At 64.2% G+C, this 113,639-nt stretch carries 108 protein-coding genes and 2 tRNA genes (2 of these 110 only partly in view); 54 read left to right on the forward strand and 56 right to left on the reverse strand.

Annotated elements, in window-relative coordinates:
• The 3 genes from ACO06O_RS16875 to ACO06O_RS16885 form a co-directional block, all read right to left on the reverse strand.
• Positions 1–553, reverse strand: partial view of an ABC transporter ATP-binding protein gene (locus ACO06O_RS16875; protein ID WP_421882337.1) — the beginning only. Its footprint begins 1,220 nt before the window's first position; only the first 553 of its 1,773 coding nucleotides appear in the window; it begins with the start codon at positions 551–553; its stop codon lies off the left edge, out of view.
• Positions 554–695: 142 nt separating this feature from the next.
• Complete coding sequence (locus tag ACO06O_RS16880) at positions 696–1,823, reverse strand: glycosyltransferase family 4 protein (protein WP_420418738.1); 1,128 nt, start codon at positions 1,821–1,823, stop codon at positions 696–698.
• A 25-nt stretch (positions 1,824–1,848) separates the two neighbouring features.
• On the reverse strand, positions 1,849–2,655 hold the full coding sequence (locus ACO06O_RS16885) for a UDP-2,3-diacylglucosamine diphosphatase (protein WP_420418739.1): 807 nt from the start codon (positions 2,653–2,655) through the stop codon (positions 1,849–1,851).
• Between the two features lie 216 nt (positions 2,656–2,871).
• Between ACO06O_RS16885 and ACO06O_RS16890 the strand changes: the two genes are divergently transcribed.
• The 3 genes from ACO06O_RS16890 to ACO06O_RS16900 all read left to right on the forward strand — a co-directional run bounded on the left by ACO06O_RS16890 (position 2,872) and on the right by ACO06O_RS16900 (position 6,682).
• On the forward strand, positions 2,872–3,861 hold the full coding sequence (locus tag ACO06O_RS16890) for a diacylglycerol/lipid kinase family protein (RefSeq protein WP_421882340.1): 990 nt from the start codon (positions 2,872–2,874) through the stop codon (positions 3,859–3,861).
• Positions 3,862–3,976: 115 nt separating this feature from the next.
• Complete coding sequence (locus ACO06O_RS16895) at positions 3,977–4,522, forward strand: RT0821/Lpp0805 family surface protein (protein WP_421882343.1); 546 nt, start codon at positions 3,977–3,979, stop codon at positions 4,520–4,522.
• A 390-nt stretch (positions 4,523–4,912) separates the two neighbouring features.
• Complete coding sequence (locus ACO06O_RS16900) at positions 4,913–6,682, forward strand: hypothetical protein (protein ID WP_421882346.1); 1,770 nt, start codon at positions 4,913–4,915, stop codon at positions 6,680–6,682.
• Positions 6,683–6,692: 10 nt separating this feature from the next.
• Here ACO06O_RS16900 and folD read toward each other — a convergent pair whose 3' ends face one another.
• Genes folD through ACO06O_RS16915 form a run of 3 tightly spaced genes read right to left on the reverse strand, consistent with a single transcriptional unit; the run spans position 6,693 to position 8,345 of the window.
• A complete protein-coding gene (gene folD, locus ACO06O_RS16905) occupies positions 6,693–7,586 on the reverse strand; it encodes a bifunctional methylenetetrahydrofolate dehydrogenase/methenyltetrahydrofolate cyclohydrolase FolD (protein ID WP_421882349.1) in 894 nt (297 codons plus the stop codon).
• 26 nt (positions 7,587–7,612) lie between these two features.
• The gene (locus ACO06O_RS16910; protein ID WP_420418744.1) at positions 7,613–7,948 is read right to left on the reverse strand and encodes a DUF167 domain-containing protein; all 336 of its coding nucleotides are present in this window, start codon (positions 7,946–7,948) and stop codon (positions 7,613–7,615) included.
• 7 nt (positions 7,949–7,955) lie between these two features.
• Positions 7,956–8,345, reverse strand: coding sequence for a YggT family protein (locus ACO06O_RS16915; RefSeq protein ID WP_420418745.1), 390 nt, complete (start codon positions 8,343–8,345; stop codon positions 7,956–7,958).
• A 103-nt stretch (positions 8,346–8,448) separates the two neighbouring features.
• Here ACO06O_RS16915 and ACO06O_RS16920 point away from each other — a divergent pair.
• Positions 8,449–8,524 (forward strand) — tRNA-Ala (locus tag ACO06O_RS16920).
• 42 nt (positions 8,525–8,566) lie between these two features.
• Here the strand turns inward: ACO06O_RS16920 and ACO06O_RS16925 are convergent.
• Both ACO06O_RS16925 and ACO06O_RS16930 read right to left on the reverse strand, forming a co-directional pair.
• Positions 8,567–9,331, reverse strand: coding sequence for a DUF6969 family protein (locus ACO06O_RS16925; RefSeq protein ID WP_421882352.1), 765 nt, complete (start codon positions 9,329–9,331; stop codon positions 8,567–8,569).
• A gap of 149 nt (positions 9,332–9,480) precedes the next feature.
• The gene (locus ACO06O_RS16930) at positions 9,481–10,101 is read right to left on the reverse strand and encodes an FMN-dependent NADH-azoreductase (protein WP_421882355.1); all 621 of its coding nucleotides are present in this window, start codon (positions 10,099–10,101) and stop codon (positions 9,481–9,483) included.
• A 218-nt stretch (positions 10,102–10,319) separates the two neighbouring features.
• Between ACO06O_RS16930 and rmuC the strand changes: the two genes are divergently transcribed.
• From rmuC to ACO06O_RS16965, 7 genes are all read left to right on the forward strand, one after another.
• On the forward strand, positions 10,320–11,795 hold the full coding sequence (rmuC, locus tag ACO06O_RS16935) for a DNA recombination protein RmuC (RefSeq protein ID WP_421882359.1): 1,476 nt from the start codon (positions 10,320–10,322) through the stop codon (positions 11,793–11,795).
• Positions 11,796–11,886: 91 nt separating this feature from the next.
• Positions 11,887–13,449 carry an EAL domain-containing protein gene (locus ACO06O_RS16940; protein WP_421882362.1) on the forward strand — a complete coding sequence of 521 codons (1,563 nt, stop codon included), beginning with the start codon at positions 11,887–11,889 and terminating at the stop codon, positions 13,447–13,449.
• An 88-nt stretch (positions 13,450–13,537) separates the two neighbouring features.
• Positions 13,538–14,764, forward strand: a complete 1,227-nt coding sequence (acdA, locus tag ACO06O_RS16945; RefSeq protein ID WP_421882366.1) for a 3-sulfinopropanoyl-CoA desulfinase — start codon at positions 13,538–13,540, stop codon at positions 14,762–14,764.
• Between the two features lie 20 nt (positions 14,765–14,784).
• Entirely contained in the window at positions 14,785–16,041 is a 1,257-nt protein-coding gene (locus ACO06O_RS16950) for a CaiB/BaiF CoA transferase family protein (protein WP_421882369.1), read from the forward strand.
• An 82-nt stretch (positions 16,042–16,123) separates the two neighbouring features.
• A complete protein-coding gene (locus ACO06O_RS16955; protein ID WP_421882372.1) occupies positions 16,124–16,504 on the forward strand; it encodes a VOC family protein in 381 nt (126 codons plus the stop codon).
• 3 nt (positions 16,505–16,507) lie between these two features.
• The gene (locus ACO06O_RS16960) at positions 16,508–17,209 is read left to right on the forward strand and encodes a helix-turn-helix transcriptional regulator (RefSeq protein WP_421882375.1); all 702 of its coding nucleotides are present in this window, start codon (positions 16,508–16,510) and stop codon (positions 17,207–17,209) included.
• Between the two features lie 167 nt (positions 17,210–17,376).
• The gene (locus tag ACO06O_RS16965; protein ID WP_421882377.1) at positions 17,377–18,411 is read left to right on the forward strand and encodes a hypothetical protein; all 1,035 of its coding nucleotides are present in this window, start codon (positions 17,377–17,379) and stop codon (positions 18,409–18,411) included.
• An 11-nt stretch (positions 18,412–18,422) separates the two neighbouring features.
• Here ACO06O_RS16965 and ACO06O_RS16970 read toward each other — a convergent pair whose 3' ends face one another.
• The 6 genes from ACO06O_RS16970 to ACO06O_RS16995 all read right to left on the reverse strand — a co-directional run bounded on the left by ACO06O_RS16970 (position 18,423) and on the right by ACO06O_RS16995 (position 24,693).
• Positions 18,423–18,854: a c-type cytochrome gene (locus tag ACO06O_RS16970; RefSeq protein ID WP_421882379.1), complete on the reverse strand. Its 432-nt coding sequence runs from the start codon at positions 18,852–18,854 to the stop codon at positions 18,423–18,425.
• A 102-nt stretch (positions 18,855–18,956) separates the two neighbouring features.
• A complete protein-coding gene (menC, locus tag ACO06O_RS16975) occupies positions 18,957–20,060 on the reverse strand; it encodes an o-succinylbenzoate synthase (protein ID WP_421882382.1) in 1,104 nt (367 codons plus the stop codon).
• A gap of 10 nt (positions 20,061–20,070) precedes the next feature.
• Positions 20,071–21,411 carry a TRAP transporter large permease gene (locus tag ACO06O_RS16980; protein WP_421882385.1) on the reverse strand — a complete coding sequence of 447 codons (1,341 nt, stop codon included), beginning with the start codon at positions 21,409–21,411 and terminating at the stop codon, positions 20,071–20,073.
• 12 nt (positions 21,412–21,423) lie between these two features.
• Positions 21,424–21,978 carry a TRAP transporter small permease gene (locus ACO06O_RS16985; protein ID WP_421882389.1) on the reverse strand — a complete coding sequence of 185 codons (555 nt, stop codon included), beginning with the start codon at positions 21,976–21,978 and terminating at the stop codon, positions 21,424–21,426.
• A gap of 5 nt (positions 21,979–21,983) precedes the next feature.
• Positions 21,984–23,057 carry a TRAP transporter substrate-binding protein DctP gene (gene dctP / locus ACO06O_RS16990; RefSeq protein WP_421882393.1) on the reverse strand — a complete coding sequence of 358 codons (1,074 nt, stop codon included), beginning with the start codon at positions 23,055–23,057 and terminating at the stop codon, positions 21,984–21,986.
• A gap of 64 nt (positions 23,058–23,121) precedes the next feature.
• Positions 23,122–24,693 carry a hypothetical protein gene (locus tag ACO06O_RS16995; protein ID WP_421882396.1) on the reverse strand — a complete coding sequence of 524 codons (1,572 nt, stop codon included), beginning with the start codon at positions 24,691–24,693 and terminating at the stop codon, positions 23,122–23,124.
• 142 nt (positions 24,694–24,835) lie between these two features.
• Here ACO06O_RS16995 and ACO06O_RS17000 point away from each other — a divergent pair, with 142 nt between their 5' ends.
• The 3 genes from ACO06O_RS17000 to ACO06O_RS17010 all read left to right on the forward strand — a co-directional run bounded on the left by ACO06O_RS17000 (position 24,836) and on the right by ACO06O_RS17010 (position 28,072).
• Complete coding sequence (locus ACO06O_RS17000) at positions 24,836–25,576, forward strand: GntR family transcriptional regulator (RefSeq protein ID WP_421882399.1); 741 nt, start codon at positions 24,836–24,838, stop codon at positions 25,574–25,576.
• Between the two features lie 45 nt (positions 25,577–25,621).
• Positions 25,622–26,128 carry a hypothetical protein gene (locus tag ACO06O_RS17005; protein WP_421882403.1) on the forward strand — a complete coding sequence of 169 codons (507 nt, stop codon included), beginning with the start codon at positions 25,622–25,624 and terminating at the stop codon, positions 26,126–26,128.
• 156 nt (positions 26,129–26,284) lie between these two features.
• Positions 26,285–28,072 carry a PAS domain-containing protein gene (locus ACO06O_RS17010; RefSeq protein ID WP_421882406.1) on the forward strand — a complete coding sequence of 596 codons (1,788 nt, stop codon included), beginning with the start codon at positions 26,285–26,287 and terminating at the stop codon, positions 28,070–28,072.
• A gap of 4 nt (positions 28,073–28,076) precedes the next feature.
• Here ACO06O_RS17010 and ACO06O_RS17015 read toward each other — a convergent pair whose 3' ends face one another.
• The 8 genes from ACO06O_RS17015 to ACO06O_RS17050 all read right to left on the reverse strand — a co-directional run bounded on the left by ACO06O_RS17015 (position 28,077) and on the right by ACO06O_RS17050 (position 36,884).
• Complete coding sequence (locus ACO06O_RS17015; RefSeq protein ID WP_421882409.1) at positions 28,077–29,705, reverse strand: AMP-binding protein; 1,629 nt, start codon at positions 29,703–29,705, stop codon at positions 28,077–28,079.
• 14 nt (positions 29,706–29,719) lie between these two features.
• Complete coding sequence (locus tag ACO06O_RS17020; RefSeq protein WP_421882412.1) at positions 29,720–30,880, reverse strand: acyl-CoA dehydrogenase family protein; 1,161 nt, start codon at positions 30,878–30,880, stop codon at positions 29,720–29,722.
• 135 nt (positions 30,881–31,015) lie between these two features.
• Positions 31,016–31,828, reverse strand: a complete 813-nt coding sequence (locus ACO06O_RS17025) for an enoyl-CoA hydratase family protein (protein WP_421882415.1) — start codon at positions 31,826–31,828, stop codon at positions 31,016–31,018.
• Positions 31,829–31,832: 4 nt separating this feature from the next.
• Entirely contained in the window at positions 31,833–32,318 is a 486-nt protein-coding gene (locus tag ACO06O_RS17030; protein WP_421882418.1) for a MarR family winged helix-turn-helix transcriptional regulator, read from the reverse strand.
• On the reverse strand, positions 32,318–33,079 hold the full coding sequence (locus ACO06O_RS17035; protein ID WP_421882422.1) for an SDR family NAD(P)-dependent oxidoreductase: 762 nt from the start codon (positions 33,077–33,079) through the stop codon (positions 32,318–32,320). The genes ACO06O_RS17030 and ACO06O_RS17035 overlap by 1 nt, the downstream gene beginning before the upstream one ends.
• Before the next feature lie 4 nt (positions 33,080–33,083).
• Positions 33,084–35,378, reverse strand: coding sequence for a bifunctional salicylyl-CoA 5-hydroxylase/oxidoreductase (locus tag ACO06O_RS17040; RefSeq protein ID WP_421882425.1), 2,295 nt, complete (start codon positions 35,376–35,378; stop codon positions 33,084–33,086).
• An 81-nt stretch (positions 35,379–35,459) separates the two neighbouring features.
• Positions 35,460–36,389 (reverse strand): hydroxyacid dehydrogenase, encoded by a 930-nt coding sequence (locus ACO06O_RS17045; protein WP_421882428.1) that lies wholly within the window; start codon positions 36,387–36,389, stop codon positions 35,460–35,462.
• A gap of 12 nt (positions 36,390–36,401) precedes the next feature.
• Positions 36,402–36,884: a toxin-activating lysine-acyltransferase gene (locus tag ACO06O_RS17050; protein WP_421882431.1), complete on the reverse strand. Its 483-nt coding sequence runs from the start codon at positions 36,882–36,884 to the stop codon at positions 36,402–36,404.
• Between the two features lie 162 nt (positions 36,885–37,046).
• On the opposite strand from ACO06O_RS17050, the gene ACO06O_RS17055 reads away from it, so the two are divergent.
• Positions 37,047–38,159, forward strand: coding sequence for a hypothetical protein (locus ACO06O_RS17055; RefSeq protein WP_421882434.1), 1,113 nt, complete (start codon positions 37,047–37,049; stop codon positions 38,157–38,159).
• Between the two features lie 128 nt (positions 38,160–38,287).
• Positions 38,288–38,710 (forward strand): response regulator, encoded by a 423-nt coding sequence (locus ACO06O_RS17060; protein ID WP_421882436.1) that lies wholly within the window; start codon positions 38,288–38,290, stop codon positions 38,708–38,710.
• Here the strand turns inward: ACO06O_RS17060 and ACO06O_RS17065 are convergent.
• Positions 38,682–39,041, reverse strand: a complete 360-nt coding sequence (locus ACO06O_RS17065; RefSeq protein ID WP_421882438.1) for a hypothetical protein — start codon at positions 39,039–39,041, stop codon at positions 38,682–38,684. The two genes, ACO06O_RS17060 and ACO06O_RS17065, sit on opposite strands and share 29 nt — an antisense overlap.
• Positions 39,042–39,159: 118 nt before the next feature.
• Here ACO06O_RS17065 and ACO06O_RS17070 point away from each other — a divergent pair, with 118 nt between their 5' ends.
• Entirely contained in the window at positions 39,160–39,615 is a 456-nt protein-coding gene (locus ACO06O_RS17070; protein WP_421882440.1) for a YaiI/YqxD family protein, read from the forward strand.
• Here ACO06O_RS17070 and cobW read toward each other — a convergent pair whose 3' ends face one another.
• Genes cobW through cobS form a run of 5 tightly spaced genes read right to left on the reverse strand, consistent with a single transcriptional unit; the run spans position 39,616 to position 43,210 of the window.
• A complete protein-coding gene (gene cobW, locus ACO06O_RS17075; RefSeq protein ID WP_421882443.1) occupies positions 39,616–40,653 on the reverse strand; it encodes a cobalamin biosynthesis protein CobW in 1,038 nt (345 codons plus the stop codon). It lies immediately after the preceding gene.
• Between the two features lie 8 nt (positions 40,654–40,661).
• Complete coding sequence (cobU, locus tag ACO06O_RS17080; RefSeq protein ID WP_421882446.1) at positions 40,662–41,219, reverse strand: bifunctional adenosylcobinamide kinase/adenosylcobinamide-phosphate guanylyltransferase; 558 nt, start codon at positions 41,217–41,219, stop codon at positions 40,662–40,664.
• The gene (locus ACO06O_RS17085) at positions 41,216–41,728 is read right to left on the reverse strand and encodes a hypothetical protein (RefSeq protein WP_421882449.1); all 513 of its coding nucleotides are present in this window, start codon (positions 41,726–41,728) and stop codon (positions 41,216–41,218) included. The genes cobU and ACO06O_RS17085 overlap by 4 nt, the downstream gene beginning before the upstream one ends.
• A complete protein-coding gene (locus ACO06O_RS17090; RefSeq protein WP_421882451.1) occupies positions 41,728–42,396 on the reverse strand; it encodes a histidine phosphatase family protein in 669 nt (222 codons plus the stop codon). The genes ACO06O_RS17085 and ACO06O_RS17090 overlap by 1 nt, the downstream gene beginning before the upstream one ends.
• 16 nt (positions 42,397–42,412) lie before the next feature.
• On the reverse strand, positions 42,413–43,210 hold the full coding sequence (cobS, locus tag ACO06O_RS17095) for an adenosylcobinamide-GDP ribazoletransferase (protein ID WP_421882454.1): 798 nt from the start codon (positions 43,208–43,210) through the stop codon (positions 42,413–42,415).
• Positions 43,211–43,279: 69 nt separating this feature from the next.
• Between cobS and cobT the strand changes: the two genes are divergently transcribed.
• Entirely contained in the window at positions 43,280–44,311 is a 1,032-nt protein-coding gene (cobT, locus tag ACO06O_RS17100) for a nicotinate-nucleotide--dimethylbenzimidazole phosphoribosyltransferase (RefSeq protein WP_421882456.1), read from the forward strand.
• Positions 44,312–44,318: 7 nt separating this feature from the next.
• A complete protein-coding gene (locus tag ACO06O_RS17105; protein ID WP_421882458.1) occupies positions 44,319–45,854 on the forward strand; it encodes an AAA family ATPase in 1,536 nt (511 codons plus the stop codon).
• Here ACO06O_RS17105 and ACO06O_RS17110 read toward each other — a convergent pair.
• Entirely contained in the window at positions 45,851–46,819 is a 969-nt protein-coding gene (locus tag ACO06O_RS17110; RefSeq protein ID WP_421882460.1) for a hypothetical protein, read from the reverse strand. The genes ACO06O_RS17105 and ACO06O_RS17110 overlap by 4 nt on opposite strands.
• Positions 46,820–46,876: 57 nt before the next feature.
• A complete protein-coding gene (locus ACO06O_RS17115; protein ID WP_421882463.1) occupies positions 46,877–47,227 on the reverse strand; it encodes a helix-turn-helix domain-containing protein in 351 nt (116 codons plus the stop codon).
• Positions 47,228–47,531: 304 nt separating this feature from the next.
• Between ACO06O_RS17115 and ACO06O_RS17120 the strand changes: the two genes are divergently transcribed.
• Together ACO06O_RS17120 and ACO06O_RS17125 are read left to right on the forward strand one after the other, a co-directional pair.
• Entirely contained in the window at positions 47,532–48,212 is a 681-nt protein-coding gene (locus ACO06O_RS17120; protein ID WP_421882466.1) for a J domain-containing protein, read from the forward strand.
• Between the two features lie 67 nt (positions 48,213–48,279).
• On the forward strand, positions 48,280–49,407 hold the full coding sequence (locus tag ACO06O_RS17125) for a prephenate dehydratase (protein ID WP_421882469.1): 1,128 nt from the start codon (positions 48,280–48,282) through the stop codon (positions 49,405–49,407).
• Positions 49,408–49,631: 224 nt separating this feature from the next.
• Here the strand turns inward: ACO06O_RS17125 and nudC are convergent, their stop codons facing one another.
• Positions 49,632–50,561 (reverse strand): NAD(+) diphosphatase, encoded by a 930-nt coding sequence (gene nudC, locus ACO06O_RS17130; RefSeq protein WP_421882472.1) that lies wholly within the window; start codon positions 50,559–50,561, stop codon positions 49,632–49,634.
• A 176-nt stretch (positions 50,562–50,737) separates the two neighbouring features.
• Between nudC and ACO06O_RS17135 the strand changes: the two genes are divergently transcribed.
• The gene (locus ACO06O_RS17135; protein ID WP_421882474.1) at positions 50,738–51,763 is read left to right on the forward strand and encodes a hypothetical protein; all 1,026 of its coding nucleotides are present in this window, start codon (positions 50,738–50,740) and stop codon (positions 51,761–51,763) included.
• A 49-nt stretch (positions 51,764–51,812) separates the two neighbouring features.
• Here ACO06O_RS17135 and ACO06O_RS17140 read toward each other — a convergent pair whose 3' ends face one another.
• Together ACO06O_RS17140 and ACO06O_RS17145 are read right to left on the reverse strand one after the other, a co-directional pair.
• Positions 51,813–53,177, reverse strand: coding sequence for a HipA domain-containing protein (locus tag ACO06O_RS17140; RefSeq protein WP_421882477.1), 1,365 nt, complete (start codon positions 53,175–53,177; stop codon positions 51,813–51,815).
• Entirely contained in the window at positions 53,174–53,404 is a 231-nt protein-coding gene (locus ACO06O_RS17145; protein ID WP_421882480.1) for a helix-turn-helix domain-containing protein, read from the reverse strand. The genes ACO06O_RS17140 and ACO06O_RS17145 overlap by 4 nt, the downstream gene beginning before the upstream one ends.
• A gap of 275 nt (positions 53,405–53,679) precedes the next feature.
• On the opposite strand from ACO06O_RS17145, the gene ACO06O_RS17150 reads away from it, so the two are divergent.
• From ACO06O_RS17150 to ureG, 7 genes are read left to right on the forward strand one after another with little or no spacing between them, the layout of a single operon-like run.
• Positions 53,680–54,522 carry an urease accessory protein UreD gene (locus tag ACO06O_RS17150; protein ID WP_421882482.1) on the forward strand — a complete coding sequence of 281 codons (843 nt, stop codon included), beginning with the start codon at positions 53,680–53,682 and terminating at the stop codon, positions 54,520–54,522.
• Between the two features lie 25 nt (positions 54,523–54,547).
• On the forward strand, positions 54,548–54,850 hold the full coding sequence (locus ACO06O_RS17155) for an urease subunit gamma (protein WP_421882485.1): 303 nt from the start codon (positions 54,548–54,550) through the stop codon (positions 54,848–54,850).
• Between the two features lie 13 nt (positions 54,851–54,863).
• Positions 54,864–55,181, forward strand: coding sequence for an urease subunit beta (locus ACO06O_RS17160; RefSeq protein WP_421882488.1), 318 nt, complete (start codon positions 54,864–54,866; stop codon positions 55,179–55,181).
• A gap of 3 nt (positions 55,182–55,184) precedes the next feature.
• A complete protein-coding gene (ureC, locus tag ACO06O_RS17165; protein WP_420418794.1) occupies positions 55,185–56,894 on the forward strand; it encodes an urease subunit alpha in 1,710 nt (569 codons plus the stop codon).
• Between the two features lie 2 nt (positions 56,895–56,896).
• Complete coding sequence (locus ACO06O_RS17170; protein WP_421882491.1) at positions 56,897–57,451, forward strand: urease accessory protein UreE; 555 nt, start codon at positions 56,897–56,899, stop codon at positions 57,449–57,451.
• On the forward strand, positions 57,448–58,128 hold the full coding sequence (locus ACO06O_RS17175) for an urease accessory protein UreF (RefSeq protein WP_421882494.1): 681 nt from the start codon (positions 57,448–57,450) through the stop codon (positions 58,126–58,128). The genes ACO06O_RS17170 and ACO06O_RS17175 overlap by 4 nt, the downstream gene beginning before the upstream one ends.
• Positions 58,125–58,757 carry an urease accessory protein UreG gene (ureG, locus tag ACO06O_RS17180; protein WP_420418797.1) on the forward strand — a complete coding sequence of 211 codons (633 nt, stop codon included), beginning with the start codon at positions 58,125–58,127 and terminating at the stop codon, positions 58,755–58,757. Before ACO06O_RS17175 ends, ureG begins: the two co-directional genes overlap by 4 nt.
• Before the next feature lie 21 nt (positions 58,758–58,778).
• Here the strand turns inward: ureG and ACO06O_RS17185 are convergent, their stop codons facing one another.
• Positions 58,779–63,314: a PAS-domain containing protein gene (locus ACO06O_RS17185; protein ID WP_421882497.1), complete on the reverse strand. Its 4,536-nt coding sequence runs from the start codon at positions 63,312–63,314 to the stop codon at positions 58,779–58,781.
• Positions 63,315–63,454: 140 nt separating this feature from the next.
• Here ACO06O_RS17185 and ACO06O_RS17190 point away from each other — a divergent pair, with 140 nt between their 5' ends.
• Positions 63,455–64,345 carry a trypsin-like serine peptidase gene (locus ACO06O_RS17190; RefSeq protein ID WP_421882500.1) on the forward strand — a complete coding sequence of 297 codons (891 nt, stop codon included), beginning with the start codon at positions 63,455–63,457 and terminating at the stop codon, positions 64,343–64,345.
• A 7-nt stretch (positions 64,346–64,352) separates the two neighbouring features.
• On the opposite strand, the gene ACO06O_RS17195 is transcribed toward ACO06O_RS17190, so the two are convergent.
• Both ACO06O_RS17195 and ACO06O_RS17200 read right to left on the reverse strand, forming a co-directional pair.
• Positions 64,353–65,192 (reverse strand): sulfite exporter TauE/SafE family protein, encoded by an 840-nt coding sequence (locus ACO06O_RS17195; RefSeq protein WP_421882502.1) that lies wholly within the window; start codon positions 65,190–65,192, stop codon positions 64,353–64,355.
• A 5-nt stretch (positions 65,193–65,197) separates the two neighbouring features.
• On the reverse strand, positions 65,198–66,397 hold the full coding sequence (locus ACO06O_RS17200; RefSeq protein ID WP_421882505.1) for an MFS transporter: 1,200 nt from the start codon (positions 66,395–66,397) through the stop codon (positions 65,198–65,200).
• Between the two features lie 163 nt (positions 66,398–66,560).
• On the opposite strand from ACO06O_RS17200, the gene glpK reads away from it, so the two are divergent.
• Together glpK and ACO06O_RS17210 are read left to right on the forward strand one after the other, a co-directional pair.
• Positions 66,561–68,057: a glycerol kinase GlpK gene (gene glpK / locus ACO06O_RS17205; protein ID WP_421882507.1), complete on the forward strand. Its 1,497-nt coding sequence runs from the start codon at positions 66,561–66,563 to the stop codon at positions 68,055–68,057.
• 53 nt (positions 68,058–68,110) lie between these two features.
• On the forward strand, positions 68,111–68,986 hold the full coding sequence (locus ACO06O_RS17210; RefSeq protein ID WP_421882510.1) for an alpha/beta hydrolase: 876 nt from the start codon (positions 68,111–68,113) through the stop codon (positions 68,984–68,986).
• 140 nt (positions 68,987–69,126) lie between these two features.
• On the opposite strand, the gene ACO06O_RS17215 is transcribed toward ACO06O_RS17210, so the two are convergent.
• The 9 genes from ACO06O_RS17215 to ACO06O_RS17255 all read right to left on the reverse strand — a co-directional run bounded on the left by ACO06O_RS17215 (position 69,127) and on the right by ACO06O_RS17255 (position 78,564).
• Positions 69,127–69,705, reverse strand: coding sequence for a hypothetical protein (locus ACO06O_RS17215; RefSeq protein ID WP_421882513.1), 579 nt, complete (start codon positions 69,703–69,705; stop codon positions 69,127–69,129).
• An 86-nt stretch (positions 69,706–69,791) separates the two neighbouring features.
• Positions 69,792–70,748 (reverse strand): Hsp33 family molecular chaperone HslO, encoded by a 957-nt coding sequence (locus ACO06O_RS17220; RefSeq protein WP_420418805.1) that lies wholly within the window; start codon positions 70,746–70,748, stop codon positions 69,792–69,794.
• A gap of 24 nt (positions 70,749–70,772) precedes the next feature.
• Positions 70,773–71,681 carry an ornithine carbamoyltransferase gene (argF, locus tag ACO06O_RS17225; protein WP_421882516.1) on the reverse strand — a complete coding sequence of 303 codons (909 nt, stop codon included), beginning with the start codon at positions 71,679–71,681 and terminating at the stop codon, positions 70,773–70,775.
• Positions 71,671–72,870, reverse strand: a complete 1,200-nt coding sequence (locus ACO06O_RS17230) for an aspartate aminotransferase family protein (protein ID WP_421882519.1) — start codon at positions 72,868–72,870, stop codon at positions 71,671–71,673. Before ACO06O_RS17230 ends, argF begins: the two co-directional genes overlap by 11 nt.
• 144 nt (positions 72,871–73,014) lie before the next feature.
• On the reverse strand, positions 73,015–74,994 hold the full coding sequence (locus ACO06O_RS17235) for an EF-hand domain-containing protein (RefSeq protein ID WP_421882522.1): 1,980 nt from the start codon (positions 74,992–74,994) through the stop codon (positions 73,015–73,017).
• A 98-nt stretch (positions 74,995–75,092) separates the two neighbouring features.
• Positions 75,093–76,271 carry a 3-hydroxybenzoate 6-monooxygenase gene (locus tag ACO06O_RS17240; RefSeq protein ID WP_421882525.1) on the reverse strand — a complete coding sequence of 393 codons (1,179 nt, stop codon included), beginning with the start codon at positions 76,269–76,271 and terminating at the stop codon, positions 75,093–75,095.
• 33 nt (positions 76,272–76,304) lie between these two features.
• Entirely contained in the window at positions 76,305–77,219 is a 915-nt protein-coding gene (locus ACO06O_RS17245) for a DMT family transporter (RefSeq protein WP_421882528.1), read from the reverse strand.
• 29 nt (positions 77,220–77,248) lie between these two features.
• Positions 77,249–77,833 carry a uracil-DNA glycosylase family protein gene (locus tag ACO06O_RS17250; RefSeq protein ID WP_421882531.1) on the reverse strand — a complete coding sequence of 195 codons (585 nt, stop codon included), beginning with the start codon at positions 77,831–77,833 and terminating at the stop codon, positions 77,249–77,251.
• A complete protein-coding gene (locus ACO06O_RS17255; protein WP_421882534.1) occupies positions 77,830–78,564 on the reverse strand; it encodes an NAD-dependent deacylase in 735 nt (244 codons plus the stop codon). Before ACO06O_RS17255 ends, ACO06O_RS17250 begins: the two co-directional genes overlap by 4 nt.
• A gap of 49 nt (positions 78,565–78,613) precedes the next feature.
• Here ACO06O_RS17255 and ACO06O_RS17260 point away from each other — a divergent pair, with 49 nt between their 5' ends.
• From ACO06O_RS17260 to ACO06O_RS17270, 3 genes are read left to right on the forward strand one after another with little or no spacing between them, the layout of a single operon-like run.
• On the forward strand, positions 78,614–79,099 hold the full coding sequence (locus ACO06O_RS17260) for a low molecular weight protein-tyrosine-phosphatase (RefSeq protein ID WP_421882537.1): 486 nt from the start codon (positions 78,614–78,616) through the stop codon (positions 79,097–79,099).
• The gene (locus ACO06O_RS17265; protein WP_420418814.1) at positions 79,096–79,977 is read left to right on the forward strand and encodes a fructosamine kinase family protein; all 882 of its coding nucleotides are present in this window, start codon (positions 79,096–79,098) and stop codon (positions 79,975–79,977) included. The genes ACO06O_RS17260 and ACO06O_RS17265 overlap by 4 nt, the downstream gene beginning before the upstream one ends.
• Positions 79,974–80,858, forward strand: a complete 885-nt coding sequence (locus tag ACO06O_RS17270) for a hypothetical protein (protein ID WP_421882540.1) — start codon at positions 79,974–79,976, stop codon at positions 80,856–80,858. Before ACO06O_RS17265 ends, ACO06O_RS17270 begins: the two co-directional genes overlap by 4 nt.
• A gap of 21 nt (positions 80,859–80,879) precedes the next feature.
• On the opposite strand, the gene hemF is transcribed toward ACO06O_RS17270, so the two are convergent.
• The gene (hemF, locus tag ACO06O_RS17275) at positions 80,880–81,788 is read right to left on the reverse strand and encodes an oxygen-dependent coproporphyrinogen oxidase (RefSeq protein WP_421882543.1); all 909 of its coding nucleotides are present in this window, start codon (positions 81,786–81,788) and stop codon (positions 80,880–80,882) included.
• Positions 81,789–81,819: 31 nt separating this feature from the next.
• On the reverse strand, positions 81,820–82,284 hold the full coding sequence (locus ACO06O_RS17280; protein ID WP_421882546.1) for a tRNA (cytidine(34)-2'-O)-methyltransferase: 465 nt from the start codon (positions 82,282–82,284) through the stop codon (positions 81,820–81,822).
• A 350-nt stretch (positions 82,285–82,634) separates the two neighbouring features.
• Here ACO06O_RS17280 and petA point away from each other — a divergent pair, with 350 nt between their 5' ends.
• From petA to ACO06O_RS17300, 4 genes are all read left to right on the forward strand, one after another.
• Positions 82,635–83,186 (forward strand): ubiquinol-cytochrome c reductase iron-sulfur subunit, encoded by a 552-nt coding sequence (gene petA, locus ACO06O_RS17285; protein WP_421882549.1) that lies wholly within the window; start codon positions 82,635–82,637, stop codon positions 83,184–83,186.
• A gap of 14 nt (positions 83,187–83,200) precedes the next feature.
• Positions 83,201–84,517 (forward strand): cytochrome b, encoded by a 1,317-nt coding sequence (locus tag ACO06O_RS17290; RefSeq protein ID WP_421882552.1) that lies wholly within the window; start codon positions 83,201–83,203, stop codon positions 84,515–84,517.
• Positions 84,517–85,428: a cytochrome c1 gene (locus tag ACO06O_RS17295; RefSeq protein WP_421882555.1), complete on the forward strand. Its 912-nt coding sequence runs from the start codon at positions 84,517–84,519 to the stop codon at positions 85,426–85,428. The genes ACO06O_RS17290 and ACO06O_RS17295 overlap by 1 nt, the downstream gene beginning before the upstream one ends.
• 154 nt (positions 85,429–85,582) lie before the next feature.
• Positions 85,583–86,221, forward strand: coding sequence for a glutathione S-transferase family protein (locus tag ACO06O_RS17300; protein WP_421882558.1), 639 nt, complete (start codon positions 85,583–85,585; stop codon positions 86,219–86,221).
• Positions 86,222–86,240: 19 nt separating this feature from the next.
• Here the strand turns inward: ACO06O_RS17300 and ACO06O_RS17305 are convergent, their stop codons facing one another.
• Entirely contained in the window at positions 86,241–86,894 is a 654-nt protein-coding gene (locus ACO06O_RS17305) for an exonuclease domain-containing protein (protein ID WP_421882562.1), read from the reverse strand.
• Positions 86,891–88,384: a PLP-dependent aminotransferase family protein gene (locus ACO06O_RS17310; RefSeq protein ID WP_421882565.1), complete on the reverse strand. Its 1,494-nt coding sequence runs from the start codon at positions 88,382–88,384 to the stop codon at positions 86,891–86,893. The genes ACO06O_RS17305 and ACO06O_RS17310 overlap by 4 nt, the downstream gene beginning before the upstream one ends.
• 120 nt (positions 88,385–88,504) lie before the next feature.
• Between ACO06O_RS17310 and ACO06O_RS17315 the strand changes: the two genes are divergently transcribed.
• Entirely contained in the window at positions 88,505–89,173 is a 669-nt protein-coding gene (locus ACO06O_RS17315) for a pyridoxamine 5'-phosphate oxidase family protein (protein WP_421882568.1), read from the forward strand.
• On the forward strand, positions 89,166–89,618 hold the full coding sequence (locus tag ACO06O_RS17320; protein ID WP_421882571.1) for a GNAT family N-acetyltransferase: 453 nt from the start codon (positions 89,166–89,168) through the stop codon (positions 89,616–89,618). Before ACO06O_RS17315 ends, ACO06O_RS17320 begins: the two co-directional genes overlap by 8 nt.
• A gap of 20 nt (positions 89,619–89,638) precedes the next feature.
• Here the strand turns inward: ACO06O_RS17320 and ACO06O_RS17325 are convergent, their stop codons facing one another.
• Positions 89,639–89,911 (reverse strand): succinate dehydrogenase assembly factor 4, encoded by a 273-nt coding sequence (locus ACO06O_RS17325; protein WP_421882575.1) that lies wholly within the window; start codon positions 89,909–89,911, stop codon positions 89,639–89,641.
• 85 nt (positions 89,912–89,996) lie between these two features.
• On the opposite strand from ACO06O_RS17325, the gene ACO06O_RS17330 reads away from it, so the two are divergent.
• The 3 genes from ACO06O_RS17330 (at position 89,997) to ACO06O_RS17340 (ending at position 93,174) form a co-directional block, all read left to right on the forward strand.
• Entirely contained in the window at positions 89,997–91,217 is a 1,221-nt protein-coding gene (locus ACO06O_RS17330) for an MFS transporter (protein ID WP_421882579.1), read from the forward strand.
• A gap of 79 nt (positions 91,218–91,296) precedes the next feature.
• A complete protein-coding gene (htpX, locus tag ACO06O_RS17335) occupies positions 91,297–92,244 on the forward strand; it encodes a zinc metalloprotease HtpX (RefSeq protein WP_421882582.1) in 948 nt (315 codons plus the stop codon).
• Positions 92,245–92,385: 141 nt separating this feature from the next.
• A complete protein-coding gene (locus tag ACO06O_RS17340) occupies positions 92,386–93,174 on the forward strand; it encodes a substrate-binding periplasmic protein (RefSeq protein WP_421882584.1) in 789 nt (262 codons plus the stop codon).
• 7 nt (positions 93,175–93,181) lie between these two features.
• On the opposite strand, the gene gltB is transcribed toward ACO06O_RS17340, so the two are convergent.
• Complete coding sequence (gltB, locus tag ACO06O_RS17345; RefSeq protein WP_421882587.1) at positions 93,182–97,723, reverse strand: glutamate synthase large subunit; 4,542 nt, start codon at positions 97,721–97,723, stop codon at positions 93,182–93,184.
• Between the two features lie 11 nt (positions 97,724–97,734).
• Positions 97,735–99,180, reverse strand: a complete 1,446-nt coding sequence (locus ACO06O_RS17350) for an NAD(P)-dependent oxidoreductase (RefSeq protein ID WP_421882591.1) — start codon at positions 99,178–99,180, stop codon at positions 97,735–97,737.
• Positions 99,181–99,512: 332 nt separating this feature from the next.
• On the opposite strand from ACO06O_RS17350, the gene ACO06O_RS17355 reads away from it, so the two are divergent.
• Complete coding sequence (locus ACO06O_RS17355; protein ID WP_420418831.1) at positions 99,513–100,322, forward strand: undecaprenyl-diphosphate phosphatase; 810 nt, start codon at positions 99,513–99,515, stop codon at positions 100,320–100,322.
• 53 nt (positions 100,323–100,375) lie between these two features.
• Here ACO06O_RS17355 and ACO06O_RS17360 read toward each other — a convergent pair whose 3' ends face one another.
• Complete coding sequence (locus tag ACO06O_RS17360; protein WP_421882594.1) at positions 100,376–101,326, reverse strand: complex I NDUFA9 subunit family protein; 951 nt, start codon at positions 101,324–101,326, stop codon at positions 100,376–100,378.
• 226 nt (positions 101,327–101,552) lie between these two features.
• On the opposite strand from ACO06O_RS17360, the gene ACO06O_RS17365 reads away from it, so the two are divergent.
• From ACO06O_RS17365 to ptsN, 9 genes are all read left to right on the forward strand, one after another.
• Positions 101,553–101,639, forward strand: a tRNA-Leu gene (locus ACO06O_RS17365).
• A 215-nt stretch (positions 101,640–101,854) separates the two neighbouring features.
• Complete coding sequence (locus tag ACO06O_RS17370) at positions 101,855–102,469, forward strand: ribonuclease D (RefSeq protein WP_421882597.1); 615 nt, start codon at positions 101,855–101,857, stop codon at positions 102,467–102,469.
• 45 nt (positions 102,470–102,514) lie between these two features.
• The gene (locus ACO06O_RS17375; protein WP_421882600.1) at positions 102,515–103,561 is read left to right on the forward strand and encodes a KpsF/GutQ family sugar-phosphate isomerase; all 1,047 of its coding nucleotides are present in this window, start codon (positions 102,515–102,517) and stop codon (positions 103,559–103,561) included.
• A 36-nt stretch (positions 103,562–103,597) separates the two neighbouring features.
• On the forward strand, positions 103,598–104,269 hold the full coding sequence (gene lptC / locus ACO06O_RS17380) for an LPS export ABC transporter periplasmic protein LptC (protein ID WP_421882603.1): 672 nt from the start codon (positions 103,598–103,600) through the stop codon (positions 104,267–104,269).
• A 13-nt stretch (positions 104,270–104,282) separates the two neighbouring features.
• Positions 104,283–105,080 (forward strand): LptA/OstA family protein, encoded by a 798-nt coding sequence (locus ACO06O_RS17385; protein WP_421882605.1) that lies wholly within the window; start codon positions 104,283–104,285, stop codon positions 105,078–105,080.
• Positions 105,081–106,190: 1,110 nt separating this feature from the next.
• Complete coding sequence (gene lptB / locus ACO06O_RS17390) at positions 106,191–106,925, forward strand: LPS export ABC transporter ATP-binding protein (RefSeq protein ID WP_421883716.1); 735 nt, start codon at positions 106,191–106,193, stop codon at positions 106,923–106,925.
• Positions 106,926–106,942: 17 nt separating this feature from the next.
• A complete protein-coding gene (rpoN, locus tag ACO06O_RS17395) occupies positions 106,943–108,478 on the forward strand; it encodes an RNA polymerase factor sigma-54 (protein WP_421882607.1) in 1,536 nt (511 codons plus the stop codon).
• Positions 108,479–108,769: 291 nt separating this feature from the next.
• Positions 108,770–109,348 carry a ribosome hibernation-promoting factor, HPF/YfiA family gene (gene hpf / locus ACO06O_RS17400; RefSeq protein ID WP_421882610.1) on the forward strand — a complete coding sequence of 193 codons (579 nt, stop codon included), beginning with the start codon at positions 108,770–108,772 and terminating at the stop codon, positions 109,346–109,348.
• Positions 109,349–109,440: 92 nt separating this feature from the next.
• Positions 109,441–109,908, forward strand: coding sequence for a PTS IIA-like nitrogen regulatory protein PtsN (gene ptsN / locus ACO06O_RS17405; RefSeq protein ID WP_421882614.1), 468 nt, complete (start codon positions 109,441–109,443; stop codon positions 109,906–109,908).
• Positions 109,909–109,926: 18 nt separating this feature from the next.
• On the opposite strand, the gene ACO06O_RS17410 is transcribed toward ptsN, so the two are convergent.
• The 3 genes from ACO06O_RS17410 to ACO06O_RS17420 form a co-directional block, all read right to left on the reverse strand.
• Entirely contained in the window at positions 109,927–111,198 is a 1,272-nt protein-coding gene (locus ACO06O_RS17410; protein WP_421882617.1) for a diguanylate cyclase, read from the reverse strand.
• 74 nt (positions 111,199–111,272) lie between these two features.
• Positions 111,273–112,433 carry a GNAT family N-acetyltransferase gene (locus tag ACO06O_RS17415; RefSeq protein ID WP_421882619.1) on the reverse strand — a complete coding sequence of 387 codons (1,161 nt, stop codon included), beginning with the start codon at positions 112,431–112,433 and terminating at the stop codon, positions 111,273–111,275.
• A gap of 47 nt (positions 112,434–112,480) precedes the next feature.
• Positions 112,481–113,639, reverse strand: partial view of a diguanylate cyclase domain-containing protein gene (locus tag ACO06O_RS17420; protein ID WP_421882622.1) — the 3' portion only. The gene runs 518 nt beyond the window's last position; the window shows 1,159 of its 1,677 coding nt (coding positions 519–1,677); its start codon lies beyond the right edge, outside the window; its stop codon occupies positions 112,481–112,483.

Raw genomic sequence — 113,639 nt, forward strand, 5'->3', positions numbered from 1 at the left:
GCTTGCCGATCCGGGCGATGGGCAGGACGCTGATCGGGAAGAAAATCAGCGAGAACAGCGCCAGTTCCCAGTTCTGATAGAACATGACGCCGATCATGAAAATCAGGGTCACAGTGTCCCGGCCCGCGCCGGTGAAGACCTTGGTCACGGCGTCGCGCAGGAAGTAGCAGTCCGTGATGAAGCGGGAGAGCTGCTTCGCCGTGCCCTCGTTTTCCAGGAACTGGATTTCGATCCGCAGGAAGGAATGGAACATCTGGTTCTGGATTTTTTCGATCACCCGCAGTCCGACCATTTGCATGGTGACCGATTGGGCGAAACTGCCGGCCCCGCGCAGGACGGACAATCCGAAGAACCCGATGGCGCAGACCCAAATCCAGAATTCACTGCGCTGGGCAAAGGCGCGATCCAGGGTCGGCTCGATCAGGCCCGCGATCCCGGCAGAGGTCGAAGCGACGACGACCATCCAGAAGGCGGCGAAGACCACCCACCATTTGTGTTCGGACATGTAGTCGCGCCAGATGCGCACCGTCATGGCGCGCGTGGATGCGTCCATGCCGATCCGGTTCCGGATTCTCTCGCCGATGCTGTGCTTGGCCACCGCTTGCCGCTATCCGCTTGCGTGTTAACAGGAAAGTCGGCGCCCTATAGCATGCGTCGCATGGGGCGTCACGCCGCGCGGCGCGGGCTTTCCGGTCTCAGACGGCTTCGGCGGGGGCGGAGGCGGCACCAGTTCCCTGGGGCACCAAAGCCTGGGCGACTGGCTGCAGATTGCGCAGGAACTGCCGCGAACAGGATTCCCAGGAAAATGTCTCGGCATGGCGGCGGCACAGGGCCGGGTCGATTTCCAACGCCCGGATGGCCGCGCGCTGCAAATCCTCGTCCAGGACGCCGCAGGGATGGTCGGCGATGACGTCGATCGGTCCGGGCACCGGCAGCGCCGCGACCGGCACGCCCGATGCCAGCGCTTCCAGCAGCACAAGCCCGAACGTGTCGGTGCGACTGGGGAAGACGAAGACATCGGCGGCGGCGTAATGCGCGGCCAGATCCTCGCCGGTCTTGGGCCCCAGGAACTTCACATCCGGATAGGATTGACGCAGTTCTTCCAATTGCGGCCCGCCGCCGACCACGACCTTCGTCCCCGGCAGGGCCAGATCCAGGAAGGCGCCGATATTCTTTTCCACCGCCACCCGGCCGACATTCATGAAGATCGGCCGCGGATAGGGCAGCAGATCCTTCGACCGCGGCTTGAACAGGTCCAGATCGACGCCGCGCGACCAGACCTCCAGGTGCTTGAACCCACGCCCCGCCAGATCGTCGCGCATGGTCGGCGTGGTCACCATGGTTACTTCGGCATCGCCATGGAAACGGCGCATCCAGGAATAGGTGATCCCGACCGGCAGTCGGCAACGGGCATGGATGTATTCCGGAAAGCGGGTATGGAAGCTGGTGGAGAAGGCATGCCCCCGCTTGCGGCAGAAACGCCGGGCGATGCTGCCCAGCGGCCCTTCCGTGGCGATATGGACCGCGGCCGGCATCAGGCCTTCCATCAATTTCGGCAGCCGCCAGGGCGCATTCACGGCCAGCCGGATCTCCGGATAGGTCGGACAGGGAATCGTGCGGAACCGGTCCGGGCCGATGACATGCACGTCCAGGCCCATCGCCTGCAATTCCTGGCGCGTTCGGTCCAGGGTGCGGACGACACCGTTGATCTGCGGGAACCAGGCGTCGCTGACGATCACCAGCCGACGGCCGGGAATGGCGTCGACTTCGCGGGCGATTGCGTCAAGAGACTCGGATTCGGGACGGGATGCGGTTTCCGCCATTTCTACTCCGTCGGGATCAGGATGTTCAGGCGGGCGCCTTGCTGGTCAGGCGTTTCGCTTCCGGCGCCGCGACATATTCCGGCATCTCCGCCCAGCGCACGATTTCCAGCTTGCCGTCCGAGTGTTCGACCAGCGCGGTGCAGCTCTCCACCCAGTCGCCGTCATTGCAGTACAGGATACCGTCGATGTCGCGCATTTCGGCATGGTGGATATGGCCGCACACGACCCCATCCACACCCCGGCTGCGGGCCTCATGGGCGACCGCCTCCTCGAAATGGCTGATGAATTCGACCGCGTTCTTGACCTTCTGCTTCAGGAAGGCCGACAGCGACCAGTAGGGCAGTTTCAGCCAGCGCCGCACCATGTTGAAGTAATGATTGGTCGACAGCAGCACCGTGTAGGCCCAGTCGCCCAGATGGGCGAGCCATTTGGCGTATTTCACGACGGAATCGAACTTGTCGCCGTGGATGATCAGATAGCGCCGGCCGTCGGCGCCATGATGGATCGCCTCTTCCTTCACCAGCACGCCGCCGAAGAACAGGTTGGTATAGTCGCGCAGGACTTCGTCGTGATTGCCCGGGACATAGATCACCTGACAGCCATTGCGCGTCTTCTTCAGAATCTCGCGCACGACTTCGTTCTGGGTTTCCGTCCAGTACCAGGATTTCTTCAGGCGCCATCCGTCGATGATGTCGCCGACAAGATAGAGGGTCTCGCAATCGGTATGGCGCAGGAAATCCAGCAGGAAATCCGCCTTGCAGCCCCGCGTGCCCAGATGCGTGTCAGACACCCAGACCGTCCGGTAACGACTTACGCCGCGAAATCCGTGCATATCCGTATCCGCCTTTCCACCGGTCCGAATCCGCAGTCGGATCCGGCCTCCATCAGCTCCGATCTCATGGGCGAGGGAATACGGGTCAAATATGAAAGAATTAAGTAACAACCTGGTTTTTACTTGACCTTCATTTAAGTTTAATATTCAGGACATAGAAGCGAAACGAAACTTGTACTTTTCAGGCGGAAATACCAGTTCAGGAGCACTAGGTCTGTGAGATCCAAGTCACCCGTTTCCTCCCCGATTCGCAAACGTGTCGCGGTAATCTATAACCCTGTCGCCGGGTTCCGGCAGCGCGGGCGGCTTCGCCGATTCCTGAAGCATTTACGCGGCTACGGGCACGAAGTCCTGCTGCGCCGGACGGAAGGTCCGGGCCACGCAACGCAAATCGCGCGCGAACTGGACCCGGCCGAGATCGACGTCGTGGTCGCCGCCGGCGGTGACGGCACGATCAACGAGGTCGCGAACGGGTTGATCGGGCGCCCGATCCCGATGACCATCGCACCTTTGGGCACTGCCAATGTCTTCGCCTTCGAAACCGGGCTAGGCCTGAAACTAAGCCGCGCTGCGCGGCTGCCTTCCGAAGGGCATGTCGCCGAGATCCGACCGGCCCTGGCCGGGAAGCGCGGCTTTCTGCTGATGGTCAGCGCCGGGACCGACGCACGCGTGGTGGCGAATGTCGACCGGGGTCTGAAGAAATATCTGGGCAAGATGGCCTATGTCTTGGCCGCCATCCGCGAAATCCTGTCCGGCCGTCCGGGCCGGATTCAGGTCACCGTCGACGGTATCCGGCACGAGGCCGGGCTGGTTGTGGTGACCCATGCCAGCCACTACGCCGGCCCCTTCGTCATCGCGCCGGATGTGCGGATGGGCGACGACAGCGTGTGTGTGGTGCTGCTGAAGGGCACGCGCCGCCGGTCCCTGGTCAGATACGCCCTGGCGCTGCTGCTGAACCGCTTGCCCACCCTGAAGGACGCGACGGTCCTGCGCGCCCACCGGGTGCGGATCGACGGCCCGAAAGGCCAGCCGATCCAGTCCGACGGCGATGTCATCGGCCAGGCGCCGATGGATATCGTGCTGGGCAGCCGCCCGTTGCGCATCCTGGTGCCGGACCTAGCCCGCGTATTGCCGCAGGCGCCGGCACAGAGACCGGCCGCCCTGCCGGACGGCGTCCTGGCCGAGGAGCCTGCGCCGGCCCGGTAGCCATTCCCTTTACGACCGGGATTCCGGGGCTGGTGGCGAAGTGGCATCGATTCTGCTAGACATGGCGCGAGCGTGGCTTCCCCGCCGCGCCATCGTTTCTTTCGGGAGAATCGGGATGAACCGCCCGTTACCATACCCACGCCCTGCGGCATTCGGCGCGCGCCGCTGGATCGCTTTGATCCTTGCCGGCGCCTTGGCGGTATCCCAGGCCGCCTGCACCACCGGTCAGGAAAACCTGTCGCGCGAGGACAAGATCGCGATCGGCGTGATTTCCGGCTTCGTCCTGGGCGGGGTACTGGGCTACCAGATGCTGGGCAGCGGCTCCAGCCGGATGCTGTTCGCGGCGGCCGGCGCGGCGGGCGGCGCCTATGGCGGCAAGCTGCTGGCGGAACGTCTGACCCAATATGACAAGACCGCCATGCACGATACCGCGTATAATACGCTGACCTCCGGCACGACCGGGGAAACCGCGACCTGGCAGAACGCGAATACCGGCACCCATGGCAGCATCACCCCGACACGCACCTTTCTGGACACGCAGGGCCGCATCTGCCGGGAATACGATGCGCAGGTATCGGTCGACGGTCAGATCGTTCAGGGGCGCGAGACGGCCTGTAAGACAGATGCCGGGCACTGGGTCGTCTATCCGAGCCCCGGCTGAATTCCGCACCATCCCTGTCCGGCCGGAAAACGGGGGCCCCATAAAAAAGGACCGCGTCAAGACGCGGCCCAAGTTTAGGGAGGAAACGCCCAATACGGACGCGGCGTCGCCAAAGGCTCGTTTCGCGTCGCAGCATGATTAGGCGGATCATGCTGCACCGCAAAAACTGACAGATAAATCATTCTGTTTCAAGGATTCTTGGCATATTGCGTCGCACAAATTTTAGGCACGACACCGCGAAATTGACGCCTTTCGCGACAACAGGCTGCCCAAAACCCCGGAATCCCGGGCGCCCCCGACGTTTGGATGAGAAACAACACGCGGAAAACCCGCCCAACGAGGAGAGGGAAACCGGCCATGACGCTGCCCAAAATTAGCGCATTCCTCGGAATGAAATTTTTCCTACTGGTCGCCCTGACCGGTGAAGCGGACGCGCAGTCCCTCGCTTTGTCCGCGGCGCAGGACCTCGATTCCAAGCCCACAATCCTGTCTTTTGCCTGGCCGGATAGCCGCGACGACATGTTGGACATGGGCCCGCGGAACACGCCGGCCGCGCTCAGCGCCTTCCTGCCGGCCGGGCCGCGACTGGGACAGGCGGAGCCTATCCGCGGCCATCTGAGCGTCCCGGAAACGCCCCTGAACTCCCAATGGCTGGGCAGCGTGACCGGCGAGCGTGTCGTTCTGCCCGCGACCCGGATCGCGCTGATCGCCCATGGCGACCGATTGGTGCCGCTGGCCGAGGCATCGGCGACGATCATCGACCGGCGTGGCAAGACGCTGCTGTTCGGGGTCGGCCGGATCTGGCGGGAAGCACGGGACGGCGGCCAGTCGCGCGCGGTAATGCCCGTCGCGCTGGTCGACGGCCGCACCGGGGATGTCCGGAACGGGCTGGCGGCGTTCCGCTTCGGCGACCGCCGGCCGATATCGTCCATGGTCTTTCAGTTCTCCCAGGAAACCGCCCCCAACCGCGCGGCGAATGCCTGGGGTGTGGCGCAGGCGGACTTTACCGCCGGACCGGTTCCCGGTGCGGAAACCCGGATCGCCGCCTATGAAGCGCGTCAGGCTTCGGCCCCGGATTACCGCGATTGGTCGACACTTGGGGTCGACGACACGCCGGAGGATTTCGACGGGCCGCCCGGCGCCGCCGGCGCAGTGTCGGTCAGCGCCCTGATCGTCGACCGCGCAATCTACCTGACCGGTTGCAACACGCGGCACGGCCCCTATCCCTTCTGTCGCCAGATGCGGCACGGCATTCATTCGCTGTCATCCTCCCTGTTGGGATTCGTTGCCGCCGCCCATGCCGTCCATTGGGCCGGGGATGACGTGCTGACCGACCGGATTCGCGATGTCGTCCCGGAATTCGATGCTCATCCGCAATGGCGCAAGGTCCGGATCCGGGATCTGTTGAACATGACCACCGGTCTGGGAGAAGTGACGCCGAAACGAGTCACCGGCTTCGTCGCGGCGGATTCCGACGAGACGGCGCACGCCATCCGCGTGGCAGCAACCGCCGAAGAGAAGCTGGCAATCGCCCTGACCTTCCCCAGCTATCCCTGGCAACCGGGTGACGTGTTCCGGTTCCGCCTGGCGGACGGCTTCGGTCTCGCCCTGGCCCTGGACCGATTGGTGCAACAGAAATCCGCCAATGGTCAGGGATTGCGCGACGCCCTACTGGCGCGCCTGTTTTCGGCGATCGGCATTCCGCGCGGCCATATGCGGACGACCGTCGGCGATCAGCCGGAAGACCGCATTCCGGATCTCAGCGAGGGATTCTTCCCGACGACGGGGGAGATCGTGCGCCTGACGCTGCTGCTGCGCGCCAGCCAGAACGGCATCCGCCGGACATTGCTGAATCACGAGATGGTCGGCCAGGCCCTGGACAACGATCAGGAGCGCGGCCTGCCGACCGGCATCACCCACCCCACCGGGCCGGGCCGTTATCATATGGGGTTCTGGCGCTTTCCGGTTTCGATGGAGCCGGGCTGCCTGAAATTCGTCGCGGCCGGACGCGGCTGGGGCGGCACCGTGGTGCAATTCCTGCCCCAGCGCATGGTCGCGATCCGTATCGCCGACGGCGACCCGGCCGATCCGAAGACCCGCGACACCTCCGACCTGCGGCGCGTGGCCCACAAACTGCGCCCCTTCTGCGGCGCGCAGTGAGCGGGCGCGATTACATGTCGGGTTCGGCGATCCCGTTCTGACGGCAGGCGGCGGTGACCGTATTGCGCAGCAGGCAGGCGATGGTCATCGGGCCGACCCCGCCCGGCACCGGCGTGATGGCCGACGCGACGGCCTTTGCGCTGGCGAAATCGACATCGCCGACCAGCCGCGTCCCACCCTCCGGCTTGTCGATCCGGTTGATGCCGACATCGATGACAACCGCACCCGGTTTCAGCCAATCGCCCTTGACCATTTCCGGCCGGCCGACGGCGGCGATGACGATATCCGCCTGTCCGACTTCGCCCGGCAGGTCCGCCGTGCGCGAATGCGCCACCGTGACAGTGCAGCTTTCCTGAAGCAGCAGGTTGAACATGGGCTTGCCGACGATGTTCGACCGGCCGACGACGATCGCCTTCTTCCCCGACAGCGAACCGCCGAAATGATCGCGCAACAGCAGCAGACAGCCCAGCGGCGTGCAGGGCACCAGCGCGTCCGAACTGCCCGTGTTCAGGCGCCCGACATTAACGACATGGAAGCCGTCGACATCCTTGTCGGGGTCGATCGCGGCCAGCACTGCCTGTTCGTCTATCTGTTTCGGCAGGGGAAGCTGAACCAGGATACCGTTGACCCGGGGATCGGCGTTCAATTCGTGGACCTTGGCCAGAAGCGTTTCCTGGCTGGTGGTCTCGTCCATCTTGAACTCGAAGCTCTGCATGCCGGCTTCCAGCGTCTGCTTGCCCTTGTTGCGGACATAGACCTGACTGGCCGGATCTTCGCCGACCAAAACCACCGCCAGACCGGGCGTCACGCCGTGATCCGCCTTCAGCGCCGCCACCGCGCCCGCGACCCGTTCGCGCAATCCCGCCGCGAAAGCCTTGCCGTCGATGATCTGAGCGTCCGCCATGTCCTGTTCCCTTCCTGATGGATCGGTTATCCGATTTTCGCATCCGCGCCCGACAGCCCCAGCGCAGCGGCGATCCGCGCGGCCAGGTCTTCCGGGTCTCCGGAAATCGCGACGACCTTAGTGCGATCCGTCGCGCCGGAAACCACTTTCAGCGACGTTTTCGGGCATTTGAACGTCTTCGCCAGCAATCGGATCAGCGCCGCATTGGCCTTTCCGTCGACCGGGGGTGCCGTGACCTGCACCTTCAACAGGCGGGTCGCGTCCGGTCCGTCTGCGGGCCCGGCGATCCGGTCCGCCGCCGCCTTGGGCGTCAGCTTCACCGTCAGACGCAGGCCGTCCGGTCCATCGCGCCGCAGCAGCACAGGCCGATCAGATCAGGGATGCGGCGATGTTCGCCAGAACCATCTGCAGGAAGATGAGGATCAGGATCAGGACGATCGGCGACAGGTCCACCGGTCCCAGATCGGGCAAGACCCGCCGGATCGGCCGCAGCGCCGGTTCCGTCACCCGATACAGGAAATCCCCGATCATATAGACAAAACGGTTGCTGGTATTGATCACATTAAGGGCGACGAGCCAGCTCATCACCGCCGAAGCGATGATCAGGTAGAAATAGAATTGAATGGCCAGATTAATGACCGTGAACAACGGCCCGATGATCACATCCATCTTGCTGAACCCGCCCTTTTCGTTCGATCCGGCTTGCGTCGCCCCTTTGGCAGACAGAAATAGGGCCCTCGGCACGGAACCGCAAGACATGTCGCCCGGAAGCCCGCACTTCCGTCGATTTCGCGTCTTGACAGACGGCACTGCCGCGACGATATTCCGCCGCGCTTTCGGGGGGACCCCCGTCGGCGACATTGGGGCGGTAGCTCAGCTGGGAGAGCGTCGCGTTCGCAATGCGAAGGTCGGGAGTTCGATCCTCCTCCGCTCCACCATCGAAACCCTCCGGGACGACCGGGGGGTTTCGCATTTCCGGGTCATGCGTCCCGCAGCGCCGCCATCTGTGCCTCGACATCGATGTCCAGTTCGGACGTGACCTCCAGGTCGCGGTCTTCGAAGACATCCCGGTCCGGGTACCGCCCCTGCCAGGCCGCGACCGCCTCGTCCCGGCGTTCCAGCAGATAGCGGATCTGGGGGTCGAACAGGCGCATCAGATGGGTCAGCCACACATTCGTCGCCCAGGACGGGAAAGTGTGGTCGATCTCGAACCGTTCGATCATCCGGATCATATCCGCCGCCGGATACCAGGTCTCGTCGGTCACCCAGCGGTTGGTGGTGAAAAGCTTCGTCGCATGGCCCTTCCGGTCGCAACAAACGGCGGCGATATGCGCGCCGATCCGGGCGCTGTTGGCCTTCTGCGGCGGGTCGACAAGTGCGGGTTCGACGCCGTCCGGCATGCCGTCATAGCGCAGGAAGGTATGGAAATGGCCGTGCTCTCCGGGGCGTTCCGCCTCCGGATGCGAATGGTAATAGTATTGCGATTGGGTTTCCCAATCGATCGCGTCGCCCTTGGGATAATGGTTCCATTGATAGAAGGTGCCTTGGTGGCGCAGCACCTCGCCGACCACGTTGCTGGAGGTCTTGCGCAGCACGCGCTGACAGTTCAGCACGACCTCGCCCGCCGCGCGCATCCGGTCCAGATCGGCGCGGCTGCGGCCCGCCAGCGCCGCGGCCAGATCGAAACACGGCGTGTCCGGCGCCCCGTCGTCCATCCTTTCGGCCTGCATCGGCGATTTCGCCATCGCGCGTCACCCTTTCAGCCCCACCGCTGTCCGGGCGCGATTGTTTCATCGTGCCTGCAACAGAACAAGACCCGGCGCCCGCCCCGATCCAATGGGATCGGTGAAGGCACCGGGTCTCTTGGGGGACGCGAAATGTCTTGGCGTGCCGGTCAGGCCGCGATGGCCGCGATTTCGGACTGCGCCTTTTCATGCGCGGCTTCGTCGGCCACCTGCTGTCCGGCGCCGAATACGGTGACATCGGAAATGCCGATGAAGCCCAGCACGAATTTCATATGCGTCGTCGCGAAATCCGCTTCGGAGCCGATGGCGACCCCGCCCGACGCGGCGACGATGTAACCCTTCTTGCCCTTCAGCAGGCCTTCCGGGCCGTTTTCGGTGTAGCGGAAGGTTTCCCGGGCACGGGCGATCTGGTCGACCCAGGCCTTCAGGGCGGCCGGGATACCGAAATTGTAGATCGGCACGCCGACAACGACGATATCCGCCGCCTTCAATTCGGCCACCAATTGGTCCGAATGAGCCAGGGCGGCGCGTTGGGCCTCGCTGCGGGCGTCCGGATCGGTGAAGTTCGCATTGACCCAATCGGCATCCAACAGCGGGGTCACCGTGTCGGACACGTCGCGCTCCACGACTTCCAACGCGCCATGCTTGGCCTCAAGGGAGGCGATCAGATCGCCGGTCAGGCGGCGGGTCGTCGATTCCGGCCCCCGCGCGCTGGAATCGATGCGCAGGACATTCAACGGACGGGCGCTATCGGTGCGGTCGATGCTCATTGTTCTGTCTCCTGGTTTGGGACCGGGGCCGCGTTGGCGCCGGACCGGTTGTGTCTTGCCCAAGGAGATTGTCACGGAAGACAAAGATGATAATCGCCCAACCCATAACATTATTGTTTCCCAGAACGTTCCAATCTGACAGGTTGGGCGGTGGGAGCGAATCGGGTTTTCTGATCCCTTGTCGGCCCGAGAGCGCCCGATATTCAAGGAGAGCCGTCATGCCATTCGAACTGTCCATCGCGGCGGCCATCGCCGGGGGCGGGGTTGCCCTGGGTTTCGTTCTGGTCTGGGCCTTCGCCCTGCGTCCCCGGACGGGCCAGATCGAGAGTTTGAACGCTGCACTGGAGGACACCCGCGCGATCCTGGACACCTGCCGGGCCGATCTGTCGGCCGCCACGGCCCGGGAACAGGCGCTGCGCGAGGAACGCGACGCCCTGCGCCAGGAGCGCCAGGAGCTGCGCGACCGCGCCGAAACCCTGGCCCGCGACCTGACCGACCGCCGGGTGGAGGTCGAGAACCTGCAGACGACCCTGTCCGGCGAGCGCAAGGCCCATGCGGAAAAGCGCGAAGAACTGAACAATGTCCGCGACCAGATCGAAAAAGAACTGAAGATCATGATGGGCGCGCTGCTGGAGACCTCCTCCAAATCCTTCCTGGAACGGGCCCAGGAAGTGATGAAGACGCAGCAGGAAAAGGGCGAGACCGGCATGCAGGGCCTGGTCGGCCCACTGAAGGAGGCGCTGGGCCAATTCCAGAAGCAGGTGTCCGAGATGGAGACCCGCCGCAAGCATGACGAAGGGCAGTTGATCCAGCAGATCCGCCATATCTCGGACAGCCATTCGAAGCTGAACGACACGACGACCAATCTGGTCAACGCCCTGCGCAGCGCCCCGAAGACGCGCGGCCGCTGGGGCGAACAGCAATTGCGCACCGTGCTGGAACTGGCCGGCATGTCGGAATATGTCGACTTCGAGACCGAGAAACATTTCGCCACCGAGGACGGGTCCCGCCGCCCGGACGTGGTCCTGCGCATGCCGGGCGACCGGACCCTGGTGGTCGATGCCAAGACGTCCTTGAGCGCCTATCTGGAGGCGATGGAGGCCGACAGCGAGGAGCTGCGCGAGGCCAAACTGGCGGAGCACGCGCGCCAGATTCGCACCCATGTCGATCAACTGGGCCGCAAGGAATACTGGAAGGGCCTACCGACCAACACGGTCGATTTCGTCGTCATGTTCGTACCGGGCGAGCCGATGTACGCGGCCGCCATGGCCCGCGATCCGTCGCTGTTCGAAGACGCCTGGGACAAGAAGGTGATCGTCTGCTCCCCCACCACGCTGCTGGGCCTGGCCAAGGCCATCGCCTATGGCTGGCGGCAGGAAAAGGCGTCGAAGGACGCCCAAAAGGTGCATGAGGTCGCGACCGAACTGTACCGCCGCATGGTCAAGCTGGGCGAGGACGTGGCCGGCATGACCAAGTCGCTGCAGGGCCATGTTAACAAGCACAACAAGTTCGTCGCCAGCCTGGAAAGCCGGGTCCTGCCCCAGGCGCGCAAGATGGCCGATCTGTCCGTCGGCGACAGCCACGGCACGATCCAGGATCTGGAACCGATCGAGCAGGATGTCCGCGCGCCCTTGCCCGACCGCGACCTGGAACTGCCCCTGCCGGCACCGGACGAGCACGAACCCGCCGAGTGAGGCCGCACACGCTGCCGATTGCCCGGCTTTCATAAATCCGAAATACTCATCGGTATAGGTTTGCGCCGATTTGGGGAGCGGATTGGGTCACGTGTCGTCGACGTCGCGTCGGAAATATCTCATCTGGGTATCGATTTTGGCCGGTCTGGCGGCGGCCACGGCGGTCCTGCTATTGAGTTGGGCGATCACGCTGGCGGACGCGTTCGACGATTTGCGCCTGCGTTATGACGGGTTCGAAGGCCGCGTCAGCGAAATCGCGACCGAGAACGATAAGCTGTTCGCCCTGCTGGAACGGATTCCCGATCCGCCCTGCAGCGAACCCTTCCTGACCGCGATGCGCACGGCCCAGTTCCAGGCCTCCCATGTCCGGGATATCGGCTATCTGAACGACGATTGGCTGCTCTGCTCCTCCACCGGCGGCGTCCTGCCGGAACCGTTCAAGGACGAGATGGAGACGATCCCCCTGCCGACCGGCGACCGGCTGCTGCTGAACGTGCCGCTGGTCGTGACCCAGGGTGTGATTCAGGGGCACATCGTCTTTTCCGGCAATTTCAACATCGTCTTCCGACGCGACTTCCTGAATTCCGCGTTGGGATACGATGCCCATTCCACGGTTTATGTCCGCGACCGGGAGAACCGTTATACGCTGCTGCATGGCGATGAGAGCAACGTGCCGCCCGAAACGACGGCGGAAAGCGTCGGAATCGATCGCGGCCGGCTGACCCTGTCCGGCTGCAGTGCCGCCGTGCGCAACGGGCTGTGCGGCACCTTCGCGCTGCCGCTGCTGGCGCCGATGAGCGATCCGGTGACGACGGGCCTGACCATCATCGCCGCGTTCAGTGCCGGCATCACGGCGGCGGGCATATGCTTCGCGCGCCTTCGGAAACTGAACCGGTTCCACCGCCGTTTCCTGCGCGGCTTTCGGTCGATGCGTTTCGAATGCCGCTACCAACCCTTCGTCGACGCCAAGGACCATCGGACGCTGGGTTGCGAAGTGCTGGTCCGGTGGCGCGACGATGACGGCAGCATCGTGCCGCCGGATGCCTTCCTGCCCATCGTACGCAGCAAGGGGCTGGGCGACGATCTGTTCCGCTTCGTGGTGGAACGGACCTTCCGGGATCTGGGCGCATTGCTGAAACAGACCGGCCTGAAAGTGTCCTTCAACGTCAATCCGACGGAATTCCGCACCGACCTGCTGCTGAGTACCTTGCTGCCCTATCGCGACAGCCATCCGGAGACCGAAATCGTCGTCGAGATCACCGAGGACGAACTGGCCAAGGCCCATGAGATCCGCAGCGCCGCCAGCGTCCTGCGCGGTCACGGCATCCGGGTATCCATCGACGATTTCGGCACCGGCTATTCCTCACTGAGCTATCTGGCCGACCTGCATCTGGACGAGTTGAAGATCGACCGCAGCTTCGTCATGGGGCTGGAGGCCGACACGATCCGGGCCGAGATCGTCACCCGCATGGTGCAACTAGCCGGCGCCCTGAACACGACAATCGTCGCCGAGGGGATCGAGACCTTCGATCAGGCCCAGCGCCTGACGGAGGTCGGCGTGCACGAGTTGCAAGGATATTTCTTTTCCAAGCCCATGGAGCCCGAAGCCTTCATCCAGCGGGTTGAGGGCGAGCGCGCGGCAAAGGCCGCCTGAATCCGCTGGAAGAAAGGCGTCATGGGAGGCGGTCTTGCCTAAGGCGGCGGGAAGCGCGACAGTTTCCGCCCATAAGGAGGAACGCCCCATGAGCCAGTTCGAACTGACCCCGGCACAATTGGAATTCCGCGCCCGCGCCCGCGATTTCGCCCGCGCGAAAGTGGCCCCGCGCGCCGCCGAAGTCGACCGGACGGAGGCCTATCCCTGGGATACGGTCGAAGCCATGGCGGCGGAGGGATTCTTCGGCATCACCATCCCCGAGGCCTATGGCGGCAAGGGCGCCAGCTTCCTGGACGCGACCCTGCTGATCGAGGAAATGGCCAAGGTCTGCGGCGTCACCGGGCGCATTGCGGTCGAGGCCAATATGGGCGCGATCTCCGCCGTCATGCAGTACGGCAACGACGCGCAGAAGAAGGCCTGCGCCGAGCGCGTTCTGGCCGGCGACAAGCCGGCGATCTGCATCACCGAACCGGAGGCCGGATCGGCCGCGACGGAGATGACGACCCGCGCCGACAAGCGTGGCGACGTCTATGTCGTCAATGGCGGCAAGCATTGGATCACCGGCGGCGGCGTGTCCAACACCCATCTGATCTTCGCCCGCGTCTTCGACGAGGCGGGAGAGGAACAGGGGATCGGCGGGTTCCTGGCCTTCCTGGACGAAAAGCCGGATGGGCTGGTCATCGGCAAGCGCGAACCGACCATGGGCCTGCGGGGCATCCCGGAGACCGAAATCCTGTTCAACGATCTGGAAATTCCGGCGGACCGGGTGGTCCTGCCGCCATCCGGTTTCCGGCGCGGATTCGCCGATCTTATGAACGCCTATAATTCCCAGCGTTGCGGCGCGGCGACGGTCGCGCTGGGCCTGGCTCAGGGCGCCTATGAGCTGGGCATCGACTGGCTCAAGGAACGCGAACAGTTCGGACGCCCCCTGGCGGAATTCCAGGGCCTGCAATGGATGGCGGCCGATATGTCGATCCAACTGGACGCCGCCCGGATCATGATCCACCGCGCGGCGGCCAGCGCCGATCCCTTCCCGGATCCGCTGATGGCGGCCCAGGCCAAGGTGCTGGCATCGGAATCGGCGATCAGGATCACCAATGACGCGCTGCAATTCTTCGGCGCGCGCGGCTATTCCCGGAACCGGCCGATGGAACGTATCGCCCGCGACGCGCGCATGTTCACCATCGGCGGCGGCACGGCGCAGGTTCTGCGCACCCTGATCGCCGGGCGCGTCCTGGATATGAAGACCCCACAGACCCGCGACGGATACGCGAAACTGGCCGCAAAGGCCGACCGCAAGGCCGCCGCGGAATAACCCCCAACGGAACAGACAATATGACCGATACCCCGTTGCCGCTGGACGGCGTGCGCATTCTCGACCTCAGCCGCATCCTGGCCGGCCCGACCGCGACCCAGTTGCTGGGCGATCTGGGCGCCGACGTGATCAAGGTGGAACGGCCCGGCGCGGGCGACGACACGCGCAAATGGGGCCCTCCCTTCGTGACCGGCGACGGCGGCGAACCGACGGATGAAAGCGCCTATTACCTGTCCGCCAACCGGAACAAGCGGTCGATTACCGTCAACCTGGCAAGCGCCGAGGGTCAGGCCCTGATCCGACGCCTGATCCCGGAATGCGACATCCTGGTTGAGAATTACAAGACGGGCGGATTGAAGAAATACGGCCTGTCCTATGACGACCTGAAGGACGAGTTCCCGTCCCTGGTCTATTGTTCCGTCACCGGTTTCGGCCAGACCGGCCCCTATGCCAGCCGCGCCGGATACGATTTCCTGGCCCAAGGTCTGGGCGGGATCATGTCGCTGACCGGGCCGAAGGACGGGCCGCCGATGAAATGCGGCGTCGGCATCGCCGATGTGATGTGCGGCATGTATGCCGCGACATCGATCCTGGCCGCCCTGCGCCACCGCGACCGGACCGGCCAGGGCCAACAGATCGACTGTGCCCTGCTGGACACTCAGGTTGCCTGGCTGATCAATGAGGGGTGCAATTACCTGCTGTCCGGAAAGCGCCCGGTGCCTCAGGGGAACGAGCATCCGAACATCGTGCCCTATTCGGTCCTGGAATCCAGCGACGGCTATTTCATCCTGGCCGTCGGGAACGACAGCCAGTACCAGAAATGGTGCGACTTTGCGGGCGCCGCCGATTTGGCAGCCGATCCGCGCTTCACGACAAACTCGCTGCGGGTCCGGAATCGCGAGGCGCTCTACGCCGCCATGCCGGCCTATACCCGCCGGAAGACGTCGCAGGAATGGATCGACGGTCTGGCGGCGCGCGGCGTGCCCTGCGGCCCGATCAAGCATGTCGACGAGGTGTTCGAGGACCCGCAAATCGTCGCCCGCAACATGCGGGTCGATGTCCCCCATCACCAGGCCCAATCCGGCACGGTGCCGCTGATCGCCAATCCGGTGAAATTCTCCGAAACACCGGTCCGCTATCGCCATGCCCCGCCGACGCTGGGTCAGCACACGCAAGAAATCCTGAAGGATGTCCTGGGGCTCGACGACGACGAAATCGCGGCCCTGGCCCGGAACGGGGCCCTGACCCAAACCGGGGGTCAGTCGCCAGGCGATTGATCCTGACAGGGTTCCTGACAGAATGCTGTCAGGAGGGGTGGCGTAAAAGACGCGGCATCGAAAACCCAACGGGAGAGACCCCATGCCGTACACACCCATGAACTTCGCCGTCTGGACCGAAATCCCGGTCGCCGACCTGGACAAGGGCATCGCCTTCTACAGCGACGTCTTCGGGATCGAAATGAAGAAGGACGAAACCGGTCCGAACCCGATCGCCATGTTCCCGACCTGGGACGACACCGGCGTCGCCGGGCATCTCTATGCCGGGAAGCCGGCCATCGACGGATCGGGTCCGACGATCCACTTCGCCAGCCCGGGCAAGCTGGAAGACACGGTCGCCAAGGTCGCCCCGGCCGGCGGCACGGTGGTCAGCGACGCGATCGAAATTCCGCCCGGACGCTTCACCTATTGCAAGGACCCGGACGGCAATTCCTTCAGCATCTTCGAAGCCAAGGCGGCCTGACCCATGCGACGCGCCGACCGCCTGTTTCAGATCGTCCAGCATCTGCGGGGCGGTCGGCTCGTCACCGCCGCAAAACTGGCCGACTGGCTGGAAGTCTCCGAACGCACGATCTACCGCGACATTTCCGACCTTCAAGGCTCCGGCGTTCCGATCGAGGGGGAGGCGGGGGTCGGCTATGTCATGCGGGCGGGTTACGACCTGCCGCCGCTGATGTTCACCCGGGACGAGGTCGTCGCCCTGGTCGCCGGGGCGCGGCTGATCCGTGCCTGGGGCGGCGCCGCCATGGCCCGCGCGGCGGAAGAAGCCCTGATCAAGATCGAAACCGTCCTGCCTGACGAGGCGCGCGAACGTGTCGCGCGGACGGAAATTCACGCCTTCGCCGTGGGCATGACCCCCGAAATCCGCGCGCGGATCGACGCCCTGGACCTGGCGACCGACCGGCGCCAGCGGATCGAGTTGAAATACCGCGACGAAGCCGGGAAAGAGACTGTGCGTGTCGTCCGCCCCCTGGGCCTATGGTTCTGGGGAAAGGTCTGGACCCTGATCGCCTGGTGCGAGATGCGCGACGATTTCCGCATGTTCCGGGTCGACCGGATCGCCGAGCTGACCGATACCGGCACCCGGTTCAAACCGGAACGCGGCCGCTCCCTGACGGATTTCTATCGCGCCATGGAAGCCGAGGGACATTCCCGGCCCGGCTGTTGAACCGCCCTCGGCCCGCCCCTATCACTCCACCCTGTCATTTCGCCCTTTAAGCCTGCGGTCGGGCGTTCTAGGCATTGGAATGGAAAAAGAATTTCGCGAATGCGCAGCCCTGTTTACCATGTAAGGTTAATGGGCAACCGCTATGCCAGCCTGGGGGAAGGCACTATATGACGGAAGAGGAGAAACCGCGCCCGGACGACCCCAGGGACAGCCTGCACATGCTGCCCCTGTCGACGATTCCGATCGAAACCCCGGTTCTGCGCCGCGCCCTGCTGGTCAAGAACAACCGCCTGGAAACCGCGGTTGAGATGTTTTCCGGGGCAGAATCCGGCAGCGGTCACATCTATCCCGCCGATTTGAAGGACAGTTTTCCGGAGGTCGACCAGGACCTGCTGGACGCCGACGTCAAGAAGATCCGCAAGCTCGGCCTGATGCCCAGCTTCGACGTGTATTCCTGCCGCATCTCCCTGCGCTCACTAGGGATTGAGGTGAACAGCCAGGATGCCCTACGCCTGTCCGACCAGAAGAACCTGGAACTGGCGGACCGGATGAAGGAGTTCACCCGGCCGCTGATCCTGCAGGTCTTCGGGTCGGAGATCGACGGCACGGACAGCGCGTCCGACCTGATCGGCCTGCTGCGGAATCCCGACAAGACGGAAGCCATGCGCCGGCTGAACCGTCTGGCCGAGGAGTTGAAAATCAACGTCACCGAAATCCCGAACTTCATCGAGGATTACGGTGACATCTTCCTGTCCCTCGCCTATTTCCGCGACCGGCTGGATCATGTCGTACCGATCATCGACAATTTCTTGAGTTGGATGGACGAGTTGCGCGAGACCTGGATGATCAAGAACGATCGGCCCAAGGACAAGCTGCTGGCCGGGGTCAATGCCGACCTGTCCGACATTTCCGGATCGATCACCGGCCGTTTCGAAAGCTTCGATCGGAAGACCAAGGATTTCTGGGACGATATTTCGGCCGAGCGGTTCCGTGAGGTCCGGCGGCTGATCACCGATCACCATGTGACGGTCGGCGGGGTTTTGTGCGGCCTGACCCTGAAAATGGATCACTGGAAGCGACGGTTCACCAAACAGAACCCGGGCGGCCCACAGGCGCGCCTGGAATTCATCATGGGGGAAATCCTGCCCGGGCTGGACCAGATCAAACGTCTGGAACAGCGCGCGGGTAGTGTCCGGAAATAGGCTTCGCCACCCTACTGGCTCAAGGAAATCAGATAGGCCGCAACATCCGCCGCGCCTTTTTCGTCTCTCAGCCGATAGGTCATGCTGGTCCGACCGCCGGCGGAAACTCCGGCATCACTGGTGAATTTCTCCAGAAACCCTTGAGGGTCCTGCACATAGGCGGCCATGGTGTCGGCGGTCCAGGTCAACCCGGCCCCGGCCGACGCCTGCATAATTTTGGAATAGCGCGGGAAGTTTTCGGCCTGACCGGCGGCCCGGTTCCCGACGCCATGCAAGGACGGGCCGGTCATCCGCTTGCCGGGTTCCAGCGAATGGCAGGTGTCGCAGCGTGTCTCGAAGATCTTTTGACCATTGGCGATATCCGCTTCGGCGAAGGCGGGTGTGGCGGCGCCGGTCAACAGCGCGGCGGCAAGAACCATGGTCAGGCGGGTGGTGGATTTCATACTGAAGCTCCCGGCAGGTAATCAGTGCGTTGGGAAAGCATATAGGAAGGCGCGGTGTCGGTTAAACCGCCGCCGCCTGCGGCAAATCGGTCAGGTGCCACGTCAGGCGCAAAGGGAGAATTGCGATACCGCTGATTTCATCCGGCCGGCATCGACCGTCAAGCGTCCGGGCACCGGCATCCCGTCCCCCGCCATGCGCAGGGGCGGATCGACCAGATCGGCGGCATAGTAGCGATCCGTGCCGCCGACATCGCCCGCCACGGTGCAGCCCGGCAGGGCCGCGACCGCAATATTCGCCGCGCGCGCGATGCAGAAATCGTGCATGCCGCCGATCATCACCGGCATACCCGCGGCCAGGGCCAGATCGTGCAGTTTCTTCGCCTGCCACGGACCGCCCGTATGGGCTGGTTTCAGCACCACCGCCCGGCAGGATTTCAGCGCGATCGCCGTGCGCAGATCGCTTTCGGACTGCAGGCTTTCGTCGAGTGCGAGGGGCGTTCGCATCCGCACCTGCAGGGCGGCATGGTCAACAAAATCGTCCCAGGCCAGCGGCTGTTCCAGCAGGGTCAGCTCGAATTCATCCAGCGAGGCCAGGGTATCGGCATCGGCCAGGGTATAGGCACTGTTCCCATCCGCCGTCAGGGCGATATCCGGATAGCGCGTCCGCAGCGGCGCCAGGATCGACCGGTCGCGGCCGGGCGCGATCTTGACCTTTATCCGGCTGTGGCCCGATGCCAGCGCCGCATCGATGGAATCGAACAGATCCTCCGCTCGGTCCGGCAGGCCAAAGGTGGCACCGGCGGACACATGTTCCGCCGTGACCCCCAGGAGTGCGGCGAGGCTGGATTTGCGCTGCTGGGCGATCAGGTCCAGGGCCGCCGTTTCCAAGGCATGTTTCGCGAAGACATTTCCGCGCACCGGGGCCATCGCCTCCGCCACGCTGTCCGGCCTCTCCAGCACCGTGCCGAGCAGGCGCGGGATCAGGTGATGCCGCAGCACGTCCAGAACGGAATACACATTTTCCGGCAGATAGAGCGGCGCCAGCGGGACCGGCGCCTCGCCCCAACCGGTCATGCCCCCTGCCCGCAAGGCGACGATCGGATGGGTTTCGCGCTGAACCGTTTCGTTCGCGCTGGCGAAGGGCGTCAGCCTGTCCTGGGTCAGGGTCCAGACTTCCGCCGCCTCGATTGTCAGCGTCCCCCCCATCTTGTTCGACTCACAGCAGGCTGGGCAGGAACAGCGACAGGATTGGGAAGAACAGCAGCAGCAGCATGACGAAGAAATCGGAGATCAGGAAATAACTGACCCCGGTGAAAATCCGTTCCAGCGGAATCTTGTCCCCGACAATCGACTTGATGACGAAGACGTTCAATCCGATGGGCGGCGTGACCAGTCCGATTTCCAGCAGCTTGACGACGATGACGCCCCACCAGATCAAATCCAGCCCATAGGATTCGACGACCGGCAAGGTCAGCGGCAGCGTCAGAAGAATGATGCCCAGCGGATCCAGCATCATGCCCAGCACAATATACAGCAGGGCGATCAACCCGATCACCAGGAAGACCGACAGTTCCGCCGCGCCGATCCAATCGGTCAATTGCGTCGCGACATTGGTCAGGGCGATGAAATTGACGAACAGCTTGCCCGCGATGGCAATGGCGAAGAGCTGGGCCGATTGGGTCACAGCCTCGCGCAGCGCCTCGCCGATCTTGCCCAGATCGAGACGGCGCAGGACCAGCCCCAGCGCCAGGGTCGCCGCCGCGCCGACGCCGGCCGCTTCCGTGGGTGTGAACGCGCCCAGATAGATGCCGCCGATGATCACCGCGAACAGCATCAGGATCGGCCAGCACCGGGCCAGGGCCTCACCCCGGTTGGACCGCGCGATTTCCAGATCCGGCATCGGCGCGGAATCCGGCCGCACCCGGACCCAGATCATCACCACGACGATATAGCCCAGCAAGGTCAGAAGGCCGGGAATGGCCGCCGCGAGAAACAGTTTGGCGATGGATTGCTCGGCGAAGACCCCGAAGATGATGAACAGGATCGATGGCGGGATCAGCGATCCCAGCGTGCCGCCGATGGCGACGGAACCGGAGGCCAGGGTCCGCGAATAGCGGCTTTCCAGCATTTCCGGCACGGCGATCCGGCCCATCGCCGCCGCGCAAGCGACGGACGAACCGCTGATCGCGCTGAACCCGCCGCAGCCGACGATGGATGCGATGGCCAGCCCGCCCGGCATCCGCGCCAGCCAGACCCGGGCAGCGGCGTAGATATCGGTCGTGAAGCCGGCCTGGAATGCCAGGTGTCCGATGAAGATGAACAACGGCACCGTCGACAGCGCATAGGAATTGATGAAGTCGATCGGCGTCGTCGACAACAGCGACCCCACCGGACCGGCGGCGGCCGACAGAGAGAAGGGCAGCCACGGCGTCCAGGCATAGGTCAGCAGCATGCCGCCGGTGGCGACGCTGCCCAGGGCGATGGCGATCGGTACGCGGAAGGCCAGCAGGATCAGGACAACGACAAATCCCAGATAGCCGATCAGATGAGGGTCCATATCGAAGAATCTCTAATCCACGGCACCGGGCCGTTTGCGCCAAACCACCAGATCGGCCACCGCACAAAGGCCGAGCCGCAGCGCGAACAGGCCCATGCCGACGCCGAAAACCACCTTTACCGGCCAGACGGGGATGGACAATTGGCCGTCATAATAATGGTTCTGGGCAAAGGCTAGCGGGACCGACTGGACCGTCAGGATGGCAATGGCGCCGAACAGCGTCATGCCCAAGACATTGCCCAGGATCTGTCCGATCTGACCGACCCTTGGGGGCAGACGGTCGGTGATCACCGTCACCGCGATCTGCCCCCGGTCGCGCTGAACATGCGCGAGCGGCAGGCAGACGACGGCGACCATGGCCAATCCGACCATCAGGATATCGTCCGGTAGGGTCACGCCGATCTGTTCGCGCGCCAGCACGCTGGCGGTGATCAACAGGCCCATGGCCAGAAGAATGATCCCGGCGATAAAGGAGAGACCCCGTTCGATCCGATCCAGAACGCGGTCCAGGGTGCCGAGCCCGCTGCCAAGCGGCAGGTTCGGCATCCCGTCATTGGTCCCGCTCACCTGGGTTACTGCTTCGCCCAGGGATAGCCCTGCGCTTCCAGGTCGTTCTTGTACTTGACGACGGCCTCGTCAAAGGCGGCCAGCAGACCGTCGGCGTCCAGACCTTGATCCTTGGCGCCTTGCAGCCAGCTCATACCGGCCTCTTCGGCGGAATCGATCAGTGCCTTCTTCATGCCCTCGTCGCCTTCATGTTCGGCGATCGTGTTGCCATCGATGCCCTCCCGCAGTTTCTGCATGATCTCGGTCCGAGATTCGTACATCTTCTGCGCCAAGTACAGCGTCACGTCGCGACCCAGCTCGGTCATCATCGTCTGCTGCTCCGGCGTGAGGCTGGACCAGGAACGGGCGTTCATGACGATGCCCCAGCCCAGATTCTGCCCCATATCGATGGTCGTCAGGTTCGACGCGACTTCGTACTGCTTGTACGAATCGATGACATAGGCATAGGCGGCGGTACCGTCGATCGTGCCGGTCGACAGGGCTTGATAGACGTCCGGCTGACTCATCGACACGGCGGCCGCGCCGTTGGCTTCGAAGGATTTCCCGAAATTGCCGGTCGCTCGGATCTTCTTGCCGTCGAGTTCGGCAAGGGTCGTGATCGGTTCGCGACTCAGAAGCTGCGTCGGGCCGGTCGTGAAGTTGGCGATATATTGGACGCCCTGTTCGGCGAAATTGGCCGACGCGCCTTCGTTCTGGGTCATCAGCTCATAAGTCGCCATCATCCCGACATATTCGTCGGCGATCTGACGCACGTCGGAGACGCGCCAAGCGGTCAGCTTGCCCGGCTCATAGACCGGCACGACGGAGGCCAGATCGGCCACGCCGTTGCCGACGCCGTCGATGGCGTTCTTCGCACCCAGCAGCGTGTCGCCCCAGGTCACGTCGAGCCCCAGCGCACCGCCGGAGCGTTCGCGCATCTGGGCATCCATCCATTTGATCGCTTCGGCACGGGTGCCCCGGTCCGGTCCGAAATCGGCATAACGCAGTTCGCGGGTCTGTGCTTCGGCAAGCGTGGCCCCGGCGAACAGGGCCGCAACGGAAACGGTAACGGCCGCAAATCGACTGATACGAGACATCATTCTTCCTCCCATTAGGTGTTGGATTCTCTTTGATTTTATCTTTGGGGGCAATGCGCCCCGGCACTCATCCGTGGTTGTGACCGCAGCAATTGCCCGGCAGGACCGGCGCGGAAACACCGCTGTGTTCGCAACAACCGCCCTTCCACCAATCGGCCCCGGCCCCGTGGCAGTATTTGCCGTCGGCCTCGACCATCTTCATGAACAGCGGGTGGTAGTTGCGGCAGACTTCCAGCTCCGTCTTGACCCAGTGCAGCGGGTCCTTGGCGTAGTGGTCCCAATAGTCGCCGGCCATGTTGATTCCGGGCACGGCGGGGTTCCAGCTTTCGTCCAGCCACATTTCCGGATCGCCGTAATTGGCGCATAGCTTCCGGATCTCCGGATCGTCCAGCGCCAGCAGGCGACCGTTTTCGATGATCGGCTCGTTGTCGCCTTCCCGCTCGGTCATATAGGTCGGGAAATACAGGTGCAGATGCCAATGGCCGACCAGGTTCCCGGCGCGCGCGGCCTCGCGCTCTGCCATGGACGAGATGATCGTGCCGAAGCCCATATGGATGACCCCGGACCGCACCCGCTCGTACAGGCAATTGACGAAGCCCGACGGGAAATCCTTGCGCGGCCGGTGGACATGGGGGTTCGTCCCGATCGACGCTTCCCACCAGTACATCAGCCCCTTGTCCGGGAATGTCGGATACTGGACGTCCTTGGTCTTCTCCATCACCTCACGCAGTTTGCGGCCGAACTCGCCGCCTTCGTTGATCTGCGTGATCTTGGAATTCTCGACGATCAGCTGCGTCCAGTCGCAGGGCGCGATATGGTTCGTCGTCCCGGCAATGACGCCACAGCCGTCTTCCTTGAACGGGTGGAACATCCACGGCCGGCCGGTGATATGGCCCGGCAGGTAGGTCTTGCCGAAATGCTCGTTGCCCGTCCAGGTCGCGGCGGTCAGTTCGGGATTATAGAACTCCCGGTTCGCATCCCAGTATTCGGCATGGTTGGTGAAGGAGATATCGGTCCCTTCCGGATCGGTGATCCGCGCCCGCTTGGCACTGCGAATCCGGTCCCATGTCCAGCGGTCCATCGCATTGACCACCTCGATCGGCATTGCATGCGCCGGCGAGGCCAGGATCTCGGGGGTGATGAAGGGCATACGCTGGATCTTGATGAAGCGCTCGGCCAGGACCGGCCCGCCATAGCCCATCAGGATCTTATCGTATTTCTGCTTCTTCTCCTCTTCCTCCCACATATCCATCCATTCCGCCAATTCCTTGGTGCGGAACAGGTAATAGTCGACCTCGTCGGCGCCGACCCATTGGGGCACCGGACCGCGGTCGATATATTTGATCTCGTATTTGACCTTATATTTCTCGAGGATCTTCTTGCAGGCCTCGATGGTCAGTTCGCTGTGCCAATTGTCGACACGCAGCATGACCCGCTCGCCCTCTTTCAGGTCCCAGCAGGCATTGAGACCGTGATTGTAGGGACGCCGCGCGACATGCTCCAGATAGGGCATCAACTGATCGGACGAGGTGATATCGACGAAGGGCGGGCAACGCGGCGGCCGCGATTGTTTCAGCGGCGGCGCGTCGAATTGCGGTATGGTCACCGCCTGCTTTTCGTCAGAGATGCTGTCCGGCATTGTATCGGTCCTCGTTCCACGTCCCAACCCAGCGACTGATGCGCTGCCCGACAGTAATTGCATGCAAAATTGTCTCGATCAACCTCAAAACCGTTTTCTTTTCGGCGGGAATTGCTAGATTGCATGCACAACGGAGGGTTTAATGGCCACGCAATTAGACCAGATTACCCAGAACCTGCGCGAGTTGATTTTGGAGGGCGCCTATGAACCGGGCGCCGCCGTGCGCGAGGTCGCCGTCGCGGAGAAACTGGGCGTTTCCAGGACGTTGACGCGGCTCGCCATGGCTGCCCTGGAACAGGACGGCCTGCTGCTGCGGGAGCCAAACCGCGGGTTCCGGGTCCGATCCTTTACCCTGGATGAGGTCGCAGATGCGATCGAAGTGCGCGGTGAGTTGGAGGCCCTGGCCGCTCGGCAAGCGGCCGAACGGGGCCTGGCACCGGCTCTGGCCGCGCAATTGCGTGCAATCCTGGCAGAGGCGGAAGCGGTTGCCCGGGAAGGATTTGAGGATCTGTCGAACCGGTCACGCTGGATCGACCTGAACGGCGCTTTCCACAGCGGTATCGTAGAAGGCTCGGCCAACAAGGCGCTGCCGCCGGCGCTGGACCATATCTGCCGCGTCCCACTGGCGGGTCCGAGGGCCATCGTGTTCAACCGGACCGTTCCGGACCAGGGCATCGCCCAGTTGAACGCGGCCCATGACGACCACGTCCAGATCCTCGACGCCATCCTGAACCGGCAGGGACAACGGGCGGCGGCACTGATCCGTGAACATGCGTATCGCAGCGGCCGCAATAAGCGCGTCAATTTCGACGCGCTTCAGCATACTGCAGTCTGGCCGGCGCTGCCGGGCGTCGCGCTGGTCCGCCGCGCCGGCAGCGAATAAAGCAACGGCGAAAGCTACAATTCGCCGGGAAACGGGGAGATCGGAATGACCTACACGCTTGAACAACTCGCCGATGATTGCCGGGACGCCTTGCGGGCCGGCGAGACGCCTGAGGCGCTGGACAAGGTCCGCGGCTTCGTGAGGAAAGCCTTGGCCGATGATAGATTTATGGCGGATCACCTTTTGAACCGGGAGCCGCCGCCGGAGCGGAACGTGATCTTCGAAGATCCCGAACTGGGTTTCTGCATCTGCGCCCATATCTATGCCGGGGCCAAGCCCGGCGACCCGCATGATCACGGCCCGACCTGGGCAATCTATGGCCAGGGCGAGGGCGAAACCGAAATGACGGATTGGCGCATCGTCCAACCGGCCGCCAACGGACAGCCGGCCCTGGTCGAGAAGACCCGCAGCTATATCCTGAAGCCCGGCGACGCACATATTTATCCGACCGGCGCGGTCCATGCGCCCCTCCGATACGGTGCGACCCGTTTGCTACGGATCGAAGGGGCCAACACGGATCGGATTATGCGGACACCCATCGCCGTGGCGTAGGGCACGATGGCGCACTCCGCCTTCGCTTCGGTCGTGCAGATTTACGAATGATTAACGACGGTATGGAAGTCTGACCGGAAACACCGTAACCGAGGAGATTGGCAACTGACCCTCAGCGGGACGCGTTCCGACCGCGATGGCCCATCGCCCGACGGGGTGTCGCTTGAGCAACTGACGGAAGCCCTGCAACAGGTTTCCGTCGGAATCGCCCTGTTCGACGCAGATCATGTCCTGGTGTTTGCGAATGCAGCGGCGCGCGACCTTCTGGAATTGCCCGGCCCGGGCCAGATCCCCGCACCCCACATCTCCGATATCTGCGACGGCCATATCCGTCCTGACACCAAATCCGAACACACCACGCCATTCGGCCGGGTGATCGAAACGGCCTGCGAGGCGACCCCCGAGGGTGGGCAGATACTGACCCTCCGCGATGTCACGGACGACCGCGCGTCCGAAAGCGCGATGCGCGAGAGCGAGGCGCGGTTCCGCGACCTGACGGAAATCGCTTCGGACTGGTTCTGGGAGATGGATACCGATTTCCAGTTCACTTTTGTCTCCAACCGGTTCGAAGAATTGTCGGATATCGCGATCACCGAGGTGGTAGGCCGACGCCGGGGCGAGTCGCACTTCACCGTGCCCGGTCAGGACCTGGCCATCGCGGCCAATCTGGAGATGATGCGCCGGCAGCAATCGTTTCGCGACTTCCGGCTATCAGTACGCGGGCGCGATGGCGAGATCCGCATCTTGTCGATCAACGGTGCCCCTTTCTATGACGAGACCGGTACCTTTGCCGGCTATCGCGGGACCGGCCGCGACCTGTCGGAAATGGAACGCCTGTCCAAAGCCCTCCAGATCCAGCGCGCCCAGATCAAGGAATTGATGGAACACGCGCCGATACCGATCTTCTTCAAGGACACCAATTTTCGCTTTCAGATCGCGAACGAGGCTTTCTACGCCGAACGCGGCCTGGCCCCTGATCAGGTGATCGGCCATTCGTCACAAGAGGTCTTTCCAAACTCCGCTGGGCACGCCTTTGTCGATCACGACCGGTCGGTGATGGAAGGTGGCGAGCCGGTGGTGCGAGAGCTGACGATCGGTGGACGTATCGTGCGGAGTTGCAAATTCCCGGTCTACAACGATAACGGCGCTTTGCTGGGCTTGGGCGGCGTCGAGATCGACATCACCGACAGAATCCGCGAGTCCCAGGCCCTGACGGCAGCGAAGACCGAGGCGGAACGTGCCAACAAAGCAAAATCCTATTTCCTCGCAAAAGTTAGTCACGAACTGCGCACCCCCCTGAACGCGGTGATCGGCTTCGGCGAGATGCTGCAGGCGGAACTCTTCGGCCCCCTCGGCGACCGGCGTTACCACGGCTATGCCCAGGACATTGTCAATTCCGGGCGGCACCTCCTGGGCCTTGTTTCCGACATCCTGGATATATCCAAGATCGAATCGGACGAGATGGAGTTGCATGAAGAGAACCTGGACTTGAGCGACCTGGTTCGTCGCGCGGTGACCATGTCCGAAACGGCCAGAAACAAACCTTCCGCCAAGGTCTATACAGATCAGGTCGCAAACGGAATCCGGCTATATGGCGATGAAACCGCGTTGCAGCGCATCGTCATGAACCTGGTCGGAAACGCCTTGAAATTCACCGATCCGGAGGGCCGCGTCGATGTCTCATTGACCACCGGATCCAATGGACGTGTGGCCCTGTCGGTGCGCGACACCGGAATCGGCATTGCGGACGACCAGCTTCAGGACGTGGTTCAGCCCTTCGCCACGGGCGCCAATCCGTTGCGCCTGGGGTATGAAGGCGCCGGATTGGGTCTCGCCATCGTCAAGGCGCTGTGCAGCGCCCATGACGCCGCCTTCACCATTCAGAGCAAGGAAGGCGTCGGCACGGTCTGCATGGTGCTGTTCACGTCGTCGCGCCGGCGCTGACCCGTCAGGCCTCGCCTTCCCTGAGCCGGAAACGTTGCACCTTGCCGGTCTGGGTTTTCGGCAGAGCATCGATGAATTCGACCCGGCGCGGATATTTATAGGGCGCGACGGTCGCCTTCACATGGTCCTGCAAGGCTTTGACCAATTCCGGCCCTGCACTTTGCCCCTGCGCCAGGACGACGAAGGCCTTCACGATCTGCCCCCGTTCCTCGTCCGGCACGCCGATCACGCCGCATTCGGCGACCGCCGGATGGCTCAGCAGTGCCTCCTCAACCTCCGGTCCCGCAATGTTGTAACCGGACGACACGATCATATCGTCGGCCCGGGCGGCGAAATGGAAGGCGCCGTCTTCGTCCTGAATGAAGGCGTCTCCGGTCAGGTTCCAGCCATCGCGGACATAGTCCTGCTGCCGGTCGTCGGCCAGATAGCGGCACCCCGTCGGCCCACGCACCGCCAGCTTACCGACGGTGCCCCGCGGCACCTCGTTCATGTCGTCGTCGACGACCTTCGCCTCGTAGCCCGGCACCGGCCGGCCGGTCGAGCCCGGCTTGGCGTCGTCCAGCGTGTTGGTGACGAAGATATGCAGCATTTCGGTCGCGCCGATCCCGTCCAGGATCGGAACGCCGGTCTTTTCGACCCAGGCCTCGTAAGTCGGCGCCGGCAGGGTTTCGCCCGCGGAAACCGCGACGCGCAGGCTGGACAGGTCGGCCCCCTGATCCATCGCCCGCATCATCGCGCGATAGGCGGTCGGCGCCGTGAAGCAGACGGTCGCCTTATAGGTCTCGATGATCTCGATCAGGTTCGGCGGCGACGCGTTCTCCAGCAGGGTCGCCGTCGCCCCGAAGCGCAGCGGAAAAACCGCCAGGCCACCCAGGCCGAAGGTGAAAGCCAGGGGCGGCGAGCCGACAAAGATGTCGTCAGGCGTCACTTTCAGGACCGATGCCGCATAGCCGTCCGCGATGGCCAGGATATCGCGGTGAAAATGCATCGTCGCCTTGGGTAACCCCGTCGTGCCAGAAGTGAAGCCCAGCAGCGCGACATCGTCCCGGCCGGTCTTCACCGCGTCGAACTTGACGGATTTGTTCAGCGCGATCCGATCCAGCTCGCTGTCATGGTTGGCGGTGCCGTCGAAGCTGACCACCTTCTCCAGATACTTGTTGTCCTTGGCGCAGGCGACCAGTTCATCCGCCATCCGGCTGTCGGTCAGGGCGAGAGAGACCTGTGCCTTGTTGACGATTTTCGTCAGTTCCGCCGCGCGCAGCATCGGCATGGTGTTGACCGCGACGCCCCCCGCCTTGGTCACCGCCAGCCAGGCCGCGACCATGGCCGGGTTGTTCCCGGACCGGATCAGCACCCGGTCGCCGGGCTGGACGCCATAATCCTCCACCAGCGCATGGGCCAGGCGGTTGGTCCAGTCGGACAGTTCCTTGTAAGTCCTCTGCCGGCCGTTCCCGATCAGCGCGACATTGTCGCCGAACCCTTTCTGGACCATTCGGTCGGTCAGTTCGACCGCACAGTTGATGTAATCGGGATACTGATATTCCGGCCGATTCAGTATCAGATCCGGCCATTGATCGGCCGGCGGCAGATTGTCCCGCGCGAAAGTGTCGATATGTGCCGTCGGTCCCAACATGATCCCCATTCTCCTCAGCCCTGTTCGGCCAGTGCGTGGCGGGCGATGACGACTTTTTGCACGTCGCTTGCGCCCTCATAGATGCGGAGCGCGCGGATTTCCCGGTACAGGCGTTCCACCACCGCGCCCGACCGCACCCCGTCCCCGCCATGGATCTGTACGGCGGCGTCAATCACGCGCTGCGCCGCCTCCGTCGCATAAAGCTTTGCCATGGACGCCTCGCGGCTGACCCGCGCCGCACCGCCATCCTTGGTCCAGGCCGCGCGATAGATCAGCAGCGCCGCCGCATCGACATCCAGTGCCATGTCCGCCAGATGCCCCTGCACCATCTGCAAGTCCGCCATCGGCGCCCCGAAAAGCTCGCGGCCCGACGCACGGGCCAGGGCTTCGTCCAGGGCGCGCCGGGCAAAGCCCAAAGCGGCCGCGCCGACCGTCGACCGGAAGACGTCCAGGACACTCATCGCGATCCGGAACCCCTTGCCGCGTTCGCCGATCAAAGCGTCTTTCGGGATGCGGCAATTCTCGAACTTAAGCCGCGCCAGGGGGTGCGGCGCGATGACGTCGATCCGCTCCGCAATGGTAAAGCCTTCCGTGTCCGCCGGGACGATGAAGGCGCTGAGTCCCTTCGCCCCCGGCCCTTCACCGGTCCGGGCGAAGACGACATAGAGATCCGCGATCCCGCCGTTGGAGATCCAGGTCTTCTCGCCGTTCAGCACATAGCCGTCCGCCGTCTCTTCCGCCGAACAGGCAATATCCGCGACATCGGAGCCGGATTTCGGTTCGGTCAGCGCGAAGGCGGCCAGCGCATCTCCGGCCCGGGTTCGGGTCAGCCATTCACGGCGCTGGGTGTCGCTGCCGAATAGCGAGATCGCGCCCGCGCCCAGCCCCTGCATGGCAAAGGCGAAATCCGCAAGCCCGTCATGGCGCGCCAGGGTCTCGCGGATCAGGCACAGGCTGCGCACATCCAGGCCGGACGACGGGTCCGACGGGTCCGGCGCGCTATGCGTCAGCCAGCCGTCCCGCCCCATCCGGGCAACCAGATCGCGGCATGCGGCATCCACATCGCCATGGTCGACATCCTTCAACGCCGCTTCCGCCCACCGGTCCAGATCGGCGGCCAGGGCACGATGACGGTCCTCGAAAAACGGCCAGGTCAGGAAAGATTTATCAGACATGGCGACTCTCCCGCTCCATTGCCGTCGCCCCGGCGAAGACCGGGGTCCAAGGCCACACCGGGGACGGTGCCTCGTTGCCCCGGATTCCGGCTTTCACCGGACTAACGGTCGTTGGGTCCGGCCGCGTCATTCCCATCAATCCCCCTTGAAGTCCGGCTTCTGCTTGGCGACGAAGGCGTCATAGGCGCGCTGGAAATCCTGGGTCTGCATACAGATCGCCTGGGCCTGGGCTTCGGCTTCGATGGCCTGATCCAGCGTCATCGACCATTCCTGGTTCAGCATGGTCTTGGTCATCATATGGCCGAAGGTCGGACCGTCGGCCAATTTCCCGGCCAGTGCGACGGCCTCGGGCTCCAGGTCTTCCGCCGGAAGCAGGCGGTTGAAGAAGCCCCAGTCGAAACCTTCCTGACCGGACATCGATCGGCCGGTGAACAGCAGTTCCGCTGCGCGGCCCTGGCCGATCATCCGGGGCAGCATGGCGCAGGCGCCCATGTCGCAACCCGCCAGGCCGACCTTGGTGAACAGATAGGCGGTCTTCGATTCCGCCGTGCCGTAACGCAGATCGGCATAGAGCGCGACCATCGCACCGGCGCCGACGCAGATCCCGTCGACAGCGGCGATGACCGGCTGCGGACAGGCCTTCATCGCCCGGACCAGATCGCCGGTCATGCGGGTGAATTCCAGCAGCCCCTTCATGTCCCGCTGCAGCAGAGGACCGATGATGTCGTGCACATCCCCGCCGGAGCAGAAATTCCCGCCATTCGACGCGAAGACCACGGCCTTCACGTCATCGGCATAGACCAGATCGCGGAACGTGTCCCGAAGCTCCGCATAGGACTCGAAGGTCAGCGGGTTCTTGCGGTCCGGCCGGTTCAACCGGATGACCGCCGTGTCGCCCTGCATCTCCCACAGGAAATGGGCCGGTTTCAGATCCTTCATCGAAGCCATGTCATCAATCCTTGGACTTTGTTTTCCGCTGACGGTCCATGCCCGACGACTGCATGCCGTCGCGCAGCACCTGGAACATGTCGGTCATCCGCCCGGTATCTTCCGCCGCCAGGGGCGTCAGCATCTCATCGATCCAGCGCTGATGCGCGGCGGCCATCTTGGCGAATTCCGCCCGGCCCAGATCGGTCAGCGCCACCAGCGTGGCGCGGCGGTCGCGTTCGTTGGTCACACGCTGGACCCGGCCTTCCTGTTCCAGCCGGTCGACGATGCCGGTGACATTCCCGTTGGAGACGACAAGCTGTTCCGACAGCCGGGTCATGCTCATCCCCTCGTCGCTGCGGAATAGGGCCGCCATGACATCGAAGCGCGGCAGCGTCGTATCGAATTCCGACTTCAACCGGTCGCGCAGAACGTATTCCACATTTCGTGTGGTGCGCAGCATGCTGAGCCAGAGCTTCAGGCGCTTCTTGGCGCCGGACGGATCCTGCATCAGACCTCTCCCCCCGCGACGGCAATCGCCTGCCCGGTCACGCCGGCAGCCTCCGGTGCGCAGAGCCACAGGATTGTTGCGGCAACTTCCGACGGCTGAATGAAGCGGTTCTGCGGATTGATCTTGGTAAGCTCCGCGCGCGCCGCCGCCTCGTCGCGTCCGGTCTTCGCCATGATATTGCGGATGCTGTCTTCCAGCATCGGGGTTTCGGTGAATCCCGGGCAGACCGCATTCACGGTGATCCCCTCACGCGCCGTTTCCTGCGCCAGCGCGCGCATCAGCCCGACCGTCCCATGCTTGGCCGCGCAATAGGGCGCGACATAGGCATAGCCCTTCAGCCCCGCCGTGCTGGCGACAAAGATCAACCGCCCCGCCTTTGCCTTGCGCATCGGGCCCAGCGCCGCGCGGGCAGTCAGGAAGGACCCGGTCAGGTTGACCGCGATCATCCGGTCCCAGCCCGCCAGATCGGTCTTGCCCAGCGGCGCGCTTTCCGCCGTGCCGGCATTGGCGATAACGATGCCCGGCGCGCCGAAACCTTGCGCGGCCTTCGTGAACAGGGCATCGACCGATGCCTCATCCGTGACGTCGCAGGCGATGGCTTGCGCCTTTGGAAGTTCCGCCGCCAGAGCCTCGATCGGTCCCGTGCGTCGCCCGGCAAGGGTCACCGCCGCCCCGGCATCTGCAAGCGATCGGGCAATCGCCGCGCCGACCCCGGTACCGCCGCCGGTGATGAGGGCATGCTGTCCGGACAGGTCCGTCATGCTTTTACACCTTTCCTGTCATAACGTCCTGGCGCGCGGCCAGTCGCTGCAACTGATCCCGGCCCGGAAGATAGGGCGACGGCCAGGCGGCCTCGTCATAACCCAGGGCCGCGGCGGCATGCAGGGTCCAATACGGGTCGGCGAGATGCGGTCGGGCGAGGCAGCACAGATCGGCGCGCCCCGCCATCAGGATCGAATTGACGTGGTCCGGCTCATAGATGTTGCCGACCGCCATGGTCGCAATTCCGGCCTCGTTGCGGATCCGGTCCGAAAACGGCGTCTGGAACATGCGGCCATAGACCGGGCGCGCGCGCTTCGATGTCTGACCGGCCGACACATCGATGATGTCGACCCCCGCCTCCTGCAGAATGCGGGCGATCTCGACGGCGTCGTCGGGCCCGATCCCATCTTCTTCCACCCAATCATTGGCGGAGATCCGAATGGAGATCGGCTTGTCTTCCGGCCAGACGGCGCGGACCGCGCGGAAGACTTCCAGCGGGAAGCGCAGTCGGTTTTCCAGACTGCCGCCATAGGCATCGGTGCGCCGGTTGGTCAGCGGCGTGATGAAGGCCGACATCAGATAGCCATGGGCGTAATGCAGTTCCAGAAGGTCGAACCCCGCCCGCGCGCCGCGTTCCGCCGCCGCCACGAATTGGTCTCGCACCCGGTCCATATCGGCGCGGGTCATTTCCTTCGGCACCTGGTTACGGTCGGACCAGGCAATTGGCGACGGCGCCAGGATTTCCCAATTGCCGTCCTTCAGCGGCGCGTCCATTTCTTCCCAGCCGAGCTGGGTCGACCCCTTCGGACCGGAATGACCGAGCTGAAGCGCCATCTTGGCCGGGGTCTCGCGATGGACGAAATCGACAATCCGTTTCCAGGCGGCTTCCTGATCGTCGGCATAGAGGCCCGGGCAGCCGCGCGTGATCCGCCCCTCCGGGGAGACGCAGGTCATTTCGGTATAGACCAAACCTGCCCCGCCCAAGGCCCGGCTGGTGTAATGGGTGAAGTGCCAGTCGGTCGGACAGCCGTTCTCGGCCTTGTACTGGGCCATGGGCGACACGACGATGCGGTTGGCCAGTTCCAGCCCGCGCAGGCGGAAGGGCACGAACATCGGCGCCCGGACGGTTTCCGGCATCTGCCCGACCGCATTGGCTTCGAACCAGCGCTCTGCCGATTCCAGCCAGGCGGCGTCGCGCGCACGCAGGTTTTCGTGGCTGATCCGCTGCGACCGGGTCAGCAGCGAATAGGTGAACTGCACCGGGTCGAGATGCAGATAGCGCTCCACCTCCTCGAACCATTCCGTCGAATTGCGGGCGGCCGATTGCAGACGCAGGACCTCCAGCCGCCGTTCGTCCTCATACCGGCGGAAGGCCGCCGTCAGATCCGGCTCTGAATGAACATACTCGGCCAGCGCGATGGCGCTTTCCAGCGCCAGCTTGGTGCCCGAACCGATCGAGAAATGCGCCGTCGCCGCCGCGTCCCCCATCAGCACCATATTTTCATGGGACCAGGTTTCGCACAGGACCCGGTTGAAGTTCAGCCAGGCGGAGCCGCGCAGATGTTTCGCGTTGCTCATCAGGCCGTGCCCGTCGAGATACTTGCCGAAGATCTTCTCGCAGACGGCGATCGTCTCGTCAGTCGTCATGTCGCCGAAGCCGAAGTTCCGCCAGGTCTGTTCGGTACATTCGACGATGAAGGTCGCGGTCTTGTCGTCGAACTGATAGGCGTGGACCCAGATCCAGCCATGTTCGGTTTCTTCGAAGATGAAGGTGAAGGCATCGCCGAAGGTCTGGGTCGTCCCCAGCCAGATGTATTTGCAGGCGCGGGTATCGATATCCGGTTTGAAGACGTCCTCATGCGCCTTGCGGGCCCTGGAATTCACGCCGTCGCAGGCGACGACCAGGTCGAAGTCCCGGCGATAGGTGTCGATATCCTCGATCTCCGTTTCGAAGACCAGATTGACACCCAGGTCCCGCGCCCGGTCCTGCAGCACGTTCAAGAGCTTCTTGCGCCCGATGCCGCAGAAGCCGTGCCCGCCCGACGCAATCATCTGCCCGCGGTAATGGACCGCGACATCGTCCCAATAGGAGAAATTCTTGCGAATCTCCGCCGCGCTTTCCGCGTCGTTCCGGGCCAGATTGTCCAGCGTCTCATCCGACAGGACCACGCCCCAGCCGAACGTGTCGTATGGCCGGTTGCGTTCGATCACCGTCACATCATGCGACGGGTCGCGGCGCTTCATGGATATCGCGAAGTAGAGGCCCGCCGGGCCGCCCCCAAGACATGCGACACGCATCGATCACGCTCCCTCTGCCGGTTTCGGACACAAAGAGGGTGACGCAGGCCTGTTATTATTTCAAGTCAAAACTTTTTAAGCTTAAAGTATTTTTGACAGAACCTCACGCACCGCCCGCGCGGTCGCGCTGCTGACCCGGACATTCGATTCCTCCGTCACCCCGGCGATATGCGGCGTCAGGATCAAATTTGGCAGGCCGTCGAACTTGGCCGCCGCCTCCGCCGTCAGGGGTTCGGTCTCGAAGACATCCAGCGCCGCCCCGCCGAGCCGCCCCGCCCGCAACGCGTCGGCCAAGGCCGCCTCGTCCACCACCCCGCCGCGCGCGGCGTTTATCAGAACCGCGCCCGGCTTCATCCCGGACAGAAAGGCCGCGTCGACCAGATGCCGCGTGCCGTCGGTCAACGGCACATGCAGGCTGACCACGTCGCAGCCCCCCGCCAGGTCAGCCAAGGAAAGATTATCGACCCCTTTCCATTCCGGCGCATCGGCGGGGACGAAAGGATCGTGAGCGGCCAGAGAAAAGCCGAAGCCCCGTGCCAGCCGCGCGGTTTCGCGCGCAATCGCCCCGAATCCGACCAGGCCGAACCGCTTGCCCGCGCTCTCGCGTCCCATCAGGCGGGTGCGCGGCCATTCCCCCGCAATCATCGCCTGTCGGGCATCATAGGCGCCCCGCAGCAGGGACATCGCGGCGGCGACGGCATATTCGGCGACAGCAAGATCGTTGGCGCCGGTGGCGGGCCGGACCTCAATCCCGCGGGCGGCGCAGCCGTCCAGATCGATATTGTCCAATCCGACGCCCAGGCGTCCGATCACCCGTACCGTGTCGGCGGCCTTCAGCACCGCGCCGCGCACCTGGGTCCGGTTCCGCACGATCAAGGCATCCGCGCCGGTCAGCGCATCGCAAAGATCGTCCGGCCGGTCGACCAGGCCGGGATCGTAGACCACATCGAAATCCCGCCGCAGATCGTCGACCGCAGCCTCGTCCATGAACTCGCTTATGACGATCCGCAAGGCCGTCCCCGGTCAGGACGCGGAGGAATCCACGACGGTCCGATTGCCCGACGCATCGGTGCGATGGAACTTGAAGGCGGTTTCCTTGAAGACATTCGACTTCATGTCGTCGATCATCGCCTGGGCCCGCTGTCCGCCGGTCAGGTCCACGACATCGACAATCCAGTGGCGGTCGCCCGATTCCCAATCCTGCGGCCGGATGCGGGACGAGCCCTGCATCAGACGTTCTTCCGCCTCTTCATTCATCTTCGCCCAGAGGACCAAACCGACCGGGCGGCCGTTCTCATCGCGATAGATGCGGAACTGCTGTTTGATGACCGGCGGCATGACCAGCCATTCCAGGTCGCTCATGAAGAAGAAGCGATGCGACGGCGTCATGGCGAACAGCCAGGCGATCTCGCCCAGGACAGATGCGACCGTCGGCGCCGGCTTCTTGGCCGCCGGCTGGGCCTCTTCAACCGTCTCGGCCGCGTCTTCGGATTTCGATTTCGCCATGATTGGTTCCCCGCCAAGTCGCCTTTGATTGATCCGGCGCTACGTTCGCAAGAAAACCCGCCGCGTGCAACTGCCACCGCCCAAAAGAATTATGGTTAACAATCGGTTGGACTGGACGAATGGAATAAGCTGCGAAACACTCGCATTATGGATCGGGAGTCCTTGACCTATTTGCTGCGTTCCGGCCGGTTCCTCTGCTACGATCCGGGGAATCTGGACACCGTCGTGCAGCGACGAAAGACGGAGGTTGCACTGCCGCCCTCCAACGTCATGACCCTGTTCGATTCGCCCTATCTGGCGAAGGCCGTCTTTTTCAAGGAGGCCTATTCAGACGACGGTGACGAATTGTCCGTCGGAACCCGCGTCATGTTCGTGTTTAACGAGAACAACGCCTTGGAGGGTGGGGCATCCGTAACCGCCCAACCGGACGACCTGGAAGACGCCCTGGCAAAATGGTATGGCGGCAAGGTCAAAATCGATCTCAGCATGCACGACCGGAACGTGTTGGAGGTTTTCTGCAAAACGCCGACCTTCGACCCGTTCCTGCTGCTGGCCCAGCGGCGGGAGATCGAACGGGACCGGCCGGTCGATCCGACCAGTTTCAGCATCGACGCGGGCACGGCGGAGGACGTCCGGGCCATCGTCAATGCCCGCGCAACCGCGCTGGTGAATCTGGCGATGGGCGACGATGTCGAGGAAAAGCGCATCCGGGCCACCGTCCAAGCCCTGGAGGAGGCCATCTGGCGATGCGAAGCGAACCAGCGCACCGGCCGCCTGTTCCAAAGCCTGGGCGTGCCGCCGGACAAGACGGACCGCATCCTGTTCGCCTGGAAAGGCATTGCCTATTATGAATACCTTTTCCGGAATTTTGCCACGGATTACGCGGAATTCCTGATCTGGCTGCGCGGTCCGCAATCCATACCGAAGGATATGGGATCACTGGAAAGCCGCCGCGCCTATCGCCTGCAATCGCTGAGGCGGACCGGTCAGACGGTGATGCGCGGCTACTACACCCACGCGACGGAGATCCTGAAAAAGCATGCGGATGCCTATGACGCCCTGCTGGGTGCCGGCAATCCCGAACCGTTTCAGAAGTTCCTGTTGGCAGCGCCCCGCCTGTTCGAAACACTGGGCCTGTCCATTGGGTCCTTCGGTCATGCCAGCAACGCATGGAAGACCTTGACGAACCATGGAAGACGGCCGAACCGGAACGCCGAGGCACTGGAGGCCTTCTACCGCTTTATCTCTACACTTGCGGCGTCCAAGCTGAATTAGGACCGCACCTATGACGGCCATTCAAAAATCCGCTACATAACATTGGTTGAATTCTAACCATATTATCTTCATGATCTAGGAAGGTGGAGAACCGCCGGAACGAGGGGCACGACAAATGGGAGTCCGAAATGGCACGCCGACCTGTCGTACTCGTAGTTGATGACAATAAGCCGACCCGTGACCTGATCGGCCAATATCTGGCGGACCAAGGGGCAGACGCAGTAGATGCCAGCGATGGCGACCAGGCAATTGCGCTGCTGGAGCAGCACAAGTTCGATTTGGTTCTGCTGGACATCCTGATGCCAAACCGCGACGGGTTCGAGGTCCTGCGTTGGGCGACGCAGCAGGATTGCGCTGTGCCGATCGTCGCAATCAGTCAGGAACGCGCCGGCTCGACCCAGATGAGCTATGCGGCAATGGCGACCAGCATGGGGGCGGTCAAAGGCGTGGACAAACCGATCACGCCGGGCAAGGTCGCCGAGATGTTGAAACTGATCGACGATCGTGCGGAAGCAACTCCGGTCATCGAGTCCTACGGGCCACGCTACTGACCGCCGCCAATCCTTCCTGAATCTCGCGTGTCAGACGCGGGATGACATCTTGACGCCTGGATAGGGCGCCGCCTCCCTCTTCAATCTCGTACGCAGTCTCCCCTGCGCCGATCATTGAGAAGTTGGTCAGCATTCCCTTCAGTTCATGCGCCAAGGCGCACGCTTGTGACCCGTCAACCGAAGGGTCTGCCAGTTCCGTCAGGATCCGTTCGCTGGTCTTCTCGACATTGCGCAACAGAAGATCGAAGGTCGCTGCGGGAACCGTATCCAGTATCTCCGTCAATATCGCCCAATTGATCATGTCGTTCTGGGATTCACCGGAACCGGTCATACCGCCCCCCACTTGCCGCAAGCCCTGGACGCCGCACCATTTGGAGTATTATAGCAGAATTTCGCAAGCCGCGCTGCCTCTGCAGCGATCTGGCGGAAAGTGTAAAAAGGACGTTTCGGTGACCAGTCTTTATGTCGATGCCGACGCTTGCCCGGTAAAGGACGAAACGATGAAGGTCGCGGGGCGCCACGGCTTGAAGACGATCCTGGTCAGCGATGGCGGATTGAGACCCAGCCGCGATCCGATGGTTCAGACCGTCGTCGTCGCGCGCGGCGCCGACGCGGCCGATGATTGGATCGCCGAGCATATTGGTCCCGGCGACATCTGCATTACGAACGACATTCCTCTTGCGGCGCGCTGTCTGAAGGCGGGGGCGCAGGCGCTGAAGCCCAATGGCGATGGGTTTTCGGAGGACGGAATCGGCATGGCCCTGGCAACACGGGAGTTGATGCAGGGCCTGCGCGACAGCGGCCAGATCACCGGCGGGCCCAGGCCCTTCTCTAAGGCCGACCGCTCCGCCTTCCTCAACGCATTGGAAGTCGCCGTTCAGAAGGCGAAGCGGCAAAAAGCCTGATCAGCCGCGGATCGCACGTTCGACGGCCGCGCGGTCGAAGCCCTTGCGTCCAATCACGACCAATTCGGTCCGGCGCGTCTCGCCGTCCTTCCAGGCCCGGTCGAAATAACGGCGCAGGCGCGGTCCGACCGCCTGAACGACCTCGCGGCGGGGCACGCCCGGACGGTCCAGGAACCCCTTGACCCGCAGGATGTCATTCGCCGCGATCGCCCCCAGAATCCGCTGTTCCAGCGCGTCGGCGTCGTCGATACTCGCCATGGACAGGGTGAAACTGTCGAAATCATCGTGATCGTGATCGTCTTCGCCGTCATGGCTGTCATGATGGCTGGGACGGCTTTCCAGATCGTCCTCCGCCGCCGCGTCGAGGCCAAGCAGGACCGCCGGATCGACCGCCGCTTCGCGGGCGCGCACGAAACGGACACCGGGCCGCAGATGGGCCGCCAGATCGGCCTCGATCCGGTCCGCCGATCCGTCGTCCAGCAGATCCAGCTTGTTCAGGATGACCATGTCGGCGCAGAGAAGCTGATCTTCGAACACCTCTTCCAGCGGATTGTCGTGGTCGAGCGACTCGTCCGCCTCGCGCTGGGCCTGAACGGCGGTTTCGTCATCGGCGAAACGGCCCTCGGCGACGGCCTTGCTGTCGACGACGGTGATGACGCCGTCGACCGTGACGCGGGCCTTGACCTCCGGCCAGGCGAAGGCCTTCACCAGCGGCTTCGGCAGGGCCAGGCCGGAGGTTTCGATCAGGATATGATCCGGCGGCTGCGGCCGGTCCAGAATGGCCTCGATCGCCGGCAGGAAGTCGTCCGCCACGGTGCAGCAGATGCAGCCATTGGCCAGTTCCACCACATCCTCTTCGCCACAGCCTTCGATGCCGCAGCCCAGCAGCAATTCACGATCGATCCCCAGATTGCCGAATTCGTTGATCAGGAAGGCCAGGCGCTTGCCCTTGTTGTTCTCGATCATGTGGCGGATCAGGCTGGTCTTGCCGGCGCCCAGGAAACCGGTGACGACGGTGGCGGGGATTCTGGCGGCCATGTTCAATCCTATCCTTTGAGACGCAGCGGCAATCCGGCGGCGATGAATTCGACGCGATCCGCAGCCGAGGCAATTATCTGATTCAAACGGCCCTGCACATCCCGGAACCGTCTGGCGAGCGCATTCTCAGGCACGATGCTGAGGCCGACCTCATTGGAAACGACAACCACGGGCCCCGGCGCGGCATTCAGGGCCGCGACCAGATCCGGCGCCTCCGCCTCCGGGTCGCGGTCGGCCAGCATCAGATTGCTGATCCACAGCGTCAGGCAATCGACCAGCAGGACCGTATCTCGCGCCGACACGCCGCGCAGGGCCCCGGCCAATTCCATCGGCGCCTCCACGGTCGTCCAATGCGGCCCCCGCTCCGCCTTGTGGCGGTCGATGCGGTCGGTCATTTCGTCGTCGAAGGCCTGCGCGGTGGCGATATAGACCGGCGACAGTTTCAGATTGCGGTGCAGGTCTTCGACCAGGGCCAGGGCATGGCTGGTCTTGCCCGACCGCGCACCGCCCAGAACGAAATAGACCGGGCCCGGTGCCGACCCTGGGGTCGTCCCGGAGATCGTCATTCCAGCGGCTCCAACCGCGCCTGCTGCTGAAACGCGCCGTCCACCGCATAGGGCATGGCCGGTCCGTCGACGACGATGTTGAAGATCATGGAACTGCGGTTCGGCATCGGGAAGGGGGCGATCTCCACCTGATTCAGGCGGGTCTGGACCGCGACCGTTTCCGGCGCGACGCTGCTGCTGCTCTGCGACGCGCGGGCCAGGAGAACGCGGCTGTCCTCCGGCAGGGTGACGATGACCGGGCGCAGAAACTCTTCCGGCGCGACCGGCGTGTCGGACCGGTTCATCAAGGACACGCGCAACAGGACCGCGCCTGCCGGATCATCCGGCAGCATGTCGCCGAAGGTTGTGCGGAAAGCTTCGCCCGCATTATCGGCGGTTTCGCTGTGCCCGATATAGGCGATCCGGTACGGCTCCGCCTTTCGCTTTCGGCGTCCGCGAAAGAACACCAGCGCCAGAATCCCGAACAGGATGATCAGAATGAAGACGTCCTGATTGGCCTGGATATCCATCAGCGGATCGCCTTTCCGCCCGGCGCGCGGGCGCCGGGCAGGCGGTTCACCAGAACGGTTCGCCAGCCGAGTCGGCCGCTGCCGGGGGTCGGGTCCTCGGCCCCGGTTTCGATCCGGTCGATGCGGGTGATCGAACAATTGTCGATGGTGAAGGACAGGGCGCGTTCCGGATCCAGGCCCAGCGAGACGGCCAGCGCCGCACGGATGGTCCCGCCATGCGCGACGGCGACCACATGGCGCCCGGGATTTTCGTCCGACACGGCCTCGATCACCGGGGCGACCCGCGCCACGAGATCGACGAAGCTTTCGCCCCCCGGCGGCCGGTAATGGGCGGGGCAGAGCCAGTAATCGTGGACGATGCGGGGATCCGTCTTCTCCACATCGGCATAGAATTGCCCCTGCCAGTCGCCGAAGCTCTGTTCCGCCAGGTCGACATATTCGCGCCGTGGCGGCAGCGCCAGCCCGGCATCCGCGATGGCCTGCGCGGTCTGATGGGTCCGCATCAGATCGCTTGTGACCAGCACCGCGTCGCGCGGCAGGATCTCCGCCAGCCCGGCATAGAGCTCGGGGTCGTCCGTATCGCAGGGCAGGTCCGACCGGCCGTAGATCCGGCCTTCGTTCACGGTAACCGGCGCATGCCGAACCCACCACCAATGCGTAACCGTCACACCCATAAAGCCCCCTTTACAAACCGACCGCCGCCAGGGCGGCCAATCCCGCCGCCTCGGCCATTTGCTCCATGCCCCCCAGGGAATCCCCGTTGATGCCGCCCAACTTCCGCCGCGCCGTGGCCGCGATCGCGGTCACGGCAAGACCCGACGCAAGGATCAGCGCCAGGATCGCTTGCGGCGGGGTGAACCACAAGACCGCCGCGCCGACGCCAAGTCCCAGCAGCACCGCCGCCAATGCGACCCCGGCTTCCGGCCGCCCGGCCATGGCCGCCAGCCCTGTCTTGCCTGCAGCGGGAATGAAATGCATGACCGCCGGAAGCCAGCCGCGCGCGGCGGTATGGACCGCCATCAGGGCCGCACAGGCCGCCGGCGCGCCGAACCGCGTGAGGATGTCGGAAAGGATTGCCGCCTTGAACAGGCAGACCAGCACCAGCGCCAGGACACCGAAGGCGCCGCTGCGGCTGTCGCGCATGATTTCCAGGCGTCGTTCCGGCGTCGTGCCGCCCCAGAATCCGTCGGCGCAATCGGCCAGCCCGTCCTCATGCAGCGCGCCGGTTACCAGCGCCCCGGCCGCCAGCGCCAGAACGGCCGACGCCAGGGACGGCAATCCCAGCGCATCCGCAGACAACAGGACCAGGCCGGAAATCAATCCGATCAGCGTTCCGGCCAGGGGAAATCCCCAGGCCGCGCGGGAAAGAGGCACGTCACGGAAGGGCACGGGCAGGCGCGACATGAAGCCGACGGCCACCGCCAGTTCGTCCAAACGGGCGCCGATCCCTGTTCCGCCGTCGAATTGTCTCTTGCCGCTCATCGTGGCAACGCTTAAGCCCAAGGGCAAATCGGCGCAAGCGCCGAGAGCCGCAGTTCGGAGGAAATGACGATGAGCGAAGAGGCCGCGCCGAAGGCCGATCTCGATGAAATCCGGTCGCTGCTGACCGCCCTGCCCGGTCCGGACACCGCCGCGCGCGATGCGGCGCGCGAGCGCGAGGGCCGTCTGACCAAGCCGCCCGGCGCCCTGGGCCGCCTGGAGGAATTGGCGGAATGGGTCGCGGCCTGGCAGGGGCGCACGCCGCCGGCCATCGAACGGCCGCGCGTCTGCGTCTTCGCCGGCAATCACGGCGTCGCTGCCAGGGGCGTTTCCGCCTATCCCGTCGAGGTTACCGCCCAGATGGTCGCGAATTTCCAGGCCGGCGGTGCCGCGGTGAACCAGCTTTGCGCCGCCCATGACGCCGAATTGCGCGTCTATGAAATGGCGCTGGACCACCCCACGGCCGACTTCACGCAAGGCCCGGCCATGACCGAGGAGGAATGTGCCACCGCCATGGCCTATGGCATGATGTCGGTCGACGAAGGGCTGGACATCCTGTGCCTCGGCGAGATGGGGATCGGCAATTCGACATCCGCCGCCGCCCTGTCCCACGCGCTGTTCGGCGGCGATGCGGCCGACTGGACCGGGCCCGGCACCGGGGTTGCAGGCGACGCGATGGCGCGCAAGATCGACGCGGTGGACAAGGCGGTGACCCTGCATCTGTCCGAGACGCGCGACGCGTTCGACGCGCTGCGACGCCTGGGCGGGCATGAACTGGCGGCCATCGCCGGGGCGATCATCGCCGCGCGTATGGGCCGCATTCCGGTGATCCTGGACGGCTATGCCTGCACCGCGGCGGCGGCTGTACTGTTCCGCGCCGATCCGCGCGCCCTGGACCATTGCGTGGTCGGGCATCTATCGGCGGAGCCTGCCCATGCCCGGCTGTGCAAGGCGATCGGCAAACAGCCGATCCTGGATCTGGGCATGCGGTTGGGCGAGGCGTCGGGCGCGGCCTTGGCCCTGTCCGTCGTGAAATCCGCCGTCGCCTGCCATGCCGGCATGGCCACATTCGACGAGGCGGGCGTCAGCGACAAGGACGCCTGATCCCGCCATGGCACCCCGGTCCCAGCAGGATGTCATCGCCTTTCTGTCCGATCCGTCGACCCATGACGGGCAGCGGCCGGAGCGGGTCGAGACCCATGGCGCGATGATTTTCCTGCTGCCGGATCGTGTCCTGAAGCTGAAGCGCGACGTCACCTATCCCTTCATGGATTTCGGCTCGCCGGAGAAACGGCGCGTCGCCTGCCTGAACGAGGTTGCCCTGAATCGCCGGACCGCGCCGGATCTCTATTGCGGCACCCTGCCCATCGTTGCGGATGGCGACGGCGGCGGTTTGTACTTCGGGCCGCCGGACACCTGGCCGGAAAACGCGGTCGAGACCGTGCTGACGATGCGCCGGTTCGACAACACGCTGGCGGATGTCTCTCCGACAGACGAGGAACTGACCGAACTGGCGGAAGCCGTCGCGGCCTTTCATGAAGGGGAGCCGCCTCTGACGGGGCACGGCGGCGGCGCGGCGATGGCCGCCATTCAGGAGGGCAACCTGGCCTTCCTCGACCGGAACGGCCATGTCGATCCCGGGCTGTGCGACGCGCTGGGCCGGGCTGCCCGCGCAATACTGGACCGGGTCGCGCCCCGGATCGATCGGCGCGCGGCCGACGGTGCGGTACGCCATTGTCACGGCGATCTGCACCTCGCCAATGTCTGCCGCTGGCACGGGCATCCGGTGCCGTTCGACTGTATCGAGTTCAACGACGCCTTCGCGCAGATCGACACGCTCTACGATCTGGCGTTTCTGCTGATGGATCTGGACCGGTCGGGACGGCGGGACGGGGCCGGGTTGGTGCTGAACCGATATCTGGAGATCCGCCCCGATGAGATCGGCGCATTGGACCTGCTGCCGCTCTATTTGTCGATGCGTGCCCAGGTGAGGGGCAAGGTCGGACTGGCCACCGCCGATCTGGCAGAAGACGAAGCCGCCGCTCGCCATCGGTCGGAGGCGGTGGATTTCCTGACCCGGGCGCTGGATTATCTGTCCCCTGCGCGGCCCATGCTTGTCGCGGTCGGTGGACCGTCGGGCAGCGGCAAATCGACCCTGGCCCGGCGGCTCGCCCCCCATATAGGCCCCGCGCCCGGTGCCTACATCGCCCGCAGCGACGCGATCCGCAAACATCTGTACGGCGACGGCGCCCTGACCGATGCCCTGCCCAAATCGGCATATTCGACGACGGCCAGCGTCGCGACCTATGCGGAGATGGAGCACCGCTGCGCCACGGCGCTCGGCACCGGACACGCCGCCATCGCCGATGCGACCTTCACGCATGCCAACAGCCGCGCCCGCATGATCCCGTTGGCGGCCGCAGGGAAATGCCGTTTCGTCGGATTTTGGCTGGATCTCGATCTGGAGACCGCAAAATCCCGCGTCGCCGCCCGGCGAGGCGACGCCTCGGACGCGGATATTCAAGTCGTGGAGGCGCAGTTCCGGTCAGGATGGGGCCGGATCGACTGGCACCGGATCGACGCGACGCTGCCACTGGACAATCAGGTCGATGCCTGCCTGGCCGCTATCGGAAAAGAAAGGCGTTAGCCGTCGACGCCGTCGGTCTTGTCCGGGCGCAGGAAGGGAATGCTGACATCCTGATCCGGGACGACCATGATCGACACGGCCTTTTCGCCATTCGCCGCATCATAGGGCAGGATCAGCCGCTGATAGGACACCCAGTCCGGTTCCGCCTCGTCGACCGCGAACAGGGCACGGACATGGCCGTAATGCGGCTTGCCGGTCCGGATCGCCTCGAAATAGGGTTCCGAGACGACCTGCTCGAATTCGATGTCGGAATGGCCATGGGTCGACAAGGTGCCAATCACGTCGCGCGCCCATTCCTTGCCCAGATAGGACACCATATGCGCCTTCTGCCCGATCGAGCGGTAGAACAGGCTGCCCGGCGCATTCGATTCCGACAGCATCAGGGAATAGGGGGTGACGGCGCGGAACGGGCTGTCGAAATGTTCCAGCCGACCCGCCGCACTGGCTTTCCACCGGTCGTAGGCCGCCTTCAGCAGCGGCTTCGCACTGTCCAGGTCATCCAGCCCATGCGCCTCATAGGCGATCATGGTCTTCGGTGTCTCGCCCCGGTAGTCCTCCAACTCCTTGATCCGGCGCGCGGCCGCCACAGGCGAGGCGTAGCTTTCCGTAGCCCAACCGCCATAGCGGAATGTCAGATCGACACGCCCGCCCAAACTTTCGCTGCCGAGCGACTTCAGGACGGCACGCAGGGCGCCCGGTTCCACATTCTGGATGTCCCATTCCACACCGATCCCGGCGCCGGTGCGTTCGATCCGCACCATGCCCAGGCGGCGCAGCGCGATGCGCGCCTCCACGCCGCCGCGCGGGAAGGGGTCGCCCTCACCGACATAGCCGAGGCGCGGATGATCGTTCGCCGACACCCGGTACGGCCGAAAGTCGCCCGCGTCGTCGACCCACCACCCGATATTCCGAACCGGGTCGCGCAACTCCGACATTTGCCGTGTAACGCCGCGCGTTAACAGCACGATACCCTCCCGTCCTATACTGCGGGATTCCGGTCGCCCAACCGGAATCCCGGTGCATCATTTGGCCGAGGAACAGGCCTTGATCAGGTTCAGCACCTGATTTCGAACGCCTTCGTCTTCAATCGCGTCGATCTGTTTTGCCATGTGAATCGTACGGCGCGGCAGGAAGTTTTCGTTGACGTCGCCGTCATATTCCATGTCTTCGAAGAAGAAGCTGACCGGCACTTCCAACGCGTTGGCAAGCGCCCAGAGGCGGCTCGACCCAATCCGGTTGGCACCCTTTTCGTATTTCTGAACCTGCTGAAAACTGATCCCCAACAGATTGCCGAGCTTTTCCTGGCTCAGCCCTTTCGCGGCGCGGGCTTCGCGCACACGGCGTCCGACATGCGCGTCGATGGGATGAGGCATAACGTAATCCTTTCTATGTATCGTTCCGCAATTCTTGCGAAATCCAAATTCGCCCCCACAGCGAATCAGGTCGTCCACGCCAGTCGCATCCGTTAGAATATCGTGTCAAACCTCCCGCACCACAAGATTTTCAGGGAATCCGACCGGATGTCCCCCGGCGATTGCAGCAACGGCCACGATCACGATATGGCGTTGTGCGCTGGTGCCTTCGGATCGGTCCCCGGGGGCCAAGGATGGACAGATGGCAGGGACTCCCGGATAACGGTCGGGACGGTTTCGGACAAGTCCACCCACGGCTGGCGAGATGAACGACGCATCGACCACGGGTCACAAGCAATCCTATTCGATCCCCTGCGCGACGGAATTCCGGGACCGGGTGCTGGCCCTGGCCGAGGCGCGGGGCGTCAATGCCGCCGATCTGGCGCGCTCGGTCATTCTGGTCCTGCCCCTTCCGGTGATCGAGGCCGCACCGGATCCGGGCGATCCCGACCGCGAGGACCGGGAGACGATCACCCTGAAATCCGGCCCGGACAAGGGCAAGCCCTGGAAACGCAAACCGCGTCTGCAGGTGCGCCTGCCCGCCGGCTATGACCCGGTCCTGCTGCGCAAGGCGCTGGGACTGGCATTGAGCCTGGAACGGGGGGAGCAGCGCCTGATCCTGGAGGCCGCGTCCCGCCCGACGCGCGAAGCGGAATCGGCCCGGGCCCGGGCGGAAACCGAACAGGCGCATGAGAAGAGCGCCCGCCTGATGGCGGCCGTGCATGTCCTGGCAGGGGAGCGCCTGCCCCATGCCGTGCGGACCCGCGACGAGGCCCTGTTCGTCCTGGGCTTCCCGCCCGGCGCCCGGCCGGACGCCTCGGCAATCAAGTCGCGCTACCGGCAACTTGCCACCGTGCACCATCCCGACAGCGATACCGGCGACACCAGCCGCATGGCGCAACTGAACCAGGCAATGAGTTTCATGAGAGGGTATATAAAAAATTAGTTTTACTCATTTTAATTAGTGAAAATTTTGTTGACCTTTCGGGATTGCACGCCATTAATCCCGGCCCATGAGCCTGTCTCGCAGAATCAAGGAGGCCCGCGTCACCGCGGGTCTGAACCAGAAGGATCTGGCCGACCGGCTGGGGGTGACCCAGTCGACCATCGCCTTGTGGGAGACGGGCAAAACCGCGCCGCGCCGCGGGCTGATGCCGAAACTGGCCGCCGCCCTGAAGGTGACGTCGGCCTTTATCGAGCACGGCCTGCACGCGGCTTCAGCGCCCACGCAATACGCCGCCCCGCGCCGTATGGGCCATGTCAGTCAGGACCGTGAAGCCATGATCGTGAATCCCGCCACCGAAAACCCCGTCATCGCCTTCCAGGGCGTCCCCGGCGCTTTTTCCCATCTTTCCTGCCGGGCCGCGTTTCCGGCGATGGAGCCGATGTCCTGCGCGTCGTTTGAGGATGCCTTCGCGGCTGTGGAGGAAGGCCGGGCCGGTCTGGCGATGATTCCGATCGAAAATTCGCTGGGCGGCCGGGTTGCGGATATTCACCATCTGCTGCCGGAATCGAATCTGTTCATCGTCGCCGAACATTTTCAGCCGGTGCACCATTATCTGCTGGGCCCGAAAGGCGCGACGCTGGAAACGGTGAAGGAAGCGCACAGCCACCAGCAGGCCCTGGCGCAATGCCGCAACACGTTGCGCGAATTGAAGATCAAGCCGGTCGCCGCCGCCGACACCGCCGGCGCCGCCATGGCGGTGGCCGAGCTGAACGACCCGACCATTGCCGCCGTCGCCTCCTCCCTGGCGGCGGAAACCTATGGCCTGGAAATCCTGCGCCCGCGCATCGAGGATCGGATCGGCAATGTGACGCGCTTCGTCGTCATGTCCCGCACACGGATCGAGCCGGACCCGCGTTCCGGCCCGTGCCTGACCAGCTTCGTCTTCACCGTGCGCAGCGTGCCGGCCGCGCTCTACAAGGCGATGGGCGGTTTCGCGACCAACGGCGTCAACATGATCAAGCTGGAAAGCTATATCAGCGTCGGCGACGATTCCCGCGCCCGCTTCTATGCCGAGATCGAAGGCCATCCGGCCGAAAAGGCCGTCGACCGCGCCATGGAGGAACTGCAGTTCTTCACCAACAATGTGAAACTGCTGGGCGTCTATCCCCAGGCGGAGTTCCGCCAGGACGATTAGAATATCGGGCGCATAACCGGCGCCGCCCAGGATCGACCCAACGGTCTCGTGCTCCTGCGAAAGCAGGAGCCTTCGAGGGGTAGGCGCCGGTGCGAATACGACGAAGATTCCTGCTTCCGCAGGAATACGGGAGTGAGAGGGCCGTAACGATCCGGCATCCCCGTGCTCCTGCGAAAGCAGGAGCCTTCGCGGATGGGCATCATGCGAAGAGGATGTTCGAGGATTTAGCCCGCCGCCAGCCAATCCTGGATCAGGCGGTAGGCGATGGAATCGCGGCGCGGCAGGGCGAAACTCTCGTCTTCGGGGCTGTTCGCCACTTCGTCGCGAGTAAACCAGCGGGCGGATTCCAGCTCGTCCAGATCGACCTTCAGGTCGGTCGCCGTCGCGCGGGCGCTGAAGCCCAACATGATGGAAGAGGGGAAGGGCCAGGGCTGGCTGGAGTTGTAGGTGACTTCGGCGACGGGCAGGCCGACCTCCTCCATCACCTCGCGGGCGACAGCGTCTTCCAGGCTCTCGCCCGGTTCGACGAAGCCGGCCAGGACCGAACAGCGGCCCGGCGGCCAATCGGCCTGACGGCCCAGCACGATCCGGTCGGCCCCGTCATGGATCAGCATGATCACCGCCGGGTCGGTGCGCGGGAAGTGCACCGCGCCGCAGCTTTCGTTGGAACATTTGCGCTCATGACCGCCGCGCGCCGGGCGGGTACTGGCGCCGCAGACGCCGCAATAGCGATGGCGCTGGTTCCAATGCACCAGACCGCGCGCATAGGCCAGGATCGAGCCCTCGTCTTCGGCCAACAGGGGGCCGACCTTGCGCAGATCCTCGAACGCCGCGTTCTCGTCGAGCTGCGGCGGTTCTTCGTGATCCGACAGATCGACGGCGAAATGCGGCGCGCCTTGCGGGTCGAAGCCCAGAAACACGGTTTCCTCGACGATCGACAGGATTTCGGTCCGGGACGCGCTGGGCCGCAGACTGGACATCCGCTCGCCCATCATGACAAGGCTGCGCCCGCGCCAGACCGGAACCAGTCGCGCGGCCTCATGGGCCAGGGCGGCGGCCAGCGCCTCCGCATCCATGCGCAGCTTGTCGCCCCGATCCAGCGGACCGGAGGCGTAAACATTGGGCGGGTGACTGTGATGCGGAACACGCTTCATGGCGGCGCGAGAGTGGCACGCGCCGCGAGCGGCATCAACGCCGGAAAGCGGCGACGGATTCGGCCCCGCCTTGCGTCGGTAAGGGAGCGGCGGCAAGATTCCGGGAAAAGCCGCCCGGTCCTGTCATAGCCCGTGCCGGTAACGCAGCCATGCGGACGCAAACGGGAGAGAGTACCATGGGTCAACGACACAAGTTCCGGGCCGGATCGGCCGCCCTCGCCATCTGGCTGGCGGCCCTGACGGCCTGTTCCGCCCAGGCGGAGCCCCCCGCCCCTACCGTATCGGAGGTCGCCTTTGCGCAATCGGCGCCGCCTTTGACGCGGGTCGAGGCGGAATCGATTCCGGTCCTGGTCCTGGGGGACGATTCCGAGAAAGGGTCGATCAAACGGTCTTCCGGTCTCTACAGAGAGGTCTCCATTGCGCTGCAGACGCAGCTTGCCCGGCACGGCTTTCACGTCGTCGACGCGGAATCGGCCGGCGCCCGCATCGGGTTCGATTTCCCGGACCGGATGGACCGGACGGAATTGTTCGACCTGTTCCGCGGCATCGACGGTGCCGGTCTGGCCAGCATGGATGTCCGCGCGCTGGTGATCTTCCGCGTCCATGCCTCGGTGAAGCAGCAGGAATACGGCAGCCGTATCCAGACCCGCGTGACGGGTGAGATCTTCGACGGCGAGACCAACCGCATCGTCAACAGCTTCGCCCTGCCGCCGGAAGCCTATCCCGGACCCGCCGACTGTCTGGACAATCTGACCGATTGCATCGACATGACGATCCGGCCCCGCGCCGGGGATATCGCCGCCAATCTGGGCGATGTCCTGTCCTACCAACTGGCCGCCTATGCGCCGCCGAAACTGGCCGCGGCCAATGACATTCCGGCCGACATGATCGGCGCGGGCAGCGCGCTCTGCGCCCAGCCGCGCAGCATCTTCACCGTCGAACTGCGCCAATTCGCAACCGACGAGGCGCGCGCGATCACCCGGGTGATGGACGAGGAATTCCCCTGCCGCATCGCCATCGACCTGATGACCGGCAGCAATACCGCCGTGCGGCGATACAAATACGTGACGGTCGCAAAGCGCGACAAGATCGAGGAATGGATGCACATCCTGCTGCGGGACATGGGCTATGACACCGACGGCCCGGTGCGGATCAGCCTGCTTTCCGGCAACATCCTGCGCGTCGACAAGATCGTTCCGTAATGGAACGCGGCCCTTGGAGCGGAACGCCTTGGCGCAGAGCCGACGGGCTTCAACTCAACACCGCCCAGCCGCCCCCTTCTCCCGGCCGCGCATCGCGCCGGTTGCGGGGAAAATAGTCCCTTTCCGGTATTGTGAAGTCACGTCCCAGAGCCTGCGACACGATTCTTAACTGGGCCGCGATCCCGTCGGCCAGCTGCTTGCCGCCGGACGCTTCCAGCATGGCGATTCCCGGTTCGGCGACTTGAGCCAGAATCTTTGGCCACCGGCCCGTGAAACGCGGACGCGCGAAGCCCAGGTCGGACATGGCATCCAGCAAATTTTGTTCGGTCAGATCTTCGGCATAGGCCGCCTCGCCAAGATTGAAGGCAAAGGCGTGGGTCGGCCTCGGATCAAGCGTAATCGGCACAACATCGTATAGCGGCGCCAGTTCACCGACATCGCCGCGATAAAGGATCGTGCCGTTCTTGGCATGGTTATCGGTATTGCCGACCGCCAGATTGAAAAGCGTCTGTTCCAGGAAGCGGATTTGGAACAGGCCCGGCGCCGCCACCATAGCCGCCAGCCTGCCAACCGCCGCGGCTGAAAAGCGCTGATCCGCCGTCACCGCATTCCGCTCGTATTTTAATGCTTTCGGAAGCCCCAGCGCCTGACAGAAATCCTCGCTGTGCAGCCTGGTGATCCGGCCGTCCAGGAAGGTCCGGTCGAACCGGGTGGAAAGAATGGTCTCGATATCCGTCGCGGTATCCGGATCGTGAAAAACCTGCCGTTCGGCTTGCGTCACGTCCAATCCGAGTTTCCCGGCAAGGGCCAACAGGGCCACTTCGTGCCGCGTGAGTAGGGGATCGTTCCTGGGGGAGACCTTCAATATATGGGTGGTCGGCGCCCGGCTGTCCTTGCGCGGCAGATAGTACCGTCCCTCATGCAGGACGACGGCGATTTTGGGTTGAACGCCCGCGACTGGAGAAGGGTCTCTTGTCTCCTCCGGCAGACGACCGTGGAAATGCAGAGACCGAACCAACTTCAAGAGGGTCTCCGCGCCTAAATCCTCGTAATCGTCGGGAAAAATTCCCGGCCTTTTGCCCGGCCCTGTCCCTTCGGGCGTCACAGAAACCGCCCCCGGACAATCCGCGCCGAGATATTGCAGCAGGCGACCATAATCGTCCCGGTCGATGCCATGACCGTCGACCACGTCATCAAGGCGACGCCCTTCGAACAGCAGGTTGCCGAAGAAGGCGACGGACGCCGAATCCTGGTACGCTTCCTCCCGCAGAGGGAGGGCAATCGAAAGGCGGCAATCCGGGGAACCGCTTTGAACCGCCTCCTGCGAATATGCGAAGGTCAGGGTCTTGTCATCGGATCGCACGAGCGTCCCGACCGGAAAGTCCACCCGTTCCATCCAGACATCGAGCTTCATCGCCGGGAGATCCCGACAAGGTCGATTCCCAAGGTCGCGCAGAGCCTCAAACAGGTTTCAAGGGTCGCAACGCTGCGGCCGTTTTCGATCTTCGACAGATTTGGCTGTGGAATCCCGGTGATTGAGGCAAGCATCGCCTGGCTGATCCCCTGCGCCTTTCGGCGTGTTTTCATCAGGGCCCCGAAGGCTTCGGCGCTGTCTATCCGGTGATGATCGGGCATTGTCATGACGCTCTTGAGAATAATAGCGAGTTCGCTATAAAATGCATGAATCTGGGCTCAAACTCAACATTTATTGCGACTAAGCTATATTTTCCCTCAACCCCATTCTCAGCACCCAAAATATAGCTTAAACACTATAGATAAACGCCCAAGCACCGAGCGCAAGCCGGCTGCCGCAGCCCGCGTCCCTTTTGCAGCGCAACATGTTGCGCTGCGATGCGGGTTCGGTCTACCGTTTCGGGATGGATGGAGACAGGGCCCTCGAAACAGCACTTGCCCCGATGACCGCCGCACCGCGCCACCAGCGCGCGCGGGGCCGCGCACGCACCGCCTTTCGTCAGGACCAGGCGGCCGGGGTGACGCGCCTGTCGGACCTTTATCAAAGCCACCCGATGCGGGTCCTGTTCCCGCGTCCGGCCAAGGGGGATCCGATCACGGCCGTGCTGGCGACCGTATCCGGCGGCATCGCCGGCGGTGACCGGATCGAGATCGAGATCGACGGCGGTGAGGGGACTGAAAGCCTCGTCCTGGCCCAGGCCGCTGAAAAGATCTATCGCGCGCCCGACCCGGACCCCGCCCGGATCGCGTTCCATCTGCAAGCCGGCCCCGGTGCCGGTGTGGAATATCTGCCGCAGGAGACCATCCTGTTCGACGGTGCCCGCCTGCACCGCGAGACCGTCGTCGATATCGCCGCAGCGGATGGCCGCGTTCTGACGGGGGAGATCGCGGTCTTCGGACGCGGCGCGATGGGAGAGACCGTCCGGGATTGCGCCTTTCGCGAGACCTGGCGCGTGCGCATCGCCGGGCGGACGGTCTGGCGCGATGCCTTCGCCCTGACACCCGATGCGCGGGAGAGCCGCTTCGGCCTGAACGGGGCCGCCGCCATGGGAACGATCGTCTGCGCCGCCGGCGATCTTGCGACCCTGCGCGACGCGCTGCGCCCGCATCTGCCGCAGTCGGATGCCGTCACGGCGGCTGTGGGCCGCGTCGGGCCGCTGCTGCTGGCCCGGTTTCTGGGCCGCGACCCGGCCGCGCTGCGCAAAGCCTATTACGACACGTGGAGTCGCCTGAGACAGGCGGCGCTGCATCGGCCGGCCAGGCTGCCGGCCCTGATCCATTGCTGACGGGAAAGAGGAGGGACGCGGCGCCATGCATCTGACACCGCGGGAGAAGGACAAATTGCTGGTTGCCATGGCCGCCGAAGTGGCGCGGAAGCGATTGGCGCGGGGCGTGAAGCTGAACTATCCCGAGGCGATCGCGCTGATCACCGACTTTGTCGTCGAAGGCGCGCGGGACGGCCGCAGCGTCGCCGACCTGATGCAGGACGGAGCCAAGGTCGTGAGCCGGTCCCAGGTCATGGACGGGATCGCGGAGATGATCCACGAGGTCCAGGTCGAAGCCACCTTCCCCGACGGCACCAAGCTGGTGACCGTTCACACCCCGATCCGTTGACGGGAGACCGATAATGATCCCCGGAGAAATCCTGTGCGCCGACGGCGACATCGAACTGAACGCCGGACGCCGCGCCGTGACCGTCACGGTTGCCAATACCGGTGACCGGCCGATCCAGGTCGGGTCGCATTACCATTTTGCGGAAACCAATCCCGCCCTGGATTTCGACCGGGCGGCCGCGCGCGGCTGTCGGCTGGACATCCCGGCCGGAACCGCCGTGCGTTTCGAACCGGGCCAGAGCCGGGAGGTGACGCTGATCGATTACGCCGGGGACCGCCGGGTCGTCGGCTTCAACGCGGCCGTTCAGGGTCCGCTGGACGGGGAGGGTTAAGCCATGCCGATCAGGATCGACAGACAGGCCTATGCCGATATGTACGGCCCGACCACCGGGGACCGAGTCCGGCTGGCCGATACCGACCTGGTGATCGAGGTCGAATCCGACCGCACCATCTATGGCGAAGAGGTCAAGTTCGGCGGCGGCAAGGTGATCCGCGACGGGATGGGCCAGTCCCAGGCAACCCGGGCGGAAGGCGCGGTGGATACCGTGATCACCAACGCGCTGATCGTCGACTATACCGGAATCTACAAGGCCGATATCGCGCTGAAGGACGGCCGCATCGCCGCCATCGGCAAGGCCGGAAACCCCGACGTTCAGCCGGGCGTCGATATCGTCGTCGGGCCGGGGACCGAGGTCATCGCCGGGGAAGGCCGGATCGTGACCGCGGGTGGCATCGATGCACATATTCACTGGATCTGTCCGCAGCAGGCGGAAGACGCGCTGATGTCCGGTATCACCACCATGCTGGGCGGCGGGACCGGCCCGGCGGAAGGCACCAGCGCCACGACCTGCACGCCGGGCCCCTGGCATATGGCGCGCATGCTGCAGGCGGTGGACGGGCTGCCGGTCAATATCGGCCTGTTCGGCAAGGGCAATGCGTCCCGTCCCGACGCCCTGATCGAACATGTGGCCGCGGGAGCGATCGGCCTGAAACTGCATGAAGACTGGGGCACGACCCCGTCGGCCATCGATTGCTGCCTGTCGGTCGCGGAGGAAACCGACGTTCAGGTCGCGATCCATACCGACACGCTGAACGAAAGCGGTTTCGTGGAGAACACCATCGCCGCCTTCAAGGGCAGGACGATCCACGCCTTCCATACCGAAGGCGCGGGCGGCGGGCATGCGCCGGATATCATCAAGGTCTGCGGCCTGTCCAATGTCATCCCGTCGTCGACCAACCCGACGCGCCCCTACACGGTGAACACGGTCGACGAGCATCTCGACATGCTGATGGTCTGCCATCATCTGGACCCGAAGATCCCGGAGGACGTCGCCTTCGCCGAAAGCCGCATCCGCAAGGAAACCATCGCGGCGGAAGACATCCTGCACGATATCGGCGCGTTCTCGATCATCTCCTCCGACAGCCAGGCCATGGGCCGCGTCGGCGAGGTCATCGCCCGCACCTGGCAGACCGCACACAAGATGAAGGTTCAGCGCGGCGGCCTATCCGGGGAGACAGGCAACAACGACAATCTGCGTGTCCGCCGTTACATCGCGAAATACACGATCAACCCGGCCCGCGCCCACGGCCTCGCCGGCCATGTCGGATCGATTGAGGTCGGCAAGCTGGCGGACCTGGTGCTATGGAAGCCGATGTTCTTCGGCGTGAAGCCCGATCTGATCCTGCGGTCCGGGGTCATCGCGGCGTCGGCCATGGGCGACCCGAACGCGTCGATCCCGACGCCGCAGCCGATCCATTACCGCCAAATGTTCGGCGGGTTCGGCGGGGCGCTGGCGGCCAGCAGCGTCACCTTCCTGTCCAAGGCCGGATATGACAGCGGCCTGAAACAGACCCTGGGCCTGGGCAAGACCGTATTGCCGGTATCCGGCTGCCGGAAAGTGACCAAGGCCGACATGGCCCTGAACGACGCGACGCCCGAGATTTCCGTCGATCCGGAAACCTATGAGGTCCGGGCGGACGGCGAATTGCTGACCTGCGAGCCGGCGGCGGAACTGCCCATGGCGCAGCGCTATTTCCTGTTCTGACCATGCGGCGGGCGATACAGACGCATCCGGCGGGCACTTGGCCACAATCCGAGGCGGTGGCGACAGCGACGCTGGATTTCGATCACCGGAACCGGCGGCGCATCCGGCTGACGGACGATGCCGGGGAAGCCTTCCTGTTGGACCTGCCCAAAGCGGCGGTTCTGCGCGACGGGGACGGGCTGGCCCTGGACGGCGGCGGCTATATCCGCATCGCGGAAGCACCCGAACCAGTGGCGGATGCCGCAGCGGATACCCCCGCCGCGACCGCCCGCCTGGCCTGGCATCTGGGCAATCGGCACCTGCCGGTCCAGATCCTGGACAGCGGCGCCGTACGCTTCCGGGCCGATTCCGTAATCGAGGCGATGGTGGAAGGGCTGGGCGCACGCGTGCTGCGTCACGAGGCCGGGTTCACACCGGAACCGGGAGCCTATGCCGAGCAGAGTGGGCACGGGCATGGCCACCACCATGATCACGGCCATCACCATGATCACGATCATGATCATGGGCACGATCATGCGCATCCGCACGATCACGGCGCGGCGGGGGCGAAGCGGTGACCGGCTGGCTGCAGACCGTTTTGTTCTGGACCTCCCCGGCCTTCCCGGTCGGCGCCTTCAGCTATTCCCATGCCCTTGAGTGGCTGGTCGAAACCGGACAGGTCAAGGACCGCGCCGATCTGGAGGCCTATATCCGCGCCCTGATCACCTTCGGCGATCTGCAGGCCGACGCGGCCTATCTCGCGGCAGCCCATCGTTGCGATCCGGACTTCCTGCCCGAGATCCTGGAGGACGCGGCCGCCCTGCGCGGCGCGGGCGAACTGGCGTCGGAATCGACCGATCAGGGCCGCGCCTTTGTGAAGGCGCTGGCCGAGACCGGCCGGACCTATCCGCGTCTGGAGATCCTGACCGCCACCGCGCCGGATCGCACTGGCGGCCTGATGCCGCATTCAGTCGTCTTCGGCGCCGCGGCGCGCGACGCGAGCATCCCGATCGAGGCGGCGGTGGAATCCTGGCTGCACGCGGCCGCGGCCAATCTGGTTTCCGCCGGTCAGCGTCTGGTGCCGCTAGGTCAGCGCGACGGCGTCGCCGCCATTGCAGGCCTGAAACCCGACATCGCCGCGGCCGCCCGATGCGCCCTGCAGACGCGGTCGGACGACATCGTCAGTTCCGGCGTTGCCATCGACATGGCCGCCCTGTTTCACGAAACCCAGTATACGAGGTTGTTCAGATCATGACCCATTTCCCCAATCACACCGGGCCGGTGCGCATCGGCATCGGCGGGCCCGTCGGTTCCGGCAAGACCGCGCTGATGGACCGGTTGTGCAAGGCGATGCGCGAAACCTATGACATCGCGGCGATCACGAACGACATCTATACCCGCGAAGATGCAGAGTTCCTGACCCGCAGCGGGGCGCTGGTCCCGGAACGGATCGTCGGCGTCGAGACCGGCGGTTGCCCACATACGGCAATTCGCGAAGACGCCTCCATCAACCTGGCGGCGGTCGACAATCTGGTGGAGAAGTTCCCGGGGCTGGAAGTGCTGCTGATCGAATCCGGCGGCGACAATCTGGCCGCGACCTTCTCCCCCGATCTGGCCGACATCACGATCTATGTCATCGACGTGTCGGCGGGCGACAAGATCCCCCGCAAGGGCGGGCCGGGCATCACGCGGTCGGACCTTTTGGTGATCAACAAGATCGATCTGGCCCCGCTGGTCGGCGCGGACCTGTCGGTGATGGATCGCGACGCCAAGAAAATGCGCGGCGACCGGCCCTTCCTATTCGCCAATATGAAGGCCATGCAGGGGGTCGACGACATCGTCGCCTTCATCGAGAAAACCGCCGGCTTACGCGAAGCGGCCTGACGCCGGCATGGGAAAGGCGGGTTAGTCGCCCAGCGCGTCGAGGTCGCCCAGCAGGTCGTTCAACTCCGCCTCTGCCTCCGCGCTGAGGTCAGGGGCGCTGTCCGTTTCCGCTGGTTCAGACGGCGTGTCCTCAACCGCGCCCGACACCACACCGGTATGACGCTGAATGGCGGCGGCCAATTCCTCGATCTGAACCGGCTTGGTCACGTAATCCGACATGCCGGCCGCCAAGTAGCGCTCGCGATGGCCCTCCAGCGCGTTCGCGGTCAGGGCGACGATCGGCAGGTCGGCCCAATCCAGCCCGGATGCGCGTATCCATTGCGTCGCGGTGGGACCGTCCATTTCCGGCATCTGCACATCCATGAAGACCAGATCATAAGCCTTCTTGCGGATGGCCCGCACGCCCGCCGCCCCGTTCTCGGCAGTATCCAGAGTATGGCCCAGCTTCCGGAGCATGGTGCCGATGACGATCTGATTGACCTCGTTATCCTCAACCAGGAGCAGCGACAATTGGCGGACCGGACCGTCCTGGATCACGGCCCCGCCACGGTCGCCGACCTCTTCCGCCTGCCCGATCGGCAGGGACAGCGTGAACCAGAAGGTAGACCCGTTGCCGAACTGGGATTCGAAGCCGATCTTGCCGCCCATCAATTCGACCAATTGGCGGCAGATCGCGAGCCCCAGCCCGGTTCCGCCGAATTGGCGCGAGGTTGAACTGTCGGCCTGGGTAAAGCTGTTGAACAGCCGTTCCTTTGCCTCGTCCTTGATGCCGATGCCGGTATCTTCGATTTCCAAGCGGAACGCGATGTCGTCCCCCGCCTGTTCGCCCCGAACCCGGATCGTCACGCTGCCCTTTTGCGTGAACTTGATCGCATTGCCGACCAGGTTGAACAGAATCTGACGCACCCGTGTCGGATCGCCCCGCACAATCGTATCGGCCGCGTCCGATGCGTCGAATGTCAGCGCAATGCCCTTTTCCTTGGCCTGCGGCAGAAGCAGTTCCGTGACGCTGTCGACAATGTCCGTCAGGCGGAACGAGACAAGATCGAGATCGATCTTGTTCGCTTCCAGTTTCGAGAAATCCAGAATGTCGTTCAGGATCGCCAGCAGGTCCGACGCCGATTGGCGTGCCACCTCGGTAAAACGGCGCTGCTCGCTGGTCAGCTCGGTATCCAGCAACAGGCTGGTCATGCCCAGCACGCCATTCATCGGCGTCCGGATCTCATGGCTCATCGCCGCCAAAAATTCTGACTTTGTACGAGTGGCCGCCTCCGCCTGGTCGCGCGCGACGGCGATGTCCTCCGCCATCTGGACCAATTCCAGGCTTTGCTGTTCCAGTCGCTCCTGGGCGCGCTGTTGTTCGCTGACGATATTCTGAAGATCCAGTTCCGCCTGCTTACGATCGGTGATGTCCTGGAATGTCCCGACGATCCCGGTGCAGTTTCCGGCCTTATCCAATGTCGGCCGGCCATATTCCTGCAGGTGACGCATCGATCCGTCCGGCATGACCAGGGTGATTTCATCTCGATAATCTTGCGGGTCTTCGCGCATGGCCGCCACCCGGCTGGTCAGGCGATCCTTCTGATCGGCAGCGGCCAGAACGGCCAGATCGGAAAACCGGACCACGGTCCCATCTTCCTCCCATTCCGTCGGACCGTCGAACAGCAACCGTGCCTGGCGGGACAGATAAACGAACCGGTCCTGTTCCAGGTCATAGGAAAAGTCACCTATCCTGGCCTGGGACTGCGCTTCCTCCACGCGTGCCCGGGCCTCGGCCATCTTGGCTTCCCGGTCCACCATTTCGGTCACGTCGATTCTCAGTCCGACGATGCTGCCATCCGCCAGTTTCCGTTCCTCGATGCGAATCGACCGGCCGCTGGCCAGTGAATGAACATAGGATCCGCTGCCGGCCACATGGGCCGCCAGCCGCTCCGCGATGAAGGCCTCACAAGCGGCCTCGTCCGAAAGGTCGACACCGAAGGCGCCGGCATAGGTGCCGCTGCGCACCAAATCCTCGAACCGTACACCCGGCACGACGAAATGCGCTGCGTGGCTGTAAAGCTTCCGATACATCGTGTTGCAGATAACCAGGCGGTCTTCCGCATCATATAATACGAAACCTTCGGGGATCGCCTCGATGGCCGCCTCCAGCACATCCTCGGCCTGGGCCTGCGCCGTCAACGCCGCTTCCAGTTCCCGTTCACGTTCGACCAGATCGGTGACGTCGATTCTGAGACCCACCGTACCGCCATCGGCCAGCTCGCGGTCCTCGACCCGGATCACGCGCCCATCGGCCATATGAAGGGTCATCGCGCCTTCCTTGCCGCGGAAGTAGCGCATACGCTCATCGAAATGCCGCTTCTCCTCCTCGGTGGCCGGGAAGGCGAAACACTCGGCCTCGACCGACCGCCGGACCAGATCTTCGATATGCGCCCCCGGCACCATCTCACCGGCGATCTGGGGGTACATTTCGCGCGCCTTGGCGTTGCACAGGACCAAGCGGTCTGCGGCGTCGAACAGCAGAAAGCCTTCCGGAATGGCCTCGATCGCCGTCTTCAGCGCCTCTTCCGCCAACGATTGCGCGATCAGCGCCTGCTCAAGCTGCTCCTCGCGCTCCACCAGTTCCGTCACGTCAACACGGAAGCCGACGATCCCGCCATCCTTTGTGCGCTGCTCGTCGATCTTCAGCCATCTTCCGTCCTCCAATTTCTGCAGGAACGGTTCCTTCGGATTGAGGTGGCGCCGGACACGTTCGCGGATCCAGTCCTCTTCGGTCTGCCCTTCGTACTCCAGGACGTACTGGCCGCGGGCGACGCCGGCGCGGATCAAGTTCTCGAAAGATTGCCCTACTTCGATCAGGTCGGCGCTGGCCGCGTAGAATTCGCGATACCGCGCGTTGAACAGCTTTATGCGATCGTCCTTGTCGTAAAGGACAAAGCCCTCATTGATGGACTCGATTGCCAGGGCCAGCGTGGTTTCGGCCTCTTCGCGGGCGGCCGCGTCCGCACGTGCTTCCGCCAGCGCCATTTCCGCCGCGGCTCGCCGCTCGGCAGCGACGGACGACAGGCGAGACATGCGGAACATCAACGCCGTCGCCGCCAGACCAAGCAGCAGGATGACCTCCGGGAACCAGGCCCGCAGCTCATCAGTCACCGGGGCAATGCGGCGCACCCTGACGGACCAGCCGGGCTCGGAGATCGCAATCACACTGACGGATTCAGGAGTGGTTACGTTCGTTTCATCGCCGATCTTGAGCGCCATCCCGGCGGGATCGATCAGTGTAACGCTGAGATCGGTAAATTCGGCGCGCTCCGAAACCACCGTCGACAGCTCCCGCAGATCAATGATCGCCATGATGAAGCCCATATGCAAACCGGACTCGGTTACCGGGCGAATCATCACGAAGCCGGGGCTACCGGTGATCAAAGTGAATATGTTCGAGAAGGTCATATGGCGTGTGTCTTGCGCCCTCGTTGCGGCGGCTGCCACGACAGGATGGTCGAAGATGGAAATTCCAATCGCGTCCGCATTGCCCTGAACCGGCTCGATCCAACGGATTGTCCCTGCGGCATCGACCTTTTCGATGGATAGGATGCCGGCATAGTCGCGCGCCAGGGCCCGTGCGTCACGGCGCCAAAAGGTCTCCTCCGCAGCGACCGCATAGCCCCAGCGATCCGAAATTCGTTCGACGCCGTTCGCCCGCTGACGGAAGGCGCTGGCGACGACTTGCGCGGCAGATCTGGATTCAAGTTCGATCTCGCGTCGTTCGGCATGGTACTGGATCGACGCGGCGATCTGCCAAGCCAAGACGCTGAACGCCAACCCGACCAACACCGTTCCGCCGACCATGAACTGGCGGCGGTATTCGGTAACCGAAGGACCGAATTGCAGACTGGCGCCAACAAGGGCCTTGCCTATCATCCCGGCGCTGAGCGCCGTCATCAGGCCCATCAGCCCGAAAAAGCCCGCCGGCAGATAATGGGCCAGGTCAAATAACCATGTCGCGATGGACGCCACCGCACCCAGGACAAGAATGCCCCCAACGACTCCGAGTACCAGCGACCGGCCGGCAAAGCGGCGGAACGAAACCAGAATGGCCAAAGCGCCGATCAGCAGTGTGATTGCAGTCGGGGGGGACATGCGCCCGACAACCAGCGTACGGTCCTGATCCGGTACCTGTGCCAAAAGCCGGTCGACGCCGAAATCCTGTCCCGTGGCGTATTGTGCCAGGGTCGACAGCGTCAAAGCGATAACCAGAACGGCGCTGGCGATCCCGAAAGCCTGGAGACGCCGGGCTATCAGGGCAATTGCCGCCGCCCCGGTCAGGGTCAGGCCCAGTGCCGTGTTCGGCTGGGTCGGCGCGCTGTTCAATGCCATGAAGAGGGGCGACGGATCGCCGATCAACCAGGCGCCCAGCAAAGCGGCACCGACGGCAGTCCCGATCAACGCCAGCACGACCGACCCGACACGCACCTTGGGCATGTAAGTGGACGCGTCGGCGGATTCCAATCTGTCGACCTGAACGTTCAATCGATCCTCTTGCGTCAAGCGGCGCACGGTTTCGGAACCTTACCATTGCGCGAAGATGATGAAAAAACCGTAAAACGTCGCGGATGGCTATTCATTCCGTGCCGGGATTGCCCTATTCTGCCGGGCGAGAGACGCCAGCTGACGGTCTGGCATGGCGGGAGCGGATTTTGAAACTCAACGAAATCAGTCGCTTACCAGTGCAATTGGCAGCCTTGGGGATTGTCGGCGCGGTTCTGGCCGCGCTGCTGACCGGCGCGCCATGGGCCCGGGCGGCCGAGAATGAGCTGACCGCCGTTTCCACCAGCCACCGCACGGTCGTCGATGCCAGCCAATATCCCTGGAGTGCCGTGGGCCGCGTGAATATCAGCGGCGTCGGAACCCGGTCTCATTGCACCGGGGCCCTGATCGGGGAACGTTTGGTCCTGACCGCGGCGCATTGCCTCTACTACCGGTCGACCAAGCGCTATGTCGCGCCGCAACTGGTCCATTTCGTCGCCGGGTATCAGCGCGGCGACTTCATCGCCCATTCCATCGCCAATCAGATCATTCCGGCCAAGGGCTTCGATGGCGAGGCCTGGGCCGCGCCGACCAACATGGAACATGATTGGGCGCTGATCATCCTGCGGGAGCCAATCGGCCTGAAAACCGGTTATCTGGGATTCCAGGCGCTGGATCAGGCGACCCTGGACAATCTGACCGCGGACAGCCGCTTCTTCTCGCTGGCCGGCTATCCGCGCGACCGGGCGCATGCGATCTCCGTCGATCAAAAATGCAACATCGTCGGGTTCCTGGGCCAGGGCGAATTGCTGAGCCATTCCTGCCAGATTGTCGGCGGCGATTCCGGCGCGCCCATCGCGATCCCGACGGAAACCGGCGGCTTGCAGGTCATCGGCCTGAACAGCGCGACCAATGTACCACTGACCGACGGCACGACCACGAATACCGCCGTGCCGATCCGTACCATCCTGGAATTGGTGGAGAAGGCGATCCGCCATACCGAGGTCGCGCCGGGGATCGGCCCCGGCATTCAGCGGCCCGGAAAACCGCCGTCGCCCTGAAGTCGCGTCAGACCATCCCGTCCAGCGCCGCCCAGCCCATCCGGCAGGCGGTCACGAACAAAAACAGCGCGAACAGCCGCCGCAGCAGTTTCGGCGGGATGGTATGGGCCAGCTTCGCCCCCAGCGGGGCAAAGGCGATGGTCGCCGGGACGATTACCGCGAAGGCCAGCAGATTGGCATAGCCCAGGCTGAAGGGCGGCAGGTCGGGATGGCCGAAGCCGCTGATGACGAAGCCGATCACCCCCGGCAGCGCGATCACCGGGCCGAGCGCCGCGGCCGTGCCGACAGCGCGCCGGATCGGCACGTTGAAGGCGCTGAGCGTCGGCACGCCCAGGGTACCGCCGCCGATCCCCATGACGACGCTGAACCCGCCGATCCAGCCGCCGATCAGGGCGCGGCCCGGCCAGGACGGAAGGGATTTCGCGACCGTCCAGCCCTCGCGGCCGATTCCCATATGCACCGCGACCAGCAGCGCCACGGCGGCGAAGACGATCTTCAGCGTATCGCCCCCGGCCCGTGTGCCGATCACGATCCCGATCGCGACACCGAGAACGACCCAGGGACCCAGCCGTTTCAACAGATCGATATCGACCCCGCCGCGTTTCCAATGCGACTGGGCCGAGACGAGCCCCGTCGGCACGATGGTCGCCAGAGACGTACCGACCGCCAGATGCATGCGCACGGCTTCCGGTACGCCGAAAGCGGGGAACAGCAGATAGAGGATCGGCACGATGACGATCCCGCCGCCCACGCCCAGAAGCCCTGCCAAAGTGCCAGCAACCGCGCCGGTCGCCAGCAGCGCGAGCGCGAAGGGGAGGAGAAAGGCGAAATCGAACTCGATGGGCATGGGGATTAATCCTCGGGTGGATGGAGCCGGGCCAGCCTTACCGCCCCGACGAAGCACAGGAAACCGAAAAGAACCGTTATCACCAGGGCGGCGATCACCGCGTCATAGCCTCCCCAGGACCAGATAAGGCTGCCGGCGCTGGGGGATAGAGCGGTCGCCGCGACAAAAGGCAGCGCCAGCGCCCCGGAAACCGCGCCGAAGCCGCGCCGGCCCAGCAATTCCGCCGTCACGACCGGCCGAGTGATGCTGGTGACGCCATAGCCCGACCCCTGCAGCGCGACGAAGACATAGACCAAAAGCGGCAGACTGGCCGCCGCCCCCAGAACTCCGCCCGCAAGTGCCATCATCAGGAAGGTCACGCCACAGATCGTCACCATGCCCAGATGCCGCTCTGTCGCGATCATCACGACGCGGCCGACGACCTGCATCGGGCCGATCAGCGAAACCGCAAGCACCGCCAGCGCCGCCGGGACACCGCGCTCGTCCAACAGCGGCAGCAGATGGTTGACCACCATGCCGTGATTGAGCGCGATCATCGCGAAACCGGCCGCCAGCAGCCAAAAGGCAGGCTGGCGCATCCGGCCTCGCAACACGGCACGTCCGCCGCCGTTGCGGTCGGCGAAGGTCGGCTCCGGATCATCGGCCGCGCGGCGGCCGCCGATCCAGAACAGCGGCGCGGCGACCAGGATGGCCAGCGCCGCAAAGGTCCAGGCCGCCGCGCGCCAATCGACCGCGGCCGCGATGACATTCGCCAGCGGGAAGGACACGGTTCCGGCGAATCCGGCCACCAGCGTGATCAGGGTGATGGCCGATTTCGCCTGCACCCCGCGCCGGTGGGTCAGAAAGGCGAAACAGGGCTCATACAGGCAGCCACCCATCGCCACGCCCAGCACGATCCAGACGGCAATGAAGGCGGGACGGCTGTCGACCTGGGTCAGAACGCCCAGCATGACGCCGCCCAGAATCGCCGAACAGGTCAGAAGGGCGCGACCATGCCCCCGATCGATCAAGCTGCCGAACCGCGGGGCCACGAATGCCGAGATCAGCAGGGCCAGGGTCGCCGCCAGGGTGATTTCGGCCTTGGACCAGCCGAAGGATGCCTCCCAGCGCAGCAGCATGGCGGGGAAGAAATAGTAGAACCCGGCCCAGACCAAGGTCTCGGCAACGGCGAGGCACCAGATGCGGGGATCGGACCGGACGTTCATGCGTCCTTACTGCCCCGCGCCCGTGTCGCGGTCAACGATCACGGTCAACGATCAGGGTCATGGGCCCGGTCGACGCCGCTTGACGGGTCCGACGCTTCGTCGCATCCCTTACCCCAGAAAAACGCGTCGCCCGCACAGGGCGCGAGAACAGGGGAGCAAGCGTATGGGCGCGCCGATCATGGCCCTGGACCAGGGCACAACCTCGACTCGCACGCTGATTTTCGATGACCGCTATCATGTCATCGGGGCCGGCCAGCAGGAATTCGATCAGCACTTTCCGGCGTCTGGCCATGTCGAGCACGAGGCCGAGGACCTGTACCGCACCACGGTCGGGACCATGCGCCAGGCGCTGAAGGACGCGAAGCTGGAAGCATCGGCCCTGGCCGGGATCGGCGTGACCAATCAGCGGGAGACGACCCTGGTCTGGGACCGCGTGACCGGCAAGGCCCTGCACCGCGCCATCGTGTGGCAGGACCGCCGCACCGCCGAACGCTGCGCCGAACTGCGCAAACAGGGGGCCGAGGCCGATGTCACGGCCAAGACCGGCCTGCTGTTGGACCCCTATTTTTCCGCCACCAAGGCCTCCTGGATCTTGGACCAGGTGGAAGGTGCGCGTCAGGCCGCTGCTGACGGGAAATTGGCCTTCGGGACGGTGGACAGCTGGCTGATCTGGCGGCTGACCGGCGGAAAGGTGCATGCCACCGACGCGACCAACGCGTCCCGGACCATGCTGTTCGACATCCATCGCCAGGATTGGGACGACGATCTGCTGGAGCTGTTCGGCGTGCCGCGCGCCATGCTGCCGGAGGTCAAGGATTGTGCCGACGATTTCGGCACGACCGATCCCGACATTCTGGGCGCCGCCGTGCCGATCCTGGGCGTGGCGGGCGATCAACAGGCGGCCACGATCGGCCAGGCCTGCTTCAAGCCGGGGGCGATCAAGTCGACCTATGGCACCGGGTGTTTCGCGCTGCTGAACACCGGGGAAACCGCCTGCAAGTCGGAGAACCGTCTGCTGACCACCGTCGCCTACCGGTTGGACGGCAAGCCGATCTATGCCTTGGAAGGCTCGATCTTCGTCGCCGGGGCCGCCGTGCAATGGCTACGCGACGGGCTTGGCCTGATCGAAAACGCCAAGGATATCGGCGCACTGGCGCGGCAGGCCGACCCCAACCAGGCGGTTTATCTGGTACCCGCCTTCACCGGTTTGGGCGCACCGCATTGGGATGCGGAGGCGCGCGGCGCGCTGTTCGGTCTGACCCGGGCCACCGGGGCCGCCGAACTGGCCTGGGCCACATTGGAATCCGTCGCCTATCAGACGGCCGACCTGCTGGATGCCATGCACAAGGATTGGCCGGGCGGCGGGGAGGCGGAAACCGTGCTGCGTGTCGACGGCGGCATGACCGCCAGCAACACCGCCATGCAGCAATTGGCCGATCTGCTGAACGCTCCGGTCGACCGGCCGCAGGTGCTGGAGACCACGGCGTTGGGCGCGGCCTGGCTGGCCGGGCTGAAGGCAGGGGTCTGGCCCGACGCGGCGGGATTTGCCGATAGCTGGCGGCTGGACCGGACCTTCACGCCGGACATGGCGGACGATGTGCGGCAACGCAAACTGGCGGGTTGGCGGGACGCGGTACGGCGGACACTTTCATCCACTTGACCGCGTCCATCGTAGAAGAAGGTATCGCCATCCCAGAATGAGATCCCTTCACCGTGTTCCGATTGTCAGAAAGCCGTATCGTCTGCACCCTGATCGCCCTGGTCACCCTGGGCGGCTGTTCCCCGCTCGGCCTCTATAACGCTGTCATTCCTTATGACGACGGCAGCCGCCTGGCCGAAAGGGACATCCCCTTCGGCGACGATCCCCGCCAGAAACTGGATGTTTACCTTCCCGACGGCGACGCCGATGGACCGCGCCCGGTCGTGGTCTTCGTCTATGGCGGGTCCTGGCGCGATGGCGAGAAATCCCGCTATACCTTCGCCGGCCGCGCCCTGGCGAAGCTGGGCGCCGTCGTCGTCATCGCCGATTACCGGCTGGTACCGCAGGTACGCTTCCCGGGCTTCGTTGAAGATAATGCAGCGGCGCTCTCCTGGGCGCGGGAGAATGCGGAATCCTATGGCGGCGATCCGGACCGGATATTCCTGGCCGGCCATTCCGCCGGCGCCTATAACGCCGTCCTGCTGGCCCTGGACGAGCGGCGGTTGCGGGCTGTGGACGTGCCCCCGGACGCCATCGCCGGCGTTATCGCCATTTCCGGCCCCTACCGCTTCAAGCCGGAGGAATACCGCGTCACCCGCGCAGCATTCGAAGGGCATTTCGACGATCCGGATACGCAGCCGCTGAACTTCGTCGATGCAGCCGCGCCGCCGATGCTGATCGTGCATGGCGAGGACGATACGACGGTCTATCCGAAGAACTCACGGGCCCTGGCCGCGGCCCTCGAGGAAGCGGGCGTCCGGCATGACCTGTATATTTATCCCGGCATCGCCCATGCCGGGGCGCTGCTGTCGATCAGCCAGCCGATGCGCGACCGGGCGCCGGTCTATGACAGAATCCGGGAATTCCTGAAACGGCCGAGCAGGCGTTAGAGCCTGGACGCCACTCTCGACACCGCGCTCCTGCGAAAGCAGGAGCCTTGGCGCAGTGCGGGATCAACGAAGGTTCCTGCTTGCGCAGGTACACGGCATGAATTGTGGCCGTCGTGGCGTGGTGACCGTTCGCCTGTAGCCTAACGCAGGAAGGCGCCGAAATACTGGTGCAGCGAATCCTGAAGCTGCTTGTCCAGGTCGCCGGCCATATCCTCGGTCATCTTGTACCAGATGCCTTCGCGTTCATTGATCGTGATGTCTTCCGGCACGGTGCGCTTGCGTTCGACGGAGGTGACGGCGCTGGCCTGATTGCCCAGGGCCGGGTTTTCGGCGCGCATTTCAACCACCAGACGGGCCTCGTACCGTTCCGCCTGGTCGACGGTGACAAGGCCGGTCAGGCCTTCCTTCTTCTCCAGCGGCACCTCGATGACCGGCGCTTCGCGGATCGTGAAGACCACCTCGCCGCTGCTGCCGACCGCGTTCAGCCGGTCGCGCGCCCAGTTCCGGGCCATGCGTTGCGGCGGGATCGGGAATTCATGCTCCACATTCGGCAGCGCGCCCGGCCCCTGATAGGCCTCCACGACCGTCACCTTCGCGACGTCCAGATTGATCTTGGGACGGTGCCGGAAGGTGATATCGGCATAGCGCGGCACGGCGATCGGCGTTTCGCAGGCGGCCAGAGCCCCCAGCGACGTAAGAAGGAACGTTCGGCGCAGCATGAACACGTCTCCATAGACGGTGAATTGGATCGGCATAGGCGTAAACGGCTTCGCGGGCCGTTTCAACGGTGCAGCCTGCCTGGCGATTAGGGCGACTTTTGGGCGCGGGCCTGGTCCAATTGCGCGTCGGTGAAGGTTTCCTTGCGCGAACAGAATTCGCAGACGACCTCCAGCGTGCCGTCCTCCAGTTTCAGGTCGTCCAGCGACTCCCGTTCCATCGATGCCAGAACGGTTTCGATCCGGTCGCGCGAACAGCGGCATTTCTCGACAATCGGGCGCGGTTCGAAGACCCGCACGCCATCCTCGTGGAACAGGCGGTACAAGAGGTCGTTCGGCGGCAGGGACGGGTCCAGCATCTCTTCGCCCGTCGCCGTTTCCATCAGCATGCAGGCGCGCCGCCAATCATCCTCGTCGGCATGGCCGATGGATTGATCGCCGCCTTCATCCGGCAGGCGCTGCACCAACAGCGCCGCCGCGCCCATCGTGCCGTCCGGGCGCCGTCCGGCCGCCAGCTTCACGGCCGACGCGAACTGGTCCGATTGGGCGAAATAGCGGTGGACGCATTCCTCCACCGTCGCGCCTTCCAGCTCGACGATGCCCTGATAGCGCTCCATATGCTGGCCCTGATCCACGGTGAAGGCCAGATAGCCCTTGCCCAGCAGTTTCGGCACCGGGGCCTGCACCACTTCATGCAGCGGCGGCACCGTGCCTTTTACCTGGGCATAGCCGCGCAACACGCCGTCGCTGGTGACATCGGCGACCAGCATCGGCACCGGCCCGTCACCCTTGGTCTGCAGGGTGAAGATACCGTCGAACTTGAGCGCCGCCGACAGGCCGGCGCCGAGCGCCAGCATCTCCGCCAGGAGGTGCTGGACGGCGTCGGGATAGCCGTGACGCTTCAGGATCGCGTCGACGGATGGGCCCAGCTTGACCATTCGGCCATGCAATCCCGTCGCGTCGATCATGAAGGGTTGAACGACATCGTCGGTCACGGGGTTGCTTGCCGCGTCGCCCGGTACGGGGATGCGGATTTCGTCGGCCATGGCGGCGCTCCGGTTCTTCGGTCTTCAGTTTCCGCCGAGGCACCACAGAAGGATGCCCTTCTGTGCGTGCATTCGGTTCTCGGCCTCGTCCCAGACCACGGATTGCGGTCCGTCGATGACGCCGGCGGTCACCTCCTCGCCGCGATGGGCGGGCAGGCAGTGCATGAATATGGCGTCGTCTTTCGCTTTTGCCATCAGAGCTTCATCAACCTGGAACGGCTGCAGCAAGTTGTGGCGGACGGGCGCATCCTTGTCGCCCATCGACACCCAGACATCGGTGACGACGCAATCCGCGCCCTCCACCGCATGTCCGGCATTGTGCATGATTTCCAGATCGCAGCCTTCCGCAACGGCCCAATCCAGGACGTCTCGCGGCGGCTGCAGCTCCTCCGGGCAGGCGATACGCAGCTTGAACTTGAACCGCGCGGCGGCGTGGATCCAGCTGGTCGCCATGTTGTTGCCGTCGCCGGCCCAGGCCACCGTCTTGCCGGCGATGGAGCCGCGATGCTGTTCATAGGTCATGACATCCGCCATCAACTGACAGGGATGGGTCCGGTCGGTCAGACCGTTGATGACCGGAACGGTGGCATGCTCCGCCAGTTCCAGCAGCTTCTCTTCTTCCGTCGTGCGGATCATGATCGCATCGACATAACGGGACAGGACGCGGGCCGTGTCGGCGATGGTCTCACCGCGGCCGAGCTGCGTCTCCGCCGGGGTCATGACGACGACATGGCCTCCGAGCTGTTTCATGCCGACATCGAAGCTGATGCGGGTGCGGGTCGACGGCTTTTCGAAGATGCAGGCCAGGGCCTTGCCGGCCAGCGGTTTCGGCGCGTCGGCCGGGGCGCCGCGATGGGCGTTCCCGTAATCCAGCATGGTGCGCAGGGTTGCTTCGTCGAACTTGTCGAGATCCAGGAAATGCTTAGGCGTCATCGGACACGCTCCAGGCCGATGCCGTCTTGTCCAGGATCGCGACCGCCTCGTCGATATGGGCTTCTTCGACGATCAGCGGCGGCAGAAGGCGAATGACATTCTCGCCCGCCCCGACGGTCAGCAGACCGTTGTCGCGCAGGGCGTCGATGAATTTCAGGTTGGTGACGTCCGCCGAGCAGACCAGCCCCTGCATCAGACCCGCGCCGCGATTACCGGCGAAAACCTTCGGATGCTTGGCGATCAGGTCTTCCAGACGGTTCCAGAAATAGGCGCCGACCTTCTCCACGCCTTCCAGGAATCCCGGGGCCAGGATGACATCCATCACGGCATTGCCGACCGCCATGGCCAGCGGGTTGCCGCCGAAGGTCGTGCCATGCGTGCCGGGCGTCAGGCCGCGCGCGGCCTTTTCCGTCGCCAGGATGGCGCCCATCGGGAAGCCGCCGCCGATGCCCTTGGCCGTGGCGATGGCGTCCGGTTCGATCCCGGCCCATTCATGGGCCCACATCTTGCCCGTTCGGCCGTTGCCCGACTGAACCTCGTCCAGGATCAGCAGGATGCCGAACTCGTCCGCCGCCGCGCGCAGATCACGCAGATACTGCAGCGCGCCGGGGCGCAGCCCGCCCTCGCCCTGGATCGGTTCGATCAGAATGGCCGCCGTTTCCGGGCTGATGGCGTCGCGCAGGGCGTTCATGTTGCCGAAGGGCACATTGTCGAAGCCTTCGACCGCCGGGCCGAACCCGTCGAGATACTTCTTGTTGTTCGCCGCGGCGATGGTAGCCAGCGAGCGGCCGTGGAAGGCCCCTTCGACGGTTACGACCCGGAACTTTTCCGGATGACCGTCGACCGCGTGATAGCGCCGCGCCAGCTTGATCAGCCCTTCCAGCGCCTCGACACCGGAATTGCAGAAGAACACGCGGTCGGCGAAAGACTTCTCCGTCAGCCGCCGGGCCAGTTTCTCACCGTCCGGAATGGTATACAGGTTCGTCGTGTGCCACAGCTTCCCGGCCTGGTCGGTCAATGCCTTGACCAGATGCGGATGGGCATGGCCCAGCGCGTTCACGGCGATCCCGGCATAGAAGTCGAGATATCGTCGCCCGTCCGTATCCCACAGATAGACGCCTTCGCCCCGGTCCATCGCGATCGGCGACCGGGCATAGGTGTTCATCACTGCGGATTGGGACTCAGACATCTCCTCGTTCTCGCTTTTTCCTGAATAGCCCTGAAACGCGTCGGGCGATCGGTTACCGCCCTGATCCCGCGCTGGGAACGCGGGAAATTGCAGTCCTGCGCAGGTTAAGTCAACAATCTGAGGGATGCGCCCGGGGCGGGGAGGCTAGAAATTTTCCTTATGGAAGCCGAAGCGGAAATCGGCGGCGGTCGCGGCCAGGATTTTCGCCAGCGGGGCCGGGCCGCAGAAATAGACGTCGACCTGTTTGCCGGGGTTCTCCTCCGCCACCCGGCGGAAGATCGCGCGCCAGTCCGGGCGGTCCAGATTGGTGCGGTTGCGCAGGCCCGTGAACAGGTCGCGGCCGATCTCGCTGTGATAGACATCCATGGCCACATCCAGCGTGGCGGAGGTGACGTCCAGCTTCACCCCGGTCAGATAGACCTGCGCATCCAGCAACGCGCCGTCCGGATCCTCCGCCTCCAGCCCCGAAATCATGTCCGAGAACCATTCGAACGCGTATTGATCGCGGTTCATCCAGACGAAATGAACCTTCTTCAGCCCCAGATCCGTGTCGCCGGCGGCGCGGCGGCGGAAGACGGATTTCAGGATGGCGGCAAAGGGCGTGACGCCGATCCCGGCGCCGATCAGCACCGCGACCTCGGATTTGAAGATATGCGTGCTGGGCGTGCCGTAGGGCCCGTCGATATAGGCGTGGCCCAGATCGGCGTGCTGCGCCTTGGCATGGCCGTGCAATCGCTTCGTCCAGTTGCCCAGCCCCCGGACATGGACGGACAGGATCCCGCTTTCTTCCGGACAGGTGGTGACCGTGAACGGGTGCCATTCGCGCTTGGAGATCGGCGGGTACTTCACGAAGACATAGTCGCCCGGCTGATATTTGTAGCCGTCGGGCAGTTTGACCTCCAACCGCGTCACCGATGACGGCAGGGGTTCGGCCGCACTGACCGGGAAGGCCCGGCGAGTATGGCGGAAGCGGATCAGCCGTTCCGCGATATAGCCCAGGATCGGCACACCGGCCCAGATCCAGAAGACCGGCCCGTGCAGCAGGGCCAGCACGAACCACACCAGATAGAGCATATGGGTGAAGTAGAAGAGTTCGAACTTCCCGCTGCGCCGAATCCAATCCAGCGCGCAGATCCACATGACCAGAAAGGCGATCATCAGGATCAGGCCCGTCAGCCCGGCCGAGGTGCCGAGCAGATAGGCCGGGATACCGCCGTCCAGGGTCGCGTAATTCGCCAGATGCGCGGCGGTGTGCAGGGCCGCGAACCCCATCATCGCGTGGCCGACCAGCTTGTGGAAGGCAATGGCATGATCGACCGGCACGACCTCACCCAGGACCGAATGCCGGACCCGGGTCAGCAGGTGCCGCAGCATCGGAATCAGGATCAGCGCGCCGTTGAAGTTCAGGCAGGCCCCGCCGCCGCGCGCGATCTGGACATAGATATTCGCCCCGGCATCGGCATAAGTGACCATGGCGTTCGCGAACAGGGCCACATTGACGGCGGCATAGAGCAACAGGAAGACGGCGGCGGCGCGATTGCTGGCGATCTTCTGTCCCACTATGCGCAACCGGTCGCCCAGGCTCGGCCCGCGCTTCGGGCGCGGCGGGGGCGGCATCAGCATGGCGGTCGCGGAACGCGACATCTGCGTTTTCAGCTTGGGATAGGCGTCCAGGACGCTCTGAAACTCCGCGAAATCGATGCCGCCATCACCGTCCGTATCCGCCCGCCGGAACAGCGCGTCGGTCAGCCCGTTGACGGCGACATCCGGCAGGCTGGCCCCATGTTGCGCCAGACTGGCCGACAGGATGCGGTGCAACTCATCCCAGTCGATCTCGCCGCTGTCGTCGGGGTCGTGGAGATCGAAGGCAAAGCGCAGCCGGTCCTCTTCCTTGCCCCGCACGATCTTCTCGGCGAAGGCGATGAATTCATTCGTGTCGATCTCGCCGCTGCCGTCGCGGTCGACCATCGCGAACAGACGCCCGGCGTAATAGGGGTCGCGCAGGCCCAGCGCCGCGCCCAGTTCCTTGGGATCGATGGACGCATCCGCCCCCGCGATTTCATCGAAACGCTTACGGATCGTGTCGAGAAACGCGCGGTCTTCCGGCGTCAGATCGTCGGTCATGGAAATCCCCCAAATCGTCCCCGACGCCACTATACCCCGCGTCGCACGGAATGGGGTCTTTAATCCAAGCCTTCGGCAAAAGGTGTTCCGATCAGGCGTTACGGCCCGTCATAGAGCCAGGCCAGTCCTTCATAGGATTGTTCCGGCGTGCGCATGCCCAGGACATGATTGCGCAGATCGGCCCGCACATCGGCGGCGTGATAGATCTCGCCCAACAGGCGCGCCATCAACTGCACTCGCGCGGTGCGCAGATAGCGGGCGTCGCGATAGGCCTCGAAAGCGCGGGGGAAATCGTCGCCGGCCTGTTCCAGGAAATCGGCCAGGCAGACCGCGTCCTCCGTCGCCATGCAGGCGCCCTGCGCGAAGTACTGCAGCATCGGATGTGCGGCGTCGCCCAGCAGGGCGACATTGCCCTGGAACCAATCCCGCACCGGCTCGCGGTCGCACAGAACCCAATACCGCCAGTCGGTGATGCGCGACAGCAGGCTCGCGGGGCGCGGATCGACGCCTTCGAACCGCTGCATCAACTCGTCCCGGTCGCCGGTCAGATCCCAGCCCTCGACATAGCGGTCGCTGTGGAACACCGCGACCATGTTGAACAGTTCCTTCCGGCGCAACGGGTAATGCACCAGATGGGTTTTCGGCCCGGCCCACAGGCAGGCGGAATCCCAGCGCACATTCTCCGGCACCTGGTCATAGGGCAGCACGGCGCGATAGGCGATATGGCCCGACACGCGGGGCGGCCCGTCGTTCAACATCTGCGCGCGGATCTTGGACCACAGCCCGTCGGCGCCGATCAGCGCCCGGCCCTCGCGCGCGGTTCCGTCCGCAAGCCGGACCGTCACCCGGTCGCCCTGGTCGGTGTAGCCGGTTACCTTGGCTTCGGTCTCCAGCACGATCCGGTCGTCCAGTTCCTGACAGGATTTCAGAAGGGTCGTGTGCAGATCGCCGCGATGGGTGACGGCATAGGGTTTGCCGAACCGAGCCTCGAAGGGCTGTTTCAGCGGGACCTTCATCACCGCCTCGCCGGTCAGGCTGTCCATGAAGCGGATATCGTCGACGAAGACCGCGTCGGCGCGGATCGCATCCTCGATGCCCAGACGCTCGAACATGCGGAAGACATTGGGGCTCAATTGAATCCCGGCGCCGATTTCGCCAAAGGCCCGGCCCTGTTCCAATACATGAACCCGGCGCCCGGTAAGCGCGAGTGCCCGCGCCGCCGCCAGGCCGCCGATTCCGCCGCCGACGATCAGAATGGGTGCGTCCTGTGCGGCCATCCGTGTCCCCTCCGGTTGCTGTTTTGCCCGGGATTATGCCTTGGCCCGGCGGCGCGGCAAGACCTCCATCACCCCCGCCCCGATGATCAGCGCCGCCCCCAGGGCCTGACGCGGGCCGAAGGGTTCTTCCGGCAGCAACAATGCGGCGGAAATCACCGCGACGACGATCTCGCCCAACAGCAGGATGCCGACCGTCGCCGGGGGCAGCCGTTTCGCCCCCCAGATGGTCAGAACATAAATCGGGATCAGCAACGCCATCGCCAGCAGGAAGAAGGCGGCATTCGTGTCCATCACCGTATCCAGTCCGGGCGCGCGGCCGATATCCGCCGCCGGAAAGGCCGCAATCAGAAGCGCGCTGGACAGAACGGTCCCGATCACGAAACAGAAGGATAATTCGAAGGTCGGGACCTTGCGGCCGACGAAGATGCGGGTCGATCCGACGGACCAGGCGATCCCCGCCGCGATGGCCATCCAATCGCCCAGCGATTCCGGCAGCGGCAGGCCGCTATCGGCTTCCAGCACGACCATCAGCCCGGCGAATCCGAACAGCAGCGCCCCGGCCCGGCGCGCCGTCATCCGCTCCCCCAGCCAGATCAGCCCGATGGCGGTGCTCCAGGCCGGCGACAGATAGAACAGCAGGATCGCGCGCACGACCTCGGTCAGGTTCAGGCTGATGCCGTAAAGGCTGAGCGCGAGCCCCATCAGGAGACCACTGAGCGCCATGCCGCCGATCCCGTCCAACAGCCGCCGCCAGCGCCACAGGGCGATGGGCAACAACAACAGCAGCACGGCGCCGTTCAGGACCAGGGACGGCCAGGCCTTTTCGATCCCCTCCGCCTCCATCTGGCGCATCGGAATCCAGTACAGCCCCCACAGGACGGAGCTGAGCAGGATGGCAAGGCTGGGCATAAGGGGCGCGGATGGCGGGGCCGCCGGGTGATCGGACATCGGGGCTTTCCGGAACGTGGAACAACCCTTCAGTCGATAATCTTCCGGACCCGGGATCGCAACTCCGGCAGGACGGTTTCGTCGAACCAGGGATTCTTGCGCTGCCAGGCATTGGTGCGCCAGGACGGATGCGGCAGGGGCAGAAAGCCGTCTTCCAGATGGGTTTGAAAGTCGCGCACGCTGTCGGTCATGGTCTTCCCCGCCCGCGCGCCCAGATAGCGCTTCTGCGCATAGGATCCGACCAGCAGGGTCAGGGCAATGCCGGGCAGATGGGCCAGCAGCTTTTCATGCCAGGCGGGGGCGCATTCCGGCCGGGGTGGATTGTCCCCGCCTTTCGGATCGCGGCCGGGATAGCAGAAGCCCATCGGCATGATCGCGATGCGGCCTTCGTCATAGAAGATTTCCTTGTCGACCTGCAGCCAATCGCGCAGCCGGTCGCCGGACGGGTCGTTCCAGGGAATGCCGCTTTCATGCACCTTGGTGCCCGGCGCCTGGCCGATGATCAACAGCCGCGCCGTCGGCAACATCCGCACGATCGGACGCGGCCCCAGCGGCAGGTGGTCGGCGCAGATCGTGCAGGCCCGGACGTCGCGCAGCAGCGGTTCCAGGCTCATCCGCCGCCATACCGGAAAATCTGATCGACGACCTGGGGCACCATTTCGGTGGCGGGTCCATAGACCGTGTCGTGGAACAGGGTCGCGCCCTCCGACGGTTCCAGATTGATTTCCACCGTCTGGGCGCGACCGGCCTGGCGCACCGCCTGGACGAAGCCGGCGGCGGGATAGACATTGCCGGACGTCCCGATCGACAGGAACAGGCCGCATCTCTCCAGCGCCGCGTAGATCGTGTCCATCATGAAGGGCATTTCGCCGAACCAGACCACATGGGGCCGCATCCCGCCCTTCCGGCCGCAAGACGGGCAGGCCGTCCGCACCGACATGTCCAGGGTCCAGGGCGCGACCGTGCCGCAGCGTTCACAGCGCGCCTTCAGCAATTCGCCATGCATATGGATCAGGTTCATGCTGCCGGCGCGTTCGTGCAGGTCGTCGATATTCTGGGTCACGATCAGCACCTCGCCCGGCCAGTCGCGTTCCAGCCGCGCCAGGGCGTCATGTGCCGCGTTCGGCTTGATCGACGGATCGGTCAGGCCGCGCCGCCGGTCGTTATAGAAGGCATGTACCCGATCCGGGTCGCGGGCATAGGCTTCCGGCGTCGCGACATCGTCGATGTTCACCGTCGCCCAAATGCCGTCCGCATCGCGAAAGGTGGACAATCCGGATTCCTTGGAAATCCCGGCGCCGGTCAACACAACGATGGAATAGGTCTCTGGATTGCTTTCCGACATGACACGGTCATGCTACCCAGGTTCGCTTCACAGTTCGAGGGTTCAGTTGATGACAAAATCGCGAGCATCGCGGGTCCTGATGGTGTGCACCGGCAACATCTGTCGTTCCCCGTCGGCGGAGGGTGTGTTGCGCCACCTTGCCATTGCCGAGGGCCTGGCGGACCGGATCGAAATCGACAGCGCGGGTACCACCGACTGGCATGCGGGGGAACCGCCCAGCAAGCGTGCCCAGGTTGCTGCGAAAGCGCGCGGCTATGACATTTCCGGTCTGCGCGCCCGCCCGCTGCGCCGCGAGGATTATTTCGACTTCGACTGGATGCTGGCCATGGACGAAGGCCATATCGCCCATCTGGTCCGCAACCGCCCCGAAGACGCGACGGCGGAAATCGTCCTGTTCCTCGACCCCGCGCCTCAAGTCGGGCGCGGCGACGTGCCCGACCCCTATTACGGCGGCGAGGACGATTACGAATATTCCCTGGATCTGATCGAGGCGGGCTGCCGCGGCTGGCTGGAGCGGCTGAAAGGCGGCAAGTGACCCCCGATCTGCGACGCCGGCTGGAACGCATTCTGGGATCCGCCATCGCGCAGAGCCGCCCATTGAGCGGCGGCAACATTGCCGAATGCCTTCGTATCGTAACCCAGGACGGCCGCGCCTTCGCCGTCAAATCCATGGCCCCGCTGGCCCAGCCGACCGACCTGCCGCAGGCGACGCTGAAGGACGAGGCCTTCATGCTCGACCGGTTGCGCGCCTCAGGCAAGGTGCCGGTCCCGGCGGTCCATCACGTCGACCGCGATCTGATGGTGCTGGAATTCATACCCTGCGATGACGGGGTCGCGGCCTCCACCGAACAGGAATGCCTGGCGGATATCGTCGCGGATCTGCATTCCGTGACCGTCCCGCGCTATGGCTTCGACCGGCCGACGCCGGTCGGCCCCCTGCAACGGCCGAACGACTGGTCCGACACATGGGTCCCGTTCCTGCGCGACCGGCGGCTGATGTTTCTGGGCCGGCTGGCCCATGACGCTGGGCGCCTGCCGGACGGTTGCCTGGCCCGGCTGGAACGCCTTTGCGCCCGGCTGGAGGACTGGATCCCGGAACGCGGGGCCGCATCGCTAATCCATGGCGACCTTTGGATCGGCAATATCCTGTTCAAGGACCGCAAGGTCGCCGCCCTGATCGATCCGGCCTGCTATTTTGCCGATCCGGAGATCGAACTGGCGTTTCTGACCCTGTTCGGCGGCGTCGGCGAGGCCTTCTTCGACCGCTACCGGGAGCACCGCCCCGTCGATCCGCTCTTCTTTCAGGAGCGCCGGACGCTGTATCATCTGGAACCGCTGCTGGCGCATGCCTGGTTTTTCGGTGGCGGTTACGGAATGCGGGCGGATGAGATCTTGATCCGATATCTGGAATGACACGCCGGGAAGCCTGGATTCGCAGGGAACTGGCCTATGCCCTGACGGCAGCGCTGATCCTGATCGGATTTCTGGCGGCGCCCGGCCCGCGTCCGGATCTGGGCGTGGGCAGCCGCTTCATGGGCTATGTCCCGCCGGGAATCACCCGGGCAGAGCCTTTCGGGTTCGACGACCCGGATTCCCATGTCCTGATCGTCTATCTGAACGGATCGAAGGGCGAAGGGAAGCCGGATCGTTGCGACACCAGCCGGCCCGGCATCAACGTCCCGCACACGGCGACGGAACTGGGCGGGCGCATGGTCGGCGGCTACCGGCTCGCCGTTTTCGCCTTCTGCACCCGAACAAAGATCGGCGGCTTCCACCGGGATGAGGGGGACGGCGTCCCCAAAGTGGTCCGCCGGGCGGACGAGTTGGACCTGTTGCTGCGGCATATCGCCAAATCGGGTTTCCCGCCGCAACGCATCTTCGTGATGGGACAGTCGGCAGGCGGCTGGGCCGGTCTGCTGGTTCAGCGCAATAACACAGAGCGATTCGCCGGCCTGATCGCCTTTGCCCCGGCCTTTGCCGGATATCACGGCCGGCGAGTCGAGGCCTGGCAGCGGGAACGCGACAGGCAGGCCGATTTCATCGGCCAGGCGGAAAACCTGAACGCCCTGATCTTCGGCTTCGACCAGGACCGGTTCGAGCCGGTGCGCGCCATGACCTGGCTGCGGGACATTCCGGGCGTGACCTATGTCGCGCTGACCGGCGTGACGATCGACGGGATCGCCTGTGACGGCACGGACAGCCATGGCACGGTCTTCAAGGACTGTTTCCGGCTGACCCAGACCCGGCGCATTCTGGATTTCATCGAATCCAGTCTGACTGTTCCGGCAAGCTGATCGGGTCGATCGTCGCGCCGGTCAGGGCCATTTCGCTTCCGGCGGCAGCGACATCAGGACCGCCTCCGGATTGCCGCCGGTCATCAGCCCGAACCGCGTGCCGCGGTCATAGACCAGATTGAATTCCGCATAGAGACCGCGTTTGCGCAGCTGCCATTCACGATCTTCGGCCGTCCAGGTCTCGCCCAGATGGCGGCGCACCAGGGCCGGATAGATTTCCAGGAAGCATTCGCCGACCCCGCGCACGAAGGCGAAATCGGCATCCCAGTCGCCGCTGTCCAGATAGTCGAAGAAGATGCCGCCGACGCCGCGCGCCTGATTGCGATGCTTGATGAAGAAATACTCGTCGCACCATTCCTTATAGCGCGGATAGTCGGCGCAGGCATGGGCATCGCAGGTTCGCTTCAGGGCGGCGTGGAAATCCGCCGTGTCCTGCGGCACTTCGACCATCGGGTTCAAATCCGTACCGCCGCCGAACCAGCTTTTCGAGGTCACGATCATCCGCGTATTCATATGGATCGCGGGCACTTTGGGACTGCGCATATGCGCAACCAGGGAAACGCCGCTGGCCCAGAACGCGCCGCCGCTTTCCGCCGCGCCGGGAATCTCCTTGCGGAACTGGTCGGAAAAGGTGCCCCCGACCTTGGAGATATTGACGCCGACCTTTTCGAAGACGCGGCCGCCGCGCATCACCGCCATGGTGCCACCGCCCCCATGACCGCCTCCGCCTTGACCGCCGCCGCCCGCTCCACCGGATTCGTCGGGACGCTCCCAGGTCGTGCGCTCGAACTTGCCCGGCGCCAGGTCGGCATGCGGCATGCCGTCGGCCAGTTCGGTCTCCAGCCGTTCGAATTCGGCGCAGATCCGGTCGCGCAAAGCCGCGAACCATTCGGCGGCCAGGGTTTTCTTCTCGTCCAGATTATCGGTCATGCTCTGTCTTCTTTCTGGTCCGGCGGCAGGGTTACACGCCGTCGTCCGAACTGGGAAGCCCGCCGGTCTGGCGCAAAGCCTCGGATAGGATGATCCCGGCACTGACCGCCAGGTTGAACGACCGAATGTTCGGGCGCATCGGAATCCGGATCCGCGCATCCGCCGCGGCATGGACATAGTCGGGCGCGCCGCTGCTTTCCGACCCGAAGATCAGAATGTCGCCGGTCTGAAAGGCGAAATCGTAAATCGGGACGCTGGCCTTCGTCGTCGCCAGCACCAGACGGCCCGCCCGCGCCGCCCGGAACGCGTCCCAATCCTTATGGACGGTCATATGGGCCTTGGCGATGTAATCCATGCCCGCGCGTTTCAGTTTGGCATCGGTCATCTGAAAGCCGCAGGGCTCGATAATGTCCAGCGGTACGCCGAAACAAGCACACAGGCGCAGAACACCGCCCGTGTTCTGGGGAATTTCCGGGTTGTTCAGGGCGATCCGCATGGTCGGCGCGCATCCAAAGTTTCGTCCGTTCGACAGGCGCGCATAAACCGCGCGACGGGCCGGACTGTCAACCGGCGCAGATCGTTGAAATTCCCCAATTAAGAACGGTTCGCAATGCCGTCGGCAACCTTTTCTTCCGCGCAACAATGCAGTATACGGTGCGGCGGTGCCGGGGGGCACTGACGGGAGAGGTTTCCTAAGGCATCTTCGCGGACAGACCCCGACAGTGACGTCTTGCGGCAGGTTGTCGCAAACCGTCTCGATATTCCCGGCGAAGAATTTATGGTAGCGTGGAAAGCTGGGGAAAGCCCCGCTTTTCTAGGGTTTTACGAGTTTCGAGGGGATTCGAAATGGCGGAAGCGACACAGTCCGGTCATGATGCCGATGAGGGCACGGGCCGGCGCGATTTCCTGAACTATCTGGCCGTCGGGGTCGGTGCCGTCGGCGCCGGCGTTTTCGCCTGGCCCGTCATCAACAGCATGAACCCGTCCAAGGACGTTCTGGCGCTCGCCTCGATCGAGGTCGATCTGAGCCAGGTCGAGGTCGGGTCCGCCATCAAGGTGTTCTGGCGCGGCAAGCCGGTGTTCATCCGGCACCGGACGGAAGCCGAAATCAGCGAGGCTGCCGAGGTCGATCCGCAGGATCTGATCGATCCGCAGAGCGACGCGGAACGCGCCGCGCGGCCGGAATGGCTGATCCTGGTCGGCGTCTGCACCCATCTGGGCTGCATTCCGACCGGCACTGCCGAAGGCGAAACCAAAGGCGAGTTCGGCGGCTGGTTCTGCCCGTGCCATGGGTCGCACTACGACACGTCCGGGCGTATCCGCAAAGGCCCGGCGCCGGCCAACCTGCCCGTGCCAGAGCATGAATTCCTGACCGATACGACGGTTCGGATCGGTTAACGGAGGCTTCCCTTATGAGCGATCATCCCGCCCCCAATTTCAAGAATCCGGTGATCCGTTGGGTCGATTCCCGACTGCCGGTGTTCTCTTATGTGCATGCCGAATACGGCGTGTTCCCGATGCCGAAGAACCTGAACTATTTCTGGAACTTCGGCGCCCTGGCCATGGTTGTCCTGGTGACGATGATCGTCACCGGCATCATGCTGGCCATGCAATACACCGCGCATGTCGACATGGCGTTCAATTCCGTTGAACGCATCATGCGAGACGTGAACAGCGGTTGGCTGCTGCGCTATATACACATGAACGGCGCGTCGATGTTCTTCATCGTCGTCTATATCCACATTTTCCGCGGCATGTATTACGGGTCCTACAAGGCCCCGCGCGAATTGCTGTGGATTCTGGGGGTTATCATTCTGGTCCTGATGATGGGCACGGCCTTCATGGGTTACGTGCTGCCTTGGGGTCAGATGAGCTTCTGGGGCGCGACGGTCATTACCAACCTGTTCTCGGCCATTCCGCTGGTCGGCGACCACATCGTCACGCTGCTGTGGGGCGGGTTCTCGGTCGATAACCCGACGCTGAACCGCTTCTTCGCGCTGCACTACCTGCTGCCCTTCGTCATCGTCGGCGTGGTTGCGCTGCATGTCGTCGCGCTGCACGTGACCAAGTCGAACAACCCGGACGGCATCGAGCCGCGCGGGCCGCAGGACACGGTGCCCTTCCACCCGTATTTCACCGCCAAGGACACGCTGGGCCTGGCCGTCTTCCTGATGGTCTTCGCCTTCTTCGTCTTCTTCGCGCCGAACTATATGGGCCATCCGGACAACTATATCGAAGCCGATCCGCTGGTGACGCCGGCGCATATCGTGCCGGAATGGTACTTCCTGCCGTTCTACGCGATCCTGCGGTCCTTCGTCGACGGCTGGTGGGTGCATGAGATCTTCTTCGGCTGGTGGGCGACCGCCAAGCTGGCCGGTGTCCTGGCCATGTTCGGGTCGCTGATCATCCTGGCGCTGCTGCCGTGGCTGGACACGTCCAAGGTCCGGTCCTGCCGCTACCGTCCGATCTACAAGTGGGCGACGATCCTGTTCCTGATCAACTTCATCGTCCTCGGCTGGGTCGGCGGCAAGCCGGCGGAAGAACCTTATGTCACGATCGCCCAGGGCACGACGATGTACTACTTCTTCCACTTCCTGATCCTGACCCCGCTGATCGGCTGGATCGAACGCCCGAAACCGCTGCCCGCCAGCATTTCGGAACCGGTGCTGAAAGCCGGTGGCGGCGCCCAGATCGCCGGAGCCACCGCCGCGAAAATGGAGAAGGCGTAATGCGTAAACTCGGTCTTTCCATCGCAACGGCCGCCCTCGTCGCCTTCGGCGCGGGCCAGGCCAGCCAGGAAGCCGCGGCCGCCAGCGCCGCGCATCCGCCCCAGGGAGACTTCGGGTTCACCGGCTTCTTCGGCAAGTTCGACCGGGACGCGGCCCAACGCGGCTTGCAGGTCTATCTCGGTGTCTGTGCTTCGTGCCACGGCCTCGACCTGATCCGCTATCGCGAATTGTCGGGTCTCGGCTACAGTGAAGAGCAGATCAAGGCCTATGCGGCCCAGGTCGAGGTCACCGACGGCCCGAACGAAGACGGCGACATGTTCACCCGTCCGGGCGAACCCAAGGATCGCTTCGTCAATCCGTACCGCAACGTGCAGGAAGCGGCGGCGATCAACGGCGGGAAAGCCCCGCCGGACCTGTCGCTGATCGTCAAGGCCCGTGCCCATGGCCTGGGCTCGATCGGCGCCAACTTCCTGGACATGCTCCAGGGTGGCGAGTTCGCGACCGGCGCGTCCTATGTGTCGGCCCTGCTCGGCACCGGCTATGTCGAAGAGCCGACCCTGGACGACAAGAAACTGTGCAAACCGCAACCGGCCGGCAAATCCCAGGAAGATTGGGAAGCCGAGCTGAATGCATGGTCCCTGCCGCCGGGTACCTATTTCAACAAATGGTTCCCGGGCTGCGCCATCGGCATGCCCAACCCGCTTTATGACGATGCCGTCGAATACACCGACGGGACCGCCGCCACGCCGGAACAGATGGGTCAGGATGTGGCCGAGTTCCTGGCCTGGGCGTCGGAGCCGAGCATGGAAGCGCGTAAGGAAACCGGCATCGCGGTGCTGCTGTTCCTGGCCGTTTTCACCGGCATCATGATCGCCGTGAAGCGCCAGACCTGGGCCAACGTCAAACACTGACAGCGCCGGGTTTCGTGAGAGTTGAAGGCCCGCGCCCTGGCGCGGGCCTTTCTCTTTTGCGGTGCCCACCACAGCCCCGGCTGCACTCCCTTGTCCGAGATATCACTTCCGGTTAAGGATCGAGGGAGTTTCGGGATCAGGGCAGGAGGGTCGGATGATCACGGTCTATGGCAGACGGAACTCGTCGAGCGTCCAACTCGTTCTCTGGGCCCTGCACGAGATCGGCGTCGACCACGAACGCCTCGATTACGGCCATGGCCACGCATCGACCCAATCCGACGATTTTCTGGTCATGAACCCGATGGGCCGCGTGCCCGTCCTGACCGACGGCGCGCTATGCCTGTTCGAAAGCGCGGCGATCCTGCGCTATCTCGGCGCCGCCTATGGCAATGACGTCTTTTGGCCGAAAGATGCCGGGGCGCGGGCGCGGCTGGATGTCTGGGCGGAGTGGGGGAAGAACACTTTCGCCGACGCCGTGCTGGATATCTTCGTCTACGATGTCCGGCTGGATCCGAAGACTCGCGACCCGGCCATCCTGGCCCGGGCGGTAGATGCGGTGACCCCGCTCGCCGATATCCTGGACCGGCGGATCGGACAGGGACCATGGCTGGATGGTGAGCGTTTCAGCTTCGCGGATATCGCCTGCGGCTACGTCCTGTACCGGTATTACGCCCTGGACTGGGACCGGCCCGATCTGGCGAACCTCGCCGGTTACTACGAACGGCTTCAGCAGCGCCCCGCCTTCCGGGACCATGTCATGGTCTCCTATGAGGCGCTGCGCGGCACGTACTGACGGTCCGCAGTCTTCAAGCCTAGATCACGCCGCGCCGCCGCAGGACCCGCAAGGTTTCCGCGATGGCCAGCGAATCGTCCATGGCATCATGTGCCCTGCCGATCGTCTTCAGCCCAACCAGGGTCGGCAGGTCATAGGAGGTCGACTGCGCGAATTCCGGCCCGGCCCTGCGCCCCAGACAGGCGTCCAAGTCCCCGTACCGCCGCCAGTCCGGCTGTTTCAGCCCGTGCAGCCGGCAGTTCTCCGCCAGCACGTCCGGATCGCCGCTATAGGACAGAACCGCCCGGGCGCCGTCGCAGAATTCCTGGAACACGTCCCAGGCTTCCGGAAAATCGAAGCCTTCATTGTCGAGCGTCGCCTGATCGATGCCTGTCAGATCGCTGATATAGGCGGACAATTGCGGGTTCCGTTCCGGGCTGACATAGCACAGGAAACGCCCGGTCTCGCCCATGCTGTCATTGTCGCGAACCCGCACCGCGCCGAACTGAATAATCTCGCGGTGCTCCCAGGGTTCCGACCAGCCCCGCGCCAGGCTGCCTTCCCAGGCGGTGAATTCCAGATCGAACAGGACGATTTCGCCGCCCACGCACGCGGGGTCGAACGGGTCGACTGCCGGATCGACGACCGAAGGGACCGCGGTCTCGGCAGCACTCTGAGGGGCGGCGTCTGTCATGTCTCCAGCGCTTTGGCCAATCGTTCAACGGCGTCGGGCATCCGGTCGATGGGTACCGCAGAATAGCCGAGCAGCAAACCCCGGTCCGTCGTCGGCCCGGCATAGTAGGCGCTGAGCGCGGAAACGGTCACGCCATGGCGGGCGGCCAAGGTCTGGATTTCGCCATCGGCGATTCCCGGCGCCAGGTCCTTCGCCAGCCGGGCCAGCAGATGCATCCCCGCCTCGGACGGCGCGATGGCAATCCCGCCGCCCAGCCGTTGCTCCAATGTCTCGGCCAAAGCGGCCCGGCGTTCGGAATACAGTTTGCGCATGCGCCGCAGATGGGCGGCGAAATGCCCGTCCTCGATGAAGGCGGCCAGCGCCGGTTGGGCGATGGTCGACGGATGATCGTCCAGGGCCGCGCGGGCCAGACGGAACGGCTCCGCCAGATCGGCCGGAACGACCAGATAGCCGATGCGCAAGGACGGGAACATCACCTTGGAAAACGACCCCGCATAGACGACCCGGCCATCCCGGTCCAAGCCCTGAAGCGCCGACAGCGGCCGCCCGGCATAGCGATATTCGCTGTCGTAATCGTCTTCCAGGACCCAGCCGTCATTGCGCTGGGCCCAATCCAGCAGCTTGAGCCGCCGGGCCAGGGTCATGGTCACGCCCAGCGGATACTGATGCGACGGCGCGACACAGACCAGGCGCGCCGTCGGGGCCGCCGCCTCGCCCGCGTCGATATCCAATCCCTCGCCATCCACCGGCGCGGTTTCGGTGCGCACGCCCGCGCCCAATAGCGCGCCGCGCACGCCGGGATAGCCAGGCTCCTCCATCAGCGCCACATCCCCCTCGTCCAGAAGGACGTGACAGGCCAGGCCGATCGCCTGCTGCACCCCGGCGACGACGATGACCTGTTCCGCCTCGCACCGGACCCCGCGCGCGGTGCGCAGATAGTCGACAATCGCCCGACGCAGCGGCAGATAGCCGGCCGGTTCGGCATGGGCCAGAAGGTCGCGCGGCGGCCGCCGCCAGGCCTTGGTCATCAGCCGCGACCAGACATCGAAGGGAAAGCTGTCCAAATCCGGCAGGCCGATGGAAAAGGCCGGGGTGCGGCGGGTGGACCGGCTGCCCCGCAAAGCCGCCAGGCGCGCGCCGCGCCGCGACAATCCCTGTCGGCGGGGCTGTTGCACGCCCGGCGCGACCGCATCCCGACGCGGGGTCAGGGATTCTTCCGGCAGTTCATCGGACACGAAGGACCCGGCCCCGATCTTGCCGACCAGATATCCCTCGGCGAAAAGCTGATCGAAGGCGGCCGTCACCGTATTGCGCGAAATATCCAGCTCCCGCGACAGGGTTCGGCTGGACGGCAGGCGCGCGCCCGCCTTCAGCCGCCCTTCCAGGATCAGGCCGCGCAATTGGTCGTAGAGTTGGCGATGCATCGGCGTGTCGCCGTCGCGGTCCAGCGCGAGCGGCAGGACCGTGCCATCCGATACCCGGCGGGGCATGACGTTCCGAACCCTCCCTAAAGTGGCCCCATAACTTCTCCCGAAGCGGTCCTTTTGAACAAGCCATTTTTGCGGCATGTCATCGCCCGTCCGCCCCCATTCGTTCAGGAGTGTTTGAGTATGCCCGACAGCGCCGAGGTCTTCGCGCCGACCGACCGGTCCCGCGTCCGCCGGTCCCATCAACGCGCGCAATACGACAAGGACGCGGTTTTCGCCGTGGTCGATTCGACGCCGCTCTGCCATGTCGGTTATGTCATCGACGGTCAGCCCTATGTCACGCCGACGATGCAATGGCGCGAGGGCGAAAGGATCTATTGGCACGGATCATCCGCCAGCCGGATGCTGCGCGCGGTGAAGGGCGGCATCCCGGTCTGCGTCACCGTCACGCATTTCGACGGCATGGTGATGGCCCGGTCGCCCTTCCACCATTCGGCCAATTACCGGACGGCGATGCTGTTCGGCCGGGCCCACGCGCTGGAAGACCGCGCCGCCAAGGAAGCGTCTCTAAAAATCATGATGGACGGCCTGTTCCCCGGCCGCTGGGAAGAGTTGCGGGGCAATACCGATCAGGAATTGAAGGCAACCACCGTGGTTGCAATGGAGATCGAGGATGCCGTCGCCAAGGTGCGCAGCGGTCCGCCCATCGATGACGAAGAAGACTATGCGACCGTTCAATGCTGGGCCGGTGTTCTGCCGCGCCGGGCGGTCTGGGGCACCCCGGAACCGGACCCGAAAATGGACCGCCCGCATCCCGTCCCGTCCTATCTGAAGGAAATACAGTATGAGTGAACTGATCATCCGACCGATCCGAGCCGAGGATTACGAGGCCTGGGATCCGCTGTTTCACGGCTATTGCGACTTCTACGAAGTTGAGAGCACGAAGGATTCGCGACGGATCACGTTCGATTGGCTGCTCGACCCGGCGGAAATCCTGGAAGGTCTGGTCGTGGAGCGGGATGGCGCCCTGATCGGCCTGGCCCATTACCGTGAGATGCCGCGCCCGTCGCGGGCCCAGAAAATGGGCTTCCTGGACGACCTTTTCGTCGATCCCGCGGCGCGTGGCGGCCGGGTCGGCGAGAAGATCTTCGACGCCCTGCGCGAAATCTGCCGTCAGCGCGGCTGGAAGATGATGCGCTGGCTGACCCAGGACCACAATTACGCCGCCCGCACCCTGTATGACCGGGTCGGACAGAAAAGCCTGTTCAATCTCTATGAGATGACGGTGAACGGCTGACCGCTACCAGAAGGCCGGGATCAGAAGTCGAAGCAGCGCCCGGCCTTTTCCCAATCGCCATAGCGGGTCGGCTCCAGGCCTTTCGGGCCGCCGACCTCGCCGTCCCCTGCCCCGGCCTGCTCCGCAGCCTTGCGGGCGCGTTCACCAGCCGCTTCGGCTTTCAGTTCCGCCAAGCGCCGTTCGTCGACGCCTTTCAGATCGTCCGGGGCGACGCCTTCCGGCAGCTCTTCGGCCGTCGGAAGGCGCGGTTGCTTGGGCTTCGAGGCCTTGAACAGGTTCGACAGTTTCGTCATGCCGTGAGATATAGCGGAAATTACGGCATCGACAATCCTTCGGGCCCTCTCAGGCTCGTGCGGCGGACGAGAGGGCGGATAGAAAATGGACACCGGCAAGACGCGCGCCATCGCGACCATCGCGGTGGCGGAAGTCCTGGCCCTGTCGCTGTGGTTCTCGGCCACGGCAGCCGTCCCGGCATTAAAAGCCGCCCATGGCTTGAGCGATTCCGACGCCTCCTGGCTGACCGCTGCCGTTTCCCTGGGTTTCGTCGCGGGCACCGTGATCAGTGCGATTTTCGGTCTGGCCGATCGGCTGGAACCCCGGAAATTCTTCATGGCCGCGGCCCTGCTGGGCGCGGCGGCCAATGCGGCCGTGACGATCGCGCCGCCCGGATCGATCGAGATGATCCTGCTGCGTGTTCTGACCGGGGCGACCATCGCCGGCCTGTATCCGACCGGCATGAAGATGGCCGCCAGCTGGGCCAAGGACGATATGGGCATGCTGATCGGGCTGCTGGTCGGCGCCCTGGCGCTTGGTTCCGCCCTGCCGCATTTGCTGGTGGCGCTGGATCTGATCGGCCACGGTCTGGACTGGCGCATTCCGATGCTGGCCGCCAGCACCCTGGCCGCCATAGCGGCGGTCCTTGTGCGGTTCGTACAGCTTGGCCCCACCCAGGCACGGGCATCCGCCTTCCGGCCGCGTCTGGCGCTCAACGCCTTCACCGTCCCGGCGCTGCGCCTCGCCAATCTGGGCTATTTCGGCCACATGTGGGAACTCTATGCCATGTGGGCCTGGATCGGCCTGTTCCTGAAACAGAGCCTGGAAGTCCATCCGGGCGGTGGCGGGGCGGCCCTGGGCGCGACGCTCCTTACCTTCTGCGTCATGGCGGCAGGCGCGTTGGGCAGCCTGTTCGGCGGCTGGTTCGCCGACCGGATGGGACGGACCACATTGACGATCCTGGCCCTGGCGATCAGCGGTGCCTGTTGCCTGGTCGCCGGTTTCGCCTTCGCCGCGCCGCTGTGGCTGCTGGTCCCGCTGATGCTGATCTGGGGCTTCGCCGTCGTCGCGGATTCGGCGCAATTCTCGTCCAGCATCATCGAATTGAGCCCGCCCGATCTGCGCGGCACCATGCTGACGGTCCAGACCTGCACCGGATTCCTGCTGACCGTGGTCACGATCCAGCTTGTCGCCCCGATCCAGACCCTGTTCGGCTGGGAAGGGGCATTCGCCTTCCTGGCGCTGGGACCGGCGGTCGGAATCGTCGCGATGCTGCGCCTGCGCGCCCACCCGGACGCCGCGAAACTGGCGGGCGGCCGGCGCTGAGCGATCTTGATCCGGCCCGCCGCATTCCCATTTCTAATGCGACCGAACACCCCCTGACCGAAAAGGATCGGATGACGAGATGAATACGCTGCGAACCGGCATGCTGATGGCCGCGATGACCGCGCTGTTGGGCGTTTGCGGCTATTTGATCGGCGGCCAGACCATCATGCTGATCGCGCTCGCCTTCGCAGGCGTGTCCAATATCATCGCCTTCTGGAACGCGGACAAGATCGTCCTGCGCATGCACAATGCGCGCGAAGTCGACGCCCAGAGCGCGCCCGGCCTCTACCGGACGGTCGCGGATCTGGCCAGGCGCGCCGACCTGCCGATGCCGAAGGTCTATATCATCGATACCGACCAGCCGAACGCCTTCGCGACCGGCCGCAATCCGGAGAACGCCGCGGTCGCCGCGACCACCGGGCTGATGCGCCTGCTGTCGCAGGAGGAACTGGCCGGCGTCATGGCCCATGAACTGGCGCATGTGAAGAACCGAGATACGCTGACCATGACGGTGACCGCGACCATTGCCGGTGCGATCTCGGCACTGGCCAATATGGCGATGTTCGCCAGCCTCTTCGGCGGCAGCGATAACCGGAACAGCCCGTTCGGCGCGCTGGGCGCGATCCTGGTGATGTTCCTGGGTCCGATGGCGGCTGCGCTGGTCCAGATGGCAATCTCGCGGACCCGCGAATACTCCGCCGACCGGATGGGCGGCGAGATCTGCGGCAATCCTCTATGGCTCGCCTCCGCCCTCGACAAGCTGCAGGCCGGCGCATCGCGCATCGATTATGCGGCGGCGGAACGCAATCCGGCGACGGCCCATATGTTCATCGTCAATCCGCTGCACGCGAACAAGATGGACGGGTTGTTCACGACCCATCCGAAGACGGAGAACCGCATCGCCGCCCTGGTCGAACAGGCGCAGGAAATGGGCGTCGGCGGACGTCCGCGTGCCCGCACCGCAACCGGCCCCTCCCGGGCGAGCCGCATTCCGGTCACCAAGCCGCGCGGCCCGTGGTCCCGCTAGCCGTCTCGCGGCTCTGCACTTTAAGGTTTTGTTAACTAAAGAATATTTCGATCAAGGGTAGACGACCGCGATCTTGCATTGTATATCCCCTCGGCGATCAGGTGGCGCCGGTTGGGTGGGGACCCTCGGAGCGGTCTCAACATGGCGAAGCACCTGTGCGCCTTCATTATGCTTACATTTTCGATCTACGGCACTGCGTCGGCCAAGACGATTTCCGTAGCGGTCTTCGACTATCCGCCGATCTTCGTCCTCGGCGACGACGAAAACCCCGGCTATTGCTTCGAGATCATCGAGAGGATCTTCGAAGCGCGCGGCTACCGGGTCGAAAAGCATGAGCTGCCGCTGGCCCGCGCCATCCGTTCGGTGGAAACCGGCGCGATCGACATGATCTGTGCGATCAATCCGCATAACAGCTGGAACCTCGTCCCGGCCTTCATCCCCAATGTCAGCATGGAATTTCAGTTCTGGAAGCGGGCGGACGACGATTTCGAGTTCGGCGGTATCGACACATTGGCGGATCGCACCGTTCTGAATATCGTCGGGTTCAACTATCGATCCATCAGCCCGATGTATCAGGCCTACCTGAATTCCGATAATGGGGCCGTGTTGAACCTTTCCGGTGAGGCGCCGATGTTGAGCGCTTTCCGGATGATCGCCCGGGGGCGTGCGGATGTGATCTGTCTGGATGAGCACTCTGCGGCGTATCTGTTGAACGAACTGGGACTGCAGGACCAGATCGTGCCGGCAGGCGGCTTCCAGACACCTTTCCTGGCCTATCCCGCCGTCGGCCCGAATCACCCGCGGGGCACGGAGCTTCTGCGCGAATACGAGGCAGGGTACGAAGTGTTGAGGCAGACAGGTTTCGTCGAGAAGGTGCTTGGCAAGTATCTCGACGAAACCCTCGCGCCCATGGTGGTAAGCGGGTCCTGACCCCGCCCTATTCCGCCGGCACCGCCGCCGCTTGACCCGCAGACAGCGGCACGTCCAGCATCTTCAGGATCTCATTCGGCACGACGTGCTTGATCGATTGCCGCGTGATGTCCCAATCGTGCAGCAGTCCGTCGGCCCATTTGGAATGGGTGGCGGCGACATGGTCGACCAGCATCTTGCGGCATTCCTCGGCCCAGTGATCGGTTTCCAGCGCATAGACGCCGACCGATTCCGGGTTGAGGTGCAGCGGCAGGCGGTCGTCCGGGTCATAGATGAAGGCCATGCCCCCGGTCATGCCGGCCGCGAAATTGTCGCCGACATCGCCCAGGATGCAGACCCGGCCGCCGGTCATGTATTCGCAGCCGTTGGATCCGACGCCTTCGACCACCGCATAAGCCCCGGAATTGCGCACCGCGAACCGGTCGCCCGCCATGCCGGCCGCGAACAGACGGCCGTCCGTCGCGCCGTATAGGCAGGTATTCCCGATGATGGCGTTGCGGTTGCTTTCCAGCGGGCTGGTCGTGATCGGACGGATCACGATCTCGCCGCCGCTAAGCCCCTTGCCGACATAGTCGTTGGCGTCGCCCAATACCTCCAGCTTCAGCCCCTGGACCGCGAAGGCGCCCAGCGACTGGCCGGCCGAGCCGCGCATGCGGACCGTCAGATGCCCCGGCTTCAAGGTCTTCATGCCGAAGGTCCGGGTGATCTTGGACGAAATCTTGGTGCCGATTGCGCGGTAGGTGTTCCGGATATTGTACTGAAGCTGCATCTTCTCCCGGTCGCGGAACAGGTTTTCCGCATCCTGGATCATCAGCGCGTCCAGCGTCTCCGGGACCTCGTTCCGGCCCTCGGCGTCGGCCTTGTGATTGACCCGCTTCATGCCCGGCTGGGCCAGCAGCGGGTTGAGGTCCAGATCGTCCAGATGCGATGCGCCTCGGCTGACCTGGGCCAGCAGATCGGTACGGCCGACAATATCGGCCACAGTCCGCGCACCCAGACGGGATAGAATCTCGCGCACTTCCTCGGCAATGAAGCTGAACAGGTTCATCACCTTTTCCGGAGAGCCGGTGAACTTTTCGATCAGACGTTCGTCCTGGGTGCAGACGCCGACCGGGCAGGTGTTGGAATGGCACTGACGGACCATGATGCAGCCCATTGCAACCAGACTGGCCGTGCCGATGCCGAATTCATCGGCGCCCAGAATGGCGGCCGTAACGACATCGCGCCCGGTCTTGATTCCGCCGTCTACGCGCAGGCGCACCCGGTGGCGCAGTCCGTTCAGGGTCAGCACCTGATGCGCCTCGGCCAAGCCCATTTCCCAGGGCAGACCGGCATATTTGATCGACGTCTGCGGCGACGCACCCGTCCCGCCGGAATGACCGGAAATCAGGATCGTGTCGGCATGTGCCTTGGCGACACCCGCCGCGACCGTGCCGATCCCCGCCTTGGACACCAGCTTCACGCAGACTCGCGCTTCGGGATTGATCTGCTTCAGGTCATAGATGAGCTGCGCCAGATCCTCGATCGAATAGATGTCGTGATGCGGCGGCGGGCTGATCAGGGTCACGCCCGGCGTCGAATGCCGCAGCCGCGCGATGATGCCTGACACCTTGAACCCCGGCAGCTGTCCGCCCTCGCCGGGCTTCGCGCCCTGCGCCATCTTTATTTCGATCTCGCGGCAATTGTTCAGATATTCGGCCGTCACGCCGAAACGACCGGACGCCACCTGCTTGATCGCGGAGGACGCGTTGTCGCCGTTCTCCTTAGGCTTGTAGCGCGCCGGATCCTCGCCGCCCTCACCGCTATCCGACTTCGCGCCGATGCGGTTCATGGCAATCGACAGGGTCTCATGCGCGATCGGCGACAGGGCGCCCAGCGAGATGCCCGGGGCGACGAGACGCTTACGGATTTCGGTGATGCTTTCCACCTCGTCAATCGGGGCGGCGGGGCCGTCATACTTGAAGTCCATCAGGTCGCGCAGGCTGATCGGCGGCAATTTGGCGACCTGTTCGGCATAGCGCCGGTAGACGGCATAGGAATCCGACCCGACTGCCGTCTGCAGCGTATGGATCAGATTGCCTTCCCAGGCATGAGCCTCGCCGCCGCGGCGATAGCGGTAGAACCCGCCGATCGGCAGGGCCGCGACCGCCTCGTCATAGGCCGGGCGATGCCGGTCCAGCACGTTCTCGCGCAGCCCGGTCAGGCCGACGCCGGAAATCCGGCTGGGCAGGCCGGGGAAGAATTCCGCGACCAGCGACCGGCTGAGGCCGACGGCCTCGAAATTGTATCCGCCGCGATAGGAACTGACGATGGATATGCCCATCTTGGACATGATCTTCAGCAACCCGTCCTCGATGGACGTCTTGAAGTTCAAGAGCGCGTCCGCGAGCGACAGGCCGGGCAGTAGATCGCGGCGGTGCCGATCCGCGATGGCTTCCTGCGCCAGATAGGGGACGATGGCGGTGGTACCAACGCCGATCAGCACCGCAAAGGAATGGGTATCGATCGCTTCCGACGTGCGGGCGATCAGGCTGGCGAAGGTCCGCAGATCGGCCCGCACCAGATGGGTGTGCACTGCGCCGGCCGCCAGGATCATGGGGATCGCCGCACGCTCTGGCGTGGTCGCGGAATCGTCCAGGATCAGGTGCTGCGCGCCTTCGCGCACGGCGTCTTCGGCCCGCGCCTGAATGGCATGCACCGCATCGCGCAGCGCCGACGGATTGTCGTCCACCGGGAAGGTGCAGTCGATTTCGACCGCCGCCGCGCCCAGATGGCGACGCAGCGCGCGGTAATCGCCGTCCAGCAGGACCGGCGAGGGCAATTGCACGATTTCGAGCTGCCGCGCGTCTTCTTCCAGGATGTTCCCCAGATTGCCCAACCGCGTCGCCAGCGACATCACATAGCGCTCGCGCAGGCTGTCGATCGGCGGGTTGGTCACCTGGCTGAAATTCTGACGGAAGTAATGATGCATGCCGCGATAGCTGTCCGACAGAACCGCGACCGGCGTGTCGTCGCCCATGGAGCCAGTGGCTTCCTTGCCGCCTTCCGCCATCGGCTGCAGGATCAGTTCCAGATCCTCCATCGACCAGCCGTTTGCGACCATGCGGCGGCGCAGCTCGTCCTTCGACATCTGGCCGCAGGTGCCGGTGCCGGACCCGTCCAGTTCGGACAGGTTGGTGATGCCCTTCACCCATTCGCCGAACGGGCTCAGCGCCGCGACGTGATCCTTCAATTCGCGGTCATGACACAGGCGGCCTTCATTCAGATCGACGGCGATCATCTGGCCCGGGCCCAGGCGACCCTTTTCGATCACCGTGGTCTCGTCGACCTTCACCATGCCGGTTTCGGAGCCGACGACCAGAAGCCCGTCGCCGGTCACGACATAGCGCAGCGGGCGCAGACCGTTCCGGTCCATCCCGGCCAGGGCCCAGCGGCCGCCATAGGCGCAGATCGCCGCCGGGCCGTCCCAGGGTTCCATGACGCCATTGGCATATTGATAGAAGTCGCGATGGGCCTGCGGCACCGTCTTCGACTGTTCCCAGGCTTCGGGGATCAGCAGCGATTTCACTTCCGGCAATTCGCGATGGGTGCGGGCCAGGACCTCGAAGACCGCGTCCAGCGACGCGCTGTCGGAACTGCCGGGCTGCACGATCGGCTTGATGTCGTCGACATAGGGGCCAAGCTGCGGATCGTCCAGCTTGGTCTCGTGGCTTTTCATCCAGTTGGTATTGCCGGTGATCGTGTTGATCTCGCCGTTATGGGCCAGAACCCGGAACGGCTGGGCCAGCGGCCAGCTGGGGAAGGTATTGGTCGAATAGCGCTGGTGATAGATCGCGAAGTTCGACGTGAACCGCTCGTCCTCCAGATCCGGGTAGAAGGAGGTCAGCTGCTCCGCCAGGAACAGACCCTTATAGATGACCGACCGGCAGGACAGGGAACAGATATAGGCTTCGGTGATGTTCTCGGCCAGGACCGCCTTTTCGATGCGGCGGCGGATGACATAGAGATCGGCCTCGAACTGCGCGACCTTCACGTCGCGGGCGTTCTCGACCATGATCTGCTCGATCTCGGGCCGCGTCGCATTGGCTTTTTCGCCGATGACGGAGATGTCCACCGGCACCTGACGCCAACCATAGATGCGGTGCCCCATGCGCAGGATTTCGCTCTCGATGATCTGGCGCGTGCGCTCCTGGCGGCCCAAATCGGTGCGCGGCAGGAAGACCATGCCGACGGCCAGCCGGCCCTTGCCGAGCTGATGGCCGGTGCGCTGAACGTGTTCCTTGAAGAAATCCTGCGGGATCTGAACGTGGATGCCCGCGCCGTCACCGGTCTTGCCGTCGGCATCGACCGCGCCTCGGTGCCACAGGACCTTCAGCGCCTCGATGGCGCGCAGCACCACTTCGCGGCGGGGCTTACCGTCGATGGCGGCGACCATGCCGACGCCGCAATTCGCGGTTTCGGTCTGCGGCAGATACATGCCTTCCTTCGCCAGACGCTCCGCATCGGCGCGGTATTGGTCGACCCAGCTTTCCTTATTCATGTCGGACATGTTCGTGCCTCTTATTCGGCGGCGGCCGGCGCGATGGCGGCGCGGGCCCGGATGTAATCGTGGATGGCGGCGGCGGCATCGCGCCCGTCGCGGATCGCCCAGACGACCAGACTGGCCCCGCGGACGATATCGCCGGCGGCGAAGACCCCGTCCATCGCGGTCATCTTGGTCTTGTGGTCGATCTTGATCGTGCCCCAGCGGGTGACCGGCAGATCCGCCTCGCCCCATAGGCCCGGCAGGTCTTCCGGATCGAAGCCCAGCGCCAGGATCGCCAGATCGGCGTCATGGGTATCCATCGCGCCGTCGACTGGCTGCGGCGTGCGGCGGCCGGTGGCGTCGGGCTGTCCCAGGCGCATGCGCTGGGCCTTGACACCTTCGACCTTGCCGTCGCCGGTGAAGCCTTCGGGCTGGCTCAGCCAGACGAATTCCACGCCTTCTTCCTCGGCATTCGCCACTTCCCGCTGCGAGCCCGGCATGTTGGCGCGGTCGCGGCGATAGAGACATTTCACCGACTTCGCGCCCTGGCGGACGGCGGTGCGGACACAGTCCATGGCCGTGTCGCCGCCGCCGATGACGACGATGTTCTTGCCCTCGGCATGCAGGGTGCCGTCTTCGAACTGCGGCACCGTATCGCCCAGACCGGCCCGATTGGACGCGGTCAGGAAATCCATGGCGGGGACGATGTTTTCCTGCCCGACGCCCGGCGCCTTCAGATCGCGCGCCTTATAGACCCCGGTCGCGATCAGCACCGCGTCGTGCTGCGCCCGCAGATCGGCGAAGGAGATGTCGCGGCCGATCTCGACATTCGTCTTGAACGTCACCCCGGACTGGATCAGCCATTCCGTGCGCCGCAGGACGATGTCCTTGTCCAGCTTGAAGTTCGGAATGCCATAGATCAGCAGCCCGCCGACCCGGTCGTACCGGTCATAAACGGTGACCTGATATCCCTTGCGGCGCAGTTGTTCGGCGGCCGCCAGACCGCCCGGCCCGGCGCCGATCACCCCGACGCTCTCGGCCCGCTCGCGCAGCGGCTTGACCGGCTGGACCCAGCCTTTTTCCCAGGCGGTGTCGGTGATGTACTTTTCGATCGCGCCGATGGTCACGGTGCCATGGCCCGATTGTTCGATGACGCAGTTGCCTTCGCACAGCCGGTCCTGCGGACAGATGCGCCCGCAGACTTCCGGGAAGGTGTTGGTCGCGCTGGACACTTCATAGGCTTCTTCCAGACGGCCTTCCGCCGTCAGCATCAGCCAATCGGGGATATTGTTGTGCAGCGGGCAATGGACCTGACAGAAGGGCACACCGCATTGACTGCAGCGGCCGGCCTGATCGGCCGCGCCGGTATCCGAATAGCCGTCATAAATCTCACCGAAATCGGCGCGGCGCTGTTCGACATCCCGCTTGTCGGGCGTCGCCTGCTGCCGGTCGACGAATTGAAGCATGCGTTTGGTGGTCATCTTGATCGGATCCGTACCCGGTTGCTGAAACGAAACTGTGTCACGTTGAGGCAATTTCATGGCCCGGGCAGCGCTTCCCACCCCAGCCCAGACAGCCGCAAGCGCGATCTATAGACGGAAGCGAATGGGAGTTCCAGCAAAAAGATGAAATTAGTACACAAATGTTAACTATATTATCGTCGGAACAAGAGTTCATCGTCGCAGGCAGCATCTGATAATCACTTTTAGTCCCATTTTGATACCACTTCGGTACAACCTGCCCCAATCATGACAGATGCAAGCGCGTCGGACCGGTGCTATACAATCGCTTGTACGAATTCTTGGGGGTCAGAGTGCTACTCCACCATATCTTGGTCCTCGCCGCGGTGCAGGGAATCACCGAATTCCTGCCGATCAGTTCCTCCGGGCACCTGATTCTGGCCGGGCAGGTGATGGATTGGCCGGATCAGGGCCTGACCGTGGACGTCGCGGTCCATATCGGCAGCCTGTTCGCGGTCTGCCTCTATTTCTGGCGCGACATGTGGCAGATGGCGGTCGGCGTCGGCCGGATCGCGACCGGGCGCGGCGGCCCTCAGGCACGGTTGATCGGCAACATCATCGTCGCGACGATTCCGATCGTCGGCGCCGGCTATTTTCTAAAGGACCAGGTCGAAACGCTGTTCCGCACGATGGAGGTCATCGGCTGGACCACGCTGGGCTTCGGCATTCTGCTGTGGCTGGCGGACCGGGTCGGCATGACCATCCGTCGGGTCGAGCATATCGCGTGGCCGACGGCGCTGGTGATCGGCATCGCCCAGGTGCTGGCGCTCGTGCCCGGCACCAGCCGGTCCGGCATCACCATGACCGCCGCCCGGTTCCTGGGCATGGAGCGGGAGGACGCGGCGCGGTTTTCGATGCTGATTTCGATCCCGACCATCCTCGCGGCCGGACTGCTGAAGGGCTACGATGTCTACCTGGCGGGCGATCTGGCGCTGACCGTCGACCTGGGCATCGCCGCGGGCCTGTCCTTTGTCACGGCGCTGATTTCCATCGCCCTGATGATGGCCTGGCTGCGCCGGGCCGGATTCGGCCCCTTCGTCCTGTACCGGATCGCGCTGGGCAGCGCCCTGCTCTATTGGGTGTATTGGGGCGCGGCCGGCTGATCCCAGCCGCACCATTTCCTCACACCGGCTGGTTCGTCACACCGGCTGGTTCGTCACACCGGTTGAACCGGGCTGTAACGGCCGCCCTTGCGGTAGATGTCGACATAGGTCGGCAGGACGATCTCGGCCGATTTCGGCTCGATCCCCAGATCCCGCAGGCCAGGCAGGTTCCCGCTGCAGACATTGTCCGACTTCAGCAACTCGACCTGATCCCGCGTCATCGGCGGCACCGGCAGCAGTTCCATGAAGAAGCCCATGACCTTCGCCAAATCGTAGGGCAACGGCACCAGACCGACATGGCGGCCGGTTTCGCGCATGATCAGTTCCAGGATTTCCTTGAACGAATAGACCGTCGGCCCGCCCAGTTCGAAGGTTCGGCCTTTCTGGGCGCCGTCCGTCAGGGACTTCAGGATGGCATCCGCCACGTCGCCGACATAGACCGGCTGGAACTTGGTGTGGCCGCCGCCGACCAGCGGCAGCGCAGGGGCGATGCGCATCATCGACGCGAAACGGTTCACGAAATCATCCTGCGGGCCGAAGACGACGCTGGGCCGGATGACGACCGCTTCCGGGATGACGGCGCGAACCGCCGCCTCGCCCGCCGCCTTGGATCGGGCATAGAGCGAACTGGATTCCGACGAGGCGCCCAGGGCCGACAATTGCACGAAGTTCGAAATCCCCTCGGCCTTCGCGGCTTCGGCGATGCGGCGCGCGCCTGCTTCATGCACGGTTTGGAACCGCTGATTGCCGCTTTCATACAGGATACCGACCAGGTTCACGACCGCGTCGGCGCCCCGGACCGCGGCGCGGACCGAACCCTCATGGCGGATATTCGCCTGGATCGGCGTGATCTGCCCGACATCGCCGGCCGGCTTCAGCGCCAGGGCCTGTTCCGGATCGCGGCAGGCGACGCGGACACGGCAGCCCAGCGCCGCCAATTCCCGTACGACCTGGCGGCCGATGAAGCCGGCGCCGCCGAACACAGTGACCAGATTGGGCGTCATGATCGCATCCCCCTCAATTGGCAGAGGCCGTCAAACCTCGAAAGCTAAGGGAAGGGTATAGCGAAAGACGGGGTCGCTTCCAAGCCTATGCTGTCTCGTCGAACGGGCGCAAATGGCCGCATTGCGGCGGATTTCGACGGCCGAAAAAAATCTTTCGAAACCCCTGAATCAGGCGCTTGACAAGCTTCCGGCAAATCGACATGTTCCCGGCCCGCACCGACGGAATGCCCAGGTGGCGGAATTGGTAGACGCGCAGGTTTCAGGTACCTGTGTCCGAAAGGACGTGGAAGTTCGAGTCTTCTCCTGGGCACCATCTTAAGAATGCTCCGTTGCGGTTTCCCCATCAAGGATCGTCCGCGCGCCCCTGGCGCCCCGCCGCAGCGCATGCGGCCAAAAGGCTGTACGCTTGCCCGCGATTCTTGATAGGATTCAGCGGATTGGCGGGTCGAACGGCGTTCAACCCGCCCGACGTGTTTTCGCGATGACCGAATTCGGGGCGGTGTCGTGCATCGATAAGGGAGTGACCGGTTGACCATCCATCTGCACAAGGGCGACCTGCCCGCCGACGTCGATTTCGGCGCGGCGGTGGCGATCGACACTGAAACCCAGGGCCTGAACCCTTTGCGCGACCGGCTGTGTGTCGCCCAGTTATCCGCGGGCGACGGGACCAGTCATCTGGTGCAATTCGCGCCGGGACAATACGACGCGCCAAACCTGAAACGCCTGCTGGCCGACCGGTCAGTCCTGAAAATTCTGCATTTCGCCCGGTTCGACGTCGCGATCTGCCGGCAATGGCTGGGCGTGACGATGGGGCCGATCTACTGCACCAAGATCGCGTCCAAGCTGGTCCGCACCTATACCGACCGCCATTCGCTGTCGACCCTTGCGAAGGAGTTGCTGGGCATCGATATGTCGAAACAGCAGCAATCGTCGGATTGGGCGGCGGAGGATCTGACGCCGGCGCAACAGGAATATGCCGCCGCCGATGTCCTCTATCTGCACCAGATCAAGGACCGGCTGGACACCATGCTGGCCCGCGAAGGCCGCGCCGACATGGCCCAGGCCTGTTTCGATTTCCTGCCGACCCGGGCCGAACTGGACCTGAAGGGCTGGGCGGAAACGGATATCTTCGCGCATTCCTGACGCGCCCGGGCCCGGCGACGGGCCGAACCAGTTTTCGAGGTGACGATGACGGCCCGTGACACCAACGGTGCGAAACTTTCCCTGGCCGCCGATGCGGAAGCGCCGGACCATCCCGACATCGCGGCCGGCCGCGCGGTCCTGACGACGGAAGCCGACGCCTTGACCGCCCTGGCGGCGACGCTGGACGCGCGCTTCGTCGCGGCACTGGACATTCTGGACGATGTCGCCCGGGAGGACCGAAACGGCCAGCACCCGCCGGGCCGGGTCATCGTCAGCGGCATGGGCAAGAGCGGCCATATCGGGCGTAAGATCGCCGCGACCCTGGCATCGACCGGGACACCCGCGCAATTCGTCCATCCCGCCGAGGCCAGTCACGGCGATCTGGGCATGATCACCGAACGCGACGCCGTCATCGCGCTGAGCAATTCCGGCGAAACGCAGGAACTGTCCGACCTGATCCGGCATGTCACGCGCTTCGGCATACCGCTGATTTCGATCACCGGCCGGGGCGACAGCACCCTGGCCCGCGCGGCTACCGTGCCGCTGGTCCTGCCCGATTATCCGGAGGCGGGGGCGCTGGGCCTGGCGCCGACGACGTCGACCACGATGACGCTGGCCCTGGGCGACGCGCTGGCCGTGGCGTTGCTGGAGCGCAAGGGCTTCACCGCGGCCGATTTCCGCGTCCTGCATCCGGGCGGCAAGCTGGGTCATCAATTGTCCATGGTCGGCGACCTGATGCATCGCGGCGATGAATTGCCGTTGGTCCCCGACACCGCCCGCATGCCGGAAGCCATGCTGGCCATGACATCGAAGCATTTCGGCTGCACCGGTGTCGTCTCGGCGGACGGCGTCCTGGCCGGGATCATCACCGACGGCGATTTGCGCCGGCATATGTCACCGGAATTGACGACCCTGCCGGTGACGCAGGTCATGACCGCCCGGCCGGTCACGCTGGGCGCCAATACGATGGCCGCCGAAGCCTTGAAACTGATGAACGGACGCCAGATTACCGCCGCATTCGTGGTGGACGATGCGGAACGCCCGGTCGGGATCGTGCATATCCACGACTTCCTGCGTTCCGGGGTCGCCTGATCGCGCTATCGGAAGCCCGCACCCGGACATATGGCCATGGCAAGCACCGACACCAGACAAGGAGACCCGACGCCCAAGACGCGCGGCGCCGGCATCCCCTTGTCGGTCGGCCAGCGCCGCCACAGCCGCGGTTACGGCATGGTGGTCGGCTGGCTGAAGGTTCTGCTGCCGACGCTGGCGGTGGTGCTGATCGCGCTGGTCATCATCTGGCCCTATCTGGAAGACGAGGGCCGGCGCATTACGGACACGCTGACCAATGCCGGGCAGTTGATCTCCGAGCATCTGGAGGTCAATCAGGCGCGCTATTCCGGGGTCAGCGAGGATGGCCAGCGCTATACGGTGACGGCGGAAACGGTGCAGCAGCAGTCGGTCGACGCGATGATGGTCGCCTTCACCCAGCCGCGCGCCGATATCAGCCTGAACGACGGCAGCTGGGCCCTGGTCACCGCAGAAACCGGCACGCTGGACCGCGAGACCAATGTTCTGGAGCTGAACACCACCGTCAATCTGTTCCACGATCAGGGCTATGAATTCCGGACGGAAAGCGCGACCTTCGATTTGATGGGCGGCAGCGCCTACGGCTTCGACCCGGTCTTCGGCCAGGGACCCTTCGGCTACCTTCAGGCGGAGGGGTTCCAAGCCACGAACCGGGGAGAGCGGGTGCAGTTGACCGGCAAATCCAAGGTCGTCATTTACAGCACCGACTGACGAAAGAGAGACGATGCGGGTTGCGTTCCTATTCCTGTGTTTCGCCATCGCGATGGGCGCCCTGACGCCGGGCCAGGCCCGCGCGCAGGAAGGGATCGTGTCGAATGACGGTGACGGCGCGATCGAGATCGAGGCCGATGACGGCATCGAATGGATCCGCGACCTGCAGCAGTACCGTGCCTATGGCAACGCGACCGCGAAACGCGACGGCGTGACCATCGTCGCCGACACCCTGATCGCCTACTACCGGGAAGAGGACGGCCGACAGGTCATCTTCCGCCTGGATGCGGAAAACAACGTCGTCATCACATCCGACGGATCCGAGGCATCGGGCGACAAGGCGGTCTACCACATGGACAAGAAGGTCGCGGTCCTGGTCGGCGAGGACCTGCAGATGGTCACCGACAGCGGCACGATCACGGCGGAAGAAAGCCTGGAATACTGGGAGGAGCGCCGGATCGCGGTGGCGCGCGGCGATGCCCTGGTCATTCAGAACGAACGCCGCCTGAAGGCAGGCGTTCTGACCGCCTTCATCACCGATGACGAAAAGACCGGCAGCGCCCGTGTGACACGCATCGACGCGACCGGCGGCGTCCATATCTCCACCCCGACCGATATCGTCACCGGTAACGAGGGCGTCTACATGGTCGACGAGGAAAAGGCGACTTTGTGCGGCGGGGTTAAAATCACCCGTGACAATAACCAACTGAATGGCTCCTGTGCGGTGGTCAACATGACCACGGGGCGCAGTACGCTGACCGGCGGCGGGGAAACCGGCAAGGTCAAGGGACTGATTCTGCCGACACAGTGACCGGAACCGCGCCGGCATCGTTGGTCCCGCGTCAAAACCGCGTATTGTCTGCAAATCCAGTGCCAACCGCCCGGATCGTCTTGGCGAAGGACCGGAAAGCCGTTAGACTCACGGTCGATTCGCGACAAAGACGCGGATGCGTGGGTGGAAAAATCAATCTGTTGAAAGGGGCGACAGCGCCCAATGTCGGATCGCGACGACGAAGACGATAGCAACGACGCGACGAGCGATCGGCCCGTCCCGCAATTGGGTCTGCCCATCGACCCGCCGCCGCAGGATACGTCGCCGCGCCTGCGCGAACCGCGCCTGTCCCGCGCGCCGTCGTTCTCCGCCCCTGCAAACGACCGGCCGGGGGCGTCCGGCGATCGTGCGCGCCTGTCCGCGCCGCCACGCACGGACGGTACATTGTTCGACCGCCAGCCGCCGCCTTTCCGCCGGCCCAGCACCGCACCGCCGCCCCTGCCGCTCGGCACGACAGACCACGGTGCACCGAGCAAATCCGCGCCCGTGAACAAACCCGCCCCGGCTCAAGGCAAGGAAAAGGCCACGCAGGACACGCCGCCGCGCCAGGCTCAAACGCGCCCGGAACACGCCCCCCCACAGCAAGCCACCCCGAAGCAAACTGCCCCGGTGCAATCGTCGCCTACACAATCGTCACCCACTCAATCGTCGCCAAGGCAGTCGCCCCCGGCGGTGCAAGCGCCGCCCCGCGACTCCACACCTCTGCCCGCCGCGCAGAAACCTGTCGTGCGGGCGAAGACCCCTGGCGAGAGCGCCGACAAGGATGGCAACCTACCGCATTTGCGCGCCCGCCCCGAACCGCGCGTGGCCGACGATTTCAAGGATCTCCCGGAACCGCCCCGTCCGCGCCTCACGGAACCACGCCCCGCCCCGGAAGCGGCGGCGCAGAAGCCCGCACAAACCGCAGCGCCCGTTTCTCCCAGCCCCACCGCGCCTGTCGCGCCGAAGGCAGTGGACACGGCGCGCCCGAAGCCCGCGACGGAGTCGGCACCGAAGACCCAGACCGAACCGACCCAATTGCGGCCCCGCAAGACGGCAGAGCCCTCCTCCTCCACACAAAAGAAGCCGGCGGCCAAAGCCAAACCGGTCCTGGTCGCCAAGAATGAAGGTCTGGTGGTTCATTCGCTGGGCAAGCAGTTCAAGAAACGCCCTGTTCTGCGCGACGTCTCGCTGCGGGTTCAGCGCGGCGAGGCAGTGGGACTTCTGGGGCCGAACGGCGCGGGCAAGACGACATGCTTCTATATCGTCACCGGCCTGATCTCCGCCGACTATGGGCAGATCGAACTGGACGGCGTCGACATCACGGAATTGCCGATGTACCGCCGGTCGCGCCTGGGTATTGGCTATCTGCCGCAGGAATCGTCGATCTTTCGCGGCCTGACCGTCGAACAGAACATCATGGCAGTGCTGGAACTGATCGAGAAGAACCGCGAGCGCCGGGAAATCACGCTGGAGAGCCTGCTGGCCGAGTTTTCGATCAGCCATTTGCGGCGCACCCCGGCCATTGCCCTGTCAGGGGGCGAGCGGCGGCGGCTTGAGATCGCGCGGGCACTGGCCAGCCAGCCGAATTTCGTCCTGCTGGACGAACCGCTGGCCGGGATCGACCCGATCGCCGTGCGCGACATTCGCGAATTGGTCAGTCATCTGAAGGATCGCGGGATCGGCGTGCTGATCACCGATCACAATGTGCGCGAAACGCTGGATATCGTCGACAGGGCCTACATCCTGCATGACGGCAACGTGCTGATGGAAGGCACCCCCGATGAAATCGTCGCCAATCAGGAAGTGCGGCGGGTTTACCTCGGGGACCGCTTCTCGCTGTAGCGCGGGGCGATCCGGCGATGTCCATTTCCCAACGACTGGATCTTCGGCAGAGCCAGAATCTTGTCATGACGCCGCAATTGCAGCAGGCGATCAAGCTGCTGCAATTGTCGAGCATGGATCTGGCCGCCTTCGTCGAAACCGAGCTGGAACAGAATCCGATGCTGGAACGGGACGAGGGGCCCGCCGCCGGCCGCGAGGAAGGGCCGCGATCCACGGAAGACGACCGCCCGGCCATCGACGCGGGCAAAGCCGACAGCGCCGACCTGTTATCGCCGGACGCCATGCCCGGCGCGTCGGCGGACAGCCCGCTGGATACGGATTACGCCAACACCTATGACGGCGACATCGCCGGCCCCGGCATGATGGAGGGCGGCGACTACCGGCCCGGCAGTACCGGGCCCGATTTCGCCAAGGGCGGCTATGACGAAGACCTGCCGGGTTTGGAAGCGACGCTCAGCCGCGAAAAGACCCTGACGGAGCATCTGGAAGAACAGTTACAGGTCGAACTGGACGGCCCGCGCGAGCGCCTGATCGGCCGCCATCTGATCGACGCCCTGGACGATAACGGCCGGTTGGCGGAGCCGCTGGAAGATATCGCCGAACGGCTGGGCTGTCCGCTGACGGATGTCGAGACGGTGCTGGCATCGGTTCAGAAATTCGATCCGCCTGGTATCTTCGCCCGCTCGCTTCAGGAATGCCTGCGGCTGCAACTGGAAGACCGGAACCGGTTCGATCCGGCCATGGCGGCGCTTCTGGATAATCTGGAACTGCTTGCGCGGCAGGAAGTCTCCAAACTTCTGCGCTTATGCGGCGTCGATGCCGAGGATCTGGCGGAGATGGTCGCCGAAATTCGCGCGCTGAACCCGCGCCCGGCGGCGGATTACGGGTTCGAGCCCGCCCAGCCGGTCGTGCCGGACGTGCTGGTCCGCGTCGGACCGGACGGCGACTGGCTGGTAGAGTTGAACCAGGATTCGCTGCCGAAGGTACTGGTCAACGAGCGCTATTACGCCCGAGTCGCCGGCAGCGCCCGCGACAAGTCCGACAAGGAATTCATCGCCGAGCGGTTCCATACCGCCAACTGGCTGGTCAAAAGTCTGCAGCAGCGGGCGACGACGATCCTGAAAGTATCGACCGAGATCGTGCGCCAGCAATCGGCCTTCCTGCATCACGGGGTCAGCCATCTGAAGCCGCTGATCCTGCGCGATATCGCCGAGGCGATCGAAATGCACGAATCGACCGTCAGCCGGGTCACGTCGAACAAATACATGGCGACGCCGCGTGGCCTGTTCGAGCTGAAGTATTTCTTCACCACGGCCATCGCCGGGATGGACGGCGACACCCATTCCGCCGAATCCGTGCGGCATCGGATTAAAACGCTGATCGATGCGGAACCTGCCGACGCCATTCTGTCGGACGACAAGCTGGTCGAAATGCTGAATGCGGAAGGGGTCGATATCGCCCGCCGCACGGTAGCGAAATACCGGGAGGCAATGCGGATTCCGTCATCCGTACAGCGCCGGCGGCAGAAGAAAGCCGCCTTCCAGACGAAATAATCCTTCATTATCAAAATTTTAACACATTCATGTTTGATTGTTACGCAGGCTTGACACTCAGGCAAGGCGACACTAGGTTCCGCCCGCGCTTGAGGAGGGTAGTCTGAACGTCCCGCCTCGCGCCGGGGGCCTCGCCAAAAAATGTGATGCGGCCCGCCAAGGTTTCGCAGTAGCATGGACGGTCAGAGGGCGGCCCAACGGTGCATCGGGTCCCTCCGATACGCGGGCCGTCGATAAATGGCCGTCGGTCAACGGCGGCTAGAACGACCGTGAAAGGGTTACGGACGCACCATGCAACTCTCCGTCAAAGGAAAACAGGTCGATATCGGTGACGCACTGCGCACGCATATCGAAGACACACTGCCGGACGCAATCGGCAAGTATTTCGACAACACGACGGACGCCACCGTCACGATTTCGAAGGATGGCGGCCGGTTCAGCGTCGATATACAGGTGCATGTGTCCAAGCGGGTTCTCGTCCATGGCCACGGCGCCGGCAACGACGCCTATGGCGCTTTGGAAGAAGCGACGGAACATGCCACCAAGCGGCTGCGCCGCTACAAGCGCCGACTGCGCGATCACAAACACAAACTGTCGACCGCCGAGGCGCTGCCGGCCCTGCAATACGTGTTGCAGGCCGAGGCCGAAGTGTCGAATGACGACGACATTCACGAGCAGGACGACCCGATTATCGTCGCGGAAATGCCGACCGAAGTGGAAAGCATGACCGTCGGCGAAGCGACAATGCGGATGGACCTGGCGAATCATCCGGCTTTTCTGTTCCGGAACGCCAAGAACGGACGGATCAACATGGTCTATGTCCGGCCCGACGGGAACATTGGGTGGGTTGATCCCCAATCGGGCGCATAACCGTCTACCCTGGCTAATTGAGTGCGCACCGCGCCGTCCGGTCTCCGGGCGGCGCCGGGCGCGAACGAGACTCGAAGAAAGAGTGATACGTAATGGAATTGTGCGATCTTTTGACGTCCGACTCGGTGATCGAAAAGCTTGCCGTCACCTCCAAGAAGCAGGCGCTTCAGGAAGTGGCGCGGCGTGGCGCGCTGATCACCGGCATGGACGAACGTGCGATTTTCGACACCTTGCTGGAGCGTGAACGCCTGGGCACGACCGGGGTCGGGAACGGGATCGCCATTCCCCATGGCAAGCTGCCGGGGCTGGAACGCCCCTATGGCATCTTCGCCCGTCTGGCGCGGCCGATCGATTTCGACGCGATCGACGATCAGCCCGTCGACATCGTCTTCGCGCTGCTGGCCCCGACCGATGCGGGCGCCGACCATCTGAAAGCGCTGGCGCGGGTCTCCCGCCTGTTCCGGGATCGCGAAATGTGCGAGAAACTGCGCGGCTCCGACCGGGCGGACGCGCTTTACGGCCTGCTGACCGAGCCGACGGCGACCAGCCACGCCGCCTAGGCGCCGGCCGACGCCTCGTTAACTTGCCTGCATGACCTGATTGCGGCCATTCCGCTTGGCGCCGTACAGCGCCTTGTCCGCGGCCTCGGTCAGTGCCTCGACCCCGTCATTGACCGGGAAAGTGGCCACGCCGCAGGACAGGGTCACCCGGAATGGACCGATATGGCTGGGCTGCTCGATCTCCGAGAAGCCTTCGCGGATGTCGTTCAACACCCGTGTCGCGTTGGACAGCGGCGTTTCCGGTAAGGCGACGACGAATTCCTCCCCGCCGTAACGGCCGATAATATCGGTCGTGCGCAGCCGCTGCTTCAAGAGAAGCGACAGCGAGCGCAGAACCTGGTCGCCGACCGGGTGGCCGTAGGTATCGTTGACGCCCTTGAACATGTCGATGTCCAGCATGGCAAAGGCGAGATCCTGGCCGCGCCGCCGGGCGCCGGCCAGTGCGATCGATACCTGTTCCTTGGTCGCCGTATGGTTCAGCAGGCCGGTCAGGCTGTCCCGCAGCATCATCGCGCGCAGCGACCGGAAGCGCCGCGCCCGCAGCAGAACCGCGCCCAGAAGATGGTCCGGCCGGATCGGCTTGGTCAGGAAGTCGTCGCCACCGATGCGCATGACGCGCTGCTGCACATCGCGGTCGCCCTCACCCGACAGGAAGACGATCGGGATCGAATCATAGGCCGGCTCCTGCCGGATCGCCGCCGCCAGTTCGCGGCCGTCATAATCCGGCATGTAGAAATCCATCAGGATCAATTCCGGCCGGAATTCCGTCATGACATTCAGCGTCTCGGACGCGTCGGGCACGATCACCGTCGTGATGTTTGCCTGATGCAGGATCGCTTCGTGATACCGGGCGATCTGCGGATCGTCGTCGACGATCATCACGCGATAAGGCTGATCCTGATTGAGACCGCCGAGAGATTCCAACCGGTCGACAATGTCGAACGCGCTGTAGGGGGCCGTGATATAGGCCGTCGCGCCGCACCGGATCGCATTGACCCTGGCATTCAGCGATCCCTGATCGGTCAGGAATATGATCGCCGTTTCCGGGATTTCTTCACAGAGTTCGGTCAGGGCCTTACGCCGTTCAGCGTCGATCTCGGGCGCGCGTGTCCGAACCAGAAGGAAGGGCGCATCGGTTTCCCGCACCGTCGCGATCAGGTCGGAGGCCGCCGCGACATGGGTCACCGCGTAACCGAAAGGCGCCAATTGCAGGTCGAGTGTCCGGGATTCATCGCCGCAATCGTCGAAAATGACGATGCCGGTCGGCATTTTGGCAATCGAATCCGTCAACGTCCTGGCCCCAACCTCACAGTTATCGGTTTTTTTAGCGCGCCCGGAACGGGGCGACAATAAGGGAACCGCGCCTAATTCCGGCGATAGGGTGACATTTCGGCGAGGGCGTCACGCAGGCTCGCCTCATGGTCGCGCTCCCCCACCAGAAACCGCGCGATGGCATCCCGGAAGGCCGGATCGGGGATCAAATGCGCGGAATATGTCGTCACCGGCAGATAACCGCGTTGGATCTTGTGTTCGCCCTGGGTTCCGGCTTCGACCCGGGCCAGACCGCGCGCGATCGCAAAGTCGATCGCCATGTAATAGCACAGTTCGAAATGCAGAAACTTGTAGTCCGCGACGCAGCCCCAGTTCCGGCCGTAAAGAGCATCCCCGCCGATCAGGTTCAGCGCCCCGGCGATGGGCCGGCCTTGCCCGTCGAAGGCCAGCATCAGTGCCACTCGGTCCCGCATCCGCGCATGCAGCAGATCGAAGAAGTCCCGCGTCAGATAGGGCCCGCCCCATTTCCGGTCATAGGTGTCGGTATAGAAGTCATAGAACGCGTCCCAAAGGTCCGGCGTGATCGCGTCTCCGGTCAGGGCCTTGGTCGTCAGCCCGGCGTCGATCACCGCGCGGCGTTCCTTGCGGACGGCCTTGCGCTTACGCGACGCCAGGGCGGAGAGAAAATCGTCGAAACAGGCATAGCCGTCATTGCGCCAATGGAACTGGTGGCCGTGGCGGACCAAGAACCCCGCCTGTTCCAGGGCGCGGGCCTGTGGTTCTTCCAGGAAATTGACATGCAGGCTGGATACGCCGTGCCGCTCGGTCATTTGCGCCATCGCGCTGATCAGATACTGCGCGGCGGTGGACGGGTCCGGCGTCCCGGCTGTCAGCAGGCGTGGCCCCGGGACCGGCGTGAAGGGCACGGCGGACAGAAGTTTCGGATAGTATTGGCCCCCTGCATTCTCATAGGCATGGGCCCAGCCGTAATCGAAAATGTATTCGCCCTGGGAATGGCCTTTCAGGTAAAGCGGCATCGCCGCGACCAGTCTTTCCGCCCCGTCCCGCACCAAGAGGTGTTGCGGCAGCCAACCGGTTTCGGCGCGCACCGACCCGCTTTCTTCCAAACTGGACAGAAAGGCGTGAGACAGGAAGGGATTGTCGGGACCGGCGCACGCGTCCCATTCCGCAGCGGAAACATCCGCCAGGGACGCGCAGACTTCGACTATCGCAGTATGTTCGCCGTCCGGCATCCCGATCCTCGCCTTTCCGTTCCAACTTGTCCCGCCACCTCGCAGTTTCAAGAGGCAGAGCGGCGGCTTTCATTGGAAGGCATGAATTTGCCCCGGTCGTGGACATCTTCCGCGAAGGCATAACCGCTCTTACCCGCTTCCTTGGCGGCGTAGAGCGCGCTGTCGGCCCGTTCGAACAGTTCGGCGACGGTGTCAGCGTCGGCCGGCAGGAAGCCGACACCGACACTGCAACCGATCGAGACTGTACGGCCGTCCGCATCGAACGGAACCATCATCGCGCGGACGATCCGATCGGCGATTACCCCTGCCGCGCTGCGCGCCGCATCGTCATCGACCAGGACGACCATGACGAACTCATCGCCACCCAGCCGCGCCGCAATTTCGCCACCGCGCCGGATATCCGTCAAACGTCCGGCGACGCCCTTCAGCACCAAGTCGCCTGCCGCATGACCCAGGGTGTCGTTGACCGGTTTGAAATCGTCCAGGTCGATATAGAGCAGCGCGACCTGTTTGTGCTCCCGTTTCGCGCGGGGAACCGCGGTTTCGAAATAGCTTTCCAACGCCATCCGATTGGGCAGCCCCGTCAGTTGATCGTGCAGCGCCGCCATCGACATGCTGTCCAACGCCTTTTCGGTATGCCGCAACCCGTCGATCAGCCGGTTGAGCGCATCGGACAGGGCGGCAATTTCGCTCGGCCCTCGAAAATGCGGGATCTCCATCGCACTGCCCTGTCGGATGCGCTCCGCCGCCGCCCCGATCTCGGCCAGAGGCCGGGTCAGCAGGCCGATGCCCAACCAGCCAAGAGCCGCCGCGACCAGCGCCAGGCCAATCCCCCAGACCGCGACCTGGCGACCCAAGGATTCGATCGGCGCGAAGGCGGCGGCCGTCGATTGCCGGGTCAGCACGGTCCAGCCAAATCCCTCGAAATCCTGATGGCCGTTCGCCGCCGCATATCCGGTGACATAGGTTTCGCCGTCCGGCCAAACTTCTTGCGTCCAGCCAATGCCGCCGGTTTCCCGCGCCGCGCGGATCGCCGTGAGATCCAAGTGAGTGCCGATCTCCATCGCGTCGTCGGCCAGCAGCACCGTGTCGTCCTTGGCGACGATGTAAATCGCGACCTCCGACCGCTGGGCAGCGTTCTGCAGCAGGGATCTGCGGACGTCCTTGGCCCAGGCCCAACTCAAATGCGTTGCCAGAACCCCGGTC

The sequence above is a fragment of the Pacificispira sp. genome (assembly GCF_965228185.1).
In the GTDB taxonomy this organism is placed as follows: domain Bacteria; phylum Pseudomonadota; class Alphaproteobacteria; order UBA8366; family Aestuariispiraceae; genus Pacificispira.

Excerpts from the sequence above, each read along its gene's own strand:
- ACO06O_RS16970 (WP_421882379.1), bottom strand. The coding sequence starts at position 18,854 with ATGAAATCCACCACCCGCCTGACCATGGTTCTTGCCGCCGCGCTGTTG.
- ACO06O_RS17120 (WP_421882466.1), top strand. The coding sequence starts at position 47,532 with ATGAACGACGCATCGACCACGGGTCACAAGCAATCCTATTCGATCCCC.
- ACO06O_RS17030 (WP_421882418.1), bottom strand. The coding sequence starts at position 32,318 with ATGCAGGATCCGTCCGGCGCCAAGAAGCGCCTGAAGCTCTGGCTCAGC.
- ACO06O_RS17245 (WP_421882528.1), bottom strand. The coding sequence starts at position 77,219 with ATGTCCGATCACCCGGCGGCCCCGCCATCCGCGCCCCTTATGCCCAGC.
- ACO06O_RS17115 (WP_421882463.1), bottom strand. The coding sequence starts at position 47,227 with ATGCCTCATCCCATCGACGCGCATGTCGGACGCCGTGTGCGCGAAGCC.
- htpX (WP_421882582.1), top strand. The coding sequence starts at position 91,297 with ATGAATACGCTGCGAACCGGCATGCTGATGGCCGCGATGACCGCGCTG.
- ACO06O_RS17240 (WP_421882525.1), bottom strand. The coding sequence starts at position 76,271 with ATGGCCGCACAGGACGCACCCATTCTGATCGTCGGCGGCGGAATCGGC.
- ACO06O_RS17005 (WP_421882403.1), top strand. The coding sequence starts at position 25,622 with ATGACCTACACGCTTGAACAACTCGCCGATGATTGCCGGGACGCCTTG.
- ACO06O_RS16895 (WP_421882343.1), top strand. The coding sequence starts at position 3,977 with ATGAACCGCCCGTTACCATACCCACGCCCTGCGGCATTCGGCGCGCGC.
- ACO06O_RS17015 (WP_421882409.1), bottom strand. The coding sequence starts at position 29,705 with ATGTTGGGACCGACGGCACATATCGACACTTTCGCGCGGGACAATCTG.
- ACO06O_RS16955 (WP_421882372.1), top strand. The coding sequence starts at position 16,124 with ATGCCGTACACACCCATGAACTTCGCCGTCTGGACCGAAATCCCGGTC.
- ACO06O_RS16950 (WP_421882369.1), top strand. The coding sequence starts at position 14,785 with ATGACCGATACCCCGTTGCCGCTGGACGGCGTGCGCATTCTCGACCTC.
- ACO06O_RS17340 (WP_421882584.1), top strand. The coding sequence starts at position 92,386 with ATGGCGAAGCACCTGTGCGCCTTCATTATGCTTACATTTTCGATCTAC.
- ACO06O_RS17300 (WP_421882558.1), top strand. The coding sequence starts at position 85,583 with ATGATCACGGTCTATGGCAGACGGAACTCGTCGAGCGTCCAACTCGTT.
- ptsN (WP_421882614.1), top strand. The coding sequence starts at position 109,441 with ATGGAATTGTGCGATCTTTTGACGTCCGACTCGGTGATCGAAAAGCTT.
- ureC (WP_420418794.1), top strand. The coding sequence starts at position 55,185 with ATGCCGATCAGGATCGACAGACAGGCCTATGCCGATATGTACGGCCCG.
- ACO06O_RS17040 (WP_421882425.1), bottom strand. The coding sequence starts at position 35,378 with ATGCGTGTCGCATGTCTTGGGGGCGGCCCGGCGGGCCTCTACTTCGCG.
- cobT (WP_421882456.1), top strand. The coding sequence starts at position 43,280 with ATGAGCGAAGAGGCCGCGCCGAAGGCCGATCTCGATGAAATCCGGTCG.
- ACO06O_RS17310 (WP_421882565.1), bottom strand. The coding sequence starts at position 88,384 with ATGCCCCGCCGGGTATCGGATGGCACGGTCCTGCCGCTCGCGCTGGAC.
- hpf (WP_421882610.1), top strand. The coding sequence starts at position 108,770 with ATGCAACTCTCCGTCAAAGGAAAACAGGTCGATATCGGTGACGCACTG.
- ACO06O_RS17230 (WP_421882519.1), bottom strand. The coding sequence starts at position 72,870 with ATGTCTGAGTCCCAATCCGCAGTGATGAACACCTATGCCCGGTCGCCG.
- ACO06O_RS16900 (WP_421882346.1), top strand. The coding sequence starts at position 4,913 with ATGAAATTTTTCCTACTGGTCGCCCTGACCGGTGAAGCGGACGCGCAG.
- ACO06O_RS17125 (WP_421882469.1), top strand. The coding sequence starts at position 48,280 with ATGAGCCTGTCTCGCAGAATCAAGGAGGCCCGCGTCACCGCGGGTCTG.
- ACO06O_RS17035 (WP_421882422.1), bottom strand. The coding sequence starts at position 33,079 with ATGACGGACCTGTCCGGACAGCATGCCCTCATCACCGGCGGCGGTACC.
- ACO06O_RS17085 (WP_421882449.1), bottom strand. The coding sequence starts at position 41,728 with ATGGATATCCAGGCCAATCAGGACGTCTTCATTCTGATCATCCTGTTC.
- ACO06O_RS17050 (WP_421882431.1), bottom strand. The coding sequence starts at position 36,884 with ATGGCGAAATCGAAATCCGAAGACGCGGCCGAGACGGTTGAAGAGGCC.
- ACO06O_RS16885 (WP_420418739.1), bottom strand. The coding sequence starts at position 2,655 with ATGCACGGATTTCGCGGCGTAAGTCGTTACCGGACGGTCTGGGTGTCT.
- folD (WP_421882349.1), bottom strand. The coding sequence starts at position 7,586 with ATGGCGGACGCTCAGATCATCGACGGCAAGGCTTTCGCGGCGGGATTG.
- ACO06O_RS17290 (WP_421882552.1), top strand. The coding sequence starts at position 83,201 with ATGAGCGATCATCCCGCCCCCAATTTCAAGAATCCGGTGATCCGTTGG.
- ACO06O_RS16930 (WP_421882355.1), bottom strand. The coding sequence starts at position 10,101 with ATGAGCATCGACCGCACCGATAGCGCCCGTCCGTTGAATGTCCTGCGC.
- glpK (WP_421882507.1), top strand. The coding sequence starts at position 66,561 with ATGGGCGCGCCGATCATGGCCCTGGACCAGGGCACAACCTCGACTCGC.
- ACO06O_RS17065 (WP_421882438.1), bottom strand. The coding sequence starts at position 39,041 with ATGACCGGTTCCGGTGAATCCCAGAACGACATGATCAATTGGGCGATA.
- ACO06O_RS17350 (WP_421882591.1), bottom strand. The coding sequence starts at position 99,180 with ATGACCACCAAACGCATGCTTCAATTCGTCGACCGGCAGCAGGCGACG.
- ACO06O_RS17025 (WP_421882415.1), bottom strand. The coding sequence starts at position 31,828 with ATGGCTTCGATGAAGGATCTGAAACCGGCCCATTTCCTGTGGGAGATG.
- ACO06O_RS17325 (WP_421882575.1), bottom strand. The coding sequence starts at position 89,911 with ATGACGAAACTGTCGAACCTGTTCAAGGCCTCGAAGCCCAAGCAACCG.
- ACO06O_RS17320 (WP_421882571.1), top strand. The coding sequence starts at position 89,166 with ATGAGTGAACTGATCATCCGACCGATCCGAGCCGAGGATTACGAGGCC.
- menC (WP_421882382.1), bottom strand. The coding sequence starts at position 20,060 with ATGGGGGGGACGCTGACAATCGAGGCGGCGGAAGTCTGGACCCTGACC.
- ACO06O_RS16915 (WP_420418745.1), bottom strand. The coding sequence starts at position 8,345 with ATGTCTTGCGGTTCCGTGCCGAGGGCCCTATTTCTGTCTGCCAAAGGG.
- ACO06O_RS17415 (WP_421882619.1), bottom strand. The coding sequence starts at position 112,433 with ATGCCGGACGGCGAACATACTGCGATAGTCGAAGTCTGCGCGTCCCTG.
- ACO06O_RS17315 (WP_421882568.1), top strand. The coding sequence starts at position 88,505 with ATGCCCGACAGCGCCGAGGTCTTCGCGCCGACCGACCGGTCCCGCGTC.
- ACO06O_RS17280 (WP_421882546.1), bottom strand. The coding sequence starts at position 82,284 with ATGCGGATCGCCCTGAACAACCCGGAAATTCCCCAGAACACGGGCGGT.
- ACO06O_RS17305 (WP_421882562.1), bottom strand. The coding sequence starts at position 86,894 with ATGACAGACGCCGCCCCTCAGAGTGCTGCCGAGACCGCGGTCCCTTCG.
- ACO06O_RS17215 (WP_421882513.1), bottom strand. The coding sequence starts at position 69,705 with ATGCTGCGCCGAACGTTCCTTCTTACGTCGCTGGGGGCTCTGGCCGCC.
- ACO06O_RS17200 (WP_421882505.1), bottom strand. The coding sequence starts at position 66,397 with ATGAACGTCCGGTCCGATCCCCGCATCTGGTGCCTCGCCGTTGCCGAG.
- ACO06O_RS17105 (WP_421882458.1), top strand. The coding sequence starts at position 44,319 with ATGGCACCCCGGTCCCAGCAGGATGTCATCGCCTTTCTGTCCGATCCG.
- gltB (WP_421882587.1), bottom strand. The coding sequence starts at position 97,723 with ATGTCCGACATGAATAAGGAAAGCTGGGTCGACCAATACCGCGCCGAT.
- ACO06O_RS17220 (WP_420418805.1), bottom strand. The coding sequence starts at position 70,748 with ATGGCCGACGAAATCCGCATCCCCGTACCGGGCGACGCGGCAAGCAAC.
- ACO06O_RS17260 (WP_421882537.1), top strand. The coding sequence starts at position 78,614 with ATGACAAAATCGCGAGCATCGCGGGTCCTGATGGTGTGCACCGGCAAC.
- rmuC (WP_421882359.1), top strand. The coding sequence starts at position 10,320 with ATGCCATTCGAACTGTCCATCGCGGCGGCCATCGCCGGGGGCGGGGTT.
- cobW (WP_421882443.1), bottom strand. The coding sequence starts at position 40,653 with ATGGCCGCCAGAATCCCCGCCACCGTCGTCACCGGTTTCCTGGGCGCC.
- ureG (WP_420418797.1), top strand. The coding sequence starts at position 58,125 with ATGACCCATTTCCCCAATCACACCGGGCCGGTGCGCATCGGCATCGGC.
- ACO06O_RS16960 (WP_421882375.1), top strand. The coding sequence starts at position 16,508 with ATGCGACGCGCCGACCGCCTGTTTCAGATCGTCCAGCATCTGCGGGGC.
- ACO06O_RS17255 (WP_421882534.1), bottom strand. The coding sequence starts at position 78,564 with ATGTCGGAAAGCAATCCAGAGACCTATTCCATCGTTGTGTTGACCGGC.
- ACO06O_RS16995 (WP_421882396.1), bottom strand. The coding sequence starts at position 24,693 with ATGCCGGACAGCATCTCTGACGAAAAGCAGGCGGTGACCATACCGCAA.
- ACO06O_RS17020 (WP_421882412.1), bottom strand. The coding sequence starts at position 30,880 with ATGTCTGATAAATCTTTCCTGACCTGGCCGTTTTTCGAGGACCGTCAT.
- ACO06O_RS17140 (WP_421882477.1), bottom strand. The coding sequence starts at position 53,177 with ATGAAGCTCGATGTCTGGATGGAACGGGTGGACTTTCCGGTCGGGACG.
- ACO06O_RS17270 (WP_421882540.1), top strand. The coding sequence starts at position 79,974 with ATGACACGCCGGGAAGCCTGGATTCGCAGGGAACTGGCCTATGCCCTG.
- rpoN (WP_421882607.1), top strand. The coding sequence starts at position 106,943 with ATGTCCATTTCCCAACGACTGGATCTTCGGCAGAGCCAGAATCTTGTC.
- ACO06O_RS17295 (WP_421882555.1), top strand. The coding sequence starts at position 84,517 with ATGCGTAAACTCGGTCTTTCCATCGCAACGGCCGCCCTCGTCGCCTTC.
- argF (WP_421882516.1), bottom strand. The coding sequence starts at position 71,681 with ATGACGCCTAAGCATTTCCTGGATCTCGACAAGTTCGACGAAGCAACC.
- ACO06O_RS17150 (WP_421882482.1), top strand. The coding sequence starts at position 53,680 with ATGACCGCCGCACCGCGCCACCAGCGCGCGCGGGGCCGCGCACGCACC.
- cobU (WP_421882446.1), bottom strand. The coding sequence starts at position 41,219 with ATGACGATCTCCGGGACGACCCCAGGGTCGGCACCGGGCCCGGTCTAT.
- ACO06O_RS17360 (WP_421882594.1), bottom strand. The coding sequence starts at position 101,326 with ATGACGCCCAATCTGGTCACTGTGTTCGGCGGCGCCGGCTTCATCGGC.
- dctP (WP_421882393.1), bottom strand. The coding sequence starts at position 23,057 with ATGATGTCTCGTATCAGTCGATTTGCGGCCGTTACCGTTTCCGTTGCG.
- ACO06O_RS17145 (WP_421882480.1), bottom strand. The coding sequence starts at position 53,404 with ATGACAATGCCCGATCATCACCGGATAGACAGCGCCGAAGCCTTCGGG.
- ACO06O_RS17170 (WP_421882491.1), top strand. The coding sequence starts at position 56,897 with ATGCGGCGGGCGATACAGACGCATCCGGCGGGCACTTGGCCACAATCC.
- acdA (WP_421882366.1), top strand. The coding sequence starts at position 13,538 with ATGAGCCAGTTCGAACTGACCCCGGCACAATTGGAATTCCGCGCCCGC.
- ACO06O_RS17135 (WP_421882474.1), top strand. The coding sequence starts at position 50,738 with ATGGGTCAACGACACAAGTTCCGGGCCGGATCGGCCGCCCTCGCCATC.
- ACO06O_RS17060 (WP_421882436.1), top strand. The coding sequence starts at position 38,288 with ATGGCACGCCGACCTGTCGTACTCGTAGTTGATGACAATAAGCCGACC.
- ACO06O_RS17000 (WP_421882399.1), top strand. The coding sequence starts at position 24,836 with ATGGCCACGCAATTAGACCAGATTACCCAGAACCTGCGCGAGTTGATT.
- hemF (WP_421882543.1), bottom strand. The coding sequence starts at position 81,788 with ATGACCGATAATCTGGACGAGAAGAAAACCCTGGCCGCCGAATGGTTC.
- ACO06O_RS17160 (WP_421882488.1), top strand. The coding sequence starts at position 54,864 with ATGATCCCCGGAGAAATCCTGTGCGCCGACGGCGACATCGAACTGAAC.
- ACO06O_RS17375 (WP_421882600.1), top strand. The coding sequence starts at position 102,515 with ATGACGGCCCGTGACACCAACGGTGCGAAACTTTCCCTGGCCGCCGAT.
- petA (WP_421882549.1), top strand. The coding sequence starts at position 82,635 with ATGGCGGAAGCGACACAGTCCGGTCATGATGCCGATGAGGGCACGGGC.
- ACO06O_RS16880 (WP_420418738.1), bottom strand. The coding sequence starts at position 1,823 with ATGGCGGAAACCGCATCCCGTCCCGAATCCGAGTCTCTTGACGCAATC.
- ACO06O_RS17385 (WP_421882605.1), top strand. The coding sequence starts at position 104,283 with ATGCGGGTTGCGTTCCTATTCCTGTGTTTCGCCATCGCGATGGGCGCC.
- ACO06O_RS17330 (WP_421882579.1), top strand. The coding sequence starts at position 89,997 with ATGGACACCGGCAAGACGCGCGCCATCGCGACCATCGCGGTGGCGGAA.
- ACO06O_RS16980 (WP_421882385.1), bottom strand. The coding sequence starts at position 21,411 with ATGGACCCTCATCTGATCGGCTATCTGGGATTTGTCGTTGTCCTGATC.
- ACO06O_RS17235 (WP_421882522.1), bottom strand. The coding sequence starts at position 74,994 with ATGACCGACGATCTGACGCCGGAAGACCGCGCGTTTCTCGACACGATC.
- cobS (WP_421882454.1), bottom strand. The coding sequence starts at position 43,210 with ATGAGCGGCAAGAGACAATTCGACGGCGGAACAGGGATCGGCGCCCGT.
- nudC (WP_421882472.1), bottom strand. The coding sequence starts at position 50,561 with ATGAAGCGTGTTCCGCATCACAGTCACCCGCCCAATGTTTACGCCTCC.
- ACO06O_RS16965 (WP_421882377.1), top strand. The coding sequence starts at position 17,377 with ATGACGGAAGAGGAGAAACCGCGCCCGGACGACCCCAGGGACAGCCTG.
- ACO06O_RS17250 (WP_421882531.1), bottom strand. The coding sequence starts at position 77,833 with ATGAGCCTGGAACCGCTGCTGCGCGACGTCCGGGCCTGCACGATCTGC.
- ACO06O_RS17195 (WP_421882502.1), bottom strand. The coding sequence starts at position 65,192 with ATGCCCATCGAGTTCGATTTCGCCTTTCTCCTCCCCTTCGCGCTCGCG.
- ACO06O_RS16925 (WP_421882352.1), bottom strand. The coding sequence starts at position 9,331 with ATGGCGAAATCGCCGATGCAGGCCGAAAGGATGGACGACGGGGCGCCG.
- lptC (WP_421882603.1), top strand. The coding sequence starts at position 103,598 with ATGGCAAGCACCGACACCAGACAAGGAGACCCGACGCCCAAGACGCGC.
- ACO06O_RS17155 (WP_421882485.1), top strand. The coding sequence starts at position 54,548 with ATGCATCTGACACCGCGGGAGAAGGACAAATTGCTGGTTGCCATGGCC.